Origin of the sequence: Comamonas sp. C11 (assembly GCF_024496285.1) — a bacterium.
GTDB classification, from domain to species: domain Bacteria; phylum Pseudomonadota; class Gammaproteobacteria; order Burkholderiales; family Burkholderiaceae_C; genus Comamonas; species Comamonas testosteroni_F.
The window spans coordinates 5025978-5140080 of record NZ_CP101743.1; the positions used below are offsets into that span (position 1 = coordinate 5025978).

The 114103-nt window shown below is 61.5% G+C and carries 106 protein-coding genes, 1 other RNA gene and 1 pseudogene (1 of these 108 running past the window's edge); 37 read left to right on the top strand and 71 right to left on the bottom strand.

All coding sequences use genetic code 11. The annotated features are described in order from the left end of the window. On the bottom strand, window positions 1–1394 hold the 5' portion of the coding sequence (locus tag NOX35_RS23180; protein WP_256494863.1) for a TonB-dependent receptor. It extends 799 nt beyond the left edge of the window; 1394 of the gene's 2193 nt are visible here — the first part of the coding sequence; its start codon is at window positions 1392–1394; its stop codon lies beyond the left edge, outside the window. 70 nt (window positions 1395–1464) lie between these two features. Here NOX35_RS23180 and NOX35_RS23185 point away from each other — a divergent pair, with 70 nt between their 5' ends. Beyond that, the gene (locus NOX35_RS23185) at window positions 1465–2193 is read left to right on the top strand and encodes a Crp/Fnr family transcriptional regulator (protein WP_182284596.1); all 729 of its coding nucleotides are present in this window, start codon (window positions 1465–1467) and stop codon (window positions 2191–2193) included. 4 nt (window positions 2194–2197) lie between these two features. After that, window positions 2198–2326 carry a hypothetical protein gene (locus NOX35_RS23190; RefSeq protein ID WP_371878505.1) on the top strand — a complete coding sequence of 43 codons (129 nt, stop codon included), beginning with the start codon at window positions 2198–2200 and terminating at the stop codon, window positions 2324–2326. Between the two features lie 42 nt (window positions 2327–2368). On the opposite strand, the gene rnpB is transcribed toward NOX35_RS23190, so the two are convergent. Both rnpB and NOX35_RS23200 read right to left on the bottom strand, forming a co-directional pair. Next, window positions 2369–2729: RNase P RNA component class A (gene rnpB / locus NOX35_RS23195), an RNA gene on the bottom strand. Window positions 2730–2750: 21 nt separating this feature from the next. Further along, on the bottom strand, window positions 2751–3575 hold the full coding sequence (locus NOX35_RS23200) for a helix-turn-helix domain-containing protein (RefSeq protein ID WP_256494864.1): 825 nt from the start codon (window positions 3573–3575) through the stop codon (window positions 2751–2753). A gap of 91 nt (window positions 3576–3666) precedes the next feature. On the opposite strand from NOX35_RS23200, the gene NOX35_RS23205 reads away from it, so the two are divergent. Then, window positions 3667–4581 carry a DMT family transporter gene (locus NOX35_RS23205; protein ID WP_256494865.1) on the top strand — a complete coding sequence of 305 codons (915 nt, stop codon included), beginning with the start codon at window positions 3667–3669 and terminating at the stop codon, window positions 4579–4581. Here the strand turns inward: NOX35_RS23205 and NOX35_RS23210 are convergent. Then, window positions 4565–4762 carry a hypothetical protein gene (locus NOX35_RS23210; RefSeq protein WP_003081175.1) on the bottom strand — a complete coding sequence of 66 codons (198 nt, stop codon included), beginning with the start codon at window positions 4760–4762 and terminating at the stop codon, window positions 4565–4567. The two genes, NOX35_RS23205 and NOX35_RS23210, sit on opposite strands and share 17 nt — an antisense overlap. A 381-nt stretch (window positions 4763–5143) precedes the next feature. Between NOX35_RS23210 and NOX35_RS23215 the strand changes: the two genes are divergently transcribed. The 3 genes from NOX35_RS23215 (at window position 5144) to NOX35_RS23225 (ending at window position 8594) form a co-directional block, all read left to right on the top strand. Further along, window positions 5144–6463 (top strand): MFS transporter, encoded by a 1320-nt coding sequence (locus NOX35_RS23215; protein WP_256494867.1) that lies wholly within the window; start codon window positions 5144–5146, stop codon window positions 6461–6463. A 74-nt stretch (window positions 6464–6537) separates the two neighbouring features. After that, complete coding sequence (locus NOX35_RS23220; protein ID WP_256494868.1) at window positions 6538–7215, top strand: DUF2848 domain-containing protein; 678 nt, start codon at window positions 6538–6540, stop codon at window positions 7213–7215. 14 nt (window positions 7216–7229) lie between these two features. Next, complete coding sequence (locus tag NOX35_RS23225) at window positions 7230–8594, top strand: amidase (protein WP_256494869.1); 1365 nt, start codon at window positions 7230–7232, stop codon at window positions 8592–8594. A gap of 175 nt (window positions 8595–8769) precedes the next feature. Here the strand turns inward: NOX35_RS23225 and NOX35_RS23230 are convergent, their stop codons facing one another. After that, window positions 8770–9711 (bottom strand): LysR family transcriptional regulator, encoded by a 942-nt coding sequence (locus NOX35_RS23230; RefSeq protein ID WP_034373201.1) that lies wholly within the window; start codon window positions 9709–9711, stop codon window positions 8770–8772. Between the two features lie 156 nt (window positions 9712–9867). Between NOX35_RS23230 and cysK the strand changes: the two genes are divergently transcribed. Beyond that, window positions 9868–10788, top strand: a complete 921-nt coding sequence (cysK, locus tag NOX35_RS23235; RefSeq protein WP_182284602.1) for a cysteine synthase A — start codon at window positions 9868–9870, stop codon at window positions 10786–10788. A 116-nt stretch (window positions 10789–10904) separates the two neighbouring features. Here the strand turns inward: cysK and NOX35_RS23240 are convergent, their stop codons facing one another. Continuing rightward, window positions 10905–11348, bottom strand: coding sequence for a DUF3617 family protein (locus NOX35_RS23240; protein ID WP_256494870.1), 444 nt, complete (start codon window positions 11346–11348; stop codon window positions 10905–10907). A gap of 144 nt (window positions 11349–11492) precedes the next feature. After that, window positions 11493–12611, bottom strand: a complete 1119-nt coding sequence (locus tag NOX35_RS23245) for a M28 family peptidase (RefSeq protein ID WP_256494872.1) — start codon at window positions 12609–12611, stop codon at window positions 11493–11495. Window positions 12612–12741: 130 nt separating this feature from the next. On the opposite strand from NOX35_RS23245, the gene NOX35_RS23250 reads away from it, so the two are divergent. From NOX35_RS23250 to NOX35_RS23270, 5 genes are all read left to right on the top strand, one after another. After that, on the top strand, window positions 12742–14586 hold the full coding sequence (locus tag NOX35_RS23250) for an ABC transporter ATP-binding protein (protein ID WP_256494874.1): 1845 nt from the start codon (window positions 12742–12744) through the stop codon (window positions 14584–14586). 824 nt (window positions 14587–15410) lie between these two features. Continuing rightward, window positions 15411–16478 (top strand): efflux RND transporter periplasmic adaptor subunit, encoded by a 1068-nt coding sequence (locus NOX35_RS23255; protein WP_182284606.1) that lies wholly within the window; start codon window positions 15411–15413, stop codon window positions 16476–16478. After that, window positions 16478–19576: an efflux RND transporter permease subunit gene (locus NOX35_RS23260; RefSeq protein WP_256494875.1), complete on the top strand. Its 3099-nt coding sequence runs from the start codon at window positions 16478–16480 to the stop codon at window positions 19574–19576. The genes NOX35_RS23255 and NOX35_RS23260 overlap by 1 nt, the downstream gene beginning before the upstream one ends. A 65-nt stretch (window positions 19577–19641) precedes the next feature. Further along, window positions 19642–20886 (top strand): TolC family protein, encoded by a 1245-nt coding sequence (locus NOX35_RS23265; RefSeq protein ID WP_256494877.1) that lies wholly within the window; start codon window positions 19642–19644, stop codon window positions 20884–20886. 215 nt (window positions 20887–21101) lie between these two features. Beyond that, a complete protein-coding gene (locus tag NOX35_RS23270; RefSeq protein ID WP_182284609.1) occupies window positions 21102–22343 on the top strand; it encodes a helix-turn-helix transcriptional regulator in 1242 nt (413 codons plus the stop codon). 78 nt (window positions 22344–22421) lie between these two features. Here NOX35_RS23270 and NOX35_RS23275 read toward each other — a convergent pair whose 3' ends face one another. Next, window positions 22422–23366, bottom strand: coding sequence for a LysR family transcriptional regulator (locus NOX35_RS23275; protein WP_256494879.1), 945 nt, complete (start codon window positions 23364–23366; stop codon window positions 22422–22424). A 15-nt stretch (window positions 23367–23381) separates the two neighbouring features. Continuing rightward, entirely contained in the window at window positions 23382–24356 is a 975-nt protein-coding gene (locus NOX35_RS23280; RefSeq protein ID WP_256494881.1) for a quinone oxidoreductase, read from the bottom strand. Between the two features lie 242 nt (window positions 24357–24598). Between NOX35_RS23280 and NOX35_RS23285 the strand changes: the two genes are divergently transcribed. From NOX35_RS23285 to NOX35_RS23300, 4 genes are read left to right on the top strand one after another with little or no spacing between them, the layout of a single operon-like run. Next, entirely contained in the window at window positions 24599–24865 is a 267-nt protein-coding gene (locus NOX35_RS23285) for a DUF2164 domain-containing protein (protein WP_003068137.1), read from the top strand. Between the two features lies 1 nt (window position 24866). Then, the gene (locus NOX35_RS23290) at window positions 24867–25145 is read left to right on the top strand and encodes a hypothetical protein (RefSeq protein WP_256494883.1); all 279 of its coding nucleotides are present in this window, start codon (window positions 24867–24869) and stop codon (window positions 25143–25145) included. Between the two features lie 48 nt (window positions 25146–25193). Next, window positions 25194–26438 carry an exonuclease subunit SbcD gene (gene sbcD, locus NOX35_RS23295; protein WP_256494884.1) on the top strand — a complete coding sequence of 415 codons (1245 nt, stop codon included), beginning with the start codon at window positions 25194–25196 and terminating at the stop codon, window positions 26436–26438. Further along, window positions 26435–29866 carry an AAA family ATPase gene (locus NOX35_RS23300; protein WP_256494885.1) on the top strand — a complete coding sequence of 1144 codons (3432 nt, stop codon included), beginning with the start codon at window positions 26435–26437 and terminating at the stop codon, window positions 29864–29866. The genes sbcD and NOX35_RS23300 overlap by 4 nt, the downstream gene beginning before the upstream one ends. 8 nt (window positions 29867–29874) lie before the next feature. Here NOX35_RS23300 and NOX35_RS23305 read toward each other — a convergent pair whose 3' ends face one another. Next, the gene (locus NOX35_RS23305; protein WP_256494886.1) at window positions 29875–30888 is read right to left on the bottom strand and encodes an intradiol ring-cleavage dioxygenase; all 1014 of its coding nucleotides are present in this window, start codon (window positions 30886–30888) and stop codon (window positions 29875–29877) included. A gap of 208 nt (window positions 30889–31096) precedes the next feature. Here NOX35_RS23305 and NOX35_RS23310 point away from each other — a divergent pair, with 208 nt between their 5' ends. After that, complete coding sequence (locus NOX35_RS23310) at window positions 31097–32881, top strand: NAD(P)/FAD-dependent oxidoreductase (RefSeq protein ID WP_256494887.1); 1785 nt, start codon at window positions 31097–31099, stop codon at window positions 32879–32881. Between the two features lie 172 nt (window positions 32882–33053). Next, window positions 33054–33623 carry a hypothetical protein gene (locus NOX35_RS23315; protein ID WP_182284617.1) on the top strand — a complete coding sequence of 190 codons (570 nt, stop codon included), beginning with the start codon at window positions 33054–33056 and terminating at the stop codon, window positions 33621–33623. An 18-nt stretch (window positions 33624–33641) separates the two neighbouring features. Here the strand turns inward: NOX35_RS23315 and NOX35_RS23320 are convergent, their stop codons facing one another. From NOX35_RS23320 to pyrC, 6 genes are all read right to left on the bottom strand, one after another. Next, window positions 33642–34436 (bottom strand): oxepin-CoA hydrolase, alternative type, encoded by a 795-nt coding sequence (locus NOX35_RS23320; RefSeq protein ID WP_256494888.1) that lies wholly within the window; start codon window positions 34434–34436, stop codon window positions 33642–33644. Between the two features lie 86 nt (window positions 34437–34522). Further along, entirely contained in the window at window positions 34523–34891 is a 369-nt protein-coding gene (locus NOX35_RS23325; protein ID WP_003068115.1) for a YXWGXW repeat-containing protein, read from the bottom strand. Between the two features lie 124 nt (window positions 34892–35015). Further along, window positions 35016–35888 carry a protease HtpX gene (gene htpX, locus NOX35_RS23330; protein WP_003068113.1) on the bottom strand — a complete coding sequence of 291 codons (873 nt, stop codon included), beginning with the start codon at window positions 35886–35888 and terminating at the stop codon, window positions 35016–35018. Between the two features lie 73 nt (window positions 35889–35961). After that, window positions 35962–36780: a DUF3025 domain-containing protein gene (locus NOX35_RS23335; protein ID WP_256496959.1), complete on the bottom strand. Its 819-nt coding sequence runs from the start codon at window positions 36778–36780 to the stop codon at window positions 35962–35964. Between the two features lie 14 nt (window positions 36781–36794). After that, on the bottom strand, window positions 36795–37676 hold the full coding sequence (locus NOX35_RS23340; protein ID WP_256494889.1) for an NYN domain-containing protein: 882 nt from the start codon (window positions 37674–37676) through the stop codon (window positions 36795–36797). 149 nt (window positions 37677–37825) lie between these two features. Then, window positions 37826–38872 carry a dihydroorotase gene (pyrC, locus tag NOX35_RS23345; RefSeq protein ID WP_182287307.1) on the bottom strand — a complete coding sequence of 349 codons (1047 nt, stop codon included), beginning with the start codon at window positions 38870–38872 and terminating at the stop codon, window positions 37826–37828. Between the two features lie 162 nt (window positions 38873–39034). Between pyrC and NOX35_RS23350 the strand changes: the two genes are divergently transcribed. Then, window positions 39035–40141, top strand: coding sequence for an ornithine cyclodeaminase (locus NOX35_RS23350; protein WP_256494890.1), 1107 nt, complete (start codon window positions 39035–39037; stop codon window positions 40139–40141). Window positions 40142–40154: 13 nt separating this feature from the next. Continuing rightward, window positions 40155–41108, top strand: coding sequence for an arginase (gene rocF, locus NOX35_RS23355; protein WP_256494891.1), 954 nt, complete (start codon window positions 40155–40157; stop codon window positions 41106–41108). Between the two features lie 62 nt (window positions 41109–41170). Here rocF and NOX35_RS23360 read toward each other — a convergent pair. The 3 genes and pseudogenes from NOX35_RS23360 to NOX35_RS23370 all read right to left on the bottom strand — a co-directional run. Beyond that, a pseudogene (locus NOX35_RS23360) lies at window positions 41171–41389 on the bottom strand (helix-turn-helix domain-containing protein); the annotation flags it as partial. Next, on the bottom strand, window positions 41346–41495 hold the full coding sequence (locus tag NOX35_RS23365; RefSeq protein ID WP_232538039.1) for a hypothetical protein: 150 nt from the start codon (window positions 41493–41495) through the stop codon (window positions 41346–41348). The pseudogene NOX35_RS23360 and the gene NOX35_RS23365, both read right to left, overlap by 44 nt. Beyond that, window positions 41492–41860 (bottom strand): cyclic nucleotide-binding domain-containing protein, encoded by a 369-nt coding sequence (locus NOX35_RS23370; RefSeq protein ID WP_256494892.1) that lies wholly within the window; start codon window positions 41858–41860, stop codon window positions 41492–41494. The genes NOX35_RS23365 and NOX35_RS23370 overlap by 4 nt, the downstream gene beginning before the upstream one ends. A gap of 166 nt (window positions 41861–42026) precedes the next feature. Here NOX35_RS23370 and NOX35_RS23375 point away from each other — a divergent pair, with 166 nt between their 5' ends. From NOX35_RS23375 to NOX35_RS23400, 6 genes are all read left to right on the top strand, one after another. Continuing rightward, entirely contained in the window at window positions 42027–43082 is a 1056-nt protein-coding gene (locus NOX35_RS23375; protein ID WP_256494893.1) for a porin, read from the top strand. 12 nt (window positions 43083–43094) lie between these two features. Continuing rightward, on the top strand, window positions 43095–45233 hold the full coding sequence (locus NOX35_RS23380) for an acetate--CoA ligase family protein (protein WP_371878506.1): 2139 nt from the start codon (window positions 43095–43097) through the stop codon (window positions 45231–45233). Window positions 45234–45327: 94 nt separating this feature from the next. After that, window positions 45328–46386, top strand: coding sequence for a Bug family tripartite tricarboxylate transporter substrate binding protein (locus NOX35_RS23385; RefSeq protein ID WP_371878558.1), 1059 nt, complete (start codon window positions 45328–45330; stop codon window positions 46384–46386). Window positions 46387–46440: 54 nt separating this feature from the next. Next, complete coding sequence (locus NOX35_RS23390) at window positions 46441–46593, top strand: hypothetical protein (protein WP_232538042.1); 153 nt, start codon at window positions 46441–46443, stop codon at window positions 46591–46593. Continuing rightward, window positions 46590–47003 carry a DUF1254 domain-containing protein gene (locus NOX35_RS23395; protein ID WP_232538043.1) on the top strand — a complete coding sequence of 138 codons (414 nt, stop codon included), beginning with the start codon at window positions 46590–46592 and terminating at the stop codon, window positions 47001–47003. Before NOX35_RS23390 ends, NOX35_RS23395 begins: the two co-directional genes overlap by 4 nt. Then, on the top strand, window positions 47000–47260 hold the full coding sequence (locus NOX35_RS23400; RefSeq protein ID WP_232538044.1) for a tripartite tricarboxylate transporter substrate-binding protein: 261 nt from the start codon (window positions 47000–47002) through the stop codon (window positions 47258–47260). The genes NOX35_RS23395 and NOX35_RS23400 overlap by 4 nt, the downstream gene beginning before the upstream one ends. Window positions 47261–47470: 210 nt before the next feature. On the opposite strand, the gene NOX35_RS23405 is transcribed toward NOX35_RS23400, so the two are convergent. From NOX35_RS23405 to NOX35_RS23425, 5 genes are all read right to left on the bottom strand, one after another. Next, window positions 47471–48208, bottom strand: a complete 738-nt coding sequence (locus tag NOX35_RS23405; protein WP_003068099.1) for an amino acid ABC transporter ATP-binding protein — start codon at window positions 48206–48208, stop codon at window positions 47471–47473. A 123-nt stretch (window positions 48209–48331) separates the two neighbouring features. Then, window positions 48332–49003 carry an amino acid ABC transporter permease gene (locus NOX35_RS23410; protein ID WP_182284624.1) on the bottom strand — a complete coding sequence of 224 codons (672 nt, stop codon included), beginning with the start codon at window positions 49001–49003 and terminating at the stop codon, window positions 48332–48334. 1 nt (window position 49004) lies between these two features. Then, window positions 49005–49757 (bottom strand): amino acid ABC transporter permease, encoded by a 753-nt coding sequence (locus NOX35_RS23415; protein WP_003068095.1) that lies wholly within the window; start codon window positions 49755–49757, stop codon window positions 49005–49007. Window positions 49758–49870: 113 nt separating this feature from the next. Then, window positions 49871–50770, bottom strand: a complete 900-nt coding sequence (locus NOX35_RS23420) for a transporter substrate-binding domain-containing protein (protein WP_182284625.1) — start codon at window positions 50768–50770, stop codon at window positions 49871–49873. Between the two features lie 430 nt (window positions 50771–51200). Further along, on the bottom strand, window positions 51201–52151 hold the full coding sequence (locus tag NOX35_RS23425; protein WP_003081255.1) for a LysR family transcriptional regulator: 951 nt from the start codon (window positions 52149–52151) through the stop codon (window positions 51201–51203). Window positions 52152–52576: 425 nt separating this feature from the next. On the opposite strand from NOX35_RS23425, the gene NOX35_RS23430 reads away from it, so the two are divergent. From NOX35_RS23430 to NOX35_RS23440, 3 genes are all read left to right on the top strand, one after another. Continuing rightward, complete coding sequence (locus NOX35_RS23430) at window positions 52577–53140, top strand: TRAP transporter small permease (RefSeq protein ID WP_182284626.1); 564 nt, start codon at window positions 52577–52579, stop codon at window positions 53138–53140. Then, window positions 53137–54435, top strand: coding sequence for a TRAP transporter large permease (locus tag NOX35_RS23435; protein ID WP_182284627.1), 1299 nt, complete (start codon window positions 53137–53139; stop codon window positions 54433–54435). Before NOX35_RS23430 ends, NOX35_RS23435 begins: the two co-directional genes overlap by 4 nt. Window positions 54436–54517: 82 nt before the next feature. Continuing rightward, a complete protein-coding gene (locus NOX35_RS23440; protein ID WP_043008642.1) occupies window positions 54518–55555 on the top strand; it encodes a DctP family TRAP transporter solute-binding subunit in 1038 nt (345 codons plus the stop codon). Window positions 55556–55857: 302 nt separating this feature from the next. On the opposite strand, the gene NOX35_RS23445 is transcribed toward NOX35_RS23440, so the two are convergent. The 9 genes from NOX35_RS23445 to NOX35_RS23485 all read right to left on the bottom strand — a co-directional run bounded on the left by NOX35_RS23445 (window position 55858) and on the right by NOX35_RS23485 (window position 65495). Continuing rightward, a complete protein-coding gene (locus NOX35_RS23445; protein WP_256494901.1) occupies window positions 55858–56799 on the bottom strand; it encodes a 2-hydroxyacid dehydrogenase in 942 nt (313 codons plus the stop codon). A 111-nt stretch (window positions 56800–56910) separates the two neighbouring features. Continuing rightward, complete coding sequence (locus NOX35_RS23450; protein ID WP_256494902.1) at window positions 56911–57879, bottom strand: PDR/VanB family oxidoreductase; 969 nt, start codon at window positions 57877–57879, stop codon at window positions 56911–56913. A gap of 30 nt (window positions 57880–57909) precedes the next feature. Continuing rightward, a complete protein-coding gene (locus NOX35_RS23455) occupies window positions 57910–58989 on the bottom strand; it encodes a Rieske 2Fe-2S domain-containing protein (RefSeq protein WP_256494903.1) in 1080 nt (359 codons plus the stop codon). Window positions 58990–59003: 14 nt separating this feature from the next. Beyond that, on the bottom strand, window positions 59004–60362 hold the full coding sequence (locus tag NOX35_RS23460) for an MFS transporter (protein WP_256494904.1): 1359 nt from the start codon (window positions 60360–60362) through the stop codon (window positions 59004–59006). A 161-nt stretch (window positions 60363–60523) separates the two neighbouring features. Next, window positions 60524–61003, bottom strand: coding sequence for a MarR family winged helix-turn-helix transcriptional regulator (locus NOX35_RS23465; protein WP_182284632.1), 480 nt, complete (start codon window positions 61001–61003; stop codon window positions 60524–60526). Between the two features lie 107 nt (window positions 61004–61110). Beyond that, complete coding sequence (locus tag NOX35_RS23470; RefSeq protein WP_256494905.1) at window positions 61111–62187, bottom strand: aromatic ring-hydroxylating dioxygenase subunit alpha; 1077 nt, start codon at window positions 62185–62187, stop codon at window positions 61111–61113. A gap of 81 nt (window positions 62188–62268) precedes the next feature. After that, window positions 62269–63033, bottom strand: coding sequence for a GntR family transcriptional regulator (locus NOX35_RS23475; RefSeq protein ID WP_182284634.1), 765 nt, complete (start codon window positions 63031–63033; stop codon window positions 62269–62271). A gap of 183 nt (window positions 63034–63216) precedes the next feature. Then, window positions 63217–65046 (bottom strand): ABC transporter ATP-binding protein/permease, encoded by a 1830-nt coding sequence (locus NOX35_RS23480; RefSeq protein WP_182284635.1) that lies wholly within the window; start codon window positions 65044–65046, stop codon window positions 63217–63219. After that, on the bottom strand, window positions 65004–65495 hold the full coding sequence (locus NOX35_RS23485) for a hypothetical protein (protein ID WP_256494906.1): 492 nt from the start codon (window positions 65493–65495) through the stop codon (window positions 65004–65006). Before NOX35_RS23485 ends, NOX35_RS23480 begins: the two co-directional genes overlap by 43 nt. A 212-nt stretch (window positions 65496–65707) precedes the next feature. On the opposite strand from NOX35_RS23485, the gene NOX35_RS23490 reads away from it, so the two are divergent. Continuing rightward, window positions 65708–66175 carry an acyl-CoA thioesterase gene (locus tag NOX35_RS23490; RefSeq protein WP_029158370.1) on the top strand — a complete coding sequence of 156 codons (468 nt, stop codon included), beginning with the start codon at window positions 65708–65710 and terminating at the stop codon, window positions 66173–66175. Between the two features lie 68 nt (window positions 66176–66243). On the opposite strand, the gene NOX35_RS23495 is transcribed toward NOX35_RS23490, so the two are convergent. The 15 genes from NOX35_RS23495 to argB all read right to left on the bottom strand — a co-directional run bounded on the left by NOX35_RS23495 (window position 66244) and on the right by argB (window position 82139). Further along, entirely contained in the window at window positions 66244–66894 is a 651-nt protein-coding gene (locus NOX35_RS23495; protein ID WP_256494908.1) for a polymer-forming cytoskeletal protein, read from the bottom strand. A gap of 240 nt (window positions 66895–67134) precedes the next feature. Next, window positions 67135–67647 carry a thioesterase family protein gene (locus NOX35_RS23500; protein WP_256494910.1) on the bottom strand — a complete coding sequence of 171 codons (513 nt, stop codon included), beginning with the start codon at window positions 67645–67647 and terminating at the stop codon, window positions 67135–67137. A 19-nt stretch (window positions 67648–67666) separates the two neighbouring features. Then, the gene (locus NOX35_RS23505; RefSeq protein ID WP_256494912.1) at window positions 67667–67873 is read right to left on the bottom strand and encodes a hypothetical protein; all 207 of its coding nucleotides are present in this window, start codon (window positions 67871–67873) and stop codon (window positions 67667–67669) included. Window positions 67874–67907: 34 nt separating this feature from the next. Then, window positions 67908–68702 carry an enoyl-CoA hydratase gene (locus NOX35_RS23510; protein ID WP_182284639.1) on the bottom strand — a complete coding sequence of 265 codons (795 nt, stop codon included), beginning with the start codon at window positions 68700–68702 and terminating at the stop codon, window positions 67908–67910. 46 nt (window positions 68703–68748) lie between these two features. Next, window positions 68749–69582 carry an acyl-CoA thioesterase II gene (locus NOX35_RS23515; RefSeq protein WP_182284640.1) on the bottom strand — a complete coding sequence of 278 codons (834 nt, stop codon included), beginning with the start codon at window positions 69580–69582 and terminating at the stop codon, window positions 68749–68751. Between the two features lie 37 nt (window positions 69583–69619). Further along, window positions 69620–70585, bottom strand: a complete 966-nt coding sequence (locus NOX35_RS23520; protein ID WP_182284641.1) for an alpha/beta fold hydrolase — start codon at window positions 70583–70585, stop codon at window positions 69620–69622. 14 nt (window positions 70586–70599) lie between these two features. Continuing rightward, window positions 70600–71796: an acetyl-CoA C-acyltransferase gene (locus tag NOX35_RS23525; RefSeq protein WP_182284642.1), complete on the bottom strand. Its 1197-nt coding sequence runs from the start codon at window positions 71794–71796 to the stop codon at window positions 70600–70602. Between the two features lie 173 nt (window positions 71797–71969). Next, the gene (locus NOX35_RS23530) at window positions 71970–74393 is read right to left on the bottom strand and encodes a 3-hydroxyacyl-CoA dehydrogenase/enoyl-CoA hydratase family protein (RefSeq protein WP_256494915.1); all 2424 of its coding nucleotides are present in this window, start codon (window positions 74391–74393) and stop codon (window positions 71970–71972) included. 82 nt (window positions 74394–74475) lie between these two features. After that, complete coding sequence (locus tag NOX35_RS23535; RefSeq protein ID WP_182284644.1) at window positions 74476–74919, bottom strand: DUF2147 domain-containing protein; 444 nt, start codon at window positions 74917–74919, stop codon at window positions 74476–74478. Window positions 74920–75006: 87 nt separating this feature from the next. Beyond that, window positions 75007–76803 (bottom strand): acyl-CoA dehydrogenase C-terminal domain-containing protein, encoded by a 1797-nt coding sequence (locus NOX35_RS23540; protein WP_256494917.1) that lies wholly within the window; start codon window positions 76801–76803, stop codon window positions 75007–75009. A gap of 75 nt (window positions 76804–76878) precedes the next feature. Next, a complete protein-coding gene (locus NOX35_RS23545; protein ID WP_256494918.1) occupies window positions 76879–77673 on the bottom strand; it encodes a TetR/AcrR family transcriptional regulator in 795 nt (264 codons plus the stop codon). Between the two features lie 187 nt (window positions 77674–77860). Continuing rightward, window positions 77861–78556: a nucleoid occlusion factor SlmA gene (slmA, locus tag NOX35_RS23550; protein WP_034362795.1), complete on the bottom strand. Its 696-nt coding sequence runs from the start codon at window positions 78554–78556 to the stop codon at window positions 77861–77863. A gap of 176 nt (window positions 78557–78732) precedes the next feature. Then, the gene (locus NOX35_RS23555) at window positions 78733–80232 is read right to left on the bottom strand and encodes a sensor histidine kinase (protein WP_256494919.1); all 1500 of its coding nucleotides are present in this window, start codon (window positions 80230–80232) and stop codon (window positions 78733–78735) included. Window positions 80233–80362: 130 nt separating this feature from the next. Then, window positions 80363–81082 carry a response regulator transcription factor gene (locus NOX35_RS23560; protein ID WP_003068054.1) on the bottom strand — a complete coding sequence of 240 codons (720 nt, stop codon included), beginning with the start codon at window positions 81080–81082 and terminating at the stop codon, window positions 80363–80365. 157 nt (window positions 81083–81239) lie between these two features. Further along, window positions 81240–82139, bottom strand: coding sequence for an acetylglutamate kinase (gene argB / locus NOX35_RS23565; protein ID WP_003068053.1), 900 nt, complete (start codon window positions 82137–82139; stop codon window positions 81240–81242). Between the two features lie 141 nt (window positions 82140–82280). On the opposite strand from argB, the gene NOX35_RS23570 reads away from it, so the two are divergent. Continuing rightward, window positions 82281–83390, top strand: a complete 1110-nt coding sequence (locus tag NOX35_RS23570; protein WP_256494922.1) for a glycosyltransferase — start codon at window positions 82281–82283, stop codon at window positions 83388–83390. A gap of 6 nt (window positions 83391–83396) precedes the next feature. Here the strand turns inward: NOX35_RS23570 and NOX35_RS23575 are convergent, their stop codons facing one another. The 8 genes from NOX35_RS23575 to glyQ all read right to left on the bottom strand — a co-directional run bounded on the left by NOX35_RS23575 (window position 83397) and on the right by glyQ (window position 93437). After that, entirely contained in the window at window positions 83397–84479 is a 1083-nt protein-coding gene (locus NOX35_RS23575) for a DUF1972 domain-containing protein (RefSeq protein WP_256494923.1), read from the bottom strand. Beyond that, window positions 84479–85315, bottom strand: coding sequence for a glycosyltransferase family 2 protein (locus NOX35_RS23580; RefSeq protein ID WP_256494925.1), 837 nt, complete (start codon window positions 85313–85315; stop codon window positions 84479–84481). The genes NOX35_RS23575 and NOX35_RS23580 overlap by 1 nt, the downstream gene beginning before the upstream one ends. 41 nt (window positions 85316–85356) lie before the next feature. Further along, window positions 85357–86550, bottom strand: a complete 1194-nt coding sequence (locus NOX35_RS23585; RefSeq protein ID WP_256494926.1) for an EpsG family protein — start codon at window positions 86548–86550, stop codon at window positions 85357–85359. Between the two features lie 65 nt (window positions 86551–86615). Continuing rightward, a complete protein-coding gene (locus NOX35_RS23590) occupies window positions 86616–87647 on the bottom strand; it encodes a hypothetical protein (RefSeq protein WP_256494927.1) in 1032 nt (343 codons plus the stop codon). Window positions 87648–87681: 34 nt separating this feature from the next. Further along, on the bottom strand, window positions 87682–88806 hold the full coding sequence (gene wecB / locus NOX35_RS23595; RefSeq protein WP_256494928.1) for a non-hydrolyzing UDP-N-acetylglucosamine 2-epimerase: 1125 nt from the start codon (window positions 88804–88806) through the stop codon (window positions 87682–87684). A 63-nt stretch (window positions 88807–88869) separates the two neighbouring features. Further along, window positions 88870–90138, bottom strand: a complete 1269-nt coding sequence (locus NOX35_RS23600; protein WP_256494929.1) for an O-antigen translocase — start codon at window positions 90136–90138, stop codon at window positions 88870–88872. A 158-nt stretch (window positions 90139–90296) separates the two neighbouring features. Next, window positions 90297–92411, bottom strand: coding sequence for a glycine--tRNA ligase subunit beta (glyS, locus tag NOX35_RS23605; RefSeq protein WP_256494930.1), 2115 nt, complete (start codon window positions 92409–92411; stop codon window positions 90297–90299). 87 nt (window positions 92412–92498) lie between these two features. Next, window positions 92499–93437, bottom strand: coding sequence for a glycine--tRNA ligase subunit alpha (glyQ, locus tag NOX35_RS23610; RefSeq protein ID WP_087863825.1), 939 nt, complete (start codon window positions 93435–93437; stop codon window positions 92499–92501). A gap of 390 nt (window positions 93438–93827) precedes the next feature. Between glyQ and NOX35_RS23615 the strand changes: the two genes are divergently transcribed. The 3 genes from NOX35_RS23615 (at window position 93828) to NOX35_RS23625 (ending at window position 96533) form a co-directional block, all read left to right on the top strand. Continuing rightward, complete coding sequence (locus tag NOX35_RS23615; protein ID WP_003068040.1) at window positions 93828–94937, top strand: SPFH and helix-turn-helix domain-containing protein; 1110 nt, start codon at window positions 93828–93830, stop codon at window positions 94935–94937. Between the two features lie 29 nt (window positions 94938–94966). Continuing rightward, the gene (locus NOX35_RS23620) at window positions 94967–95350 is read left to right on the top strand and encodes a VOC family protein (protein WP_182284655.1); all 384 of its coding nucleotides are present in this window, start codon (window positions 94967–94969) and stop codon (window positions 95348–95350) included. An 88-nt stretch (window positions 95351–95438) separates the two neighbouring features. Continuing rightward, window positions 95439–96533 carry a zinc ribbon domain-containing protein gene (locus NOX35_RS23625; protein WP_371878559.1) on the top strand — a complete coding sequence of 365 codons (1095 nt, stop codon included), beginning with the start codon at window positions 95439–95441 and terminating at the stop codon, window positions 96531–96533. Between the two features lie 163 nt (window positions 96534–96696). On the opposite strand, the gene NOX35_RS23630 is transcribed toward NOX35_RS23625, so the two are convergent. From NOX35_RS23630 to NOX35_RS23645, 4 genes are all read right to left on the bottom strand, one after another. Next, window positions 96697–97812 carry a TIGR03364 family FAD-dependent oxidoreductase gene (locus NOX35_RS23630; protein WP_256494938.1) on the bottom strand — a complete coding sequence of 372 codons (1116 nt, stop codon included), beginning with the start codon at window positions 97810–97812 and terminating at the stop codon, window positions 96697–96699. A gap of 96 nt (window positions 97813–97908) precedes the next feature. Beyond that, window positions 97909–99669, bottom strand: a complete 1761-nt coding sequence (locus tag NOX35_RS23635; RefSeq protein WP_256494940.1) for a putative 2-aminoethylphosphonate ABC transporter permease subunit — start codon at window positions 99667–99669, stop codon at window positions 97909–97911. A 2-nt stretch (window positions 99670–99671) separates the two neighbouring features. Beyond that, the gene (locus NOX35_RS23640; RefSeq protein ID WP_256494941.1) at window positions 99672–100748 is read right to left on the bottom strand and encodes an ABC transporter ATP-binding protein; all 1077 of its coding nucleotides are present in this window, start codon (window positions 100746–100748) and stop codon (window positions 99672–99674) included. 180 nt (window positions 100749–100928) lie between these two features. After that, window positions 100929–101969, bottom strand: a complete 1041-nt coding sequence (locus tag NOX35_RS23645) for a putative 2-aminoethylphosphonate ABC transporter substrate-binding protein (protein WP_182284659.1) — start codon at window positions 101967–101969, stop codon at window positions 100929–100931. Window positions 101970–102315: 346 nt separating this feature from the next. On the opposite strand from NOX35_RS23645, the gene NOX35_RS23650 reads away from it, so the two are divergent. After that, window positions 102316–103182 carry a LysR substrate-binding domain-containing protein gene (locus tag NOX35_RS23650; RefSeq protein ID WP_182284660.1) on the top strand — a complete coding sequence of 289 codons (867 nt, stop codon included), beginning with the start codon at window positions 102316–102318 and terminating at the stop codon, window positions 103180–103182. Here the strand turns inward: NOX35_RS23650 and rfbC are convergent. The 5 genes from rfbC to NOX35_RS23675 form a co-directional block, all read right to left on the bottom strand. Continuing rightward, window positions 103179–103730 carry a dTDP-4-dehydrorhamnose 3,5-epimerase gene (gene rfbC, locus NOX35_RS23655; RefSeq protein ID WP_256494942.1) on the bottom strand — a complete coding sequence of 184 codons (552 nt, stop codon included), beginning with the start codon at window positions 103728–103730 and terminating at the stop codon, window positions 103179–103181. The genes NOX35_RS23650 and rfbC overlap by 4 nt on opposite strands. Continuing rightward, on the bottom strand, window positions 103727–104617 hold the full coding sequence (gene rfbA / locus NOX35_RS23660; RefSeq protein ID WP_182284662.1) for a glucose-1-phosphate thymidylyltransferase RfbA: 891 nt from the start codon (window positions 104615–104617) through the stop codon (window positions 103727–103729). Before rfbA ends, rfbC begins: the two co-directional genes overlap by 4 nt. Before the next feature lie 63 nt (window positions 104618–104680). Further along, a complete protein-coding gene (gene rfbD / locus NOX35_RS23665) occupies window positions 104681–105586 on the bottom strand; it encodes a dTDP-4-dehydrorhamnose reductase (protein WP_256494943.1) in 906 nt (301 codons plus the stop codon). Then, entirely contained in the window at window positions 105583–106653 is a 1071-nt protein-coding gene (gene rfbB, locus NOX35_RS23670; RefSeq protein ID WP_182284664.1) for a dTDP-glucose 4,6-dehydratase, read from the bottom strand. The genes rfbD and rfbB overlap by 4 nt, the downstream gene beginning before the upstream one ends. Window positions 106654–106701: 48 nt before the next feature. Beyond that, a complete protein-coding gene (locus NOX35_RS23675) occupies window positions 106702–107475 on the bottom strand; it encodes a type III pantothenate kinase (protein WP_182284665.1) in 774 nt (257 codons plus the stop codon). A 170-nt stretch (window positions 107476–107645) separates the two neighbouring features. On the opposite strand from NOX35_RS23675, the gene lysM reads away from it, so the two are divergent. Beyond that, window positions 107646–108116: a peptidoglycan-binding protein LysM gene (gene lysM / locus NOX35_RS23680; RefSeq protein WP_256494944.1), complete on the top strand. Its 471-nt coding sequence runs from the start codon at window positions 107646–107648 to the stop codon at window positions 108114–108116. Between the two features lie 83 nt (window positions 108117–108199). Further along, window positions 108200–109210, top strand: a complete 1011-nt coding sequence (galE, locus tag NOX35_RS23685) for a UDP-glucose 4-epimerase GalE (RefSeq protein WP_256494945.1) — start codon at window positions 108200–108202, stop codon at window positions 109208–109210. A gap of 24 nt (window positions 109211–109234) precedes the next feature. Here the strand turns inward: galE and NOX35_RS23690 are convergent, their stop codons facing one another. From NOX35_RS23690 to fabA, 6 genes are all read right to left on the bottom strand, one after another. Continuing rightward, window positions 109235–109651 (bottom strand): rhodanese-like domain-containing protein, encoded by a 417-nt coding sequence (locus NOX35_RS23690; RefSeq protein ID WP_182284668.1) that lies wholly within the window; start codon window positions 109649–109651, stop codon window positions 109235–109237. A 26-nt stretch (window positions 109652–109677) separates the two neighbouring features. After that, window positions 109678–110670, bottom strand: a complete 993-nt coding sequence (locus tag NOX35_RS23695) for a M48 family metallopeptidase (protein ID WP_256494946.1) — start codon at window positions 110668–110670, stop codon at window positions 109678–109680. 13 nt (window positions 110671–110683) lie between these two features. Continuing rightward, entirely contained in the window at window positions 110684–111424 is a 741-nt protein-coding gene (locus tag NOX35_RS23700; RefSeq protein WP_256494947.1) for a 1-acyl-sn-glycerol-3-phosphate acyltransferase, read from the bottom strand. A 131-nt stretch (window positions 111425–111555) separates the two neighbouring features. After that, window positions 111556–112143, bottom strand: coding sequence for an HAD-IIIA family hydrolase (locus NOX35_RS23705; protein ID WP_256494948.1), 588 nt, complete (start codon window positions 112141–112143; stop codon window positions 111556–111558). Window positions 112144–112222: 79 nt separating this feature from the next. Further along, window positions 112223–113446: a beta-ketoacyl-ACP synthase I gene (gene fabB / locus NOX35_RS23710; protein WP_182284672.1), complete on the bottom strand. Its 1224-nt coding sequence runs from the start codon at window positions 113444–113446 to the stop codon at window positions 112223–112225. After that, window positions 113443–113967 (bottom strand): bifunctional 3-hydroxydecanoyl-ACP dehydratase/trans-2-decenoyl-ACP isomerase, encoded by a 525-nt coding sequence (gene fabA, locus NOX35_RS23715; RefSeq protein WP_003068017.1) that lies wholly within the window; start codon window positions 113965–113967, stop codon window positions 113443–113445. The genes fabB and fabA overlap by 4 nt, the downstream gene beginning before the upstream one ends. Window positions 113968–114103: the final 136 nt, after the last annotated feature.

Consider the following 114103-nt stretch of genomic DNA (forward strand, 5'->3'; position numbering starts at 1 on the left):
TTCTTGCCGCCGCGGATGACATCGGCCGTCGTTCCACGGCCCAGCAGCAGGAAGAGCTGCTGGTTGAAGCCCACGAAGTCGCCCACCTCCAGGCCCATGTGCTGGTAGCGCAGCCCGCCGCTGAGGGTCAGCTCGGGCTTGAACTTCCATTCAGCCTGGGCAAACAGCGCCGTCGTATCGACTCGATAACCCGGATAGCGCCCCGTGCTGCCTATGGCGCGGTTCACCATGCCTCCCGAGGCCATGACTTGGCCTGTATCGAACACGGTCGCCGATCCGTCGAAGGTTTCGCGGTCCCAGTCCAGGCCGTAGCGCAGGCTGACATTCCCCCAGGATTTGGCCAGTGCGGACTTGAAGCCCCAGCTGTCCGTGTTCTGGTGCGAGGCGGTGACCACGGAGCTGGGAAACGGCGCAAAGTCCATCTTCTCCTTGCGCCAGAAGCTCTGGATATAGAGATTCTGGCCGCCGAATACCTGCTCTACGTGGTAGTCCGCGTTGAACATGGCACGCTCTGTCTGGGGCATCACGTCGCTGACAAAGCCACCGCGCTGCTCCAGCAGCCCGGGCCTGCCGCCGAAGATGCCCGCGAGATTCGGCCCCCCATAAAGATAGGAGCCACCGTCGAACCTGTTGCGGTAGTACTGAGCGCCGAGGCTCAGGCTTTGCCGCGCATCGATCTTGAGCTGCAGGTTACCCATCAGATCCACGATGCGCGTATTTTGCGCATCGGTCTGCGCGATGTCGGTACGCACCGGATCGCCCTTGCCGTCATAGAAACTGCCGTTTTGCTGCAGCGCGATGCCCAGCCGGGCCTGAACGCGGTCATTGCCGCCCGCGACGGACTGAGCGAGTCGGTACTGATGATCACGGCTGCCCTGAAACCCGGAGGTCACGCCCAGCTCGCTGCTGAAACGCGTGGGCGCATCCGAGGCCTTGCGCGTGATGATGTTGATGACGCCGCCGGTCGCTCCGCCGCCATAGAGGGCGCTGGCACCGGCAAGCACCTCGATGCGCTCGATGTTGAACGGATCCACGGCATCCAACTGCCGAGCCGTGCCGCGCGAACTGTTGAGTGACACACCGTCGATCATTACCAGCATGGTGCGTCCGCGCAGGTTCTGGCCAAAATTGCTGCGCGACTGCCCTCCCAGGTCTATACCCGGGACCAGCTGGCCCAGGGCCTCCTGCAGATTGCGGCCAGCGCCCAGTTGTGCCTGGAGCTCTGCATGCTCGATCACCTGCACGCTCGCGGCCAGTTCGCTGCGGATCTGGGGGGCAGCCGAAGCGCTGACCTGCTGCTCGGATAGCACGACCTCGGTCTGCGCCGCCGCCCCCCCTGCCACGACAGCCGTCACCACGACGGCCACTCCCTCCAACAACCCGATTTTTCTCATCTGGATACCCACATTGAATGCACGAATAGCCCCAGAAGAATAAACAAACGAGAATGAGAATTCTTTTCTTTTGAGAACAATCTCCGCCACCATGTCCATCAATCCCTCGTTCCTAGGCAAAGAGCAGGCACTTGCCGGCTGGCAGCAGTGCATCTGGTCGCATGCAGTCAGCGACCAGATGTTCGAGGAATGTGTGCGCCCGGCACTGACCGTGCGTCACGTCCCTGCGGGCCACTACCTGTGGTGCAACGACGACGCCCCACGCGGCTGGGTCGGGGTGCGGCGCGGTGCCGTGAAACTGTGCATGCCGGACGAGGACGGGCGATCCATCACGCTGTGCGGCTTTGCCGGCAGCTGGTTCGGCGAAGCCTGCCTGCTGCGCCAGGGCGCGCGCATGGATTGCGATGCCGTGGCCCTGCACGATCTGACCATGCTGACGCTGGCGGCTCCGGCCTTTCACCGTCTGCGCCTCGAATCCCCGGCCTTCAGCCAGTTCCTGCTGGAGCTCATGGCGGAACGCAACCACCAACTCATGCGCCTTATCTCGGCTCAGCAATGCAGCCACATCACCAGCCGCGTCGCCCAGTGCCTGGGGGCCTTGATCACGCCAATGAACTTTCCGTTCCCCGATGCAGGTCAGCTCAACATCACACAAAGCGAGCTGGCCGACTTCTGTCGTGTCTCGCGCTCGCGCTTCAACGAAGCGCTGCTGGAGCTGGAACGCCAGGACCTGCTGACCGTAGGTTACCGAAGCGTACAGCTCAAGGATGTAGAAGGGCTGCGAAGATACGCGACATAGCGGCATGACCCAGGACGGCATTGCGGCCGATCTCGGACTGAGCGCTGCCCCGGTCAAGACCTGTCGCAACCGCGCCTTTGCGCGGCTCGATATCCACCACCGCCATCAGCTGTTCGCGCTGATGGTGGAGTGAATGCAGGGGATTCGCCGGGGCTGTGCCCGGCCTAGGAAGAAAGTGTGAAGTGCGCCGATAAGCCGGATTCTGTGCACAACGGTTGCCCGCCATGTGACCGCCATTAATCTTGGCCATCAGTCGCCTGATGGCTCGGTGCTACCTACCCGCACACTCCGGGGGCCCCGTCAACGTGTGCCTACTTGGTATTGCTGCGCGTAGAGATTGCCCGTTTCACCCTGGTTGGTCTGCCTTGCGGCACTCCTGCCAGACTCGTCTCTGTTGCTCTGATCCTCACCTCACGGTGGACAGCTGTTAGCTGCTACGCCGCCCTATGCAGTCCGGACGTTCCTCCAGTACGGTCTTTCGACCCAACGCAAGCGTTGGCCTTTCGGCTAGTACCAGCGGCGGTCTGGCGCACTTCACGGCGCGCATTATCCCGCGTTCAGAAAGAACTTGCACAGAACTCGCGCCTGAACTGCTCTGGCGGCAGGCCTGATTCGCGCTGGAACATGGCAATAAAGGCCGATGGCGTGCTGTAACCCAGGTCGTAGGCAATCTGCTGCACGGTGTGACCGACCTCCAGCGCGTCGATCGCCTGCAGATAGCGCATGCGCTGGCGCCATTCACCCAGACTCATGCCCAACTCACGCTGGCAGTGACGGGCCAGGGTTCGTTCCGTCATGTGCACGGTTTCGGCCCATTCGGCCAGACTACGGTGGTCGTCGGGGCGCGACTGCATGGCATCCAGCACCTGCACCAGCGCGGGATGCCGGGCCACGGGCAGAAAGCTCAGCTCCAGCGGCGTGGCACGCAACTGGTCATGCACCACCCGGGCCAGCCGCAGATCGGAGTCCGTCACCGGGATCTGCACGCCCCTGGCTCCGAAGTCCGCCAGCACGGCTTTGACAATGGGTCCAAGGCGCATGCAGCCCGCCGTCTGCGGCAGGTCCGCACACAGATCAGGGGCAAGGTAGACGGAGCGGTACTGCACCGCATGCTGAAGATAGCAGCTGTGCACCACACCCGGCGGAATCCACACCCCGTGCTGCGGCGGGCACAGGATATGACCCGTGGGCACGTCCATGCTCAGACTGCCGTGGGCCGCATAGTTCAGATGTCCCCAGCGGTGGCTGTGCGGCGGAGCCTCGCTGTGTTCGCCGAACTCGTCATAGCGGAAGTAATAGCTGCCAGGCACTTTGTCGGTGTCCAGTATCTGTACGGCATGGCGCTTGGCGGCCGGGCCGGGAGTCGGGGCTGAGGCAGGCATGGGTTCGTCCGGCTTGAGTTATGAAATGTCCGAAATCAGCAATGCGCTTCAAATACGTCAAGCGCATCATAAGCACCTCAAGGAGTTTCATATGGGTGCATACCTATTACCACTGGGCGCGGTGCTGATCTGGTCGGTCAACACCGTGGTCAGCAAGCTGGCCGCAGACAGCATCAGCGCGGCCGAGATCGGGTTCTTCCGCTGGCTGGTGGCCGCCGTGCTGTTCACGCCCTTCGTTCTGCCCTCGATCTGGCGCCAGCGCGCCGACATCAAGCCCCTGCTGCCAAGAATCGTCGTACTGGGCGTGCTGGGCATGGTCATCTACCAAAGCCTGGCCTATTACGCCGCCCACTTCACCACGGCCACGCATATGGGCATCATCGGCTCGCTCACGCCCATGCTGGTGCTGGCCCTGGCCGTGTTCATGCTGGGCCAGCCGCTCACGCATGGCGGCATCTGGGGCTCATTGCTGGCGATCCTGGGAGTCGCGCTGGTGGTTTCATCGGGCCGGCTCAGCCATCTGGCTTCCGAGGGCCTGAACCTGGGCGACGCCATGATGTTCCTGGCCATGCTGGCCTATGCGGTCTACAACATCCTGCTCAAGCGCTGGCCCATGCCGCGCCTGGCCACGGTGCAGCTGCTGTATCTGCAGGTGCTGGTTGCCGTGATCGTCCAATTGCCGCTCTATCTCTTCTCGCCCAAGACCGGGCTTGACGCCAGCAACCTGCCGCTGGTGGGCTATGCCGGCATCATGGCCTCCATCGCCGCGCCGCTGCTGTGGATGAAGGCGGTGCAGACGCTGGGGCCCGGGCGATCGAGCATGTTCTTCAATCTGATCCCGGTCTTCACCGCCCTGATCGCTGCATTCGCCCTGGACGAACCCCTGGCAGCCTACCACGCCGTGGGCGGCATCATGACGATTGCCGGCCTGCTGCTGGCCGAGCTGTGGAAGGCTCCGCTACGCGCGCGGCCCGCCTTGGCCTGCAGTGCTAAAGCAGCAGATTGAGAATCGCGTAGCTCATCAGCGACAGCAGACTCACCACGAACACCAGCATGACCCAGGGGCCCCAGCGCTGCTCGCGCCAGGAAAAACCGACCAGCAGGCCCACGCAGCAGGCCCCCAGCAGCATCAGAATTGTGTTGAACGTGAGCAAGAACAGTCCTCCCTCAAACAGACTTCGTTCCATTGTTCCCGATTGCAGGCCCCAGGGGAAACACCATCGCCCCCAGGCTTGATGTGAATCAATCCCCAATCCCTGACAGCAGGCGCAGACCGGAGCTTTGAGCGGCCCGGCAGCGCGATAGGGTGCGCATAGAACCTAGGGTTTCCCCGCGTTTTATCGGTGCACGCCTGCCTCATGCCGGTGCACAGCCCGCACCACCTCTGCTCATAAGAATTTGCATTCAGGGCCGCTCAGAATTTCTTGTTGGACAGCCCCTCGCTGCCTTTCGATACTGCCGCCACAGGAACACCGGCCCGCGCCGCATCCCCATGTTCCAAGACACACAGGAGCGCCAGCAAAAGCGCTCCATGTGCCCGCTGCACTTTCGCATACAGGAGACTCCCCATGAGCAGCCCGGCTTCCGCCACCCACCCTCTTGCCGGCCATGCCGGTGCGCACGTGCACCCCGACATGGACGCCACCTACCGCAAGATCACCTGGCGCCTGATCCCCTTTCTGGTCTTTCTCTTTGTCCTGGCCTGGATAGACCGCGTCAACGTCGGCTTCGCCAAGCTGCAGATGCTGCAGGACCTGCAGTTCAGCGAGGCCGTCTACGGCCTGGGCGCCGGTATCTTCTTCATCGGCTACTTCCTGTTCGAAGTGCCCAGCAACCTGCTGCTGGAGAAGATCGGCGCACGCAAGACGCTGGCGCGCATCACCATCCTCTGGGGCGCGGCCTCCATGGCCATGGCCTATGTGACCACGCCCACCATGTTCTATGTGCTGCGCTTCATCCTGGGCGTGGTCGAGGCCGGCTTCTTCCCCGGCGTGGTGCTGTATCTGACCTACTGGTTCCCGGCCCGTCACCGGGCCCGCATCAATGGCTTGTTCATGACCTCGTTCGCCATCGCCGGCGCCGTGGGCGGCCCGATCGCGGGCGCCATCATGAACGGCATGCAGGACGTGGGCCATCTGGCCAACTGGCAATGGCTGTTCATCCTTGAAGGCATCCCCTCGGTGATCGCAGGCTTCTTCGTGCTGGCCTGGCTGCCCGAGAAGCCCGAGAACGCCAAGTGGCTGAGCACCGCCGAGCAGCGCGCCGTCACCGCCGCCGTGGCCCAGGAAAGCCAGCAGGGCCACAAGCAGCATTCCTTCGTCGACGCCTGCCGCAACTACCGTGTCTGGCTGTGCGCCGCCGTGTACTTCTGCATCGTCAGCGGCAATGCCACGATCGCCTTCTGGTCGCCGTCCATCATCAAGGAGATCGGCATCCAGAACAATCTGCAGATCGGTCTGATCTCGGCCATTCCCTTTCTCGCCGGCACGCTGGCCATGGTCTGGAACGGCATGCATTCGGACAAGACCGGCGAGCGCCGCATGCACAGCGCCATCCCCGCACTGATCGCCGCCGCAGGCCTGATCCTGACAGGCATGTTCCTGCACAACGCCCTGCTGGCCCTGTGCGCGCTGACGCTGGCCTCCGTCGGCATCCTCGCCGCCTTCCCCGTGTTCTGGTCCATTCCCTCGGCCTTTCTGGCCGGCACGGCGGCCGCAGGCGGCATCGCCCTCATCAACTCCATCGGCAACCTGGCCGGCTTTGTGGCGCCCTACATGATTGGCGCGCTCAAGACCAGCACCGGCTCACTGTCCTCGGGGCTGTACTTCGTGGCCGCGCTGGAGTTCCTCGCCGCCTTCCTGGTCGTGCTCTTCGTCAAGAAGCAGTGACCTCCTGACGCTGCCTGCGCAGCGCCGCCATGCGGGGCCCACGGCCCCGCCTTCCCCTTTTTGAGCTTTCCGCCATGCAACTGCAATTCACCACCCCAGAAGGCCAGACCCTGGCCCCCATCTTCGACACCCTCATCGTCGCCGGCTGGGCCGGCCGCGACCATGCGGCCATCGAGCACCATATCGAGGAGCTGGCCGCGCTCGGCATTCCGCGCCCCAGCGCCGTGCCTCTGTACTACCGCATCGCCAGCAACCAGCTGAGCCAGAGCAGCCTGCTACAGGTGCTGGGCCCGGACTCCTCGGGCGAGGCCGAGGTCTTCGTCTTCAGCCATAACGGCGAGATGTTCGTGAGCCTGGCCTCGGACCACACCGACCGCAAGCTCGAAGCCTATAGCGTGGCCTTTTCCAAGCAGGCCTGCATCAAGCCCGTGGCCACACAGGCCTGGCGCTTTGCCGATGTGGCCGGCCACTGGGATGAGCTGGTCCTGCGCTCGTGGATCGTGGAGGACGGCCGCGAAGTGCTGTACCAGGAAGGCACGCTGGCCAGCCTGCGCACGCCCCAGGACCTGATCGCAGGCTACACCGGCGGCCAGAGCCAGCTGCCCGAAGGCAGCGGCATGACCTGCGGCACCATGGCCGCCATCGGCGGCATACGCCCTGCCACGCAGTTCGCCATGGAGCTGTACGATCCGCGCAGCCAGCGCAGCATCCGCCACCGCTACCGCAGCGAGCTGTTGGACATCGTCGCCTGAACACGGAGCTACCCATGACTTCAGTCTCTCCCCGCCTGGACCAGATCTCCGAGCGCCTGGCCCAAGGCCAGACCAGCGCCGTGCAACTGACCGGGCAGGCCCTGGAGCGCGCCGCGCAAGGCGAAGGCCCGCGCGTGTTCACACGCGTGCTGCGCGAGCAGGCCCTGGCCGAAGCCCGCGCCAGCGATGTGCTGCGCGCAGCCGGCCTGACACGCTCGCCCCTGGAAGGCCTGCCGATCTCTGTCAAGGATCTGTTCGACATCGCGGGCCACCCCACGCTGGGGGGCTCCAGGCTGCTGGCCGATGCCGCACCCGCCACGCAGACGGCCGAAGTCGTGCAGCGTCTGCGCCGCGCGGGCGCGGTCATCGTGGGCACGACCAATATGACCGAGTTCGCCTACTCGGGCCTGGGGCTGAATCCGCACTACGGCACGCCGCGCAATCCCTGGCAGCGTGATATCGACGGCGGCCGCATTCCCGGCGGCTCGTCCTCGGGCGCGGCCATCTCGGTGACCGATGGCATGGCGCTGGCGGCCATCGGCTCGGACACCGGCGGCTCGGTGCGTATTCCCTCGGCGCTGTGCGGCATGACCGGCTTCAAGCCGACGGCGCGCCGCGTGCCCATGCAGGGCGTGCTGCCGCTGTCTGCCAACCTCGACTCCATCGGACCGCTGGCGCCCAGCGTGCGCTGCTGCGCCGCGCTGGACGCGGTGCTGTCGGGCCAATCGCATGGTGAGCTACGCGCGGCCTCGCTGCAGGGCCTGCGCCTGCTGGCGCCCACGAATGTGGTGCTGGACGGCATGGACAGCGCCGTGGCCGCGGCCTGGCAGCGTGCGCTGTCGCTGCTGTACGCGGCCGGCGCGCAGATCACCGAGGCCGTGGTGCAGCCCTTTTCCGAGCTTGCGCAGATCAATGCCAAGGGCGGCTTCACCGCCGCCGAGGCCTGGGCCTGGCACCGCAGCCACATCGACGATGCCGGCCGCCTGGCCGAATACGATCCGCGCGTGGGCACACGCATTCTGCGCGGCAAGGACATCAGCGCGGCCGACTACATCGAGCTGCTGACGCTCCGTCAGCAGTGGATTGCCCGGGTCCAGACGCAGATGGCCGATCACGACCTGATGCTCATGCCCACGGTGCCCGTGGTCGCGCCGAAGATTGCCGAGCTTGAGGCCAGCGACGAAGCCTATTTCGCGGCCAACGGACTGATGCTGCGCAATCCCACGCTGATCAACTTCCTCGACGGCTGCGCGATCTCCCTGCCCTGCCACCGCGCGGGCGAAGCGCCCGTGGGCCTGAGCCTGGCCGGCCTGGCCGGTCAGGACCAGCGCCTGCTGTCGGTGGCACTGGCCGTAGAGGACTTGCTGGCCCGGGCCTGATTGCGGAGCAAAAAACAGGAGCTGCAAGCGCTTGACTGCAATCGATTTCAGATAGAAAACACCCTGAAATCGATAGGTATCAGGCGCTAGCAGCTCCTTTTTTATTCAGTATTGAAGCCCACCCCAATGCACGGCAGGCATTGGCGCCCGCACCATCTGTGCCTGCTCCTGCGCTTTATGCATCCCCTGCCAGACGGGTACCCGGCAGCCGCGCCACGGCCTGGCCATGGTTCAGCGCAAACGCCGTGGCCACCTCTTCGGCGGCGCGCACCACGGTTTCGGCCAGCGGGTTCTGGTGATCGTTGCGCCAGCAGGCCACCAGCGGCAGCGAGGGGAACTCGCGATCCACGCGCAGCAGGCGCAGGCGCTGCTCGGCCAGCTCGCGCTGGATGATGGCCGGCGGCACGGCCGCCACGCCCAGGCCGTCGCAGACCACACGGATCATGGTCGCCACCGAGGCAATGCAGTTCATGTGCGGCGAGGCGTTGCCCTCGGCGCTGAACAGCTGCTCGATGACCGCATACGGCTCGGAGCCGCGCGCAAAGCTCATGATGGGAAAAGCCGCCAGCTCGGCCAGGCTCAGGGTCTCGTCGCCTATGCCCAGCTTGGGGCTGCCCACCCAGGCCATGGCGAACTCGCCCAGCGACAGATTGGCAATGGCAGCGCCGGACACGGGCTTGGCCTGCAGCGAGACATCGAGCTGGCCCTTGAGCAATTGCTCCGACATATGGATGGTGGTGTCGCAGGCAATCTCCACCTGCAGCCGCGGATAGCGCTGCTGCAGCAGCGCGAGAAAGTCGGGGAACCAGCTGTGCACGATGGATTCGATGGCGCCGATGCGGATCACGCCCGCATAGGCCTGCTTGTCCAGCATGTCCTCGCGCATCTCGCGCATCAGCCTGAGCATGCGCTCGGCATGCACCAGGGCCTTGGCGCCGTCGGCCGTGAGCGTGACCTCGCGCACGCCGCGGTCGAACAGGCGCACGCCGAACTCCTGCTCCAGCGTGGCGATGCGGCTGGAGACGGCGGCCTGTGTGGTGAACAGCCGCTCGGCCGTCATGCGGAAGTTGCGCAGCTCGGCCAGCAGCACAAAGGTTTCCAGAAACCGTAGATTCATGGGCCGATGTTAATCACCGCCTGCGGCCTTGCCCACTTTTCGGGTCATATCGATATAGCCCATTCGCAGAACGCTTGCGTGCACAATGCTCTGTGTCTGCGCAGACCGCCTGCGCTGCGATCCACTGTCCCACCATCCCTTATTCGCGGAGGTCCGATGAGAGCTGACAACATTCTGCAAACGATTGGCGATACGCCCGTCATTCACATCAACCGTCTGTTCGGCAGCAATACCAACGTCTGGATCAAGTCCGAGCGCAGCAACCCCGGCGGCTCCATCAAGGATCGTATTGCGCTGTCCATGGTGGAAGACGCCGAGAAATCCGGCGCGCTCAAGCCCGGTGGCGTCATCATCGAGCCCACCAGCGGCAACACCGGCGTGGGCCTGGCCCTGGTCGCGGCCGTCAAGGGCTACAAGCTGATCCTGGTCATGCCCGAGAGCATGAGCATCGAGCGCCGCCGCCTGATGCTGGCCTATGGCGCATCCTTTGACCTGACGCCCAAGGAAAAAGGCATGAAGGGCGCCATCGCCCGCGCCCAGGAACTGGCCGCCCAGACGCCCGGCTCCTGGATTCCCCAGCAGTTCGAAAACCCCGCCAACGTGGCCGTGCATGAGGCCACCACGGCCCAGGAAATCCTGCGCGACTTCCCCGACGGCATCGACGCCTTCATCACCGGCGTGGGCACAGGCGGTCACCTGTCCGGCGTGGCCAAGGTGCTCAAGGCCAGGTTTCCCAACCTCAAGGTCTATGCGGTGGAGCCCGCTGCCTCGCCCGTGATCTCGGGCGGTCAACCCGCGCCCCACCCCATCCAGGGTATTGGCGCCGGTTTCGTGCCCAAGAATCTGGACGTCAGCCTGCTCGACGGCGTGATCCAGGTGGAGGCCGAGCCCGCACGCGAATACGCGCGCCGTGCCGCTCGCGAGGAAGGCCTGCTGGTCGGCATCTCCTCGGGCGCCACGCTGGCCGCCATTGCCCAGAAGCTGCCCGAGCTGCCGGCCAGCGCCAGGGTGCTGGGCTTTGCCTACGACACGGGTGAGCGCTACCTGTCTGTGGAAGGCTTTCTGCCCAACGCCTGATCGCAACCCTCAGCCATGAAAAAACGCCGCTTGTTTGCGGCGTTTTTTCATTCAAATCGATCTCCAGCCCTTTAGGTACAAGCGCCAGAAGCTATCAATTTCAAGAGACTACCGCTTTACCAAGGGCAGTCATCCAGACGCTCGTAGTCCTGCACGGTGGTGAATTCCGAAGAAGCTTTCCTGCCCGCGCTCTTGTCGGCCGGACCTTTGCTGCTGACCTGGAAATGCGTGGCAGAAAAACGCCGCACCTCGATCACGGCGGGCGGCGCCTTGAACAAGGACTGCTTGGCCGCCGACTTGCGCAGTATCTCCTTGCTGGGCACGGGGCAGCTGAGCTGCAGCACCGCCAGCTCGTCGCTATTGGTCTGCAGCAAGCCCTTGCAGCTCATGCTGTCGTCCTGGGCCAGAAAGGCCTGCAAATCTTCCGCAATGTCCTGAGCCTTCAGGCAGCCCTGCTCAGGCGCGGATGACGCAGCGCCTTGCTTCGGCGCAGGCTCGGTACGGGTCCTGACCTGCCACAAACCCGGCTCTATGGACTGCAAGACCTTGAGCTGGGCCATGCCCCCCCTCGGCCGCAGCACCCGCGGATTGCGCCCACACCGCGCCGGCACAGCAAAGACTTGCCGTCAGCGCGGCGGCTGGAAGAAATCGGGTTGATGTGTTGTACATGGCCGAAGTCCGGGTCCATGCGGGCCTGATCTGCGTCATCCTTTATCCAGCGCCACAGCGGCCAGCATGCGCACGACCTGCGCCATGCGCGCATAGTCCAGGCGATCCCAGGTATCCGTGCTCTGGTGGTAGTGAGGGTTGCGCATGAAAGAGGTGTCCGTGACCATGATGGCCGGATAGCCGAGCCGCCAGTAATTGAGGTGATCCGAAAAATCCACACCCTGCACAAAGCGCGGCGAGTTCAGCGAATACACGCCCAGCGGCTGACCGGCATCGGCCGCCGCGCGCATCACGGACTTGGTGTGACGCATGGCACCAAAATTCTTCAGCTCGCCGATCAGCGCGATGAAATTGGCCTGATCGGGATAGAACCAGCCCAGCGCCGTCAGAGGATAGCTCTGGCTGCCGGGCGCATCGCTGTAGTAGCCAATCATCTCCACCGACAGCATCAGACGCACGGCGCGACCGCTGTCCTGCAGCGACCTGGCATGGCGGTAGCTGCCCATATCGTCAGTGCGAAAGTTGGGCGGCTCCTCCAGCGTGTAGAACACCAGCTCCACCGGCTGCGTCGGCGGGTTCGCTGCCAGCACCCGGGCCAGCTCCAGCAGTCCGGCCACACCGCTGGCGTTGTCGTCGGCGCCTGGGGTGTGCGTGTCCGGCGTGGGCCCGGCAGCAGATGCCGTGCTCACACCATGGCTGTGCTCATGCTCGGTCAAGGCGCTGTCGTAATGCGCCCCCATGACCAGCAAGGGCGCAGCATTGTCCTGCGGGCCAAAGCGGGCGATCAGGTTTTCGTACTCCCGGCCATCCACCTCGAAGCGCTGCCGCTGCGCCGTCACACCCGACTGCGCCAGCTGGGCCGCAATATAGTCCGCGGACTTTTGCAGAATTTGCGGCTGGTCAAAGCTGCGGCCCAGAAAATCCTCGCTCAACACCCGCACATGCGTCTGCAGGCGTTCAGGCGAAATCTGCAGCCCCGCAGGCAGGGAGACGGGTGCAGTCTGCGCCACGGGCTGGGCCAGCATGCAGCCGCCGATACCGCTGACGGCCACCAGCGCGGCAAGCAGGGCCGCCGTGCCTCTCACCCATTTGCGGGATGTGCGGGGCGTGTGGGGCGATGAAGATGCGGGGCGGGATGGGATGGATTGCGGCATGACAGAGGTGGCTGCGGATTCAAGGGCACATTGCATAAGCGGTCATCCACGCCACTTTGCACCAACTGAGCCGGCTCCCCTACCATCGGCGCCAGAAGTGCCACACGCATGTACCGGGAGTATTGCCATCTTGTTCCGATTTTTTGAAAAGCAGGTTCCACCTTATCCAGCACAGGAGCCCAAGGTCCCGCCCAAAGGTTTTTTTGCCTTTGTCTGGGCCTGTACCCAGGGCATGCGCGGCTGGATTGGTCTGATGACCCTTACCTCGGCACTGCTGGCAGCCTACGAAGCAGTGCTGTTCGCCATCATGGGCCGCGTGGTGGATTGGCTCGGCACGGTCTCGCCCGCCAACTTCTGGGCCGAACAGCAGTCCACGGTGCTTGGCATCGCCGCCATCCTGCTGGGCAGCGTGGTGCTGCTGGCCCTGCACACCACCGTCATGCACCAGGTGCTGGCCATCAACTTTCCCATGCGGCTGCGCTGGGTGTTCCACAAGCTGATGCTGGGCCAGAGCATGTCCTTTTATGCGGACGAATTTGCCGGCCGCATCACCACCAAGATCATGCAGACCGCGCTGTCGGTGCGGGAAGTGGTGTTCATGGTGGTGGACGTGTTTGTGGGCGTGGGCGTCTACATGATCGGCATTCTGATCCTGGCCGCCAGCTTCGAGTGGCGGCTGATGATTCCGTTTGCACTGTGGTTCATCGCCTATGCCGCCGCCTGCTTCTATTTCGTGCCGCGCCTGGGCCATATCGGCAAGGAGCAGGCCGATGCGCGCTCCATGATGACGGGCCGCGTCACCGATGCCTATACCAATATCGCCACCGTCAAGCTGTTTGCCCACACGCGCCGCGAAGCCGAATATGCGCGCAATGCCATGGAAGCCTTCAAGGCCACGGGCTATGCGCAGATGCGTCTGGTCAGCCTGTTCGAGATCACCAACCACCTGATGATTGCCCTGCTGCTGCTGGCCAGCGGCGGAACGGCTCTGTATCTATGGACGCAGGCTCAGGCCTCCGCCGGCGTGGTGGCGGCCGTGATTGCCATGGCGCTGCGGCTGATGGGTTACTCGCACTGGGTGATGTGGCAGATGACGGGCCTGTTCGAGAACGTAGGCACCATCCAGGACGGCATCACCACGCTGACCAAGCCTCGTGCCATCGTCGATGCTCCCGACGCCAAGCCGCTGCAGGTCACGCGAGGAGCGATTGCCTTCGAGGATGTGAGCTTTGGCTACAAGGTGGGCGGCAAAAAGGTGCTGGACCATCTGAACCTGCACATCCGTCCCGGCGAGCGCATCGGCCTGATCGGTCGCTCGGGCGCGGGCAAGTCCACGCTGGTCAATCTGCTGCTGCGCTTTCACGAGCCGCAAGGCGGGCGCATCACCATCGACGGCCAGGACATCCGCAGCGTGACGCAGGACAGCCTGCGCAGTGCCATCGGCATGGTGACGCAGGACACCTCGCTGCTGCACCGTTCCATGCGCGACAACATCCTCTATGGCCGCCCCGACGCCAGCGAAGCCGAGATGCAGGCCGCCGCCGACAAGGCCGAGGCGTCGGACTTCATTGCCACGCTGACCGACCTCAAGGGTCGCAGCGGCTATGACGCCCAGGTGGGCGAGCGCGGCGTCAAGCTCTCGGGCGGCCAGCGCCAGCGCGTGGCAATTGCGCGCGTAATGCTCAAGGACGCTCCGATTTTGCTGCTCGACGAAGCCACCAGCGCGCTGGACAGCGAGGTGGAAGCTGCCATCCAGGAAAGCCTGGACTCGCTGATGGACGGCAAGACCGTGATCGCCATTGCCCACCGCCTGTCCACCATCGCCGCCATGGATCGCCTGATCGTCATGAACGAAGGCCATATCGTGGAGGAAGGCACACACCAGCAACTGCTGCAGCGCGGCGGCATCTACGCAAAGCTCTGGGCGCACCAAAGCGGCGGCTTCCTGGCCGACCAGGACGAAGCCGTGCAATAAGCCGGCCCAGCTGGCATGACTTGTGGCGCTTGATATGCGGCTCATCAGGCTCTTTCTTGAGGGCACCAGCAATTCGAAGGGGAGCCTGGCTCCCCTTTTTTGGCTGCGCTGCAGCAGCCATGCAATGCCCGGCACGGCGCCATGCCTTCGAGCCCTATCCATCGCTGTAGACGCTGCTGCGGATAGCCGACCAGCAGCGGCCAGCCGAACGGCCGGGCGGCTTGTCGGCGGAATGTCTAGTCCTGATCAATGGATTGTGTTGTTGGGCCGAAAGTCTCAGCGCTACAATCGACCGCATGTTGCGTGCAATCCAGAGACTTTCTCTGCGGAGCGCATTGCTGCTGCTGATCATGGCGGCGCAACTGCTGATACCGCTGCTGCACGGCCACTTCGGGACTCCGAATCAATCTGGCCTGCATGTGCACACGACACCTTCCAGAATTGCTGATTCTCATTTCCATCTGTTCACTGGACACGACTCTCTCAGTGACCACGATGTCCATCAAGCTCAATCCGAGCCTTTTGAAGTTGACGTGCAAAATGCACTGCAACCGCTAGATCTGGTCCCTGTCCCACTGTTGGCCGTTATTGGCCTCACTCTGCTGACTTGGGGTCTGCGTGCCTCGCTCATGCGTTGCACTGCCGCAAGGCCCACATCCCCTCCCGAGCCGGCGCACAGGCTTTCACGCTGGCAAGGTCGCGTCATACGACCATCCCCGGCCCAAGCTCCGCCTCAGTTTTCCTGACCTCCCAAGCCTTTCACAGGCTTGCCAGCATCCATGCATACGCACGGATGCATGTCTTTTCTTTTTCCGGAGTCAGGAATGCTCTTCCACCAATGGCTGTTGGCCGGCGCACTTGCGCTGCCAGTCGCAGGCATGGCCGCCGAGGCCGTGTCTCTATCCCCTGAGCAGGCGCGTACCTTGGGCGTGCGCTTCCAATCCATCCAGAGTTCTGGCGAGCTCAATATCTCGGCTCATGCGCGTGTGGTTCTGAAACCCGATGCCCAGGTCGTTGTGGCTGCGCCTTATGCGGGGGCGCTGCCACGTGTGCTGGTAGCTGTAGGCCAGTCCGTGCGAGCGGGTCAGCCCGTGGTGACTTTCACCAGCCCTCAGCTTTATGAAGCGCGTCGCGCAGTGGCGGAAGCCGAGTCACAGTCGCGGCTGGCACAGCAATCCCTGACGCGAGACCGATTGCTCCATGAAGACGGAATCATCGCTGCCAGTCGATGGCAGTCAACACAGGCACGAGCCACAGAGGCTGCGGCCATGGCCCAAGCCCGACGCGCCGAGCTGGCTGCCAGTGGTGTGAAACTGGCTGGGAATGAGGCGCAGTTGCTGGCAACGCGTGCCGGCATTGTGACTGAAGTAATGGTCCAACCAGGCGCGCGTGTCGATGCATCGGCACCCTTGGTGAGAGTGGCTGATCCCAAGGCGTTGGAACTCGATTTGCTACTGGGTCGAGAGGTCCCACTGCCCGCCGTAGGTGACAGTGTGCAGGTCATCACTCGCGGCGCCGCAGGCCGTGTCGAGGGTATTGCGCCAGTTGGCGACGGTAGCGCAGGGATGCGTGTGCGTGTTGCGCTAACCAAGAGCGGGGATCTGCGCTTGGGAGAAAGTGTTACAGCCCTATTGACGCTGAAGGATTCAGACACGGACAAGGCGCAGTCGAAAGCAGGCAACCGTCTGCGCATCCCCGCCTCGGCACTGGTGTACTGGCAAGGCCAGACCGGTGTGTTCATCCGCACGGACAAGAGCGTGCGCTTCGCCCCCTTGTCGGTGGAAACCAGAGACGAAGCTACAGCCGTGGTGCGCGGAGTGCTTCCAGCAAATGCGGGGATTGCGATTGCAGGTATCGCTGCGCTCAAGAACCTGCTGTCCGGAGGTCAGTGATGCTGGCCAGGCTGATCGATTTTTCGCTGCGTCAGCGAGCTCTAGTGCTACTCGCAGCACTGGCACTGGCACTGGCCGGCGCCTGGGCCTATGTGCATCTACCCATAGATGCGTTCCCCGACATCTCACCAACCCAGGTCAAAGTGATCCTGAAGGTGCCGGGCATGACGCCTGAAGAGGTGGAGCAGCGCGTCTCCACCCCCGTGGAACAGGAGCTGCTTGGTCTGCCGCACAAGACCATCGTGCGCTCGGTTTCCAAGTACGGCATCAGCGACGTGACTGTGGACTTTGCCGAGGGCACGGACGTTTACTGGGCTCGCCAGCAGGTCTCCGAAAGGCTGGCCGGCATACAGCGCGACCTGCCTGCTAGCGCAGAAGGAGGGCTGGCCCCCATCACCACGCCGTTGGGCGAGATGTTCATGTTTACGGTTGATGGCGAGAGCTACTCTCTGGCCGAGCGCCGACGTGTGCTGGACTGGGTGATAAGGCCGGCCTTGCGCACTGTCGCCGGCGTTGCCGACGTGAATGCCTTGGGTGGCGTGGTACGGAGCTACGAGGTGATTCCCGACCCCGCGAGGCTGCGCGCGCGTGGCGTGGCCTTGGAGCAGTTGCGTCAGGCACTCGACACCAACAATCGCAACGATGGAGCAGGCCGACTGGACCGAGGTGAGGAGCATTGGGTGGTACGCGTGGAAGGTGGCGTGCGCGGGCTCGACGATTTGCGGGCCGTCGTGATCGTTCCGGCCAGAAACGGACAGGCCGCAGCCACGGTAGGTGATGTGGCCACGGTACGCCTGGGCGAGGCCACTCGCAACGGCGCCGTGAGTCGTGATGGCCAGGGCGAGGCCGTCCAGGGACTGGTTCTGGGACTGCGCGGCGTGGATGCTCGCAGTCTGGTCGATGCAGTGCAGGCCAGACTGGACGAGCTGGTACCGCGCCTGCCCAAAGGGATGAGCATCCAGGTGTTCTATAACCGGGGCGAACTGGTTTCGCGTGCCGCCGGCACCGTAGTGCGCGCATTGGTCGAAGCCAGCGTGCTCGTAGTCGTCATCCTTTATCTGTTCCTTGGCGGCGTGCGCGCTGCATTGGTAGTGGCCGCCACACTCCCTCTGTCCATGCTGGCCACATTCCTGCTCATGCGCTACGTGGGCCTGACGGCCAATCTGATGAGCCTGGGTGGTCTGGCCATCGCTTTGGGCATGTTGGTGGATGCCTCGGTGGTGGTGGTGGAGAACATCGAGACAGCACTGGCTCACAGTCAAGAAGATGCGTCTTCGGCAAAGTCCGTGGACCGTTTCGGCTTGATCCGGGATGCCGTATCGGCAGTGTCTGCCCCCATGCTGGCAGGCGTTTCCATCATCGCCATTGTGTTCCTGCCGCTGCTGACGCTGCAAGGCCTGGAAGGCAAGCTGTTCGCGCCAGTCGCCCTGACCATCGTTCTGGCCCTTGGCGCGTCTGTACTCATCGCATTTACTGTTGTTCCGGCGCTGGCTTCACTGCTGCTGCGCTCGCATTCCAGTGATGCCCCCTGGCTGATGCGAAAGCTGTCCGGCGGCTTTGCCTGGCTACAGGCCTGGAGCCTGGCGCACCGGCGCACGGTGTTTGGCATCGCACTGGCGACGCTGGCCGGCGCAGCGGCCCTGTATCTGTCAGTGGGAAAGACCTTTATGCCAACCATGGACGAAGGCGATCTCATCGTGCAGCTGCAAAAAGCCCCGTCAATTTCACTGACCGCATCGCTGGATATGGATCAGCGCGTGCAACAAGCCCTGCTCGAAGGCGTCCCGGAAATCCGCTCCATCGTGGCGCGCACGGGCTCGGACGATCTGGGGCTGGATCCCATGGGCCTCAACGAGACCGACACCTTTCTGGTGCTCAAGCCACGTGCTCAGTGGCGTGGCAGCAAGGAAGATATTGCAGATGCCATCCGCCGCGTGATGGAAGGCTTTCCGGGCCTGATCTACGGCTTTACGCAGCCCATCGAGATGCGCGTGTCCGAGATGCTGACCGGCTCGCGAGGCGACGTGGCCATCAAGATCTTCGGTACCGATCTGGCCAAGATCGATGCCGCGGCCCAGGCGATTGCTGCACGCATGCGCACCGTCTCCGGCGCCTCCGAAGTCATTGCCCCCAGCAACAGCGGCGTGCAATATCTGCAAGTCGTTCTCAATCGTGCTGCACTTGGCCAATCCGGCTTTTCTGGTGATGCCTTGCAGGCCCAGCTACGCGCATTGATTGAGGGCGATCGTATAGGCATCGTGCCCGAAGGCATGGTACGTACGCCGCTACTGCTTCGTGGCGGAACGACACTGCGGCAATCGCCCGAAGGCCTGGCAAGCCTTCTTGTGACCGCCCCCGATGGGACCACCTGGCCACTCACTTCGCTAGCGACACTTTCCCCTCAGGACGGACCAGTACGTATCGACCATGAGGACGGAGCGCGCTTCGCCGTGGTTCAGGTCAATGTCGAAGGACGCGATCTCGCAAGCTTCGTAAGCGAGGCCCAGGCATCTTTGACTGCCGACCCCGCACTCAAGGATCTGCGCATTGTCTGGGGCGGCCAGTTCGAAAACCAGCAGCGCGCGGCCGCCCGCCTTGCGTTGGTCGTTCCTGTGGCGCTCTCGGCGATCTTCGTGTTGCTGGTTCTCACCTTCCGCTCAATGCGACAGGCCTTGCTGGTCATTGCCAACATTCCGTTCGCACTAGTGGGAGGCATGGCCGCATTGCGCATAAGCGGCGAATACCTGTCGGTGCCCGCCTCTGTGGGCTTTATTGCATTGCTGGGCATTGCCGTGCTCAACGGCGTGGTGCTGGTTTCGCACTTCAACGCACTGCTGGCGTCGGGGATGGAGCTGACCCAGGCTGTACGCCAAGGCGTGCGCGACCGCCTCAGGCCTGTGCTGATGACGGCCTGCATCACGGCTCTGGGCATGGTGCCGCTGCTGCTGGCTACTGGCCCTGGCTCGGAAATTCAGCGTCCGTTGGCCGTCGTCGTGGCGGGGGGATTGATCAGTTCCACGGCTCTGACCCTGCTGTTGTTACCACTGCTGTTTGAGCGCTTTGGCGTAGCACGCAGTGCTAGGGAAGTTCAAAAATGAAAGCTGCAAACGCTTTCTGCAACAGAGCCCACGGTAGCTCCAAATCGTATTTTCTGAGTTTGCCTATGAAAAATCGTCTGCTTCATGCCTGTGCCACAGTTCTATTTTTTACGAGTGCAGCCCAGGCTCAGAGCTACCTGCCTTCGGAGGCGGCGGTGCGCATGGCGGTAGAACAGTCGCCTACCGTGCAAGCAGCCGACGCAGCACGAAGGGGTGCTCAGGCTCGAGCCGACGGTCTGCGCGTGGGCCCCCATGAAACAGTAGTCCGAGCTAGTGGTCAGCGCCGTTGGACCCATGATGGCTCCGGCCAGCGATTCACCGAAGGCCAGATTGCCATCGAGCGACCGCTACGACTCTGGGGCAAGGCAGCCGTCGACGCCGAGCTGGCCGAGGCAACGCGGACCACCGGCCTGCTGGCAGCGCAGGACGCCCGGCACGAGACTGCACGCCAATTGCTGGCCTTGTGGTTTTCGGCTCAGCGCTCTGCTCAGGCCCGCCAGGCGGCGCAGGACAATGCCGATGCCGCTGCAGAGCTTGCAAGCATCACCGAGCGCCGTCTGCGCGCGGGCGATGCGGCCCGGCTTGAAGCCGAGCTGGCAGCCGCCGAACAGGCCCGCATGCAGGCTGCGCTGGCCGCAGCAGAGGCCGCGCGGGCCTCGGCGCAGGCCGAGCTCTGCTCACGCTTTCCCGACCTCTGCCCTCTGGCCGGCATTTCAATCGACGCAAGCGCGCTGCCCGCACTCCCGAACGGATCGGAGGCTCAGCTGCGCTCACGCTACATAGAGCACAGCCATGAGTATTTGCTGGCCCTGTCCGAGGAAACTCTGGCGCAGCACCAGGCCCGCCGCACGGATCTCGAGCGCCGCCCAGACCTCACTATCGGTGTGTTTGCCAGCAGCGAGCGTGGTGGTGCCGAGCGCATTGCAGGCCTCAGCATCAGTCTGCCACTGGGCTCCGCCCACCGGGCTTCCCAGGCTGCGGCCGCGCTGGCCGATGCCGATGCAGCACTGTCGCGTCGCCTGGCGGTAGCCAGACGCCTGGGGGCGGACTTCGATGTGCTCTGGAGTCAGCTGAATGGCAGGCGAGCTGCAGCCGCGGCGCAGGTCCGAGCGGCGACGCTTCAGCGCAGTGCGACCGACCGCGCAATGCGCGCCTATCGTGCCGGCGAGTCCGGCTTGGCCGAGCTCCTGGCTGCGCGCCGTGTGCTTGCCGACGCAGCGCTGGCCGAGCGCATGGCACGCATGGACACGCTGGAGAGCGATAGCCGCCTGCGCCTGGACCTGCATGAGCTCTGGGACTTTGACGATTGATCCCTCGCCAGACAGTGCGATGCCTCCGTGTGCCGGCACCTGCGGCTGCCGGCGCTGATCGGGCCAGGACCGAGAATGTCGGCCCTGCCAATTCCTGCCGGCTCGTCCCGGCCAGCGCCGGAACCAGGGATACCAATGACGCCATGGGTGAAGTCTTGCAAATCGAAGCCGAACAATCAGGCGCTGATAATGCGAGACAGCAAGAGGTCAATGCAATGAGCCCCACCTACGGCAAACTGAAACCCATCGATTACGCACAAGCCTCAATGACTTTTGCTCTCAAAGATGGCTCGATCTCCGGAGTTCAGAACCCTGAGACAACAGAGCTGATCAGTGCGGAGCGCTTCAGCGAATTCATCAATCACCTCTACGATGCGGCTTCTTTGCCGCAGGCCTGGGTTCCCTGCCTGGAGGTGATTCGCACGCATATGCGCAGCAATTTTGCAGTGCTGATCATCCGCCAGACCGAGGGAGACAATATCGGTTTGGTGGTCACCGCATCCGGAGGGCTCGAGGGCTTGCTTACGCACGACGTCTACAGCGAGCACAGTCCTTTCCTTGGCATGCCCAAGGAGCAATTCACGACCATTCCGGACCTCATGTCTGAGCACGAGTGGCGCAGCTGCATCTATTACAAGGACTGGTGCCGTCTGCACAATATTTTCCATGTGATGGCTGCAGATATCGTGACCACGGATGGCAGTGTCTACGGCCTGCGGATCACACGCCCCGAGTCGGAGCCCGCCTTCAGTCAGCGGGATCTGGATCTGGGGCGCATGCTCATGCCGCACATCCGCCGTGCGCTGAACATGCATCTGGCACTGCACCATGATCGTCAGGTCATGTCGCTGTACAGCACCGTCACGGCTCGCTTGATGGTGGGTGTCGTCATCCTGGACCAGAATGGCCGATTGCTGGAAAGCAATCCTGCGGCCAAAGGCATTCTCGATGCTCAGGATGGACTCAGGATCTCCGGCGGCATGCTGGAGGCTGAATATGCCAGCGACAACCGAAAGCTCCAGCGCTTGGTCAAGGATGCCTTGCTGTCATCCCAGGCATCGACGTCCGTCATGACCGAAGGCATCTCGATTGCCCGCCCTTCGGGTCAGCTCAACTGGGGGCTTGTGGTCCAAAGCATTTCCTCGGGCGAAAGAGCGGAGGGAAAGAGCCGTCCCTGCGTCGCCGTGTTCATGCGCAACACGGATGGCAAAGCCGATCCTTCCACACATCTGGCGCAGCAGCTGTTTCAGCTCACCTCTGCAGAAACCTCGCTGGTGATACAGCTGACCCATGGTTTGACACTGGAGGAGGCTGCCAAAGAGCTGGGCATTCGCCTCAATACCGCAAGAGCTCACCTGCGCTCCATCTTCTCCAAGACCGGCGCACGCCGTCAGAGCGAGCTGGTACGGTTCTTTCTCAATAGCGCGGCCTGGCTGGGAAGCAAGAGCGACTCCTGATCCTCGCGCAGCAACCGCGCCCCAGGCCTTGTGCGGTCCGTCCTCATCGCCCTGAAGCAGCGGGACAGGCAAGGCTCCTCAGCGGTCTGCGGGCCGCCAGGGCGCTGCCGCAAAGGCCTCGGTCACCCATTGCCTGAATGCCTTCATGACGCCGGTGTTGTACCGCCCCGATGGGCGCACCAGGTAGATGCCTCCGGCTTCCCCCAATGTCCATTGCGGCAGTATGCGGACGAGTTCTCCAGCATGGATGGAGGGCATGAGGTGCCAGTCACTGCCGGCGATGATGCCCACACCTTTGAGAGCCGCATGAAGCAGCGCTTCATTGTCGTTACTGAGGATGGAGCCACTGACGCGCACCGATTCGGCAACACTGGCGACCTTCTTTCCTGCCGGCTGAACCAGCCGCCATTGCGGAAAGTCCAGCAGGCCGGTGTAGCCCAGGCAGTTGTGATGAGCGAGATCCGCAGGCCTGCTTGGCGCTTCATGGCGCTCAAGATAGCTGGATGATGCACACAGAAGGCGGTACTGATCACATAGCCGCGTGGCAACCAGCCGGCTGTCCGCCAGATTGCCGATACGTATGGCGGCGTCAAAACGCTCTCCCACAATGTCCACGATGCGCTCGCTGTACTCCACTTCAAGCGCAACCTCCGGGTAGGCCAGGGAAAAATCCGCCAGCATGGGGCTGATCCACCGCCGCCCCATCGTCGCAGGCATGGACAAGCGCAGGCGCCCCCGTATTTCCTGCGCTCCCTGCGCCGCTTCCTGCTCTGCATCCCGAATCAGATGGGCAGCCTGGCGCAGCTTTTCGACAAGTCGCCAGCCCTCGTTGGTGAAATGCAGTTGGCGCGTGGTGCGCTCCACCAGGCGCACGCCCAGTCTGCGCTCGAGAGCCTGCATGCGCTTGGAGAGCACCGAAGGGTGACGCGCCAGCAATCGTCCCGCAGCGGCAAACGAACCCTGGTCTGCCAGTGCGACCAGCGTGGAGAGCTCATCCGTGTGCTGGCTGTCGAATATCTCCATGGTGTCTGTAGCGATTCAGGGGGTGAGGATGATCGAGCCTTGCGAGCGTCCTTGCTCCAGGTCTGCGTGCGCCAGGGCTGCGTCCCTGAGCGCGTAGCTTTTCCATATGCGAGGCGTGAGTATGCCGCCTGCGATGGCATCCAGCACGTCCTGCGCACGGCTCTGATACTCCTCTGTCGTTGCCGTATGCGCGGCCAGAGACGGACGGGTCAGAAACAGCGAGCCCTTGGCATTGAGCACGGCCACCTCGACGGCAGGCGGCAGGCCCGATGTGGCACCAAACGACACCATCAGCCCTCTGGGTCGCAGGCAGTCCAGCGAAGCCAGGAAAGTGTCTTTTCCGATGGAGTCGTAGACCACATCCACCTTTTGGCCCTGCGTGGCCTGCATCACCTGGGATGCCAGTGTCTGCGCATCAAAGACAAACACCTGGTCGCAGCCTGCCGCCTTGGCGCGTTCCACGCTGGCGGGCTTGGAGACGACGCCCAGAACCTGGGCGCCCAGATGCTTGGCCCAAGCGCACATCAGTTGCCCCAGAGCCCCCGCTGCGCCATAGATCAGCACTCGGCTGCCCTGCTTCACCTGGCCGGTGGTCTTGAGCAGGTACTGGGCCGTGATGCCCTTGAACAGGACCGATGCGGCAGCTTCGTCCCCAAGTGCGTCCGGAAGCCTGATCAGACGGTCAGCGGGGAACAAGCGCGCGCTGGCATACGCGCCCAGCGGCCCGGTGGCGTAGCCGACCCGATCGCCTGACTTCAGGCCCGACACCCCCGAGCCCACGGCGGCCACAATACCCGCGCCCTCAAGGCCCAATCCCGAAGGCAATGCAATCGGGACCATGCCCTTGCGCTGATTGACATCCAGAGGATTGACACCGATGGCGGTCTGCTCGAGCAGAACCTCGCCCGGCCCCGGCAACGGCAGATCCAGCTCTTCGAGCTGCATCACTTCGGGTGCACCTGAGCTGTAGATTCGAATGGCGAGGGCCATGGCTTTTCCTTGCGAATGATGAAGCAGCCATCGTATTCGTGCCATCTACGTGCATCAACATGAGCGCATGCACATAATAAGTGCATGTGGTGCAGCAATATCCACCTCAAACCCTGAGCTTGCTCCGAAGTCTCGAAGCAGAGTGCCACTGTCACGCCGCCTGTTGCGAGACAGGATAGCCAGTCAGCTGAAACGAAATCAGACGCCTGAAGCGAAAGAAGTTTTACAAGAAAGCTTGATCGATGAGCATAGAACTCCCCAAACACGCACAGCAGCAGGCCATTGCCTCCATAGAACGCTATTTCCGCGAAAACATGGACGAACCCATAGGCAATATGCAATCCGGTGCCCTGCTGAATTTCTTTCTCGCGGAAATAGGCCCCAGCATCTACAACCGTGCCGTGGCCGATGTGCAGGAGAACCTGCAGGCCCGGCTGCAGGAGCTGGACTATGAAGTGGGCAAGGAAGAATTCAGCTACTGGACGGCCAAGCGCACAGGCAAACGCTGAAATGATTCCTGCCAGACGCCTGCAAGCAGCTTTGCTGCCAGGTCAGCCGGCTCCGACTGCGGCGGCGTTGGAGAAACTGGCTCATGCCCTCAGGGATGAAGGCATGAGCCAGGCCGCGCTCTACCGCCTGTTCCAGGCCGAGCATGCACGCTCGGACCTCGACGAACCGCGCCTGGAGGCGCTGGCCGAGACCATGGATTTGATCTGGGGTGGCGGCTGGGCCAAGGGCCATGCATTGTTCGAACAAGAGCTGTCGCAAGCACGGCTGGATAGCGAATAAGACGGCGCCTGCACCCGCCAGTCGGCCCGGCTGGCATACCATCGCCGCATGCGTCTTCTTCATACCTCCGACTGGCATCTGGGCCAGCACTTCATGGGCCGCAGCCGTCAGGCCGAGCATCAGGCCCTGATCGACTGGTTGCTCACCCAGGTCCAGACCCATGCCGTGGATGCCGTGCTGATCGCCGGCGACATCTTCGACACCGGAGCCCCACCCAGCTATGCACGCGAGCTGTACAACCAGCTCATCGTACGCCTGCACGACGCAGGCACGGCCTTGCTGATGCTGGCGGGCAATCATGACTCGGTCAGCGTACTCGATGAAAGCCGCGAGCTGCTGTCTTACCTGGGCGCCCAGGTGGTCAGTTCGACCGGTGATGAGGCCCGGCATGTGGTCACGCTGCCGCGGCGTGGCACAGCGCAGGAGCCTGGCTGTATCGTCTGCGCCCTGCCCTTCATCCGCCCGCGTGATGTGCAGCAAAGCCAGGCCGGTCAAAGCGCACAGGACAAGCAGCAGGCACTGCAAACCGCGATTGCGTCCACCTACCAGCGCGTGTATGCCGCCGCCCTGCAGCAGCAACAGGCGATGCAGGCCGCCCAAGGCAAACTGCTGCCCATCATTGCCACCGGCCATCTGACCACGGTGGGTACCAGCAGCAATGAATCGGTACGTGAAATCTATGTGGGCGCACTGGAGGCCTTTCCGACCAATGCCTTCCCGCCGGCCTGCTATATCGCCCTTGGCCATATCCACAAGCCGCAGCTCGTCGGCGGACTCGATCACATCCGCTACAGCGGCTCTCCGATCGCCCTGGGCTTTGACGAAGCCAGACAGGCCAAGCAGGTACTGCTGGTGGATCTGGATGCCGACGGGCTGCAGGCCGTCACCGCCCTGCCCGTGCCGGTGTTCCAGCCCATGGCCTCCATCGCCGGCACTCTGGCGCAGATGCCAGAGCTGCTGAAGTCTGCCGCCGCGCAAACCCGCAACAATCTGCCTGTCTGGCTTGAAGTCACGGTAGAGGAGGACGACTATCTCACCGACCTCACAGCGCGCGTGCAGGCCATGGCCGAGTCGCTGTCCGTGGAGATTCTGCGCATCAAGCGCCAGCGCAGCCAGGCTGCTGCACCGCTGTCCGGCGAGGCCCGCGAGTCGCTGGATGAACTCACCCCGCTCGATGTGTTTGCGCGCCGACTGGCCCAGGAGAGCCTGGAGCCGCCGCTGCAATCGGCGCTGACCGAGCGCTATCGACAGGTGCTGCACGGTCTCCATGACGAGCAAGGAGCAGCGGCATGAGAATTCTCAAACTGCGGCTGAAGAACCTGAACTCGCTCAAGGGCGAGTGGAACATCGACTTCACCGCAGCCCCTTTTGTCGACAACGGCCTGTTTGCCATCACCGGCTCCACGGGCGCTGGCAAGTCCACACTGCTCGATGCCATCTGCCTTGCGCTCTATCACCAGACGCCCCGGCTCGACAGCATCAGCGGCAGCAACGACATCATGACGCGCCACACCGGTGAGTGCGAAGCAGAGGTGGAGTTCGAAGTCAAGGGCGTGGCCTATCGCGCCTTCTGGAGCCAGCGCCGCGCGCGCGGCAAGCCGGACGCAGCCCTGCAAGCTCCCAGGGTGGAGCTGGCACTGGTAGCGGACGGCAGCATACTCACCACCCATGTCAAGGACAAAACCCGGCGCATCGCCGAGATCACCGGGCTGGACTTTGCGCGCTTTACCAAGTCCATGCTGCTGGCCCAGGGAGGCTTTGCCGCCTTCTTGCAGGCCACGGCCAATGAACGCGCCGAGCTGCTCGAAGAACTGACCGGCACCGATATCTACGGTCGCATCTCCCAGTCCGTTTTCGAAAGAGCGCGCGACGCCCGCCAGGCCCTGGAAAAGCAGCAGGCCCAGGCCCAGGGCATGCAGCTTCTGGATGCCGGCACGCGCGAGCAGCTGCTGTCCCAGGCCGCGCTGCTGCAGACCGGCTTGACGGATCTGCAGGCACGCCACCGGCAACTTCAAACCGTGCAACGCTGGCAGGCACAGACCATGCAGGCCATGGAGGACGTGGAACAGGCGCGCAATGCACAAGCGAACGCCCAGCAAGCGCTGAGTGATGCCGCGCACGATTTGCTGCGTCTGCAGGCCCACGGACCTGCGCAGGCAATCCAGCCCATGCACCATCGCTGGCAACTGGCACAAGACCAGCAAAGCGAACAGGCCGCGCAATTGCAGCAACTGCATACCCTGCGGCTGCAAGCCCAAAGCGTGCAATGGCATCAACACCAGCAGGCCCGGCAATTGGCTGGCGATCAGTTGCAGCAGTCAAGGCTGCAGCTGCAGTCTGCACAGGCCCAGCAGGCTAATTTGGCCGTATGGCTGCAGACCCATGCCAGCCACGCCCTGCTGGGTGAAAACCTCAGCGGCTGGCGCGAGCAGCTGCAGCAAGGCCAGCAACTGCAACGGCAAACCGTTCAGGCAGAAGGCCAGATGACGCAGTTGCAGAAGCTCGCCCGGCAACTACAGCAGCAAGCAGATGAACAGACGCAGCAATCCACGCAGTCGACACGGCAAGTCTCCCTGACGCGGCAACAGCAGCAGGCCGCAGAGCAGGCCCTGCAGCAGCAACTGGTCGCGCACGGCAGCTTGCCTCAGTTGCGCAGCCACTGGCAAAACGCAGAGCGCCAGCTGCATCACTGGCAGCAGTTGCAGGAGCATGCCGCGCTGCGCCAGCCCCTGGACGTGCAGCAGCAGCGCAATGCGCAAGCCTTGAACTCCGTTGGTTCCCGCATTCAGGAGCAACTGGCGCAACGCGATGACTTGCGTGCGCAGTACAAGGCGCTCAAGGAAAAGGTGGCCGACAAGCAAGCCCTGCTTGACCAGGAGCGCCTCATCCAAAGCCTGCAAGAGCACCGCGCCGCGCTGCAGCCCGGCGAAGCCTGCCCGCTGTGCGGGTCTCAGGATCACCCAGCCATCACCGAATACGCGGCGCTGGATGTATCAGCCACTGGCGCTGCGCTGCAGCAGGCACAGAGTGAACTCGAGTCCCTGCAGCGCCAGGGCGAGCAGCTGAACACCGCGCTGGCCACTGCCCAGGGTCAGCAGCAGCAACAGCAGGAGCAGCACCAGGCCATTGCCCAGCAGATTGAAAAATGGCTGGCACGCTGGGCTGACTTGCGCGCGCAGAGTGTGGTGCCGCCGGACGAGGCTGCATGGCAACAGCCCGATGCACTGCGCACCGCTTGCGCTGAAGCCGGGCAGCAGATTGCGCAGCTGCAGCAGAACCTGGCCGATGCCGAAACTGCCGAACGCCAGCTGCAACAGGCCAAAGAGGCCTTCCAGGCGGCCCTGCAACACCAGCAGCAGATCGAGCATGCACAGGCCAGCACCCAGCAGGCTCTGCAGAGCAATCTGACGCAGCAGGAGCAGACCGCTCAGGCACTGCAAGCCTTGATGCAGCAGGCCTGCGGCCTGCAGACCCGCTTGCAGCATGCCCTGCAGACGGCAGGCTATGCATTGCCCGAGAGCGCGGACACGACAGACTGGCTGGCTGCACGCCAGCAGGAATGGCAACAATGGCAGCGCCAGCAACAGGCAATGCAAGAGCTGAGCCAGCAGATCGACCTGCTGCAACGCCAGGTAGAGCAAGCCGCGCAAGATGCAGAGCACTGGCTGCAACGCGGCCAGGCCCTGCCAGACCTGTCCGCCGACGCCATCGCCTATACAGTGCCAGCCGCCGCCACGCTGCATGACTGCAAAACCATGCTCGAGCAGACAGCGCAGCAGCTGGCCACGCTGCAAGGTCAGACAAGCCAGGCACAAGCCACGCTCGAGCAGTTGCAGCAATCGACGCGGCAGGCCCAGGCCGAATGGCAGCAAGCGCTGCAGGCCAGCCCGTTTTCCGACGAGGCTCAATACACTGCAGCCCTGCTGTCCGATGCCGAACAGCAAGGTCTGCAGGCACTGAGCAACCAGCTTCAGGGCGCGGCACAACGCACGGCGACCTTGCAGGCAGACGCCAGCCAGCGCCTGACCGTACTGCAAGCACAGGCGCTAAGCGATGAAGCACCCGAAGCCATTACCGAGCAGATTACCCAGCTGGAGACCGAACGCGCCCAGCAGGCCGAGCAACTGGGCGCCCACCGCGCCCGCCTGGCGGACGACGACCAGCGCCGCGCGGGCCAGCAAGCCCTGCTGGCCCGGATTGCCGAGCAGGAACAGGACAGCGATCTCTGGCAACACCTGGACAGCCTGATCGGCTCCGCCAAGGGCGACAAGTTCCGAAAATTTGCCCAGGGGCTGACGCTGGACCATCTGCTGCATCTGGCCAACCGGCACCTGGAGCGCCTGCACGGCCGCTATCTGCTGCGGCGCAAGCCCACGGGCGAGCTGGAACTGGACATCGTGGACGGCTGGCAGGGCGATGTGGCGCGCGACACGCGCACGCTTTCGGGCGGCGAGGCCTTTCTCGTCAGCCTGGCACTGGCGCTGGCACTGTCGGATCTGGTCAGCAGCAAGACCTCGATTGACTCGCTATTCCTGGACGAAGGCTTCGGCACGCTGGACGGCGACACGCTGGAGATCGCCCTGGCCGCACTAGACGCACTCAACGCCAGCGGCAAGATGATTGGCGTCATCAGCCATGTGGAAGCGCTCAAGGAGCGTATTCCGGCGCAGATCCGCGTGGAAAAAGCAGCCGGAATCGGCTACTCCAGACTGGTGATCTGAAGCCTGGCTCAGGTGCCGGGCGGAGGTGGCGGCATCATGCCGCCGGGCCGCCCCGGACCTCCTGGCCCAACCGGGCCGCCTGGCGGCATGGAGCCCTTGACCTGGCAGGGCCTGTCGGCAGTCTCGCTGCGCACCACCACGGTCTTCGATGCCAGCATCACCCCGCCCAGGTTCTGCACATCGAAGACATAAGGCGTCTTGTCCGGCTCCTGCCCGACCACGTTGTCCACATCCAGGCGGGTATCGGGCTGGCCCTTGTCCTTGTAGAGCGGCGCCTGCGCAAAGATCTCGCTGTTGAGCGCATCGCTGAACAACAGCTGGCTGGTCAGCCACGATGCAGCGCTGTCCGCCGGATCGTAGCTGCCCTGCAGAATGCGAAAGTGCACATGCACGGCACGGCCGCGATACCAGCCGGGGTAACAGCTGTCGAAGCGCGCCACGCCATTGCCGTCGGTGCGCTGATAGCCGCGAAAGAACTGCTTGTTCACATCGGCGGCATCGTTGTTGCACATGCGGTGAATCTGGCCCGAGTAACCGCCCGTGTGATTGGTATGCCAGATCTCCACAATCGTACCCGCCACCGGCTCGCAGCGATCGTTGACCACACGGATCTGCATATGCAGCGGCAGGCCATCCCAGCCATCGCTGACATCCATGCGCTCGGGCGACAGCGTGTGGCAGGGGCCTATGGTGGCCTCGCAGGTAAGGCGGCAACCGCCCGCCAGCCCGGCGGCAGCAAACGGATTGATGCCGCGCACGGCAGCGGTGATGGCCTTGGTGCCGCCACTGAGCCATGGAACAGCGGCCTTCGTCGTGCCGGCCGTGGCCGGCGCTGCTGCCGAACCGATTGCGGCGGGCGCGGCACGACCGGGCAATGGCATGAAGGGCAGTGCCCCCAGCAGGGCTGCGGATTGCCGCAGCCAGCTTCTGCGCGAGGTTGCGCGCGTGGCCGGTACAAGCGTTTCGGATGAGGAGTGCGGCTGTGTCATGGGCGGCAAGGACTCGTCTGTGAATCGCACCATGCTAGCGCCGCAGCCACCAACGCAGTCAGCGACTGCCTCATCTTTACCGATGCTATACAAAAATACGATCCATGCCTTTACCGTAAAGCGCCACCCGCTACGTTTTTTGATGGTTTCACCGATCAGGCGCCAAGGTCACCCCTCCCATGCCGAGCCGGCCCAAGGGCTTTGGCTTACCATCCAGACCCTTGCTTGATAGGTACAAGCCATGATCCGGATCGCAGAACTCAAACTCCCTCTCTCGGCGGTTGAATACCACCCCGAGAACCACACCGAATACCAGCCCACGGACAAGCTCACGCAGCTTGCGGCCGAGCGCCTGGGAATTGCGGCCGCCGCCATTGCCGAGCTGCATGTGCACAAGCGCAGCTTCGATGCGCGCAAGGCAGAACTGCTGGCCGTCTACATCGTCGACATCACGCTGGCCGACGAGAGCCAGGAGGCCGCGCTGCTGACGCAGTTTGCCGACCATCCCCATGTCAATCCCACGCCCGACATGAGCTGGAAACCCGTGGGCCAGGCCCCGGCGGATCTGGACGAGCGCCCCGTGGTCGTGGGCTTTGGACCCTGCGGCATGTTTGCCGGGCTGGTGCTGGCCCAGATGGGCTTCAGGCCCATCGTGCTGGAGCGCGGCAAGACCGTACGCGAGCGCACCAAAGACACCTGGCGCCTGTGGCGCAAGCGCGAGCTGACACCTGAGTCCAATGTGCAGTATGGCGAAGGCGGCGCCGGCACCTTCTCCGACGGCAAGCTCTACAGCCAGATCAAGGACCCGCGCCATCTGGGCCGCAAGGTGCTGACCGAGTTCGTGACCTATGGCGCGCCGCCTGAGATTCTCTATGCGGCTCACCCCCATATCGGCACTTTCAAGCTGGTCAAGCTGGTCGAGGGCATTCGCGAGGAAATCGTGCGCCTGGGCGGCGAAATCCGCTTCGAGCAACGCGTGACCGATGTGCAGATCGAAGAGGTCGACGGCCAGCGCCAGCTGGTCGGCCTGCAGGTGCTCGACCAGGCCACCGGCCAAAGCTATGCGCTGCCCACCCATCATGCCGTGATGGCTCTGGGCCACAGCTCGCGCGATACTTTTGCCATGTTCTACGAGCGCGGCGTGGCCATGGAGGCCAAACCCTTCTCCGTGGGCTTTCGCATCGAACATCCGCAAAGCGTGATCGACCGCGCCCGCTGGGGCAAGGATGCCGGCCATCCGCTGCTGGGCGCTGCCGACTACAAGCTGGTACACCATGCCAAAAACGGCCGCGCCGTCTATAGCTTCTGCATGTGCCCCGGCGGCACCGTGGTGGCCGCGACCAGCGAACCCGGGCGCGTCGTCACCAACGGCATGAGCCAGTACTCTCGCGCCGAGCGCAATGCCAATGCCGGCATGGTCTGCGCCATCAGCCCAGAAGACTACCCGCAGGACGCCGAGAGCTTTGCCTGGGCCTTTGACGGCAAGACCTTTGGCGTCGAAAAGCTGCAAAAAGGCGAGCATCACCCGCTCTCCGGCATTGTGCTGCAGCGCCAGCTGGAGTCCAAAGCCTATGTGCTCGGCGGCCAGAACTACAGCGCGCCCGGCCAGCTTGTGGGCGACTTTGTGGCCGGCAAGCCATCCAAGGAGTTCGGCGAAGTTCAGCCCTCCTACAAGCCCGGCATCAGTCTCGGCGATCTGCACCAGGCCCTGCCCGCCTATGCCATCGAAGCCATGCGCGAGGCCCTGCCCGCCTTTGGCAAGAAGATTCGCGGCTACGACATGCAGGATGCCGTGCTGACCGGTGTGGAAACCCGCACCTCGTCCCCGGTCAAGATCGGCCGCGGCGCCGACTTCCAGAGCGACAACACGCGCGGTCTGTACCCTGCCGGCGAAGGCGCCAGCTACGCGGGTGGCATTCTGTCGGCCGGTGTGGACGGCATCAAGGTCGGCGAGGCCGTGGCGGCGGCGATCCTGGGCGTGGCCGTTCCCTCGTCGGGTGCGCGCGGCTCGGGCGGCGCTCTGTAAGCCACCCGGCCTGCCTCGTTGCTCCCCAGGCATGCCAGCCCCCGGCTGACTGCCTTTGAGGGGCGCGAGCACACCGGCGGTCATGGCTCTTACAAGTTTTTGGACGCTGACTGACATTGCCCGAGGTCTGGCATCGGTACGCTGAGGGCTTCATCGCACGTCAAGCGTCACCATGAAACCTCTGCGACTCGCCCCTGCCTCTGCAACCCTGGGACTGGCCTGCTGGCTGGCTGCCGCCAGTGCCGGCGCACAGACCAGTGATTCCACTGCTGCAGCAGACACTGCTGCCGGCAAGCCCTCTGCGCTGTCGGGCTGGATGTTTGGCTACGCCCCCCTGGACTGGCATTTTTCCGATGCCAAGAAGGAAAACGATTTCGAGCCCGACGAGCAAAAGCATGCCTATGTCTGGCTGATCCAGGCCGAGAAGGAGCTGGACGAACGCCATATCGCGGGCTTTGCCTATTTCAAGAATTCATTCGGCCAGCCCAGCCAGTACGCCTACTACGGCTGGCGCTTCAGGCCGTTTGACAGCGTGCCTGGCCTTTTCTTCAAGGTCACGGGCGGCATCATTCACGGCTACAAGTTTCCGTACAACAAGAAGATCCCGTTCAACAACCGGCATGGCTGGGGCATCACGGCCATTCCGGCCGTGGGCTATGACTTCAACCGCAACTGGGGAGCCCAGATCAATGTGCTGGGCAATGCCGGCGTGATGTTCCAGCTCAACTACACGGTTCGCTAGGTCACCAGGAGCGCCCTGTCAGGCTCCGCGCAGCCTGGCAAAGTCGGGCGCACGCTTTTCCAGAAAGGCCGCAATGCCTTCGCGGGACTCCTCGCCGCCCTGGGCCTCGACCATATGATCGGCCTCCAGCGCCAGTTGCTGCTCCAGGCTGTGGCGGTGGGCCACCCGGCACAGAGCCTTGATACGCGCGGTCGCCACCTCCGGCCCCTGGGCCAGTTGCCGCGCCAGTTCCAGCGCTTGGGCCAAGGCCTGGCCCGGCTCCGCCAAACGGTTGACGCAGCCATGCGCATGCATGCGCTCGCCGCTGATGCGCTCGCCCGTCAGGCAGAGCTCGGTCAGCAACTGACGGGACATGAACTCGGCCAGAAACGAGGTCGCACCACCGTCGGGGGTGAGGCCGACCTTCACATAGGCCACCGAGAAAACCGCCGACCTTGCCGCCACCAGCATGTCGCAAGCCATGGCCAGAGACAGGCCCGCACCCGCAGCAGCGCCCTCCACCGCCGCGATCACGGGCTTGGGGCAGTCGCGTATGGCACGAATCAGATGGTTGAGATCCTCGAGCCTGAGACGGCGTTCGGCCAGCGGCATCTCGCGCCGCGTCGCCAGCTGGTTCAGATCGCCGCCAGCGCAGAAATGACCGCCCTCGCCCGTGAGGATCACGGCGGCCACCGAGGCATCGGTGCCGGCCGCACGCAGCCCTTCCATGACCGCGTGGTAATACTCGGGCGACAGCGCATTGCGCGCGGCCTGGTTGTTGTTGGAGAGAACGAGAACAGCGCCTTCGCGGCGGGTGACAAGAGCAGGATTCACGGCAAGCCTCCTGCACCCGACTCTAGCGGCGCAGGCACGGACCGCCTAGCGGGCCAGTGCCATCTCTTGTCACCTAGCGGACGCCCTCAACGGCGCGGTCCCCAATGGCCGCCGCCATGATGCCAGCCACCAGGGCCATGGTTCCAGCCCCCTTCATGCCAGCCGTAGCCAGGACGTGGCGGCATGGCCCAGCGACCGGGACGCCAGTTGTAGCGTCCGCCGCCCCAGCCCCAGGAGCCGCCGATCCAGACATAGGCCGGCGAGGGAGCCACCGGAATCACCTCGTTGATCAGGGGAGGCGGGGCCATGGGTGCATAGACGTCGCCTGCGACCACCTCGGTTCCATAAGCCGGATAGGCCGGCGCCACCACACAGCCCGTAAGCAGGGCCGCCGAGCCGCCCAGCAGCAAGACCGGCAGCAGGCGGCGGGTCATGGTTTGAGAGATGAAGGACATCACAACTCCTGAAAGTCCGGGGACATGTATATGCTCTTACAACGCAAAAGCCCCTGTCGGTTGTTGACAGGGGCTTGTGAAGCAGCGGTAAAGACCGGCTACTGCCGTTTACACATGTGTACGCTTAGCGGGCGTTTTGCAGTGCAGCAATGCGCTGCTCGATGGGCGGGTGGGTAGAGAACAGCTGGCCAATGCCGCCGGCAATGCCCATGGCCGCCACGCTCTTGGGCAGCTCGCCCGGATGCATGCCGCCCAGACGGGCCAGCGCATTCATCATGGGCTGCTTGCGCCCCATGAGCTGTGCGGCACCCGCGTCGGCACGGAACTCGCGCTGGCGCGAGAACCAGGCCACGATCATGGCGGCGACAAAGCCCAGCAGGATATCCAGCACCACGGTGGTGATCATGTAGCCGATGCCGGGGCCCGAGCTTTGCTCGTCGTTGCGGCGCAGGAAGGAGTCGACCGCATAGCCGATCACGCGCGAGAGGAAGACCACAAAGGTGTTCATCACGCCCTGGATCAGCGTCATGGTCACCATGTCGCCATTGGCGATGTGGGCCACTTCGTGACCGATCACGGCCTCGACCTCTTCACGCGTCATGCCTTCCAGCAGCCCCGTGGACACGGCCACCAGGGCCGAGTTCTTGAAGGCACCAGTCGCAAAGGCGTTGGGCTCGCCCTCATAGATGCCGACCTCTGGCATGCCGATGCCGGCCTTTTCGGCAAAGCCGCGCACGGTGTTGACGATCCAGGCCTCATCGGCGTTGCGCGGCTCGTTGATGACCTGCACACCCGATGTCCACTTGGCCATGGGTTTGGAGATCAGCAGCGAGATGATGGCGCCGCCAAAACCCATGATGAAGGCAAAGCCCAGCAGGGCGCCCAGGTTGAGGCCGTTGGCAGTGAGGTAGCGGTTGACGCCCAGCAAGCTGGCGACGATGCCCAATACCGCCACCACGGCGATATTGGTCAATAGAAATAAGGCAATACGTTTCATCGAGGGTGTACTCCACACAGGGGACAAAATGGCCAGAACCCCTGAGGCACCGCCTGTGCAGGACGAATGCGCATCAAGCCAGCTCTCTTTCTGGCAGTACCCGTTGTTGTGTTGTTTGTGCGGTACGTGGGGCTCGGAAAACTAGAGAGTCATCATAGAAGGAAAAGTTCTGGTTCTGCAGGCACCAGTCCGGGATTCCCAATATGGGAATTGGTAGATAGGGCTTGCTGGCGAGATTGCAAGACTGGGTCCGCAACTGATCGTCCAGCCAGCCGTCGGCCTCGGCCGGCGACGCCAGGCCCGGAGCCTGCTCCTGCGGCACGCAGATCACATGTGCGGTGATGGCCTTGCGCGGCCGGACCAGCTTTTCCAGCAGGGCATGGCCTATGGGCAGAAAGCGCGCCTGCTGCCACAGCGCACGCCGGGCCACGAACAGCTCCTGCCAGCGCTTGTCGCGCAGCGCATCGCACAGTGCCTGAGGCGCGAGCAGCAAGCCGCCGTTTTCGTCCAGCACCGTGATCGAATCGCGCAGGCGCCCGCGCTGCGCTCCCACGCCCTGGCGCGCGATCTCGGCCGCCTGCAGCGCATTGAGCCGCTGCTTGAGCAGCGGCCAGTGCAGCCAGATCAGGCCGTTGAAGAAGTCATGCAGATTGTCGCGCGTGGGAATGCACTGCTCACGGTGGATGAAGGCCTCATAGGCCTGGCCGGGAGGCAGCTGCAGCTGATCGACGAACCGCCATCCCGGCAGCAGTCCGTGGGCTGCAGCCACCTCCTGCAAGGCCCTGGCCACGCCGGCACCATCCAGCACCTGGTCATGCACCTTGCGCCCCAGCTCTTGCAGCGGTGCCAGCCAGGGCGCCTGCCAGTCAACGGCCCAATCCACCGACTGCATTGCGGCTGGCTGCATCAAGGCAGCACCTCGTCCTGATGCCCACGCAGATCGCGCACCGCCACGCGGGCCGTGCCCTCGTCGCGCAGCTCGAACACCTGGGTCGCGGCCATGAGCTTGGTCAGCGAGGCATAGCCATAGTTGCGCGCATCAAACGACAGCTTGTTGCCTATATGCGTACCCACCGCCGCCACCCGTGCCCAGCCGGCCTCGTCCTGCGTCGCCTTGACGGCATCGCGCAGCATGGCGATGAGTTGCCGGTCTTCCTTGAGCATGTGCGAAGGCACGCGCAGCGTGGTGCAGGCGGGTGCGGCCACACCGGTGCCGCCAGCCACCCGGCCATTGCCGGCGTTGGGGCTCGATCCCTGCGGCTGGCTTGCCGCGGGCACCGCACGTGGCACGGCATCGGCCTCCAGAGCCTCGCGGCGCTCGCTGCGGCTGACAATGCCATCGCCCAGCTCCTTGAGCGCATCGAAATACAGAAAGCGCGAGCAGGCGTTGACGAAAGCCCTGGGCGTCTGCTCCGCACCGAATCCATAGACGGCAGCGCCCTTGGCGCGCAAATGCATGACCAGCGGGGTGAAGTCGGCGTCCGAGGAGACGATGCCGAAGGCATCGGGCTTTTCGGTATAGAGCAGCTCCATGGCATCCACCGTCATGGCCATATCGGTCGCGTTCTTGCCCTTGGAGTAGTCGAACTGCTGCATGGGCCGCACGGCGTACTCCAGCAGCTTGCTCTGCCAGCCATGCAGACCGACCTTGGTCCAGTTGCCATAGGCACGGCGGATATTGATCAGGCCGAAGGTGGACAGCTCGGTCAATATCTCGTCAATCATCTCCGCGGGCGCGTTGTCCGCATCGATCAGCAAGGCAATCCTGGGCTGGACATCGTTGGGCATGCAATCTCCTGAGCGCTGTTTGGCTAAGCCTAACCGAGGCCATGCTCAAAGCCAAATTAAAAAAGGAGCAGCTTGCGCAACTCCTTTATTGATTTCAGACCGAAAACACTTGTGATTCAAGTGAACACAGGCGCTTGCAGCTACTGTTTTTAATCCAGCATCTTCCAGGGCAGGGCTTCGCCGAAACGTAGCGGCTTGAGCTGCGCCCCTTCGCCGTATTCAAAGCTCACGGGCGGCGTCCAGCTTTCCTTGACCAGGGTGATGGTGTCGGTGTTGCGGGGCAGGCCGTAGAAGTCGGCGCCGTTGAAGGAAGCAAAGGCTTCGAGCTTGTCCAGGGCGCCGGCGCCGTCGAACACCTCGGCATACATCTCGATGGCGGCATGTGCGCTGTAGCAGCCGGCGCAGCCGGTGGCGGCTTCCTTCAGGTGCGCGGCGTGAGGAGCGCTGTCCGTGCCCAGGAAGAACTTGCGGCTGCCGCTGGTGGCGGCCTGCACCAGCGCCAGACGATGGGTTTCGCGCTTCAGGACCGGCAGGCAATAGAAGTGCGGGCGCACGCCGCCCAGGAAGATGGCGTTGCGGTTGAACAGCAGATGCTGGGGCGTGATGGTGGCCGCCAGGAAATCATCGGCTGCGGCCACGTATTCGGCGGCTTCCTTGGTCGTCACATGCTCCATGACGATCTTGAGCTCGGGGAAATCCTGGCGCAGAGGCTTGAGCTGCTGCTCGATGAACACGGCTTCGCGGTCGAACAGGTCGATGCTCTGATCGGTCACTTCACCGTGCACCAGCAGCACCAGGCCTTCGCGCTGCATGGCCTGCAGCGTCGGGTAGATCTTGCGCAGGTCGGTCACGCCATGGTCGGAGTTGGTCGTGGCACCTGCGGGATAGAGCTTGCAGGCCACCACGCCGGCCGCCTTGGCTCGCACGATTTCCTGAGGCCCCAGGTTGTCTGTCAGATACAGCGTCATCAGCGGCTGGAACTGGCTGCCTGCAGGCACGGCCGACAGAATGCGGGCGCGGTAGTCTGCAGCCATCTCCGCCGTGGTGACCGGGGGCTTGAGGTTGGGCATGATGATGGCACGGCCCATCTGGCGGGCAGTGTGCGGCACCACGCAGCGCATGGCATCGCCATCGCGCACATGCAAGTGCCAGTCATCGGGGCGGGTAATCGTGATGGTCTGAGTCATGGCCGACATTGTCCCATCTTCGCTGTCGACAGGCCCGCACTCAAACCCATTCGTGCCCTGCCCCGGACCTGCGCACAGCGCAGTCATGGGTCCACCTCTTGGGTATTTCCCAGGCATTTCTCTGGCATTTGGCGCTGAAATCCTCAAAAATGAGGTCAAGGAGGAAGTCTCATGTCTGTTCCTCAAGCTCTGGCCGGGACACCATTCCGGACCGACTTTCTCAGCGCCAGCGACGCAGCCCGGCTGGTCGCGCGCATCGGCATCACCCAGGTGCTGCGCCTGATCAGCCAAGCCCTGGAGGCCGACTTCGGCCGCTGGCAGGACTTCGACAAAAGCGCGCGCACAGCCGCCCATTCAGCCAGCGGCGTGATCGAGCTGATGCCGGTGGCCGATGCGCAGGACTACGCCTTCAAATACGTCAACGGCCACCCGCACAATCCGCGTCTGGGACTGCCCACGGTGATGGCCTTCGGCGCGCTGGCCGATGTCGCCACCGGCATGCCGCGCTTTGTCAGCGAGCTGACGCTGACCACGGCCTTGCGCACTGCCGCCACATCCGCCATGGCCGCGCTCCATCTGGCGCGCGCCGGCAACCGCAGCATGGCGCTGATCGGCAATGGCTCGCAAAGTGAATTTCAGGCTCTGGCCTTCATGGAGCTGCTGGGCGTGCGCGAGCTGCGCCTGTTCGACATCGACCCTGCAGCCTCGCAAAAGCTGCTGCGCAACCTGCAGCCGTTCCTGCCCGGCTTCTGCGCCACGGCCATCGTCTGCACCAGCGTGCGGGACGCAGTGGCCGGCACGGACATCGTGACCACCGTCACCGCCGACAAGACCCGCGCCACCATCATCCCCGGGCATTTGCTGGAGCCTGGCATGCATATCAATGCCGTAGGCGGAGATTGTCCCGGCAAGACGGAGTTCGATGCCAGCGCCCTGCAACGTGCACAGGTCTTCGTCGAGTACGAGCCGCAGACGCGCATCGAGGGCGAGCTGCAGCAAATGCCGGCCGACTTTGCCGTGACCGAGCTCTGGCGCGTGCTGCAGAAGCTGGCGCCGGGCCGGACATCGGATGCCCAGATCACCCTGTTCGACTCCGTGGGCTTCGCACTGGAGGACTACTCGGCGCTGCGCACCATGCACAGCCTGGCACGAGCCGCGGGCCTGCTGTCTCAGATCGAGCTGGTGCCGGAGCTTGCCGACCCCAAGGATCTGTTTGCCATGGTGAGGCAGGCATCGAATCCCCAGATCATCAATCTTGCGGCCCGTAAGACGGCCTGAAGCGGAGCGGCTCATGGCATACACATCGTCCACACTGATCGGTCTGCCCACCGATATCGGCGCCTCGCGCCTGGGCGCGGCCATGGGGCCCGATGCCCTGCGTGTGGCCCAGCTGGGCCCGGCTCTGGAACGGTTGGGCGTGCAGGTCAGCGATCTTGGCAATCTGAGCGGCCCCGCCAACCCGCGTGGCGCGCGCGATGCCCAGGGTCTGCGCAATCTGGCCGAATGCCTGAGCTGGAACCGGATCGCCCATGACACGGTGCTGCAGGTGCTGCAGCAAAACCGGCTGCCCATACTGCTGGGTGGCGACCATACGCTTGCCACAGGATCCATCAGCGCCGTGGCCCGCCATTGCCGCGCCACGGGCAAGCAGCTGCGCGTGCTCTGGCTCGATGCCCACTCGGATTGCAACACCCCCGAAAGTTCGCCCACGGGCAATCTGCACGGCATGCCGGTGTCAAGCCTCTGCGGACTGGGGCCGGCGGAACTGGCCTCGCTGTCCGGCGCGACTCCCGCCCTGCCCGCCTCATCGTTCTGCCAGATCGGGCTGCGCAGCGTGGACGAGAGCGAAAAGCACATGATCCGAGAGCTGGGGCTGGAGGTCTACGACATGCGGGCCATCGACGAGCTGGGCATGCGTGAAGTGATGCGCCGCGCACTGCTCACCTTGCTGGGACGCAACGACAGGGACATCCACCTGCATCTGAGCTTTGATGTGGACTTTCTCGATCCTGACATTGCTCCCGGCACCGGCACACCGGTACGCGGCGGCCCCACCTACCGCGAGGCCCAGCTGTGCATGGAAATGATTGCCGACACCGGCCGTCTTGCCTCGCTGGACATTGTGGAACTCAACCCGGCGCTGGACCTGCGCAACCAGACGGCGGAGCTCGTGGTGGACCTGGTGCAAAGCCTGTTCGGCCAGAGCACGCTGATGCGCCCCGCGCCGCAAGCGGCGCCGCGCTGAGGCAGGCACAGCACGAGCCACAGGGGGATCAGCCGCCGGCCGCCGGCCGCCTGGCGCAGGGCCTCGAGGTCGTGGATGGTCACGCACCCGTAGGCTGCATTGATCACGCCCATCTGCTCCAGCGTGCGCAACTCCTTGTTCACGGTCTGACGCGAGACCGCCACCATGGCTGCCAGATCGCCCTGCGAGATGCGCAGGTTCAGGGCCTGGCCGCCTTTTCGATGGCCTTGCCGTGGATCAGCGCCAGCCGCGCCAGCGCATCGGCCACATGTTGGCGGTATGGCCCAGAGCCCGGCGTTGCTGGGTGGCGATCTGCTCATGCAGGCGCTCCAGTACCAGCATGCAGACATCGCGCCACAGCGCCGGATGCGCATCCAGCACGGTCATGAACGCCCCGCCCGGGGCACGAGCACCGTGCCCTCCTGCACCACAAAGTGATAGACGAAGCAGGTGTTGCCCAGCATGCGCACCAGGCTCACGATCTCTCCGGGGCCGTGCAGGGACAGCACGAAGCGCACGCCCGCCGCATCCACGCCCTCCACCGCCAGACGCCCCGAAGCCACCACCAGCACCTCGCGGCGCGATCGCTCGCCGACCATGAGAGGCGTTCGCTTGTCATAGCGCCTCAGCCGCGCCACGGCCACCACTTCGTCCAGCACGTCATCCGGCCAGTGCCTCATCAGCGGGCACAGCCTCAGGGCACGCCGTATCAGCGCCACGGAGTCGTCTGCAGGGTGGTGTTTGCGAGGCATGGATCTGTGTGCGCGGGAGAACAGGCTCCGGGTTAGTCCCGGGCTCGAGTGCCGCCAATTGTCAAAGCGTTGACAGAGTGCCAACCGCACTGGTTCGGATAGTAGCAGTCACACCGCAGCGCAAGGCTATGCGCCCGTGCAAAAGCACAAACACAGGAGACATATCGTGAAGCACAAGCAATGGCTGGCCGCCGCAGCCTGGACCATATTCGGCAGTGCCGCCTGGGCGCAGAGCAGCGTGGAGATCTTCGGCGTCATGGACGTTCACCTCAACAGCGCCCGATCCGGGGCCACGCGGCTGACACGCCTGGAGGACGGCGGCAGCGCCGCCTCGCGCATAGGCTTTAGCGGCTCCGAGGAGCTGGGCGGTGGCTGGCGCGCCCGCTTCATGCTCGAGGCCGGGGTCACCGGCAGGGGCACCATTCCCGCCTCTTCCCTGGCCTTTACCCGCCAGTCCTTCATCGGCCTGAGCGCGCCCTGGGGCCACGTCGAGATGGGCCGCATGTACACGCCCATGTTCAGCGCCCTGTTCCGCGCCGATCCATTCAGCATGAATGCGCTGTTCTCTCCCACCAACCTCGGCTATAGCACCGACGGCCAGCCGCACCTGAAGGCCTTTACCGCGCGCGGCAGCAATCTCGTGCGCTACCGCCTTCCCGAAGGCCAGCCCTGGGTGCTGGACCTGGCCTACTCCTTCGGCGAGGTGCCCTCGCCCAACAGCAACAACGCCCGTCTCTACGGCGGCACCGTGGGCTGGAACCAGAAGCCCTTCTTCATGGCCTACAGCGTCCAGAACTCCACAGAAGGCAGCGCTGCAGCGCCCGTGGCCACTCCGCGCACCAGCCGCTACCAGACGCTGGTGGTCAGCTGGGAGGCCATGCCTAAGCTGCGCCTGAGCGGCAGCTACAGCCGAGCCAGCATCAACCAGGCCGGTACGGGCAACGCCCACCTCCTGCAACTGGGCACGGAGTGGCGCGCGACCTTCACGTCCAGGGTGCTGCTGTCGGTGGCACGCCGCAAAGTCGACGGCTCCGAACGCCGCCAGACCGCCTGGGCCCTGGGCTACGACCACTACCTGAGCAAGCGCACCATGCTGTACGCGCGCTGGCTGCAACTGAGCAACGAGGGCGGTTCCTCGGTATCCATCGCCAATGTGCCCGTGGTGGCCGACAGCGGCAACGGCGTGCGTTCGTTGGCACTGGGCGTTCGCCACAACTTCTGACAGAGGAACTTCATGCAGCCATCCATGGACTTCGATTTCGCCGGGCTGGATGCCCTGTTCTCGCCACGCTCCATTGCCGTCGTCGGCGCCACCGACTCGCCGCAGCGCATAGGCGGCATTCCGCTCGACTACCTGCTGCGCTTCGGCTACACGGGCCGCCTGCATGCCGTGAACCCGCGCGTAGCCACGGTGCAGGGCCTGCCCGCCCACGCGCGGCTGACCGACATCCCCGAGCCCGTGGATCTGGCCATCGTGGCCGTACCCCAGGCCCATGTGACTGCGGTGCTCGAGGACGCGGCTGCGGCCCGCGTGCGCTCCATGGTGCTGTTCTCGTCGGGCTTTGCCGAGACCGGCACCGAAGGCGCAGCGGCCCAGCAGGCCCTGCAGGAACGCGCCCGCGCAGCCGGCATACGCCTCATAGGCCCCAACTGCCTGGGCTTCATGCGCCCCGGCCACCAGACCTATGCCACCTTCTCGCCCGCCCCCAATGCAGGCTGCGTCAAACCCGGACGCATAGGCCTGGTCAGCCAGTCCGGGGCCTTTGGAGCCTATGCCTACAGCATGGCGCGCGAGCGCGGTCTGGGCCTGTCCCTGTGGGCGACCACGGGCAACGAAGCCGACGTGCAACTGGCCGACGGCCTGGCCTGGCTGGCCCGCGATCCGCAGACCGATGTCATCATGGCCTACATGGAGGGCTGCCGCGACGGCGAGCGCCTGCGCGCGGCCCTGGCGCTGGCGCGCGAGCGCGGCAAGCCCGTGATCATGTTCAAGGTGGGCACCAGCGAGCTGGGTGCGGCTGCGGCCGCCTCGCATACGGCATCGCTGGCCGGCAACGATGCCGTCTATGACGCCGTGTTCCGCCAGTACGGCGTGCTGCGCGCACACACCATCAGCGACTTCTTCGCGCTGGCGGCCAGCGCCTCCATCGCACCGATTCCGCGCAACCGCTCCCTGGGCCTGCTCACCGTCTCGGGCGGCGTGGGCGCCATGATGGCCGACGACGCCAGCGCCGCCGGTCTCGACGTGCAGCCCCTGTCAGAGGCCGCTCAGCGCCAGTTGCTCGAATGGGTGCCGTTTGCCGCGTCACGCAACCCCGTGGACATCACGGGCCAGGTCACCAACGACGTCACCCTGCTCGAGCGCAGCGCCGAGCTGATGATGCAGGACCGGAACTTCGCGAGCTGGCTGGGATTCTTCGCCGCGGGCGGCCTGTCCGACGCGTTCTGGGCCGTGCTGCGCTGCCTGGTGGAAAAGCTGCGCGCCGCCCACCCCGACACGTTGCTGGCCATCTGCACGCTGTGCTCCGACGCGCGCCGCACCGAGATGGAAGCCCTGGGCTGCCTGGTGTTCTCGGACCCCAGCGCGGCCATACGCTGCATAGGCGCCCTGGCCTCGCTGGCCGATGCGCCGCGCGCCGCGCCGCTGCCGTCGGCTTGCCCGGCCCAGCCCACACTGCAGCTGCCCGCGGGCAGCCTGTCCGAAGCCCGCAGCATGGAACTGCTGGCCAAGGCCGGCATGCCCGTGGTGCCCCACCAGCTGGTGCGCACCCAGCAGCAGGCGGCGCAGGCCGTGCAGGCCATGGGCGGCACCATTGCGCTGAAGGTGGCCAGCGCCGACATCGCGCACAAGTCCGAGGTCGGCGGCGTGGCGCTGAACCTGCGCACGGCCATGGATGCGGGCGCCGCCTTCGAGCGCATTCTCGCCAGTGCGCGCCAGGCACGACCCGAAGCGCAGCTGGACGGAGCGCTGGCCGCGCGCATGGTGCACGGCGGCGTCGAATGCATTGCTGGCGTGCACCGCGATCCGGTGTTCGGCCCGGTGCTGATGTTCGGCCTGGGCGGCATCCACGTCGAAATCCTGCGCGACGTGTCGCTGCGCGCACTGCCCATCACCAGGGACGATGCCCTGGCCATGGTGCAGGAGCTGCGCACCTTCCCCATCCTGGCCGGCGCGCGCGGCAAGCCGCCCGCGGACCTGCAGGCGCTGGCCGATGCGCTGGTGGCCCTGGCCGACTTTGCCCAGCGCTGCGGCGACACCCTGTCCAGCGCCGAGATCAACCCGCTGATCGCCCTGCCCCGGGAGCAGGGCGGCTGCGTGGCGGTCGATGCGCTGGTGATAGGCGCCGACCGCTGCACAGTCCCAGCCCGCTGAGCGCGGCCCGCATGTCCTCTGCCCCAACCCAAGGATTCGCATGAAGACCCATCACACCCAAGCCCCGGCCGCTGGCGGCCGCAACGACGGCGCCATGCAGGGCCTGCCTGCAGGCAGCTGCGCAGTCGGTTCCACCACCGGCAACACAGGCCTGTCCCGGCGCAGCTGCCTGCTGCATCTGGCGGGCCTGGCTCCCGCACTTGCTCCCGTATTCGCCCTGGCTCCGGTCGCCGCACGCGCCCAGGGCAGCTACCCCAGCCGCCCCGTGCGCATCATCGTGCAGTTCGCGGCCGGCGGCTCCTCCGACATCCTCGCGCGCGCCCTGGGCGACGGCCTGTCCAAGCGCCTGGGCCAGCCCGTCATCGTGGAAAACCGCAGCGGCGCGGGCGGCATCATTGGCACGGACCACGTGGTCAAGAGCGCTGCCGACGGCTACACCCTGCTGCTGACCGTGCCCGGCCCCATCGCCGCCAACCTGGTGCTGTACAAGAAGCTGCCCTACGACCCGCGCACCGACCTGCGCATGGTTTCGGACGTGGCCGGCCAGCGCACCGTCATGGCCGTGCACTCCTCCGTGCCTGCCAAGACCTTTGCCGAGCTGATCGAGCTGGTGCGCAAGGCGCCCGGCGACTACGCCATGGGCTCCTGGGGCGCGGGCACGCAGCCGCACCAGATACAGGCCTTCATGGAGCGCAAGTATGGCGTCAAGGTACTTCACGCCGCCTACAAGGGCGAAAGCCCCATGGTCTCCGACCTCATCAGCGGCATGATCCAGATGACCTCGGCCTCCATCTCCACGCTCAAGCCCTATATCGAGTCCGGCCGGCTGCGCGCCCTGGCCGTGCCCGGCACCAGCCGCGCCACCGCCCTGCCCGACGTCCCCACCTTTGCCGAACAGGGCTTCAGGGACGACGTCTACACCTTCATGGCGCCCACCTCGCTGATGGCTCCGGCCAAGACGCCCGACGCCATCGTCGAGCGCATAGGCCGCGAAGTGGCCGTGGTGGTCCGACAGCCCGAGATGCTGCGCCGCCTGCAGGAAATGGGGGCCGACCCCATAGGCAACACGCCCGCCCAAGCCGCCAGCGACTACCAGTCCTACCTGCCCGTCGCCATTGCGCTGACCCAGTCCACCGGCGTGCAGCCGAACTGAAGCCCCGCACTCTTTCCCGAACGCCTTCCTGTTCCTTTTGCAAAGGTAGATTCCATGACCCAGTCCATCACGACCCTGCAGCACGCGCGCCAGGCCCTGGCCCGCTCCATAGGCCAGGCCGCCTTCGTCTACGGCTACCCGCTCACCGAGACCTACCGCACCTGCGCCCCGGCAGCTCGGCCGGCTCGGATGTGCGCGCGCCCATGAACACGCTGCACCATGCGCCGCGCCCTTCCACCCACGAGGACCGCGACGTGGTCACTCCGGCCAACGACCTGCTGTATTCCATGGCCTGGCTGAACCTGGAAGGCGGCCCCATGCTGCTGACCATTCCGTCCTCGGCCCGCCATCCAGGGCGCTACTTCGTGCTGCCGCTGTACGACGCCTATACCGAGAACTTCGAGAACCTGGGTCCGCGCAACTGCAATCCCGAAGGCGAGACCGTGGTCCTGCTCGGCCCCGGCGGCCAGGTGCCGGCATCGATGTCCCATCTGCGCGCGGTGCACTGCCCCACCCACCTGGTCTGGCTGATAGGCCGCATCCTCGCGGGCGACGAGAGCGACTGGCCCGCAGCAGCTCGGGGCGGCTGCCGTCCCTGCCCGAGGTGCCCTCCATGACCGAGGCCGGCTACCCATTCAAGAACTACTCGTGGTACGGCATCTTCGCGCCGGCCAAGACCCCGCCGGCCATCGTCGCGCAGCTCAACGAACAGGTGCTGCGCGCGCTGCGCGACCCGGCCCTGATCCAGCGCATGCGCGAACTCAACTTCTCGGACCTGCCGCTGACCACGCCCGAGCAATTCACCCAGACCCTGCGCCAGGACCTGGACGACTGGAGCCAGCTGGTCAAGGAAACCGGCGTGCAGCTCGACTAGCGCGCCGGCCTGGCCCTGCCTGATGCAGGCAAGTTCACATTAAAAAATAGGAGCTGTCATCGCTCACCAACCAATAAATCTGAATACTTTTATATCCATATTTGTTGATTGACAAGCGATTCCAGCTCATCTTTTTTTCAAACCTTCTCATGACCGGACCATGAAAAAAGGCGCTCACGAGGAGCGCCTTGGGCCCAGAGGGCAGCAGCATCAATGCTGCAGGATCTTGTTGAGGAATTCCTTGGTTCGCGGCTGGCGATTTTCGGGATGGCCGAAGAACTCTTCCTTGCTGCAGTCTTCCAGAATCTTGCCGCCCACGTCCATGAAGATCACACGGCTGGCCACCTTGCGCGCAAATCCCATTTCGTGGGTCACGCACATCATGGTCATGCCTTCGTTGGCCAGGCCCATCATCACGTCCAGCACTTCGCCCACCATTTCGGGGTCCAGTGCCGAAGTGGGTTCGTCGAACAGCATGACGATGGGATCCATGGACAGAGCGCGCGCAATGGCCACGCGCTGCTGCTGACCGCCGGAGAGCTGGCCGGGGAACTTGTCCTTGTGAGCGGTCAGGCCCACGCGGTCCAGCATCTTGAGGCCACGGGTCTTGGCGTCGGCAGCACTGCGGCCCAGCACCTTCATCTGTGCGATGGTCAGGTTCTCCGTCACCGACAGGTGGGGAAACAGCTCAAAGTGCTGGAACACCATGCCCACGCGGCTGCGCAGCTTGGGCAGATTGGTCTTGGGATCGTGCACTGCCGTGCCGTCCACAAAGATCTCGCCCTTCTGGAAAGGCTCCAGCGCATTGATGGTCTTGATCAGCGTGGACTTGCCGGAGCCCGAAGGGCCGCACACCACCACCACCTCGCCCTTGTTGATATTGGTGGAGCAATCGGACAGCACCTGAAAGCTGCCGTACCACTTGGAAACGTTCTTGAGTTCAATCATTTTTCACTCCGACTTTTGTCAGTGATCCATCGCAGCGCCTGCAACGGGCTCGGTCAGGCCAGCCCGCAGCCGAGGCCGTCGTCCCCCTTGAGGGGGAGGGCGCGAAGCGACTCAGGGGGTGTTTCATCGAATAATGGCGATCTTCTTGTGCAGACGCTTGACGAACCAAGACAGTGCAAAGCAGATCACAAAATAGGTCACGGCAGCCGCCAGATAGGATTCGATGGGTCGGCCGAAGTTCTTGCCGGCGATTTCGAAGCCCTTGAGCATGTCGTAGGCACCGATCGCATAGACCAGCGAGGTATCCTGAAACAGGATGATGGTCTGGGTCAGCAGCACGGGCAGCATGTTGCGGAAGGCCTGAGGCAGCACCACCAGACGCATGTTCTGACCATAGGTCATGCCCAGCGCCTGGCCTGCAAACACCTGTCCACGTGGAATGGACTGGATGCCGGCACGCATGATTTCAGAGAAATATGCTGCTTCGAAAGCCACAAAGGTGATGATGGCCGAGGTTTCAGCGCCGATGGGCTTGCCGATGAGCATGGGCATCAGCAGGAAGAACCACAGAATCACCATCACCAGCGGGATGGAGCGCATGCCGTTGACATAGATGGTGGCAGGCAGGTCCAGCCACTTCTTGCCTGACAGGCGCATCAGCGCCAGCAAGGTGCCGAAGAAGATGCCGCCCAGCGTGGCGATCAAGGTCAAGGACACGCTGAAATACAGCCCCTTCAGCACAAAGTTGCTGAACAGGTCCCACGAGAAAAACGACCAGTCGAGGTTGAGATTCATATCAGTGGCCTCCACCGCTGGCTGCAATCAGGCCGGGAACGCGAGAACGCTTCTCGATGAAGGCCATGATGCGGTTGATGATGAAGGCTGAAATCACATACAGACCTGTCACAGCCATATAAATTTCGACGCCACGGGCCGTCTCTTCCTGGGCCTGCATGGCGAACATGGTCAGTTCGGCCACGGACACGGCAAACGCCACGGACGAGTTCTTGAACACGTTCATGGCCTCGCTGGTCAGCGGCGGAATGATGATGCGAAACGCCATCGGCAGCAGCACATAGCGGTAGGTCTGGAAGGTCGTGAACCCCACGGCCATGCCGGCATATCGCTGGCCCCGCGGCAAAGCCTGAATACCGGAGCGCACCTGCTCGGCGATACGGGCAGAGGTGAAGAAACCGATAGCGAACACCACCAGCACAAAGCCCGGCAGGGACTTCATTGCAGGGAAGATGGCCGGAACCACGTGGTACCAGATGAACACCTGGACCAGCAACGGAATATTGCGGAACAACTCCACCCAGGCATTGCCCAGGCGCACTATCCACGGACGATCGGGCAAGGTACGCAAGGTACCAATGACTGCGCCCAGCACCAGAGCGATGACCAGCGACAGCAATGCCACCGACACAGTCCAGCCCCAGGCCGACATCATCCAATCCAGATAGGTGATGTCACCGTTCTTGCCAAAACAACTCTGCCCGACCTCTTGGGTAATGGTGTCCTGACAGAACACCTGCCAATCCCAACTCATACGAGCACCTCTTTCATTCTTGGTTTATGAGGGCAAACGCTCACACCGGCCCTCGCAACAAAAAAGCCCCTTCTAACCGCTTGGCAGAAGGGGCGGTACACCTATAGGCGGGATTACTTGACTTCGTAAGCTTCCATGGGCTTGTCGTTGGGGTGAGCCCACGCATCCTTGGTCGCTGCCGACAGTGGCAGACCCACCTTCACGTTGTTGGGAGGAATGGGCTGCAGGAACCACTTGTCGTACAGCTTGGTCAGAGAACCATCCTTGATCTGACGCACGATGGATTCGTCCACAGCCTTCTTGAAGGCGGGATCGTCCTTGCGCATCATGCAGGCGATGGGTTCCACCGACAGCACTTCACCCACGATCTTGTAATCGTTGGGAGCCTTGGACTTGGAGATGTTGGCAGCCAGGATGGAGCCGTCCATGATGAAGGCATCGGCGCGGCCGGTTTCCAGCATCAGGAAGCTGTCGGCGTGGTCCTTGCCCATGACTTCCTTGAAGGTCAGGCCGTCAGCGCGCTTGTTCTTGCGCAGGGTCTGCACGGAGGTCGTACCCGTCGTGGTCACGATGGTCTTGCCGTTCAGATCCTTGATGCCGGTGATGCCGGAGTTGGCACGGGTGGCAATACGCACTTCTTCCACATAGGTGGTGAAGGCGAAGGCTGCATCCTTCTGGCGAGCCGTGTTGTTGGTTGTCGAGCCGCACTCGAGATCCACGGTGCCGTTCTGCACCAGGGGAATACGGTTTTGCGAGGTCACGGGCTGGTACTTCACTTCCAGCGCGGTCAGGCCCAGTTGCTTCTGGATGTCCTTGAGGATGCGCTCACCCATTTCGGTATGGAAGCCTACATATTTGCCATTGCCCAGCGTATAGCCCAGGCCGGACGATTCACGCACGCCCAGAGTGACGCTGCCGGTGGACTTGATCTTGGCCAAGGTGTCATTGGCCTGGGCAAACACGGTGCCAGTTGCCAGTGCGGTTACGGCGATGGCCAACAAATGCTTCTTCATACGGATCTCCTATTGGTAAGGACCAAAAACGCTTGCCACTCCTTAACGCATCGCCCTTTGTGAGGGTAGACAGGTTGCGTTAACAAATGTACTGCACACATTGTGCAGTCATGAAGATGGCTGAAATGCAATCATTTCTAAGACTTTTCCCGTAGGTAATTCAGGATGGCAACCACCTACTCACCGCCTCAATCTTGTATTGCAAAGCAGCACCTCTTTTTGTGCAAGCTGCGAACTCTAATGCTTTCGTGATTTCACAAGCCAATGCCGATGGCAAAAATCCTTATGCGCAACTTGCATATTCAGTATTAACCCGATGCATAACATTAGGGTTTTCACCAGGAAAATGCCTGAAATCACGACAAGCTGGTCACACAAGCAAAAAAAGGGCCAACTGGCCCTTTTGGAAGAAAAGCAACACTCGATCAGGTTACACAGCCTTGACCTCGCCACCCGCAATCTCGCCCTGCTCCTTGAGGAAGTTCCAGAGCGCGGCCGCTCCTCCCTGCGGGGCATCGCCCGTGGGTTTTTCCCGATAGGCCCGTACTTCCATGTCCATCTGAAAACCGGTCACGCCTTCCGGCACGGCACGCACCAGTCGACCGGACTCCAGATCGCCGCGTACTGCGCTGTAGGGCAGAAAAGCCACGCCATGACCTTCCAGCGCCATCGCCTTGAGGCCTTCGGCCATATCGGTTTCATAGACGCGCTCAAGGTGCACGGCCTCGGCCGCCTCCTTGAGGATCAGCTCCGTCACGCGACCCAGATAGGCACCAGCGGCATAGCCCAGGTAAGGCAGCGGCTGCCCCTGGCGGCCGGGCAGGACAAAGATGGGGTTGCCGTTCTCGTCCGGCTTCGAGTAGGGAGCCAGCACCTCATGCCCCAGGCTCACCATCTCATAGCGCGAAGGGTCCAGCTGGAAGGGCTGGGAAGAGTGGTAGTAGGCAATCAGCAGATCGCAGCCACCTTCCACGAGACGCATCACCGCATCATGCACATTGAGTGCAAACAGACGGCTGCGGAAAGGGCCGAACTTCTCGTGCACGGCCGAAACCCAGTTCGGGAAGAACGTGAACGCCAAGGTATGCGGCACGGCAAAGCCCACCATGCCCTTGCCCGCACTGACATGGGCACGCAACATGGTGCGGGTGCTCTGCAAGGACTGCAGTATCTCCAGCGCCTGCTCGTACATGGTCTTGCCTGCTGGCGTCAGGCGCGTCGGATACGAGCTTCTGTCGACCAGATCCGTGCCCGCCCAGGCCTCCAGCGCCTGGATACGGCGCGAGAACGCAGGCTGCGTAACGTGGCGCAGCTGGGCCGAGCGGCTGAAACTGCGGGTTTCAGCAAGGCTGACAAAATCTTCAAGCCATTTGGTTTCCATAGACTCTCATTATCCGCTGCCCTGCACCAAAGCTGTGCAACGGAGGTAATCCTTGTTGGCTAGTAAACGGGACAAAACACGGACTCGACGATGAGCCATGCCTTGGTCAACAGACCCTAGGGTAATGCCTGCCGCCGGACGTAAGTGCTGCGACATAGATACCTTGATAATATTTGTTCACATCTATCCGGTGTGTCTACTCGCTCCAAGCCATCCCGGCGCACAACGCCGTGAAGGTCAAGGAACAACATCAGGACTTACGCAAACAAGAATGCAACAACGGCCTGCCTCCTGAGGCAATCGTCTTGCCTGAACCCGTTTTGCGTAAGTCGTGAACATAAGGGCATTCTCATCGAGTGCGCGCGGATCACGCCATTCAGGCGAGCTGCCCTGACTCCTGTGTGTTTTTCTGACTTTCCGCGTTCATGTCCTCCACTCCTCCCGAGACCGATGGTGCAGCCGATGTCGGCACGCGCCCGGACGAGCCCCGTTCCCTGCGCATTGAAGACTGGCTGACCGTGATCATCATGGCCGCTCTGGCCCTGATCACGTTTGCCAATGTGCTGGTGCGCTACTTCACCAACTCCTCCTTCGCCTGGACCGAGGAAATTTCCGTCTTTCTGATGATTTTGCTGGCCCTGGTCGCAGGCTCTGCCGCCGTGGCCCGCAATCAGCATATCCGCATCGAGTTTTTCTCGGACAGCGGCTCCGTCCAGCGCCGCAAGGCACTGGCCCGCTTCGGCTCTCTGATGGTGGCGCTGCTGTTTGCCATCATTGCCGTGCTCAGCGTGCGCGTGGTCTGGGACGACTTCCGTTTCGAGGAGACCTCGCCCGGCATCGGCCTGCCCCAGTGGTGGTATTCGATCTGGCTGCCCGTGGTCTCGGCACTGATCACCGTGCGCGCCATCGGGCTGTTCATCCGCCAGGGCAAGCCCGGTGCCTTCCCTGACGAGCCCGTGGAAAAAGACCACAGCAAGGAGATCGCATGATCGCCACCTTGCTGTTTGTGGCCTTTCTGGGCCTGATGTTCATCGGCGTGCCCATAGGCGCGGCCCTCGGTCTGGCCGGTGCTGCCGCGATTGCCCTGGCCAATGCAGATACGCAGTGGTTCGGCCTGCTGGCCGTGCCGCAGAATTTCTATGCCGGGCTGGGCAAATATCCGCTGCTGGCCATTCCCATGTTCGTGCTGGTGGGCTCCATCTTTGATCGCTCGGGCGTTGCCTTGCGACTGGTGAACTTTGCCGTCGCCATCGTGGGCCGCGGCCCCGGCATGCTGCCGCTGGTGGCGATTGCCGTGGCCATGTTCCTGGGCGGCATCTCCGGCTCCGGGCCGGCCAATGCAGCGGCCGTGGGCGGCGTGATGATTGCCGCCATGAGCCGCGCCGGCTACCCCAAGAGCTTTTCTGCCAGCGTGGTCGGAGCGGCCGCAGCGACGGACATCCTGATTCCGCCTTCGGTGGCTTTCATCATCTACTCGGTGCTGGTGCCCGGTGCTTCGGTGCCGGCCCTGTTCGCGGCCGGCATGATTCCCGGCGTGCTGGCGGGTATTGCACTCATCATTCCCGCCGTGTGGATGTCGCGCAAGCACAAGATGGGCGCGCTCGAAGCCTCCATGCCGCGCCCGCCGTTCTGGAAGAGCCTGCGCGAGGCTTCCTGGGGTCTGGCAGCTCCGGTGCTGATCCTGGGCGGCATGCGCATGGGCTGGTTCACCCCCACAGAAGCCGCCGTGGTTGCCGTGTTCTACGGGCTGTTCGTCGGCATGGTGATTCACCGCACCATCGGTGTGCGCGATCTCTTTCCGATTCTGCGCGAAGCGGGCGAGCTGTCGGCCGTGATCCTGCTGGTGGTGTCGCTGGCCGGCATTTTTGCCTTCTCGCTGTCCACCCTGGGCGTGATCGATCCGGTGGCCAATGCCATCGTGAATTCCGGTCTCGGCGAATACGGCGTGCTGGGCCTGCTGATCCTGCTGCTGATCACGGTGGGCATGTTCCTGGACGGCATCTCGATCTTCCTGATCTTTGTGCCGCTGCTGCTGCCCATCATGAATCACTACCACTGGGACCCCGTCTGGTTTGGCGTGATCCTCACCCTCAAGGTGGCACTGGGCCAGTTCACGCCGCCGCTGGCCGTGAACCTGATGGTCAGCTGCCGCATTGCGGGCGTGCGCATGGAGTCCACCGTGCGCTGGGTAGGCTGGATGCTGCTGTCCATGTTCGCCGTGATGATTCTGGTGATTGCCTTCCCCCAGCTTGCACTGTGGCTGCCCGCAAAGATGGGCTATTGATTCCGGCAGTTGCGGCCCTGGAGGCCGTAACTGCTCATTCCTGCTTTCCGGTTTTTTCGTTTCTAAAAGGGAGACAAACCAAATGAAACTTCGTACCTTCCTCGCATCCGCCGTGGCGACCGCCGCCGCACTGGCCTTTGCATCGCCCATGGCCATGGCCCAGGCCAAGTACAAGAGCGAATACCGCATGTCCCTGGTGCTGGGCACGGCCTTTCCCTGGGGCAAGGGCGGCGAGCTGTGGGCCGACAAGGTGCGCGAGCGCACCCAGGGCCGTATCAACATCAAGCTCTATCCCGGCACCTCGCTGGTGCAAGGCGACCAGACGCGTGAGTTCTCCGCGCTGCGCCAGGGCGTGATCGACATGGCCGTGGGCTCGACCATCAACTGGTCGCCCCAGGTCAAGTCGCTGAACCTGTTCTCCATGCCCTTTCTCTTCCCCAACTTCAAGGCCGTGGATGCCGTGACCCAGGGCGAAGTGGGCCAGGAAATCTTCAAGACCCTGGAAAAAGGCGGCGTGGTGCCTCTGGCCTGGGGTGAGAACGGCTACCGCGAAATTTCCAACTCCAAGCACGCCATCAAGACGCCTGCCGACCTCAAGGGCATGAAGATCCGCGTCGTGGGCTCGCCCCTGTTCCTGGACACCTTCACGGCCCTGGGCGCCAACCCCACGCAGATGAGCTGGGCCGATGCCCAGCCAGCCATGGCCAGCGGCGCCGTGGACGGCCAGGAGAACCCGATCGGCGTGTACATGGCGGCCAAGCTGCAGTCCGTGGGCCAGAAGCATCTGACCATGTGGGGCTATATGAACGACCCGCTGATCTTCGTCGTCAACAAGGACGTGTGGGCCAGCTGGACACCGGCTGACCAGGCCATCGTCAAGCAGGCTGCGCTGGATGCCGCCAAGGAAGAAATCGCCATTGCACGCAAGGGCCTGGTCGAGGCCGACAAGCCCTTGCTCAAGGATCTGGCCGGCCTGGGCGTGACCGTGACCACACCGAACGCCGCCGAGCGCGAAGCCTTTGTGAAGGCCACGCGCCCCGTCTACGACAAGTGGAAGAGCCAGATCGGCGCACCGCTGGTCGACAAGGCCGAAAAAGCCATTGCCGCCAGCCAGAAATAAGCTCCCCCTGAGCCGCTACGCCTAGGCTGCCCCGCGGCTTCCCCCTTTCTCTTCGGGAGGGGGACGACACCCTCGCTGCGGGGCGGCCCTTGCTTGGTGTCACTGGTTTGGTCCGCGCCAGCTTCATGACGCCGCAGAAAGTCAAAATCCCCGCCAGAGCGATCTGCGCGGGGATTTCTTATTGCTATGCATATCAAAGCTGATAGCGCTTATTAACAAATGATTTCAACAAAAAATTTATCTGAAATCCTTGAAAATCAAGCGCAGAAAGCTTTCAATTTAATAGCACACATTGCTTGCCATCAGATTGGCGAAACCAGCGGTTTGCCGTCCAGGTGGTTCCGCATATTGGCGATGAAGCGATCCACCGAGTTCTGCACCGCCTCAGGCGACCAGCCACCCACATGGGGCGTCAGCACCACGGCGTCAAGGTCGATCAGCTCCTGCGGCGGCAGCGGCTCGCTTTCGTAGACATCCAGCCCGGCACCGGCCAGACGGCCTGCGCGCACGGCTTCGGCCAGCGCCCGGGTATCGACCACCGAGCCGCGTGCGATATTCACCAGCACGCCTTTTTCGCCCAGTGCCTCGAGCACCTCGGCATCGATCAGATGGCGGGTAGCTGCGCCTCCCGGCGTGGCCACCAGCAGCACATCGGCCCAGGTGGCCAGCGCCAGCAGATCATCAAAGTACTGGTGCTCGACGCCCTCGCGGGGCTTGCGGTTGTGATAGCCGACGGGCATGTCGAAGGCGGCCGCGCGCCTGGCGATCTTGGCGCCGATCTGGCCCAGACCCACGATGCCCAGGCGCTTGCCCGAGACATTGGCCGGCAGCGGCAGGGCCGAGCGCCAGATGCCGGCGCGCGTGGCCTTGTCCAGCTTGACGATGCCACGCACCGCGGCGATCAGCAGACCCATGGCGTGGTCGGCCACGCAGTCGTCGTTGGTGCCCACGCCATTGCCGACGGCAATCCCGTGCGCCTTGGCATAGGCCACGTCGATGTTCTCGTAGCCCGCGCCCATGGCGCAGACCAGCGACAGCCCGGGCATGCGCTGCATCTGCGCGGCCGACAGGCCCGTCGCGCCAATCGTGCACACGCATTGCACGCGATCACCGTGGGCGGAGATTGCGGCCTCGGCCTGATCGGCATCAGGCGCATAGATCACATCAAAGTCGGCAAAGGTCTGCTCCATCTGCTGCAGATGGGCGGGGACCTGGAGATTCAGAACTAGCAGGGCAGGCTTCATGGCGGGAACACAGCGCTCTGGCTTCACACAGCGCTTTCATGGAAAAAGCCTATTTTGAGCATGCTGCGCCAGCCCTGCCCGTGCATGGTCAAAGCCTGCCCGATCCGCCCTTCACAGATCCAGCACCAGGCGACCGGACTTGGCACGCGAGCAGCAAGGCAGGAACTGGTCGTTGGCCGCCTGCTCGTCTTCCGTCAGATACATATCGCGGTGATCGGGCTGGCCCGAGATGACGCGCGTCAGGCAGGTTCCGCAGACGCCCTGCTCGCATGAAGTCTGGACGCAGACGCCGATGGACTCCAGCGCCTGCACCACGGTCTGCGCCGGCGTGACACGCACCACCTGGCCGGTGCTGGCGACTTCCACCTCGAAGCTCTCGTCGTCGTCGCGGTGCTCCACTTCGGCAGCAAAGAACTCGTAGTGCAACTGCTCGGCAGGCCAGCCCGCCTGCCGTGCCGTGTCGAGCACGGCGTCCATGAAGCCCTTGGGCCCGCACACATACAGATGCTGACCCTGCTCTCTTTGCTGCAGCAATTCGCTCAAGCCCAGCGACGACTTTCCATTCACGTCATCCACATGGATCTGCGCCCTGGCGGCCCATTGCGCAGCCTCGATGGTCTGGGCAAACGCCATGCGTTCACGCGAGCGGCCGCAGTAGTGCAAGGCGAAATCCGCACCGTCACGCGCCAGCTTGCGCGCCATGGCCAGAATCGGCGTGATGCCTATGCCGCCTGCCAGCAGCAGGTGCTTGCGGGCCGGCGCATGCAGCTGGAAATGGTTGCGCGGCTGGCTGATGGTGATCTGCTGGCCGGCCTGCAGCTGCTCGTGCACGGCCGCCGAGCCACCGCGCGAGGCGGGCTCGCGCAGCACGGCAATCACATAGCGATCCAGCTCTGCGGGATCGTTGCTCAGCGAGTACTGGCGCACCAGCCCCCCGGGCAGGTGCACATCGATGTGCGCCCCCGCACTGAACGGCACCAGGCTGCTGCCTTCCAGAGCCCGCAATTCCAGGCTGCAGATACCGGCTGCCTGCTCCTGCTTGTGCGCAATGCGCACCTCGAACGTGGTTTCACTCTTCATCTCGGGTACTTCTCTTTTCCTTTTGCGTCGCTAGGCCACCGCCTGCGCTGCTTGCGCACCGGCCTGGCGCAGCCTCTCGATCACGCGCCGCGCACGATTGGGACCCACATCCACGTGGATATCCACCACGGCGCGTGAGCCAAAGCGTTGCTGGTTGCGGAACTGGGCTTCGATGACCACCTTGTCTTCTTCGAAAGTGGCCGCCGTCTGATCGATCACCAGCTGTGTCGTGTCCTGCATCTGCGGATGCGGATTGGTCGCAATCGTCCAGAAGTAATGCGCGCTGGTCTCCGTCTCCGGGGTCACGCCGTGAAAGCCGCGCATATGGAATCCTTCGCGCGCCGGATTGTCCAGCCTGTCCTGGCCGGCATCCATGGCACCGGTCCAGATACGCACATGCGAGGGGTGGAATTCCACTTCCTGCCAGCGGTCGATGCGGCCCTGAAAAGGCCAGGCCTGCGCATAGGTGGGCGGGGGATCGGAGTCCGGCATCCAGCGCACGACCTTCACGCTGTCCCCGTCCTGGCTGACCTTGAGATCCGCGTTCATATGGACCCTGGCGTTGCCGCCGATGGTCTTGAGATGCACATAGCCCAGATGGCTCAGATCCAGCAGGTTGTCGTGAATCAGCTGGTACGGTGCGTCGTAGTGGTACACGCCACCGCCAAAGCGGTATTGCGGGTCGCTGTGCACGGCGTAGGCCGGCGGCTCGGTGCCCGGCACGGAATCCGGCGTCGCGCCCATCCAGATCCAGAGAATCTGGTCGCGCTCGCGCAGCTCGAAGGACTTCACGCAGGCCTTGGCCGGAATCCGTTCCTGGCCCGGTATTTCGAGGCACTGCCCCTCATGGCTGAAGAGCAGGCCATGGTAGCCGCAGCGCAGACCCGCAGCCTCCACCGTACCGCAGGACAGCGGCAGCTCGCGGTGGCAGCAGCGATCCTCCAGCGCCGCGACCCGACCATCCGCCGTGCGGAACAAGACCACGGGCTGGCCCAGCAAGGTGCGCGCCACCGGCTGCTCCTTCAGCTCCCAGGCAAAGCCTGCCACATACCATTGATCCAGCGGAAAGGCCGGCACGGCCGCGTTCATGGGTTGAGAAGTCTGGTTCATCGAAGTCTCCCTGGTCAATGAGCGGCTGCAACTGTCTCGGACACAGCGCGCCTGTCTGCAGCCTGCGGGCCGGCAATGCGGTGCATGGACACGATGACGGCAGCCAGAACAAACGCCATGCCATAACCCAGGTACAGCTGATCGGGCGACCAGGCCGCATCCAGCAGGCCGCCGGCCACCAGCGGCGACACAATCGCACCGATGCGGCCGATGCCTATGCCCCAGCCCACACCGGTGGCGCGCACATCGCTGCCGTAGACCACCGGCGCAATCGCATAGAGGCCGGCCACGCAGGCATTCACGAACACGCCGATCAGGAAGGCCAGCGTGTACGACATCCACAGCGCACCGGAGCTTCCCACCAGAAAGCACAGCAGCACTGCCGTCACCAGCATGAAGACCGCCAGCGCACGGTGAATCGCAAAGCGCGCCGCCAGCAGGCCCAGCAAGGTCGCACCGAGAATGCCGCCCAGGCTCAGCAGCACGCCCGTGGTCACGCCCTGCTCGGGCGTCAGGCCCGAGGCCGCCAGCAGCTTGGGCGTCCAGCTCATCACGAAATAGAAGCCGAACATCACCGAGAAGAAGGACAGCCAGACCAGCACCGTAGGGCGCAGCAACTGGGGAGACAGCAGCTGCAAAGGGCCCATGCGCTTGCTTTCGCCACTGCCTGCAACCACGGCCTGAGGCAGGGAGCCCAGTGCGGGCAGGCCCATCTTGCGGATCAGTGCATTGAGACGCTGCAGCGCATTGGCGGGCCGCTTGACCAGCAGAAAGTCCAGTGACTCGGGCAAGGCAAACCAGGCCAGAACCAGCACCGCGAGCGTGGAAAAGCCGCCGAACATGAAGACGGAACGCCAGCCATGGTGCGCGAGCAGCCAGACCGCGATACTGCCGCCGATGGTCGCGCCCAGCGCATAGCCGGTCGATTGCAGCGTGACCGCCAGACTGCGCCAGCGCAGCGAGGCATATTCGCTGGCAATCACATTGCTGCACGCCAGAATGCCGCCCACGCCCAGGCCCGTGATCACGCGCAGCACCGCCAGCTGCGTGGGCGTCTGGCTCCAGGCCGACGCCAGCATGCCCAGCCCGGACACGGCCAGGCACAGCAGGATCAGGGGACGGCGCCCCAGCCTGTCGGCCATGGGCGCCAGCAGCAGCGAACCTGCGGCCATGCCGAAGAGGCCGGCACTGAGCAAAAAGCCCAGCTCCGAGCCGCTGAGCTTCCAGTGCCCGGACACCGCCGAAGCCGTGAAGGCCATCACCAGCACGTCAAAACCATCAATCATGTTCAGGGCCATGCATACCGCGATGACCGACCATTGGAAGGTCGTCATGGGCCGCTGGTCCAGATGCGCGCGCAAATCCTGTTCCATCGTTGTCTCCTTGTTTCTTATCATTCATTCAGCATACTGAATCACATTCAGTTTACTGAATGAAACCTTGATCCAGCACAAGTGGATTCCCTAGTCGTGCCGGTTCACAGCCGGCGCTGGCCGGCGTGATCGTGGTGAAGCCGCCGCGCCAGAACGGGCTGCTAGCCGTTGATCGCCGCTTGCTCGCCGGTTTCAGTGCTGTCGTGCAACTGCACGAACTTGCGCAGCAGGCGCTTGAACTCCGCCTGCTCCTCGGGCTCCAGCGCGGAAAGCATGCGCTGCTGCAGCTCGTAGACATTGGGCACAAATGCGGCCAGCATGGCTTCGCCCTCGGTGGTCAGACTCAAACGGCGCTGACGCCTTGGCAGCAGCTCGCGATGAATCCAGCCCTTGCTTTCCAGACGCGCAGCGATATCGGCCGTGGTCGAGTTGTCGAGTGCGACAAGACGCGCCAGCGTCACCTGGTCGATGCCCGGAGACTCTTGCAGCATGCGCAGGATGGCGTACTGAACCGGCGTCACATCGGGGCCCAGCACTTCTCGAAACAGCAGCGCAGCAATCTGCTGGGCTCGTCGAATCAGATGACCTGGCTGGTCGTAGAGATCCAGGGAAAGCGGGTTGGGTGTGGTGGGCGATTCCATGCAGCAGCGTAGCAAGGGCAGCGCTGACTATGGACAACGCTGACTCCGATTCGGGGAGCTGCAAGATTACTCCATCTACAGACATGATCTGCCCCGCCTGCCGCCGCTCAAGCCAGCGCCGCAACGCCCGACTCGTTTTTTTCCTCGTCAATCAGGCGCTCGATGATCTTGCGCGACTGCACGCCGCCGGCATCGATATTGAGCTTGAGCAGCTGACGCTGCGGATAGTCCTCGAGATTGCGCTGCTGCAGCTCCAGCATCTCCAGGTCTTCGCTGAAGATCTTGTGCTGGCCCTGCTTGATGGCCGCCGTCACCGATGCATCGCCGGGATTGAACTTGCGCGCCATGCCCCAGAAGTACCACATGCTGCCATCGGTCTCGGGCGTGATGAAGTCCACCACCATGCTGTAGACCTTGTGCTCGTCCGCGGCGTCATAGCCGCCCTTGCCGGCATGTGCCACACCCACTTCGATCAGCACATGGCTGGGAGGGGTGAAGCGGCAGACCTGCCAGCGGTCCACAGGCACTTCATCGGCCAGGCCATTGCTGCGCAGAGCCATCTTCCAGAACGGAGGCGCCTCGATGTTCTCCATGAAGCGGCTGGTGACCACCTCGCTGTCGCCTATGACCTCGGTCTTGCAGGGCGTCTCGTCGATCTCGGCCTGACCGATGCTGCTGGCATGCACATAGGTCTCATGGGTCAGGTCCATGAGGTTGTCGATCATCAGGCGATAGTCGGCCTTGATGTGGAACAGGCCTCCGTCATAGGCCCACTCGGGGTTGTCATGCCATTGCAGATCCGGGATCAGCGCCGCATCGGCCGCCTCCTTGTCGCCTGGCCAGACCCAGACAAAGCCGTAACGCTCTTCCACCGGATAGCTCTTGATCGCAGGAAAGCCGCGCACGCGCTGACCGGGCATGGCAACCGTCTTGCCGTCGCAGCCCATCTCCAGCCCATGGTAGCCACAGACCAGCTTGCCTTCGCAGACGCGGCCCAGCGACAGCGGCGCGCCGCGGTGCGGGCAGAAATCCTCGACGGCGGCCATCTTGCCTTCCTGGGCGCGGTAGAAAACCATGCGCTCACCACAGATCTGGCGCCCCAGCGGCTTGTCCGTGACTTCGGCAGCCGTGGCAGCGACATACCAGGTGTTGCGAGGATAGGTGGGCTGTGCTTGCTTGCTCATCTTGGGTGTCTCCTTGTATTTATCGTCAGTGTCTGGTGCGGGGGCAGTCTGCTGCGCCGAGCGACGGCCTCGGACCGGCCGTCAGCGGCTGGCGCGAATCAGTTGCGCACCGGGTACGCGCGTGGTCTCGGGCGAGCGCATGGCTTCGCGCAGATTGCGCCGCGCAATGCGCGAGTGCTCTTTCATCAGCGCCTCGGCACGCGCGCCTTCGCGGTGCTCGATCGCGTCTATCACTTCGCGGTGCTGCTCCTGCGCAAGCATCAGGCTGCGCAGGGCGCGCGGCGACTCGGAGTCGGCCACCACAAAGCCCGAGGGGGAGGCAAAGGGCAGGCGCTTGACCCGCTCCAGCTCGCGCTGCATGAAGCTGCTGCCCGACATCTCCAGCAGGATGTCGTGAAATTCGGAGTTCAGGGCCACATAGGCGGAAAACGCTTCGTCGCCCCAGTTCTGGGCATCCAGCACACGGTCGATGGCATCCAGACAGCGCGTGGCTCGCGCCAGCAGGGCCTCATCCACCCCGCGCTCGGCCGCCATGCGCGCCGCCAGGCCTTCCAGCGTTCCGCGCAGCTCGATGGCGTCCGACACATCGGCCTCGGACAGCACGCGCACCTTGTAGCCGCGCCCGCCAGCCGTGGCTTCCAGCATGCCCTCCTGCTCAAGCCGCATCAGCGCTGCGCGTATGGGAGTACGGGAGATGCCCAGACGCTCCGCCAGCACCAGCTCGGAGATGCGCTCGCCGGCCGCCATCTCGCCGGCAAGAATCATTTCGCGCAGCTGCAACTGCGCCTTCACGACCTGGGAATGGTTTTCTTCCGCTGCAGCAGCGGGGGCAATGGAGGGTGGCATGTCTCGCGGGGTATTTAGTTTTTGGCAGACGGAAGAAATGTATACATAAAAATCAAAAAACAGCGATTTAATTGCAATTCCAAGGGTAAACACCTAACAACATGTATACATACAAGCAAAGCCGTCAAAAAAGAAAGCCACCCGAAGGTGGCTTATCAAACGTCTGGCAAAAGGTGACCGCACTCAGGCAGGAATCTCCGATGACTCCGCCTGGTTGAGCTGCATATTCCACATGCTGGAGTAGCGCCCTCCGGCGGCAAGCAGCTCTTCGTGCGTGCCGCGCTCGATGATGCGGCCGCTGTCCATGACCAGGATTTCATGCGCCTCGACCACGGTGGACAGGCGGTGGGCAATGACTAGCGAGGTCTTGCCTTGCGCCGCGCTGCGCAGCTCGTTTTGGATGGCGCGCTCGTTGGCGCTGTCCAATGCCGAAGTCGCTTCGTCGAAGATCAGGATCGGCGGGTTCTTGAGCAGGGTGCGCGCAATCGCCACGCGCTGCTTTTCACCGCCCGAGAGCTTGAGACCGCGCTCGCCCACACGCGTGGCATAGCCCTGGGGCGTGCGCTCGATGAAGTCATGAATGCGCGCAGCCTTGGCCGCTGCAACCACCTGCTCCTGCGTGGCGCCCGGCTGGCCATAGGCGATGTTGTAGGCCACCGTGTCGTTGAACAGCACCGTGTCTTGCGGAACAATGCCCACGCAATGGCGCACGCTGCTCTGGGTCACCGTGCGTATGTCCTGTCCGGCAATGCGCACATGGCCGCCCTGCACGTCATAGAAGCGAAACAGCAGACGCGCCAGCGTGCTCTTGCCCGAACCCGAGGGGCCGACCACGGCCACGGTCTTGCCTGCAGGAATGGTGAAGCTCACATCATGCAGTATGGGCCGCGCGCTATCGTAGGCGAACTGCACGTTTTCAAAGCGCACCTCGGGCGGAGGATTGGTGATCTGCAAGGGCTGTGCGCCAGGCGCATCGGCCACTTCGCGCTCTTTGTCCATGAGCGTGAACATGCGGTTCAGGTCGGTCAGGCTCTGCTTGATCTCGCGATAGATCACGCCCAGAAAATTCAGCGGGATATAGAGCTGGATCATGAAGGCATTGATCATGACCAGATCGCCCAGCGTCAGCCTGCCGTCGACCACGCCCTGCGTGGCCCGCCACAGGATGGCCACCAGCGCTGCTCCGATGATGAGCTGCTGGCCGCAGTTGAGCATGGACAGCGTGGTCTGGCTCTTGAGCCGCACGCGGCGCAGGTTTTCAAGGTTCTCGTCATAGCGCGCGGACTCGAACTGCTCGTTGTTGAAGTACTTGACGGTCTCGTAGTTCAGCAACGAATCAATGGCCTTGGTATGGGCCGCCGACTCCTGGGCATTGGCCTCTTTTCTGAAGCGGGTGCGCCACTCTGTCACGGTAACCGTGAAGCCGATATAGAACACCAGCGCTGCCAGCGTGATGACGGCAAACCAGATGTCGAAACGCACGGCCAGAATGCCCAGCACCAGCGCCATCTCAATCAGCGTGGGCAGGATGGAGTAGAGCGAATACGAGATCAGCGACTCGGTGCTGCGCACGCCGCGCTCGATGTCCCGCGTCATGCCACCGGTCTGGCGCTCCAGGTGAAAGCGCAGGCTCAGGGCATGCAGATGCTCGAAGGTCGACAGCGCGATCGAGCGCGATGCGCCCTGCGTGGCCTTGGAAAAGACCAGATCCCGCAGTTCGGTGAACATGGTCGAGGAAAAGCGCAGCAATCCATAGGCCGCCAGCAGACCCACGGGGACCACCAGCACGGCCTGCGCCTGCCCGGGCTTGATATCCAGCGCATCGACCAGATGCTTGAGCAGGATGGGCACGCCCACATTGGCCAGCTTGGCGCAGATCATGAACACCAGCGCTGCCAGCGCATGCCATTTGTAGCGCCAGATATAGGGAAAGAGGCGACGCAGCGTGGCGCCGTCTGACTGGTTTGCCGCTACCGCGGCTTCTTCTGGGGTTGCAGGTAACTGTGAACGCATTGTGGGGCTGTGTCGCCCTGCAGGCAGTCGGAGCCGCGGTAGAGGGCGTCTATTTCTATGACGGGAATCTGGGTACCCGCGAATTCTGCCTGTCCCGTCACTTTTGCGCTCACCCAGACCAGGGTGAAGGGCTGCAGCAACTGTCTGTCATAGGAGCCAGCACCGCAGGCCTTGAAGAAGCTTGCCTCGCGCGGCCAGGTCAGAAAGCCCTGCTCGCTGAACTCGGCATGCAGCAGAACCATGCAATCGCGCTGCTCGCTGGCCGACTCTATGGTGCGCAGCCCGCCAGCCCAGCAGACACGCGCATTCAGCGCACCGGCCTGCAGGGCCTGCCTGGGAGTCATTGCAGTGAAAGGACCGGCCAGCGCTGCCGCGCCGGTCAAGGGTTCCGGATGGCAAGAGGGCTGCACGGCCTGCACAAGCGGCTTGAGCGGCGTTGCAGATGTCACAGCGTCTCTGTCCAATATTGGGGCTTTTACCGGATGGCTGCTGCAGGCCGCAAGCACGACACTCAGGCATCCGAAGATCCACCACAAACACCGCTGCATAGTTACCCCCTACTTACTTGCCCGAACCGTCGTTAGTGGCTTTTTCTCGCCAACCTGGTAGAAACCCGATGTTGAGGGACAATTCAATCTTTCCATTCGTGTCACAGATTTCCATGCCCCCCCGTTCGCCCGACCTTCCCAGCGTTGCCCTGCCCGCCGACAAGGAACTGGTTCTCAAAGTCGTGCCCATGCCTGCCGATGTCAATGCCAATGGCGACATCTTCGGTGGCTGGGTCATGGCGCAGGTGGACCTGGCCGGCTCGGTGCTGCCGCAGCGCATCAGCCACACCCGCATGGTGACCGTGGCCGTCAACGAATTCATCTTCAAGCAACCCGTGCGCGTGGGCGACATTCTGTCCTTTTATGCCGGCGTGCAGCATGTGGGTCGCACCTCGGTCGCCGTGGATGTGGAAGTCTTTGCCGAGCGCTTTTCCGACCAAGGCAAATATGTGAAGGTGACCGAGGCTCGCCTGACCTATGTGGCCATTGATGCTACCGGCAAGCCCCAGTCTCTGCCGGATACCGAGCAAACACGTGCCTGGCGTGAAAAAATCCAGGCTCAGGCAGCCGCCAAGAGCTGATACACGTCATCGAGCATGAAAAAAGCGACCCCTGAAGGTCGCTTTTTTCATAGGCTGTGCGCAGAGATTCAGACGACTGCAGCGCTACCCGTCGTTTCGGTGCTGCTGGCCACAGTCCCCACCTGACTGCTGGTGCTGCCGGCACTGCTCTTGCTCCAGGCCGAAGCGGAGGCATTGCTGGCACTGCTGGTGCCGGAACGGGTTCCCGCTTCGATCTGTCCCGTCAGCTCGCCACCCTCTTCGATCACCACCTTGCCATAGCGGATCGTTCCGCTGACCTTGCCGGAGCCATAGATCACCAGCTTTTCACGCACCGTGAGGGTGCCGTCGAACTTGCCGTGGATTTCTGCAATATCGATCTCGGCCGTGCCGTGAAACGCCCCCTGCTCGGCAATCTTGATGACGCGGGAGTTCATGGTCGCCTCGACCGTTCCTTCCACGACCAAGGTGTCGCAGTCCGTGATTTCCACACCCTTGAGCTTGATGTTCGGACCGACGGTCAGCTTGCTGCCTCCGTTTTCCTCAGCAACAGGCGCGGTGGGAGCTGCAGTCGCAGCCGCACGCATGGGGCTGGATGGTGCCGTGCCGAGGCCCGCATTACTCAGGGAGCTGGTGCCCGATGTCGCAGCGCTATTCGCTGTCGAAAGCCCGGTGACGGAACTGCGTGAAGGAAAGTTATCGTTATCGCGTTTGCCGAAGAACGGGTTTTGCACAGCCATGGCAGGAATCTCCTAGTCAGAAAGTGCCATCCTATGCAGCATAAGTAGCAACATTTACCGTCATCTCGCAATAACGGTAAGCAAAGCTTTCACAAGTTTCAGTTACTTGCATGCATTGCCTGATCTCACACAATGAAAGATTTGGCTGCATCCGGGCAAGCGTTCACTTGCCTGTCTTTGAACACTTTTTGCTGCCAGTCCATATTTCGCTGGCGCTTTATGCTCTCGTTTCAGAGATCGTCAAGAGACGATATAGGCCGCTGTGCCGGTAGACAGCAGCTCGCCATCCATCGACAGAAACTCCATCTGGGTGTTCGCCACCCGCGAGCCCAGGCGCAGCACTCTGGCAGTGAGCAGAAATTCCCTGCCGATGCCGGGACGCATATAGTCCACACGCAGATCGATCGTGCCCAGCCGGGAAAAACGATGCAGTCTTTGCGCGGGCGTATCGTCCATATGCTTGGCCGCAATGGCCGCCATCACTGCCAGCCCGCCCATGGAATCCAGGCCGGCGCTGATCACGCCGCCATGAATGCGCTGATAGGCCGAATGTCCGATCAGATCAGGTCGCATGGCGATACGCCCCTGCACCAGCGTGGGCGTGATCTCGCCGATCTTGAGCCCTATGGTCTGATTGAAGGCCACGCGCGTTTCAAAGATCTCGCGCAAGCCGGAGATGAACTCCGGCTCGAACTGCACGGCCTCGGCAGCCTCCTGCGCTGAATTGAGGGACGGTACGGGCCTGGATGTCATAGGCAATCCTGAAAAACGGTCAAAGAAAAATCGCCCTGCAACGGGCGATTCTCAGATCGGCACTGGTACAAGCTGGCGAAACTGAGCTGGATTCGGCGCATGCCGAAATCAGGATGACGCTTTGGGTAAAACCGCCACCCATCGCTGCGCTCGCCTTGCTGCCGCAATGTCTGACTTCAGCACTGGCTGAAGTCAGGGTGGCGTTTTTGGCGAAATCGCCACCCATCGCTGCGCTCACCTTGCTGCCGCAATGCCTGACTTCAGCACTGGCTGAAGTCAGGGTGGCGTTTTTCCATGAAAGCCGTCAGTGCTTCCTTGGCCGCAGGCTCGCGCAGCATGCGGGCGAAGACTGCGCCTTCTTCCACGATACGCTCGCCCACTGCCTTGGCCTGGCCGCCCTTCATCAGGCGCTTGGTCTCGATCAGCGAGGACAGGGGCTTGCGCGCCAGCTTCCTGGCCTGGGCCTGTGCCACGGCATTGCATTCGCTGGGCGGCACCACGCGGTTGATCAGGCCTACCTCCAGAGCGGCTTCTGCCATGAAGGGCTCGCCCAGCAGCAAGGCTTCGGCGGCGCGGTGATAACCCAGCATCTGGGGCAAAAGCAGGCTGGATGCAGCTTCGGGGCATACGCCCAGGTTGATGAAGGGCAGCGAGAATGCGGCGTTATCGCCGGCATAGACCAGATCGCAGTGCAGCAGCAGTGTGGTGCCAATGCCCACGGCCGGACCACAGACGGCAGCAATCAGAGGCTTGGGGAAGGACGAGACTTCCTGCAGGAAACGCCACACGGGCGCATCGGCCCCCATTGCACCGGGGGTTGAGGCCTGCTTCAGGAAGTCCGCAATATCGTTGCCTGCGCTGAAGATGGCGATGTCGCCCTGAAACACCACCACGCGCACGCCTGCGTCAACCTTGGCGGCGGCCAATGCATCCGCCATCTGGGTATACATGGCCTCGGTGAAGGAGTTCTTCTTCGCCGCACGGTTGAAGGTGATGGTGCACACGCCCTCTTCGGTGTGCACCAGGATGTCCTGGCTATCCTGGGTATTGCTCATGATCTTGCCTTGTGAATGATGTGAACAGCTTGCCGGTCTCGGCGCGCTATTCCTTGTAGTAAACAATCTGGTGGCTGGTCGCCAGCATCTGGCCGGACTGGCTCCACAGCTGGGCCGTCTGGTCAAAAAAGCCGTTGCGGAACTCCTGCCCGCGCGCCTGCGCCAGCAGCAGTCCGTCGCCCGCCTCGGCCAGTTCCTCGCGTCCGGCATGGAAGTAGACCGTGATGGACACCGTACCCGCTGGCACGCGCTTGGAGCGACGCAGCCACGCCCGCGGAAAGAACACGTCGGAGACCGCAGCCAGCGACGCGAAATCCAGCGGACGCGGCGGATTGTCTCTCACCCAGAGCCGCGTCAGGCTGTCGCGCTCGGCCCCGTCCTCCTCACGCGGCAGGATTCCGTCCACAAATCGCATCTCATAGCGGGTCAGCCACTCTGAGGCCTTGAACAGCGGCGGCACGCGCTCCACCTCGGCGGCAGCCCGGACCTCGGGCATGGGCATATCGCTGACGCTCCAGGTCTGACGGCGTACCGCAGTCACGGCCGTGGCCGTGGTCACGATCTGCGGCTGGCCCTGGGCATCGGACTGGGTAATCGTCAGCAGCCAGTGCTGGGTGGAGCGGTTGGTTCGCACCGGGTTGGCGTCGATCTCGAAAGCACCCGGCCCCACGGCTGCCGCATAGTTGACGGTGATGGACAGCGGATCGCCCAGGCACTGCGGATGTTGCTGAATGGCCTGCACCAGGCTGGCCGCCGTGATGCCGCCGTAAGGGCCGACCATATTCCAGTAATCGGGCGAGGCCGTTCCCTGGTACTGATTGGGCACTCCCGTAGCGCTCAGCGCCACGGCACGATCAAAGGGGTGGAGGTCTGTGCTCATGATTGGCAGTGTTGCCCAAGGGCGGGAATGAAAGCCGTCAAACAGGTGACTCAAGCGGCCCGAACAAGGGTTTGCCTGGGCCACGGTCACCGTCGCGCCAGCTCTGCAGCAATGGCAACAGGGGCTGCCACAGTAGCTCACGCATCTCTTCCTTGAAATACCCCAGATGGCCTATGCGTCCGGCAGGAGCCAGCCTCGGGTCCACTCGCTCCAGCGTGCTGGGCGCACTTTTGTACCAGTCCACCAGCGATTGCACGCTGGCCAGCGACATCATTTCGTCATCCTCGAAATACAGCGCATGCAAGGGGTAGTGGGCTGCCGCATAGGCCTCGGCCGCCCAACGCCCCTCCACCCCCATGGCGTACAAAGGATTCAGGCACCAGCGACGCCATTGCCAGATCACGCCTGCCGGCAGATCGCCCACGATGCCCAGCTTGCGCCCGGGAAACGCGCCGTACAAGGCAGTGACCAGCGGAGCGACGCCCCACCAGAACAGCCGGACCATGCGCTTGGTTGGCGCAGCGTTGTCGCGCCAGTAGCCGCTGCCGCTGCCAACGGACAGCAAGCCGTTGATGGGCAGGGGAATGGAGGCCAGGCCCGGCAATTGCGAGCCCACGCTATGACCGATCCAGATCAGCGGCTGCAGGGGAAACTGCTGCTTGAGATGCGCTGCCACCAGTTCGCAGTCCTTGGCCCAATCCAGCAGGTCGGCCCTGGCGTCGCGCAACGGCACTTGCAGCGACAGGCCATGGCCACGGTAGTCGAAGGTCGTGACGCCATAGCCGTGCTCCGCCAGCCAGCGGGCAAAGGCCTGGTAATAGCTTTGCTGCACGCCCATGGCGCCAGCCACCACCACCTGCGCCAGCGGCGCTGTCGCCCTGGGCTGACACTGGCGCAGCACCAGATGGGCCGAACCCACGGAGATGGGCAAGGCCATCTCCGTCCATTGCACGGCGGCTTGTACCGGAACCTGCACGGAGGCTTGCGACTGGGCGGTCTGCATGGCAGCTGCGGCGTTCAGACGCGCTCGAAAATGCCGGCCGCGCCCTGACCCATGCCCACGCACATGGTCACCATGCCGTACTTGAGCTGCTTGCGTTGCAGCGCATGGACCACGGTTGCGGCGCGGATGGCGCCGGTCGCCCCCAGGGGATGGCCCAAGGCAATCGCGCCGCCCATGGGGTTGACCTTGCTCTGGTCCAGGCCCAGGGTGTTGATGACGGCCAGGGACTGTGCTGCAAAGGCCTCGTTGAGTTCGTACCAGTCGATATCGTCCTGCTTGAGACCCGCATAGCGCAACGCGGCGGGAATGGCCTCGATAGGGCCAATGCCCATGATGGCGGGCGGCACGCCCTTGCTGGCATAGCTGACGAAGCGCGCCAGCGGCGTCAGGCCAAAGCGCTTGACGGCATCGCCGCTGGCAATGATCAGCGCGCCCGCACCGTCGCTGGTCTGCGAGCTATTGCCCGCCGTGACCGTGCCGCGCGCTGCAAACACGGTGCGCAGCTTGGCCAGACCTTCGAGGCTGGTATCGGGGCGCGGGCCTTCGTCCAGACTCACGGTGCGCGTGCTGGCCACGGTCTCGCCCGTGGCGATGTTCAGCGTGCGGTCGGTGACTTCGATCGGCGTGATCTCGGCCGCGAAATCGCCGGCCTGCTGCGCCGCAATCGCGCGGCGGTGCGATTCGAGTGCAAACGCATCCTGCGCCTCGCGCGAGACCTTCCACTGCTGGGCCACCTTCTCCGCCGTCAGGCCCATGCCGTAGGCAATGCCCACATCGCCATCGCGCTCGAAGATGCTGGGCGAGAGGCTGGGCGCATTGCCCATCATGGGCACCATGCTCATGCTCTCCACGCCGGCGGCAACCATCACATCGGCTTCACCGACGCGGATGCGGTCCGCCGCCATGGCTACGGCCGACAGGCCGGAGGCACAGAAACGGTTGACGGTGATGCCGCCGATGCTGGTGGGCAGTCCCGCCAGCACGGCACCGATACGCGCCACGTTCAGGCCCTGCTGGGCTTCGGGAATCGCGCAGCCGCAGACGATATCCTCGATCGCCTTGGGGTCCAGGCCAGGCACCTGGGCCAGCGCCGCCTTGAGCGTGGTGGCCAGCAGATCGTCGGGACGGTAGTTGCGGAAAAAACCCTTGTGCGAGCGACCGATGGGCGTGCGCGTGGCAGCAACGATATAGGCGTCTTGTACTTGTTTCATGACCAAATTCCTTGGTTGTCTCTTAGCTCTTTAACCTGTGTGCAAGGCTTCAATTGCTTCGCGGCGCATATCAGCAGCCAGCGAGCAAGGGCCGCCCCGCGGCGTTGCTGGCGCCCCTTCCCGCAAAGCGAGAGAAGGGGGAAGGCGCGCAGCGACTCAGGGGGATGCTCATATCAATTGCGTACCGGTTTGCCAGTGTTGAGCATTCCGAGAATGCGTTCATGGGTCTTGGGGTGGGCAATCAGATGGCAGAAAGCCTTGCGCTCCAGGCTCATCAGATAGGCCTCATCCACCAGCGTGCCGGCATCGACATCGCCGCCGCAGACCACATTGGCGATCAGGCCCGCAATATGCTGGTCGAACTCGCTGATGAAGCCGCCATCGCGCATATTGACCAGCGAGCCCTTGATCGTGGCCTGGCCGCTGCGGCCCGCCACGGGGAAGCTGCGCTTGTGCGGCGCACGCCAGCCGCCAGCCGCCATGGACTTGGCTTCGTTGATGGCGACAAACAGCACCTCGTCCTTGTGGGCCACGATGATGTCGCTGTCCAGCAGATAGCCGAGCTTGCGCGACTCCAGCGCGCTGGTGCCCACCTTGGCCATGGCCGCAGCCGTGAAGCCTTCGGTCAGGAAGGGCAGCAAATCCTTGCCGGTGCTGGTGGCGGCATTTTCGGCAGCGCGGCGGGCGATATAGGTCAGGCCGCCGGCGCCGGGAACCAGACCCACGCCGACTTCCACCAGGCCGATATAGCTTTCCATATGGGCCACGCGGCGCGCCGAGTACACCGCCATCTCGCAGCCGCCGCCCAGCGCCAGCCCGTGAATGGCCGACACCACGGGCACCTGTGCATAACGCAGGCGCAGCATCAGGTTCTGCAGCTCCTGCTCGATGCTCTCGATGGCGTCCGCTCCACCGATCACAAAGGCAGGCATGGTGGCCTCCAGGTCGGCGCCCACGCTGAAAGGCGCATCGCCGGACCAGATGACCATGGCGTCGAAGTCGCTCTCGGCCGTATCCACCGCCTCCATCAGGCCTTCCATGACTTCGGGGCTGATGGCGTGCATCTTGTTCTTGATGCTGGCAATCAAGACCCGCTTACCGGAGGGGCTCCCATCCTCGTCCAGCGTCCAGGTGCGCAGCGCCCTGGTTTCGGCAATCGTCGTGCCAGCCGTCTGCCAGTCGGGCAGATCGGTTTCACCCAGCAGTTTCTCGGGGAACAGCTGGCGCTCGTACACCGGCAGCACACGGCGCGGCACGAACCTGTTCTGCGCAGGACTCCACGAGCCATTGCCCGTATGCACGCCGCCGGCCTCGGCCACCGGACCTTCGAAGACCCACTGGGGCAGCGGCGCCTTGCACAGCGCCTTGCCGGCGTCGATGTCCTCTTGCACCATCCTGGCCACCTCCAGCCAGCCGGCTTCCTGCCACAGCTCGAACGGGCCCTGCTTCATGCCGAAACCCCAGCGCATGGCCTGGTCCACATCGCGTGCGCAATCGGCAATGGATTGCAGGTGCACGGCGGCATAGTGGAAGCTGTTGCGCAGAATGGCCCAGAGGAACTGCCCCTCCTTGCCCTCGGCATTGCGCAGCAGCTTGAGTCGCTCTGCAGCGGGCTTCTTGAGCATGCGGCCGTAGACCTCGTCGGCCTTGCCGCCTGCGGGAATGTAGTCCTCGCTGTCGAGCTCGAACTGGAAGATGTCGCGGCCGACCTTCTTGTAGAAGCCCTTCTTGGTCTTCTGGCCCAGGTTGCCCAGCTCGATCAGCTTGGCCAGCACGGGCGGCGTGCCGAAGCTGCCGTAGAAGGGGTCGGTCTCCAGGCTCAGATTGTCCTGCAGGGTCTTGACGACATGGGCCATGGTGTCCAGACCCACCACGTCGGCAGTGCGGAAAGTGCCCGAGGAAGCACGGCCCAGCTTCTTGCCCGTGAGATCGTCCACCACGTCGAAGGACAGGCCGAAGTTCTCGACTTCCTTCATGGTGGACAGCATGCCGGCAATGCCGATGCGGTTGGCGATGAAGTTGGGCGTGTCATGCGCACGCACCACGCCCTTGCCCAGCGTGCTGGTGACAAAGGCTTCAAGCTGATCCAGCACCTCGGCCTGCGTGGTGGGCGTGTTGATCAGCTCCACCAGCTGCATATAGCGCGGCGGGTTGAAGAAGTGGATGCCGCAAAAGCGCGGCTTGATGGCGTCGGGCAAGGCCTCGGACAGCTTGGTGATCGACAGGCCCGAGGTATTGGACGCCAGCAGCGCATGCTTGGCGACGAAGGGCGCGATCTTGTGATACAGGTCCAGCTTCCAGTCCATGCGCTCGGCAATGGCCTCGATCACCAGATCGCAGCCCTTGAGCAGCTTCATATGCTCTTCGTAGTTGGCCGCCTGGATCAGCTCCACATCATCGGCCACACCGATAGGCGAAGGCTTGAGCTTCTTGAGATTGGCAATGGCACGCTCTGCAATGCCGCTCTTGGAGCCTTCCTTGGCGGGCAGGTCAAACAAAATGACCGGCACCTTGACGTTGACCAGATGGGCGGCGATCTGCGCGCCCATCACGCCCGCGCCCAGCACGGCGACTTTTTTCACATTGAATCGGGACATGAGCTATGTTCCATTAAGGGCCAGCGGCCTTGCCACGGACAAAACACGGGACTGGGGCGCTGGCTGTTTTTTGTCTTGAGATTTACTGAACGCGAATCCAGGTCTGGGTACGCCAGAAAGGACCGATGGAGCCACGCACCTCCAGCTTCTGGCCTTCATTGACGGGCGTCAGGCGCACGGTATAGGTCTTGCCGTTTTCGGGATCGAGAATCCTGCCACCTTCCCAGACCTCCTTGCCCTCGACCTTTTTGACGCCGCTGATCAGCGTCATGCCCACCACGGGCTTGTCCTTGAGCTCGTCCTTGCACTCGGTGCACAGCGCATTCGGGTCTGCGCCCTTGCGCAGCAGGGCCTCGACCTTGCCTGTGACCACGCCGCCGGCCTCGGTGATCTTCACCTGCGCCTTGGGCGTGTTTTCCTTTTCATCCATGCTGCGCCAGGTGCCTACGGGCGACATCTGCGCCCAGGCGGCCGACATGCTGCCCGCTACCAGTACAAGAGCTGCTACCGCTTTGATCTTCTTCATTTCCGAGTCCTTTATATTCAAAACAAGGTATGAATAGGCGCATGAAGCTACTCTTTCAATAGCGAAGCAGCATGCGCCTGCGCAGCATCAGGCCAGGGCCGCGTCGCTGTCCATTAGCGACTGGCTGCCGGCGCGCGCGGTGCGCATCAGCGTCGCCGTCTCGGGGAACAGCTTGGCGAAGTAAAAGCGCGCGGTCTGCAGCTTGCCCTGGTAGAAGGGATCTGCATTGCCGGCCGCGATCTCGCGCAGCGCCACCTGGGCCATGCGGGCAAACAGGTAGCCAAAGACCAGATGGCCGGCCACACGCAGATAGTCCACGGCGGCTGCGCCGACTTCGTCGGGGTTCTGCATGCCCTTGAAACCGATCTCGGTGGTGAACTTGGTCATCTGCTCGCCCAGCACGGCAATGGGCGTGATGAACTCGCTCATCTTCTCGTTGACGCCTTCTTCTTCCACCAACTGGGCGATCAGCTTGCCGAACTTCTTGAGCGTCGCGCCCTGGTTGCCCAGGATCTTGCGACCCAGCAGATCCAGCGCCTGGATGCCGTTCGTGCCTTCGTAGATCATGTTGATGCGCGCATCGCGCACAAACTGCTCCATGCCCCATTCCTTGATGAAGCCGTGGCCGCCGAAGACCTGCTGGCTCAGGGTCGTCGCCGCCCAGCCGTTGTCGGTGATGAAGGCCTTGACGATGGGCGTCAGCAGGGCCACCAGCTCGCCGCTGTCCTTGCGCACCTTCTCGTCGGGGTGGTGCAGCTCCTTGTCCAGCAGCAGGCCGCAGAAGGTGGACAGCGCGCGGCCGCCTTCTGCATAGGCCTTGGCCGTGAGCAGCATGCGGCGCACATCGGGGTGGACGATGATGGGGTCGGCCGGCTTGTCCTTGGCCTTCACGCCCGACAGGCTGCGCATCTGCAGGCGATCCTTGGCATAGGCCAGCGCATTCTGGTAGGCCACCTCGGTCAGTCCCAGCGACTGGTTGCCCACGCCCAGACGGGCCGCGTTCATCATCACGAACATGGCCTGCAGACCCTTGTTGGGCTCGCCCACCAGGGTGCCGATGGCGCCGTCGATATTGATCTGGGCCGTGGCATTGCCGTGAATGCCCATCTTGTGCTCCAGAGCACCGCAGAAAATCGGGTTGCGCTCGCCCAGCGAACCATCGGCCTGCACCTTGAACTTGGGCACGACGAACAGGCTGATGCCCTTGGAGCCGACGGGCGCATCGGGCAGACGCGCCAGCACCAGGTGCACGATGTTGCTGGTGAAGTCATGCTCGCCGGCCGAGATGAAGATCTTGTTGCCGGTGATCTTGTAGCTGCCGTCCGCCAGCGGCTCGGCCTTGGTGCGCAGCAGGCCCAGGTCGGTGCCGCAATGGGGCTCGGTCAGGCACATGGTGCCGGTCCACTCGCCGCTGGTCAGCTTGCCCAGATAGGTCTTCTTCTGCTCCGGCGTGCCATAGGCATGCAGAGCCTCATAGGCGCCATGCGACAGACCGGGATACATGGTCCAGGCCTGATTGGCGCTGTTGAGCATTTCATAAAGCGCCGAATTGAGCACGAAGGGCAGGCCCTGGCCGCCATACTCCGGATCGCAGGACAGTGCCGGCCAGCCACCCTCGATGAACTGCGCATACGCCTGCCTGAAGCCCTTGGGCGTGGTGACCTCGTGGGTCTCCTTGTTCAGCGTGCAGCCCTCTTCGTCGCCGGAGATATTCAAGGGAAACGTGACATTGGCCGCAAACTTTCCCGCCTCCTCGACCACCGCGTTGATGGTGTCGGCATCGACCTCCGCGTACTTGGGAATCTGCTGATAGGTTTCGGTGACCTTGAAGACCTCGTGCATAAGGAATTGCATGTCACGCAGTGGCGGGGTGTAGCTGGGCATTTGTCGTCTCCTGTGATGGTTGCGCGTTGAACGGTTTGCTTTTGGGGTTGGAACTGACGCGGGTTGTGAATGGCGTCAGGCGGCTGGCGGCTCGCTGGCATAGCGCGCCAGAATGTTGTTGAAGCCTGCATGAGCCCGCTCTATCGAGCCCTCGCTGTGCAGAAAGCGCGCCTCGTAATGCAGGGCAAGAATCAGGCCGTGAATTTCAAACAGCAACTGGCTGGCATCGGCATCGGCACGCAGATCGCCGCATTCCTGGCTTTGCACAATGGTGCGGCGCATGGCGGCCAGCCAGGTGCTGACGGACTCGGCCAGCGCATCGCGCACCGGCCCCGTGCGATCGTCAAACTCCACCGCTCCGCTGATATAGATGCAGCCGGAGTCGATCTCTATGGAGGTGCGCTTCATCCAGTTGCCAAACAGCGCGCGCAGACGCGGAATGCCGCGCGGCGCCTCGATGGCAGGATAGAAGACTTCCTGCTCGAAACGGTCGTGGTACTCGTGCACCACGGAAATCTGCAATTCCTCACGCGAGCCGAAATGGGCAAACACACCTGATTTGCTCATGCCCGTGAGTTCGGCAATCGCGCCAATGGACAGGCCTTCAAGGCCGATATGGGTGGCCAGATTGAGCGCAGCCTCGACAATCGTGGCCTTGGTTTGCTGACCTTTTGCGAGTGATCGGCCCGCAGACTTGGTGGCAACCCCCTCCACGGCCTTACTGGGGCTAACCACAGCTTGCGCCTCGGCGTGCAGCTTGCGAGACTTTGCGCTGGTCTTACTGCTCGCAGCCCCCCCGCGACCAGCCGGGTGCGCCACATCCCGACCTGCGGGCGAAGTTGAAGAACGGGAAGCAGAGGACGAGGCCATGAAACTCTCAATAAAACGAACGTTCGTTCTATTTTGCACAATTTCCGGCCGGTTTTGAATCCATCAAGGGTAAATACTTAGCCCCTCCTGCCCTGGTTTCTCGCGGACTTTCTCCCGGCAGCCGACCACAAAAAACGCCGCCAGTCCAAGGACTGCGGCGTTCCTGAAGGATTGTCCGGGAAGAGACTCAGACCACGACCATCATGGCCAGGCTGGCATCCAGGTGTTCGGTGGGCAGGCGGCGGAAGCCCGAGCGGGCATAGCGCTGCAGACGTCCCAGCGCAAACGAAGTCAGCACACTGGCCGCCACCGATGCTTCGGCCGTCGGTGCAGCAGAGCCCATGGCGCCTGCGGCAGGGCGCAGGCATTGACGCAAGGTGGACTCGATACGGTCAAAGAACTGGTTCATGCGGGTCTGCAGACGCTCGTGCTCGAAAACAATGGCGTCGCCGACCATCACGCGCACCATGCCGGGATTCTTTTCGCCGAACTGCAGCAGCAATGCCACCACGCGGTTGGCATTGCGCACGCCCGTGACCGGATCATGCGCAGCGTCGGGCACATCACGGCCCACGATCTGCTGCACCAGCGTGAAGACGGACTGCTCGATGAACTCGATCAGGCCTTCGAACATCTGGGCCTTGCTGGCGAAGTGACGGTACAGAGCCGCCTCGCTCACGCTCAAATGGGCAGCCAGGGCCGCCGTGGTAATGCGGTCCGCGCCCGGCTTTTCCAGCATGGAGGCCAATGCCTGCAGGATTTGCTCGCGGCGTTCACCGGGCTTGGGACGCTTGCGCGCAGGAGCCATGGCGGGAGCGGCAGGACTGTCCTCCGCGGGATTTTCAATATTGGAAACAGGCGACAGGACTTCAGACTCAGACATAGGCGACTCAGTATTTATTAGCAATTTTCTCACAGCCAGTTGCACTGTTAAGCACACGACTATCCTTACCGGCAGGCGTCAGGTGCGTCAAACCAACCTTAATACACAGCAGGCTTGCGGTCTCCACCCCAACTTTCACCCCCCGCTCTCACCAACACGCAAGCGTAACCGAGAAATTAACCTTTGAGAGCTTCAGATACCTCATGACTGCCTTCTGAAACTGATTGAACCGGAATTTCAAGTCTTACTAATAAGCCTTTACCGAAACTTCCATCTGCAAAACTCAGTACACCTTGATGCAATTGCGTTATTTCATCGGCAATTGCCAGGCCCAGACCGGTGCCTTCTTCAATCACCCCCTGGGCGCGATAGAAACGCTGGGTAATCTGGCTGCGCTCTTCCTCGGGCACGCCGGGCCCGTCATCGTCAACCTCGACAAAAGCCCATTGCTGCACACCTTCCATCTGCAGCAAGCTGGCGTCGTCCGTGCCCACGGGCCGGGGGCGCAGACCGCAGCGCAAGGTGACGCTGCCGCCTCTGGGCGTGTACTTGATGGCGTTTTCCACCAGGTTGGAAACCAGTTCGCGCAGCAACCAGCTATGGCCCCAGACCGATGCTGGCTCGACCTCGAGGCCAAAGTCCAGATGCTTGATCGAGGCACGATCGATAAAGGTCTCGAGCATGCTCTCGCAGAGTTCCTTGAGGTCCACCTCCTGCAGTGGCTGCACCTCGGCATTGCGCGCATCGGCACGCGACAGGGCCAGCAGCTGACGCGCCAGCTGGGAGGTGCGCCGGGTTGCATCGCGCAGTTGCTCGATCTGCTCCACCGTGAGCACGACCTGCGCCTGCTCACCCGTACGCTTGGCCAGGCGCCTGGCCTCCTGCCCGCTCAGGGCCCAGGCCTCCACCTGGGTCTGCAGGGCCGCCAGCGGCGTGCGCAGTTGATGGGCCGCATCGGCGACGAAACGGCGCTGGCCTTCGGCCTGGGCATTGACCAGGGAGAACAGGCGATTGAGCGAGCGCACCAGCGGGCGGACCTCGGCTGGCGAGGTCTGCTCGTCGATCGGGCTCAGATCGCGCGGCGAGCGGCGCTCCACCGCCTGAGTCAGCTTGTGCAGCGGCTTGAAGGCCCGGCTCACCGACCAGTAAATGGCCACGGCCGCGCCCGCAATCAGCAGCAGATTGGGCAGCAGCACATGCATCAGCAACTGGCGCACCCATTGCTGGCGCACATCGCTGCTGTCGGCCAGCATGACGACCATCTCGCCGGCGCCATAGGTTTCGGCCTTGAGCACGGCAACGCGATAGGTCACACCGTCGTGCTCCTGGCTATGGAATTCCGCCGTGCCGGTCGCCGGCACATCGAAGTTGATCCAGGTATCGCCTGCCACCACATTGCCTTGCAGATCGCCCACGGCATAGCCTGCTTCATCGCCCTGATTGCGCAGAAAGTCTTCGACGCTTGGCGTCAGCGACACCAGCGGCGGCGTACCGTCCGCAATCGAGGGCGCAAGCACCGAATCGGCCAGGGCCGGCAGCAAGCGCAACAAGCGCTGGTCATGCTGGGTGGAGGCCTCATCCGCAGCGCTGTAGCTGAACCAGCCACCCATGGCCGCCAACAGCATCAGCGGCACCAAAAGCAGAACCAGCAGCCGAAAACGCAGATTGGCAGTCATTAATGTTTATTGAATGAGAACTCGGAGTATTCAATTTTTATAGCTTCAAGCGCTCTATTAATAACCAATTCAGATATATAAATAACCAAACTCCATATCAATCAAGCGCTGACAGCTATCAAATAGAGAATCAAACGGATTCAGGCATCAACTCCAGCCGATAACCGAAACCGCGAATGGAGCGCAGGGCCACGCCATGCGGCTCCAGTTTGCTGCGCAGGCGGGACACATAAACTTCCACGGCATTTGGCGTAATTTCACGGTCCCAACCGGTCAGGGCCTGAAGCAGCTTTTCCTTGCTGGCGGGCTTGGGGGCATTGAGCAGCAGATACTCCAGCACCGTCCATTCACGTGGCCCCAGATCGATGGGCAGCAGTTTGCCTTCGGTTTCGCCTTCCTGCGGCAGCTGGCGTGCGCCGGCGCGGCGGCCCGCCGTATCCAGTTCGATACAGCCAAAGTTCAGGACAGCCGAAGTCGCCGCCTGGGAACGGCGCATCAGCGCACGCAGGCGCGCCAGCAACTCGGGCAGCTCAAAAGGCTTGACCATATAGTCGTCAGCGCCCCAGTCCAGGCCTTGCACCCGGTCCTGCAGCGCATCGCGCGCCGTGAGGATCAACACCGGCATGGCCTTGCTTTCCACATCGCTGCTGCGCAGACGACGCGTCAGCTCCAGGCCGTTGATGCCCGGCAGGCCGATATCGATCACCGCCACATCGAACGCTTCCTGGGCCAGCACTTCCAGCGCACGCTCGGCACTGCCCACCCAGTCCACCGCATAACCGGCATCGGAAAGACCCAGCTTGATACCGCTGGCCACCATCACATCATCTTCCACCAGAAGCAAACGCATAAAGTCCTACCTCGCTCAAAAACAAAAGCCGCCCAAAGGCGGCTTGCGGCGGAGTCTTGAGCGCGACTCCACCCGGGAAAGCCCTGCGGCGATGTTAACGCCATATGTGAAAAGTCACTCGAGAAGAGCAACCACATGTCAGGGCCAGACAGGCTCATCAATGGCTGCGAATCATCGTGCCATACGCTTGGTCCGTCAAAATTTCCAGCAGCATGGAATGCGGCACGCGTCCATCGATGATGTGCACCGCATTCACCCCCGCCTTGGCAGCATCCAGAGCACCCGAAATCTTGGGCAGCATGCCGCCGGAAATCGTACCGTCGGCAAACAGCGCATCAATCTCGCGCGCCGTCAGATCCGTCAGCAGATTGCCGGCCTTGTCCAGAACGCCCGGAGTGTTGGTTAAAAGCACCAGCTTTTCAGCTTGCAACACTGTTGCGAGTTTGCTTGCAACCACGTCGGCGTTGATGTTGTAACTTTCGTTCTCCTCACCAAAACCGATAGGGCTGATCACCGGAATGAAAGCATCGTCCTGCAGTGCCTTCACCACACTGGGGTCGATGGCAACGATGTCGCCCACCTGACCCACATCGTGCTCGATGCTCGGATCCTTGTTGTCCAGCATCTTGAGCTTCTTGGCACGAATCAAGCCACCATCTCGCCCCGTCAGGCCCACGGCCTTGCCGCCGGCCTGATGGATCAGACCCACGATGTCCTGCTGCACCTCGCCGGCCAGCACCCACTCCACCACTTCCATGGTCTCTTCATCCGTGACACGCATGCCCTGAATGAATTCACCCTTCTTGCCAAGACGACCCAGCGCCGCTTCAATCTGAGGCCCACCACCATGAACCACCACAGGGTTAATACCCACCAGCTTGAGCAACACCACATCTTCCGCAAAGTCGGCCTGCAAGGCAGGATCGGTCATGGCGTTACCGCCATACTTGATGACCATGGTCTTGCCATGGAACTTGCGGATGTAGGGCAGTGCTTGCGCGAGGATTTCGGCTTTGTCGCGGGGGGCGATCTGGGTGGTGGGGTCAATGGTGGTCATAGATCAAGGCTCTGTCCCATGGGACAATGTTCAAGTCAGATGGGCTGCATTGTGCCGCAAATGCTCTTGGAGACGAGCAAGATGCCAACTTCCCCGAGTCAGCCTCCCACGATATAAAACAATTCCACGTCCACTCACTCCATGAATTCGATTATTTTCTCTGTTCAAGAGTTATTCAGGTACGACGCGTTCCTTGCAGGTCTGGCCTCGTTTATTACCTGCGTGTTGCTGGTTACCACCAAGAAATGGCATGGCAGCTTTTCCATGGACTCCAGTAATGGAGTACAAAAAGTTCATACCACCCCAACGCCAAGAATTGGCGGTATCGGGATTGCGATAGGCGTCTTTGCCGGCTTTGCTGCCTCGAGCCATGGCTCAGCTGCAGCGGAAAAGAGGATGATTCTTAGCGCCATTCTCATGGCCGGACTCCCCGCCTTTATTTTTGGTCTTCTTGAAGATTTGACCAAAAAGGTATCGGTAAAAATCCGTCTGCTTGCCACCATGGCCTCTGGCGTCCTGGGCTGGGGTATTACTGGCACATCACTCACCCACATCGATATCCCCGGTCTTGACTTCTTACTGGGATTTACCATCATCTCCGTCATCTTCACAGCCGTGGCTGTTGGCGGAGTTGCCAACTCCATCAACATCATCGATGGACTGAACGGCCTGACCGCAGGCACTGCAATGATTATTCTTGCTGCCTTCGGTATCATCGCAAGGCTGGTAGGAGACATCCCTCTTGCATTTACCTGCTTGATCATTGCAGGTGCCGTCGCAGGCTTCTTCTTTGTCAACTGGCCCAAGGGCAAGATATTTCTGGGCGACGGAGGGGCCTACTTTCTGGGATTTACGCTAGCATGGATTGCCGTGCTGCTCCCCGAGCGCAATCACTCCGTTTCTCCATGGACCAGTCTGCTGATTTGCTCCTACCCCATCATCGAAGTAGGCTTTAGCATCTTGCGGAGATCTCTCCGAGAAGGATACAGCCCGACCGAACCGGACTTCTTCCACTTGCATTCGCTTGCCAACAAACGCTGGGCGCGAAAAATATTCGCCAATTTCTCGAAGCCTATGCAAAACGGACTGACGTCACCTTTTCTCTGGATTTACGCAGCAATACCTTGCTTGCTAGCTATTTTCACCTACCACAGCAAGACACTAACTGCAGCCTCCTTCATCTTCAGCTTTGTTTGCTACCTTATGTTTTACAGCAAGCTCGCATTTTTCCGCTGGATGCCAAGGCGTTAAACACGATCAAACCAGCGCCAAATATTTCCTTACGATCTCACTCCTAGAATATCTTTTACGCAAATTATCCCTGGAAGACATATTACCTTTCTGCATAGAGATTATCTGTACCAAATCTTCAGAACTCTTAAAATATTCAAGTTCGTTATCCGTTGTAAACCGATTGAAGTCCACATCAAAACATAAAATTCGGCAATCGTAAAAAAGCATCTCCACCAGTGATGGATTGGTGCCTCCTACACTGTGGCCATGCAAATAAATTTCACAAGACTGACGCAATTCCGCCAACTTCGTAGCGTCATAGATAGGGTCCAAAAGCCTGATTTTAGGTTGCCCTCTATATTTTTCACGAAGATTCCTCGCATAGGGACTGTGATTCCAGTTCCCAACCACGGTATATAAATCAAGCCTTGAATTCAAGGCCCCCTCGATGAGTATATCGAGATTATTCTCGGGTTCGATTCGGCAAATTGTCAATGCATGGCCTTTTTGCATCTGAACACCGGATATCCTCTTTACATAATCCCCTGGATAGGCGATCAGTGAAGATTTAGAGACATACGGCCTCAAGATATAGGCACGCAGACCCTCATTATCGTAAATAATCTTATGAGCAAATATCTGCGACATTCCATCCAGCAAGCGGAGTATTAATCTTTTAAACTTTCCGAACTTACTGCGACGCCATTCAACACCATCAATATTGACAATGATTTTCTTACCAGAAAGATCACACATCAAACGAAAAATCGGAAACCATAATCCACCAGAAACGCCCAGAAAAAAAATATGAGAAGACTGCTTAAAAACCTTTAGAAACGCAAATGCATCATGAAAAATTGACGAGCCACCATTGGCTTTGATAGGGACAAATATCCTTTTCATCCCCTGGAAATCTCGAGACTGATCTTCCTGGTATGCCGAGGCATCGCAGGTAACAAGCACCTCAGAGACCTCCTTCGCTATCTCTGGCCCGCAATGCTCGAGGAAGGCCTCAAACCCCCCATATCTGTTAGGAACGCCAACACTACCTACAAATGCAATACGCAGCTTTTCAGTTTTCATTTTCTGTTGTTCAAAAGTTTCCACTACCACGTCACATTCTGAAATCTTCTGATGTTAATCATGAGCTTGAGATAGAACAACTCCCAGGCACTTACATCCTTATCAAAATATTCTGAAGCTTGTATGAAAAATCTGATGTTGTTCTTCAACCCCAAGATCTTTCTCATCAAATACGAGCCATTGACACCCAGCGCACCTAGAACATTCGAATGATGCTGACGATAAAGCATTGTGGGGGAACTCACCCATGACACTGCTCCATGCTTCGAAGCCAATACTGCAATCAACTGATCATGGTGTATCTTGAAATTTACTTCCTGCTTTATATATTTTTTTATACACTTATTCAGCATCATTGTGCAACCAGTCACAACATTTTGCGCCAGTAGTTTCTTCCAATCCAGGGCAATATTTGGATCGAGTTTTTGAGTTCTCCATAGTGATTCACTCAAAACATTCAAATGAGCATCGACGACTTTCAGATCTGTAAATACCAGAACAGGCCCCCCCTTCTCACAAGAACTCTCTATCTCCTTCATTTTCATCAGACATTTTTCCACTTTATCGGAGCACCAAACGTCATCTTGGTCACAGAACATAAAGTAGTCCGCACTGGAAAAATTCAATAATCTCAAGAAACTCTTGGAACTTCCCAAATTGACATTCTCATTGAAATACTCAATTTTCCCGGGAAATCTATCCATATAATCAAATATTATTTCCCGAGTGGAATCGACCGATCCATCGTCTCTTATGATTATCTTTATATTCTTATGACTTTGATGCAGCAGCGAAAGCAATTGTTCTTCAATAAATTTTTCACCATTATAGGTAGACATCAATATATCAACAGAATCCATTACCACCTCCAAATAATATTTAATACCTGAAATTAATCAATCTATTTTTCCAAGTAATAGTCAGTGATAATAGATTTTTTCTCATCGATTTTCAAAAATCGATCCTTTTGATCTTCAAAAAGGTAATTAGTATATGGTGCATAGGTAGCACTGGTTGCAGGAGTTTCCATCATCAAGAAAAGCTTCGCAACAGCAAAGACCACGGGGATAACAGAAAGAAGCAGCCTGGAGAATCTTCCAAAAAATATGGGAATAAAAGAAAATGCCAGAGCTATACCTACAAAGAAATAGTACCCGAATCGGGTCACAAATTCATTTATTTCAGAACCCAATATACTAATCAGCAAGTAACAAAAAAACAGATTTATCAGCACAGCATCACGACGGCAAAGATTTTTGTAAACTTGGTATTTAAAAATAATCATAAATAATAACAAGATGCATGGTATGGATATCGTCAATCCGAACTCACGCGGATAATTCAAATACTCATGCATCGCCACCACCTTCACCAACAGCCATGAAGGTAAAGACACCATTTCGGCAAATGCAAGTGACACAGATATCAGTGGCAATGGGAAAACCATCGTGAGTATATAAAGAAACAAGACGATCAACATCTGGTTCCTCGAAAATCTCATTCTCAATATCGGCACTATAAACAAGAGCATCAAAGCACCAATATGAAAGAATGCACCAACCATATTAATGGCAACGTACTTCCACAGTTTACCGTCAATATATTTAATAGAATATAGAAATATATAAAAAGACAACGACTGCCTCAATATATCAAACTCTCTAAACATCGCCAGCGAAATAAAAACCAGCAAAAAAGAGAATTTATATTTCAGCCTGTTTGATATAATAAAATTATACAGGGATAATATATTGAATAATGAAATAGAAAAGATGAGCCCCTGAAAACCCACCCCCAAAGACTTGAAAACAGAATTTAGGAATCTGTAACCAAAATCCAAAGGAGCGAATTCAAGAGAAAAGAATACTGGGGCGCTAGCTTCGCCTTGCAAGACACGAGCAATAGGCTCTACTTGATCATAAAAGGAGTAATATACACTCCAATCAATACCAACATCAAATCTAAAGCCATAGAAGAACAGCAGAACTATAAATGAAAGGATAAGAAAAATCGCATCCAACCTTTTGTTGGATCGGAAATACTCAAGAAAAGCCAGAACACCAAAAAAACAAAAGAGCAAGTAGTATGGAATCATGAATTCTATGGCTTACTTAATTGAAAAATCATTATCCACTCATCCAATTTTAAGCACGCGATTCTTTATTTATTGGATGATCTTAGTCTCTCCCTCAGGGCAGAAAGCTCATTGTTACAAGACAAATTCAATCTATCAATAATCTCTCTATTCCTCAATCGCATCATATTGAGATCATCTGCATCGGGAATTCTTCCCGATATAAAATCATCCAGCAATATGTACCTGAATCCCATCTCACTAAAATCCCCAATATCAGGGGATAAAACTATTGGAATCACGCCCCAATGGAAATATTCAACCAGCTTTGTGGGGCATGCAACTTTATTTACTGAGATAGAATCACGGAGTATGAAGCCAAATTCACTTTGCAGGTAATATGTTGCAACATCCTTTGGAGCCACGGCAAAACTGGAAAATTGACTGACTTTTGCATCTGCAGCAAGCTGAATCAGTTTTTTATAATCACTTGATAAAAAAGTGAACTTGTAATTGCTGGCTCTGGCTGCAGCACTCAGCATTAATGGAATATTTTGCCAGGGCTGTACGCCACCCGCATAAATCACAGCGCCCAACTCTCTCCTCGATGAAAGAACGCTCTCAAGAGAACCTCTCTCGTCATCTATTTTCGGCAAGATCGCAATGATTTTATCTTCAGAATTATCTCTTTTATACTTATCTCGAAAATGCGCTTTCATTGCATTTGTCACAAAGACAGCTATCGAGCTTTTTTTTATGGCGATTCTCTCGACATAACCAAAAATCCTTGCACGCCATTTCTTATCTGCAACATGCATTTCCTCAGGAACAATACCATGCATGTCTGTAATCGTATTCGACAACCAGTAGGCTGGTATGGCTCTCAGCGCATTATAAACAGAGTGAATATATACGACTGAAGCATTCTTAAAATATCTCAATATTGTGAAGAAATGCAGAAAAATATTCAACTGAATAACGGTCGCACAACCTATTTCAGTCTTTCTCTTCCGAATATTTCCAGCCAAAGAAATGTCCAAATATATGCGAGGAACATCATGAACCAGCGCATCGATCCAGGCAATTCTTTGTGTAAACCCATCCTTTTCATTCATCATGGATGGAAATCTCGCGACAAAGACAATCATATATTTACTTCAGAAAATTCAGAACTGAGGTCAAGATATGCTGACTCGATGTTCCGTCGCCATACGGGTTCTTGCTCTCGGCCATCTTTGCATACTCTGAATCACTCTCCAAAAGCTTCGTAACTTCTGCAACGATGCGCTGTTCATCAGTGCCAACCAACTTGGCAGTGCCGGCAGTCACGGCTTCTGGACGCTCCGTCGTATCACGCATCACAAGGACAGGTTTTCCCAATGCAGGTGCTTCTTCTTGAATTCCTCCACTATCGGTTAGTATGATATTTGATCTCTTCATCAAATATACAAACGATAAATAGTCCTGAGGAGCAAGAAGATGAATATTTGGTTGATTCGTCAAAAATGTCTCGACCGGACCCTTGACATTGGGATTCATATGAACTGGATAGACGATCTCTATGTCTTCTCGCTGAGAGAGTTTAAGCAGACTGAGGCAGATCGACTTCATGCCATCACCAAAATTCTCACGACGATGCCCTGTTACCAGTAGCATTTTCTTTCGGGAATCCAGAAAATCAAATTTCTTAGATAAATCACTTTTGATATTGGCCTCATTATCAATATAATCACTGATAAACAACAAGGCATCAATCACTGTATTCCCTGTAATATCCACCCATTCCTCCGGAACGCTTTCAGCCAGTAAATTAGCCTTGGCTTCTGCTGTTGGTGCGAAATTAAGCCTGGAAACGAGACCTGTTACACGACGATTAAACTCTTCAGGCCAGGGAGACCATATATTATTTGTCCGCAAACCTGCTTCTACATGACCGACTGGCACCCTCTGAAAAAAACATGCCATTGCAGCCGCCGCCGTCGTTGTCGTATCTCCATGGACAAGAACAAGATCTGGCTTCCATTCACGCAAGATCTCAGAGGTTCCATTCAGCGCTTTGGTTGATATTTCCGCCAAAGTCTGGCCGCTGGTCATGAGATTCAAGTCATAGTCCGGCTCTATTTTGAAAAGTTCCAGCACCTGGTCCAGCATTTCACGGTGCTGTGCTGTTACACAGACTTTGGCTTCAAGGCCATCATTCGCCTGAAATGCTTTGACGACAGGGGCCATTTTAATGGCTTCAGGCCGAGTTCCAAATACGAACAGAACTTTTTTCATTTATTTCACTTAATGTTATGCCAAGAAGAATAGCTCACGGAAATATGATATTTTCAATCATAATCATGATGACTTCATACTTTCCATGGAGGAAATTTTCTTGAACACAAAAACATACATGCCAATCCAGTAGAGCAGATAACTTATTGCATACGCAATACATGCACCATTAGCGCCATACTTGTTTACAAAGAAGAAGCTCAAGGAGCTTATACACAAAGCAAACAATATCTCCGAGATGATGCACTCCTTGATAAAGGATCTTCCGAGCATAATGAAGGAAATTAACCAGCTTGCAATTTTTAGATTATCTCCGATCATTTGCCACGCAAATAGATCACGCATCGGGTAGAATTCTTCCGTAAATACGATCTTGACCGCCAGATCTCTGAAAACATAGATCAGGAGACTACCAAGCATTGTCACCGGAATTATTATCTTGTACCCCTGGTAGATCTCCGCCTTGATCTCCTTCGCCCATTTCAGCTCTGAGAGCCTCGGAAGATAATAGACACTGAGCGTTGTCGTAACCATCATCAAATAGGCCGTACTCAACCGCCACATGGCCTCCCAGTGTCCAGCACTGATCCAACCGTGTGTTTCCCCAATATGATTGCGTATATAAATCTGGCTGGACTGTGAGCACACGGCCGTCACCAAGGCAATCGCAGTATATTTTGCAAGATTGATTGCAATTTCTTTATCGATGGATCCCACAAGGAATTTGAATCTGAACCAATCTGCCTTGACGCATATCCACAACGTGACAAAAAAAGCTAGCGATTGATAAACAGCCAGTGCAATCAACGCGCCATACAGTCCAAAGCGAATGGACATCAGGCTCGTTGCACCAAATGCAAACAAGCTACCAAATATGTTTGCAACCACATAGCGTCGAATGTCTTTTTTTCCGTTCAATATTGCCAACAGCAAGCTATTGAATACAAAGAAAACTAGAGTCGCTCCAAACCACCCAAAAACACCGCCGTAATCATCACTTTTCAAGAACCATTGAGAAAGATATTGACGAAATATAATAATCAAAATACCGGTAGCAATAGATCCAATTAACGCAATAGACCCGGCGGCCCGCCATACGGCTCGCTGCCTTGCTTCATCGGCATAATATTCAGCGGTATATTTTGTAACACCAGTGTTGATAGCGCCACTGGCAAATGTGGTGATCACCTGTACCGCATTCTGGAATTGTCCAATCGCGGCATAACCTGCTGGCCCTACATAAATAGCAAGGACTTTGTTGACGCCCAGCAATGTCAGCATCTTTATGATCACTGCAATACCATTGAGTATGCTGGTTTTTATTAATGTCATCGAGGGCTACTCAACATAAAGGAACACCCCAGGTATCGGGCCTACACAGGCCGATCTGGGGCGAGCGCTTAATTTCAAAGAGAAGCAGATATCTTTCAAATCGAAAAATATCGTTTTACTCTTTATCACGAAAGTCGATCTTCAATCCATTTGATTGATCATGTCGCCAGATTTGCGATAGCCGCCACCCGGTTCATGGCCTCATGCAGCACCGCCAGCAAGCCCAGTCGATTGGCCCTGAGCGCAGGATCTTCGGCATTGACCATGACCTGCTCGAAGAACGCATCAACCGAGACACGCAATGCTGCCAGGGTTTGCAGACTGGCGGTGTAATCACCTGCTGCAAACTGTTGCTGGGCTTTGGGCGCCACCTGCTGCAGCACGGCATACAGATCTTTTTCAGCTTGCTCCGCCAGCAGCGCCTGGTTCACCTGGGGCTGAACGTCGGTTTCCGCCTTCTTCAGGATATTGCCCACACGCTTGTTGGCTGCGGCCAGGGCCGGAGCTTCGGGCAGCGCCGCAAAGGCACGCACGGCCTCCAGGCGTTTTTGCACGTCGGACAGGCGCTGGGGCTGCAGGGCCAGCACGGCCTCCACTTCCTGGGCGCTGTAACCTTGTTCGCGGAACATATTGGCCAGGCGGTCGTAGATGAATTCGACCAGTTGGGGCGTGGCGTCCTGGATCTTGTCACCAAAGGCAGGCAAGGTGCTGACCAGCAGGGTTTCCAGATCCAGCTCCAGATCCTTTTCGACCAGCATGCGGATCACGCCCAGTGCATGACGACGCAGGGCGAAGGGGTCGCGGTCGCCGGTGGGAAGGTTGCCGATACCGAACATGCCGACCAGGGTTTCGAGCTTGTCGGCCAGGGCCACGATGACGCCGACATCGCCGCGCGGCAGTTCGTCGCCGGCGAAGCGGGGCTTGTAGTGGTCTTCGATGGCATCGGCCACGGCCAGATCCAGGCCGTCGTTCTGGGCGTAGTAGCGGCCCATGATGCCTTGCAGTTCGGGGAACTCGCCCACCATGTCGGTGACCAGATCGGTCTTGGCCAGCATGGCAGCCTGGTCGGCCAGACGGCCCAGCTCGGAGTTGCCCAGTTGCTGGGCAATGCTCTTGGCGATGGCGCGTACGCGGGCGATGCGCTCACCCTGCGTGCCCAGCTTGTTGTGATAGACGACCTTGTCCAGCTGCTCGACGCGGCTGGCCAGGGTCTTTTTGCGGTCCTGGTCGAAGAAGAACTTGGCGTCCGCCAGACGGGGACGCACCACACGCTCGTTGCCGCCGACCACGGCCGAAGCGTCCTGGGGCTGGATGTTGCTGACGATCAGGAACTGATGGGTCAGCTTGCCATTGGCATCCAACAGCGGGAAGTACTTCTGATTGGCCTTCATGGTCAGAATCAGGCATTCCTGGGGCACGGCCAGGAATTCCTTTTCGAATTCGCAGACCAGCACATTGGGACGCTCGACCAGGGCTGTCACCTCGTCCAGCAGGGCTGGGTCGTCGATGGGGCGCACGTCGCCGCCAATGCGTTCGGCAGCCGCCTGCAGCTGGCGGGCGATATCGGCCCGGCGCTCGGTGAAGCTGGCGATCACGGCGCCCTCTTCGCGCAGTTGCTCGGCATAGCTGTCGGCGTTCTGGATGACCACGGGGTCCACAGCAGCTTCAAAGCGGTGACCATGCGTGGCAGCGCCGGCGGTCAGGCCCAGGGCCTTCACGCCGATCAGCACCTGGGTGCCATGCATCACGACCAGGCCATGGGCCGGGCGCACAAAGTGCACGCTGGTCCAGCCGTCCTGCAACTGGTAGCGCATGACCTTGGGGATGGGCAGCTTGGCCAGCGCTTCATCCAGCGCCTTTTGCACGCCATCGGTCAGCAGCACGCCCTTGGCCGTGGATTCGTAGAACAGGGCTTCGGCCTTGCCCTCGCCCAGGCGCTTCAGGGAGGCCACTGCGGATTCGTCGGCCCCCAGGGCCGCCAGCTTTTTCAGCAGTGCAGCCGTGGGCTTGCCCTCGGCATCCAGCGCCACGGAGACAGGCATCAGCTTTTGCGAGACAGCCTTGTCTTCGGCCTGGGGCAGCACTTCGGTGATGTGCGCGGCCAGACGGCGGGGAGAGGCGTATGCGGTCAGGCGCGACTCGGTCGATGCCAGCAGTCCCTGGGCCTTGAGCTGCTCGAAGATGACAGCGGCAAAAGCGTCGCCGAGCTTTTGCAGCGCCTTGGGCGGCAGCTCTTCGACAAACAGTTCAACCAGTAGATTCGATGCGTTCATGATGATTTTGATAGCAACCAGCACTTTCTAGATCAAGGCTGGCCGCTGAAATTTTGGGATATGGGTCGAAATGAAGCCTGAAGCCGCTTAAGCAGCCTTCTTCGCTGCCTGCTCTGCGGCCTTGGCCAGTTCGGCCAGCACCTCGTCGGCGTGGGCCTTGGGGGCCATGGGGAAGCCCAGGCGCGCGCGGCTGTCCAGATAGCTCTTGCCCACGGCGCGCGCCAGGTTGCGGATGCGGCCGATATAGGCTGCGCGCTCGGTCACCGAGATGGCGCCACGGGCGTCCAGCAGGTTGAAGGTATGGGCGGCCTTGAGCACCTGCTCGTAGGCGGGCAGCGCCAGCTGGGCGTCGATCAGCTGATTGGCCGAGCCTTCATGGGCCGCAAAGGCACTGAACAGGAACTCGGCATTCGAATGCTCGAAGTTGTAGGTGGACTGCTCAACCTCGTTCTGGTGGAACACGTCGCCATAGGACAGGCCGTCGGTATAGACCAGGTCGTACACCGATTCCTTGCCCTGCAGATACATGGCCAGGCGTTCCAGGCCGTAGGTGATCTCGCCCGTGGCGGGCTTGCAGTCGATGCCGGCGACCTGCTGGAAATAGGTGAACTGGGTCACTTCCATGCCGTTGAGCCAGACTTCCCAGCCCAGGCCCCAGGCGCCCAGCGTGGGGTTTTCCCAGTCGTCCTCGACAAAGCGGATGTCGTTCTTCTTCAGATCGAAGCCCAGGGCTTCGAGCGAGCCCAGGTAGAGCTCGAGAATATTGTCGGGTGCGGGCTTGAGCACCACCTGGAACTGGTAGTAGTGCTGCAGGCGGTTGGGGTTCTCGCCATAGCGGCCGTCCTTGGGGCGGCGGCTGGGCTGCACATAGGCAGCCTTCCATGGCTCCGGGCCGATGGCGCGCAGAAAGGTCGCGGTGTGCGAGGTACCGGCGCCGACTTCCATGTCATAGGGCTGGAGCAATGCGCAGCCCTGTTCGGCCCAGTAGGACTGCAGTTTCAGAATGATTTGTTGGAAGGTCAGCATGACTTGTATACGTTCGCGCGTCAGCAATCACTGGCGATTGCGGGCGGCATCTTCATTAAGAGGTGTTCTGGGCGGTATCGACCGCATAAGCGGTAGATTCTAAGTCTGTGCCACTGTTCACGGGCGTAGTCTGTCTGCGCGGCCCCACAGCGGGCATTTTCACGAAGCGGCCCGGGCCGGTGATTTCAAAATGTGAAAGGCAAAACGCTAGCGCTTACCGCCGATGAATAGACAGATGCAGCATCAATTGCCCCTGAAACTATTGGATAGCGAGCGTAGTACGCTCACTTTTTAACAATTTCCGCGCAACTGCCATGCATCCCGGAACCGGCTGCCGCGGTTTGCCTCCTAGAATGATTCCTTTCCCGTCATCCTCTTTCGGAGCTCGTCATGGATTTCATGAAAATCATCACCAAGCAACTGATCGAAATCATCGAATGGACCGATGATTCGCGCGACACGCTGTCGTATCGCTGGCCCGATGAAGACAAGGAAATCAAGAACGGCGCCCAGCTCATCGTGCGTGAGTCGCAGCAGGTGCAGTTCGTCTCCGAAGGCCAGTTCGCAGACCTGTTCAACCCGGGTCGCCATCTGCTGACCACGCAGAACATCCCGGTCCTGTCCACGCTGCGCGGCTGGAAGTACGGCTTCAACTCGCCCTTCAAGTGCGATGTCTACTACATCAACACGCGCTTGTTCACTGGCAACAAATGGGGTACTTCCAACCCCATCATGATGCGCGACAAGGACTTTGGCGTGATCCGTCTGCGCGCCTTCGGTACCTATGACTTCCGCATCACCAACGCCGCCCTGTTCCTCAAGGAAGTGGCGGGCACGGACCAGAACTTCCGCATCGACGAGTTTGCCGACACCATGCGCTCGCGCATCGTCAGCATCTTCTCCGAAGCCCTGGCCAAGGCCCAGGTGCCGGCACTCGATGTGGCCCAGCGCTACAGCGAGCTGGGCGACGCGCTGCTTCAGCTCATCAACCCGGCCGTCAGCGAGAAATACGGCCTGGAAATCACCAGCTTCCTGCTGGAGAACGTTTCCGTGCCGCCCGAGGTGGAGCAGGCCATCGACAAGCGCTCCAGCATGGGCGCCATCGGCAACCTCAACGACTATGTGAAGTACCAGATGGGCCAGGCCATGGCCAATGGCGGCGAAGGCGCTGCGGCAGCCACCATTCCGGCCACCATGGCCATGGGCTTCGGCATGGCCCAGGAAATGATGAAGGGCATGCAGGGCGGTGGGGCTGCAGGCGCCCCGGCCGCCGCTGTGGCAGACCCCTTCTCGCCGGCCGCGGCGCAAGCCGCACAGACACCTGCCGCCCCGGCTGCCGCTGGTCTGCAGGTGCTGACTCCCGCCCAGGCGGCCCAGGTGCTGGGCGTGGCCGAGGCCGACGTACTGGCCGAAATCCAGGCCGGCAACCTCAAGGCCCGCCAGATCGGCAGCCAGTGGCGCATCGCCCAGGCTGCGCTGGACGAGTTCCTGCGCGGCTGATTCGCAATCCATGGCATCGGGTGCACGTCATGAATGAACACAAACCGGTTTTCATCAGCACCACTCCGGTACTGGCATCGCTGGACATGGCGCGCACCGTGGCTTTCTATGCCCGCGTGCTGGGCGCCAGAACCGTTCACGCCCAGCCCGGCGAGTACGCCATCGTCTCTCTGGGTGGACTGGAGCTGCATTTCTGGGCCTGCCAGGACCCGGAGATTCCCAGGCAGACCAGCTGCCGCATCCAGGTGGCTGGCATTGCCGCCCTGCATGCGCAGTGCCTGGCCGAGAATGCGGTTCATCCCAATGGCGGTCTACGCCAGCAGCCCTGGGGCACCCTGGAATTCAGTCTTCTCGACGAGGATGGCAACTGCGTGACCTTCTACGAAACCCATCCCGCCGCTGCTGCCGCCTGAACCCTTTTTTGCCGTGGCCACACCCGCTTCCTCCTCTCGCTCTTCCGGATCTGCATTCACCCCTGTCTCCGAGACGGCGCCCCCCTCCATGGTGGGCCGGCATGTCTGCCCCGAATGCGGCGGCAATCTGGAGTGGAATGCCAAGGCACAGTCGCTCAAATGCCCATACTGCGGCACCGTCGTTCCCTGGAGCGAGCAGACACAGCCCGAGCTGGGACGTGCCGTGGTGGAGCAGGATCTGGCCGAGGCCTTGCGCAACCCGGCCAGCGGTCGCGGCTGGGGCTCGGACGAGCGCTACGAGGTGCAATGCCAGAACTGCCGCGCCATCTCCGTGTTTCTCGGCAAGAACGTGGCCCAGCGCTGCGACTTCTGCGGCTCGCCGGCCATCGTCGCCCATGAGGAGCGCAGCGACGCCATCACGCCGCAGAGCATCCTGCCGTTCAAGATCAGCGACGGCCAGATTCGCGACAAGATCCGCCAGTGGTATGGCAGCCGCTGGTTTGCGCCCAGCAAGCTCAAGAGTGCCGCGCTGACAGACACGCTGCACGGCGTCTATCTGCCTTACTGGACCTTTGACGCCCATGCCAGCGCCCAGTGGTGGGCAGAGGCCGGTTATTACTACTACACCACCGAGTCCTATCGCGACGGCAACGGCAATCTGCAGACCCGCCAGGTCCAGCATGTGCGCTGGGAGCCGGCCTCGGGCAGCCTGCAGCATTTCTTCGACGATGAGCTGGTACCCGGCACCGTGGGCGTGCACGCCCATCTGCTGCGCCAGGTGGAGCCCTTCCCGACCACCACCGATCTCAAGCCCTACAGCCCGGAGTTCGTACGCGGCTGGACGGTGGAGCGCTACCAGGTGGACCTCTCCAAGGCCGCCAGGATCAACGAGGAAGATATGGACAGCCAGCTGCGCAGCATGTGCTCGCGCGAGGTGCCGGGCGACACGCAGCGCAATCTGCAGGTCCAGCGTCAATACTCGGGCCGCAGCTTCAAGCACACGCTGGTTCCGGTCTGGCTGGTCGGCTACACCTATGGCAGCAAGACCTACCAGATCGTGGCCAATGGCTATACCGGCCAGATTGCGGGCGAGCGGCCTTACAGCTGGGTCAAAATCCTATTTGCCGTACTGGCCGCCATCCTGCTCGTCATGCTGATTGCACCGCTGTTCGTGCAACAGTGATCGCCTTCCATACCTGCCAGAGACGCTGAGCAAGGGCCTGAGCCGGCCACGCCGCCCCCTCCCGCGTAGCGAGAGAGGGAGAAGCGGTGGGGCCGCCTAGGTGGGGCCGCCTAGGTGGGGCCGCCTAGGTGGGGCCGCCCAGGTGGGGCCGCTCAGGGAGTGACTACCAATTTCCCCAGACTTCCTCGGCCAGGCCAAACGCCGTGCTTGCGCCCGAGCCACTGGTCACCGCCACCACGCGTGTCGCTGCATCGGGCGCTTTGACAAAACAAGGGGCTTCGGCACTGGAGGGATAGATGCCCGTCCAGCGCTCCACGACCTGGGCCTTGTCGATATGCAGTGCCTCGTTCATATGGCGCAGCATGAGCTGGTCGACGGCTTCGCTGGCAAAGGGCTGGGGCGCGCTGCCGTAGTGGTGCGAATCGCCGACCACCAGCGAACCATCGGCGCTTTGCACGGCAATCAGGTGGATGCCGTGCCTAAGGCTTTGCGCCTCCTCGCGCTCCAGCTGAGCGCGCAATGCAGCGGCTTCGGGCAGCGCGCTATAGCCCTCGTAGCGCACCAGGCTCAGATCCCCCATGACCGATCCTTCGAGCTTGAAGCCCGCTTGCGGCTTGACGCGCAGCATCTGCAACTGGCACAGCTGCACTTTGTTGTCAGCCCATTCGCTGGCGAACAGCCCGCCTGGATCAGCGTTGTTGCAGACCACCACGCGTTCGGCGTGATAGCGGCCACGCGAGGTGGTGACGCGCGGCGTTGCCACTTCCGTCACGCTTTCGCTATAGGCGAAATCCACTCCCAGCGCCTGCTGCAACCACAGTGCCAGTTGCGGGATGGCCGTGCGCGACTCCACGCGCAGCTCATGCGGACTGTAGAGCACGGACTGCAGCCCGTCGGTGCGCAGCGCCGGATGACGCGCCGCGGCCTGGGCGGGTGTCAGCAGCTCGCAGCCTTCGCCCATTGCGGTTTGCATAAAGGCCTCAAGCACCGCTGATGCTGCAGGGCGGCGTGCCGTCAGCCACAGGCCGGAATGAAGGACATCGATACCGGCCTTGGGTGCAATCTCGGCCCAGACATCGCGTGAGCGCATGGCGCGCTGCCAATGAGCACCGGCGCGCTGGCCGGTAATGGTGACAAAGCCGAAGTTGCGAATCGACGCGCCAAGGCTGGCCCCGTCGCGCTCTATCACCAGCACGGAGCGGCCGCGCGTGGCAGCGGTATAGGCATGCGCCAGGCCGACAATGCCGGCGCCGACAACGATCAGGTCGTAATTTTTCATAACGTTACAGAAAAAGCAGACAAGCCAAGCCCCTGCCGCAGCGCCCAGGCGATGCAGCAAGAGACGTTCAGGGAATCAAGTGATGTGGAGAGCGCCTCAGCGGTGGCGCCAGTGCTGGGTACGCCGCTGCAGCCAGGCATCCAGCAGCGCAATCAGCAGGCGGCCGGCGGCTGCGGTCGCGAAGATCAGCGTGGCCATGGCCGCGGCGGGAGCGATATCGCCCGCGTCATCCATGGCCAGCACGGCCACCGAGGCCAGTGTGGTTTCGGGCGAGTACAAAAAGACCACTGCCGACACCGTGGTCATGGCATTCACGAAGAAGTAGCCCGCCACCTGCATCACTGCAGGCAGGCACACGGGCAGGTGCACGCGCCACAGCAGCGTCCAGAACGGCACGCCCATGGAATCGGCCACGCGCTCGTATTCGGCGTCCAGTTGCTGCAAGGCTGTGAGCTGGGTGATGTGCGCCACCGAGAAAAAATGCGCCACCGAGCACAGCACCAGAATGCCCATGGACCCATACAGAAAGTGCAAGGGATTGCTGCCCGCATTGAAGAACAGGATATAGCCCAGACCCAGCGCCAGCCCAGGCACGGCCATGGGCAGCGTGGCTACCGCGTGCAACCACTGGCGCGCGCGGCCCCAGCCCGTGGGCCTGGCCACCAGATAGGCGCTCAGAAAGCTCAGCACCGCGCCCACCGCCGCCGTGGCCACGGCCATGGTCAGCGAGTTGGCATAACTGGCCCAGCCACCACCATCCATCAGGTCGAACTGATAGTGCTTGAAGCTCAGGCTCAAGTTGTAGGGCCAGAAGCTGACCAGGGATGCCAGCACGGCCACGCCCATCACCACCAGCAGCGCCAAAGCCAACAGGCTGCAATACACCAGCAGCGCGCCGTCGAGCGCTGCGCAGGGCTGCGGCACCAGGGGCACGGCCCTCACGCTCATGGCAGCGGCCTGCCGGGCCCGCAAATGACGCTCGGCCGCAAAGGCCAGGCCCGCGGGCACCAGCAGCAGCATGGCCACCACGGCACCCATGGACAGGTTTTGCTGGCCAATCACCTGCTTGTAGATATCGGTGGCCAGCATCTGCGTGTTGCCGCCAATCACCTTGGGCACGCCAAAGTCGGTGACCACCAGGACGAACACCACTATCCAGGCAATCATCAGCCCATAGCGGCTGGCTGGCAGCGTGACCTGACAGAAGCTGCGCCAGCGCCCCGCGCCCAGGGTGGCGGCGGCCTCATACAGGCGCGCATCGCCCGAGGCCAGCGTGGTGCACAGAATCATCAGCGCATGCGGAAACGTCCACAGCACCGAGCCAAGAATGATGCCAAACGGCCCGTAGGCCGAGTCGCCCGGCAGCCAGCTCTTGAGCAGTCCCTGGGCGCCAAAAAGATAGATCAGGCTGATGGCCATGAGCAGCGACGGCGCCAGCAGCGGCACCAGGGCAATGGCGCGAAAGAACCTGGCCAGCGGCATGCAGCTGCGCATCACGCCATAGGCATAGCCATAGGCCAGGGCCACACACAAGGTGCTGCTGACGGCGGACAGCCACAGGCTGTTGAACAGCGACTGGCCTACGCCCGGTGTTTGCGCATAGGCAAGGTATTGGGCCAGGCCCGAGAACTTGCCATCGGCCGACACAAAGCTGCGGCCCAGCAGCGCCCCCACGGGCAGTGCGATGGCCACCAGCAGCGCCCCCAGCAGGCCCAGCACCGACAGGCCCAGCCACAGCTTCTCCCAATGGAAAAAACGTGTTTGCCGTAGCGCCGCAGGGCCGCTGCCTTGCTGCCGGCGTGCTGCCGCTGCGGGCGCATAGCCCCCCACGGGCATCGCAGAAGAAGAGGCATCCATGCTTATGCCGCCTTTCGCAAGATCTCTGGCGCTGCCAGCGACTGCAGCGCAGCAGCTGGCAACTCAACCAGCACCTCGCCCTGCAGCCAGTCGGGCAAGCGCGCGTCGTGGCGCAGCGGCCATTGCACATCGATCTGGCATTGCAGCGTGGGGCTGAACACGCGCACCAGCACCAGCGAGCCCAGGAATGAGGTCTCAACCACCCGTGTGCGAAACAGATTGGGCAGTGCTGCAGGCTGAGCCGGGTGCAGCACCACGCTTTCAGGTCTCACACCTACCAGCAAGGGATCACCGGCCTCAAAGCCGGCAGTACAGCATTCAAGCCGCCCCTCGCCCACGCGCACCGCATTGCCCGACTCGGCCACGGCGGGCAGCAAGTTCATGCGCCCCACAAAACCGGCCGCAAAGTGACTGACGGGTCGGGCATAGAGCTGCTCGGGCGAGCCCTGCTGCTCGATACGACCCTGGTGCATCAGCACCACCCGGTCGGCCATGGAGAGCGCTTCTTCCTGGTCGTGCGTGACCATCACGCAGGCAATGCCCAGCTGACGCTGCAACTGGCGGATTTCGCTGCGCAGCTCGGTGCGTACCTGGGCGTCGAGCGCGGACAGCGGCTCGTCCAGCAACAGCAGACGCGGGCGCGGCGCCAGTGCGCGGGCCAGCGCAATGCGCTGCTGCTGGCCGCCCGACAATTGCGCCGGGTAGCGCTGCGCCTGCGCGTCCAGGCCTACCAGAGCCAGCATCTCCTGCACCCGGGCCTGCACTTGCGCCGCAGGCTGGCCCATGAGACCAAACGCCACATTCTGGGCCGCCGTGAGGTTTGGAAACAGCGCGTAGCTTTGGAACACCACGCCAAAGCCCCGGCGCGCGGCGGGCCAGCGCGTGATGTCCTCGCCCTGAAACAGGATGCGGCCCGCGTCGGCCTGCTCGATGCCGCACAGAATGCGCAGCAGGGTGGTCTTGCCGCAGCCCGAAGGGCCCAGCAGGCTGACGAACTCGCCGCCCTCCACCAACAGGTCAATGTCGCGCAGCACCGGGGTGTCTTTGTACTGCTTGGCGATATGTTCTATGCGCAGCATCTGCAATCACTTTCAACGTGCAAAAAATTCCAGAGACCTGCTGCGTAGAACTGGCGCTGACCCAGCTCAGAACTGCCGAACCAGGGCCGCCCCGCAGCGAGGGCAGTGTCCCCCTCCGGCGCGCAGCGCCAGAGAGGGGGAAGCGGCGGCGCCGCCCAGGCAAAGCCGCTCAGGGGGTGATTACTTTCTTTCCGCCTTGGCTTCGTACCGACGCGACCATTCGGCCAAGATACGATCGCGGTTAGCCGCTGCCCAGTTGAAGTCGTTCCTGGCCAGGCGCTTTTCCAGATCGGCCGGAATGAACTCGTGCTTTTCCTGGGCCTCGGGCAAGGCCAGCACGGCAAAGTTGGCGGCGTAGAGCTTGTTGGCATCGGGCGTCACCGCCCAGTCGGCCAGGGCCTTGGCCGCGTCCTGCTTTTTGCTGGTCTTCAGAATGGCCGTGGCTTCCACATCCCAGCCCAGACCTTCCCTGGGGAAGACGATGTCTATGGGCGCGCCATCCTTCTTGGTCTTGTTGGCCCGGTATTCAAAGCTCAGGCCCACGGGGAACTCGCCAGCGCCGGCCTGGCGGCAGGGCTTGGAGCCGCTGTGCGTGTAGACGCCGATGTTCTGGTGCAGCGCATCCATATAGGCCCAGCCCCTGTCCTCGCCCATCATCTGCAGCCAGGCTGCCACCATCAGATAGCCCGTGCCGCTGGACGCCGGGTGGGGCATGGTGATCGCGCCCTTGAATTCGGGCCTGGTCAGGTCGGCCCAGCTGGCAGGCGTGGGCAGCTTGCGCTTTTCGCCTTCCACGGTGTTGAAGCAGACGGCGGACGACCACAGGTCCATGCCCACCCAGGTCGGCGTGGCTGCCGCATCGCGCATGGTGGAGCGCACCTTGGTCAGGTTCCTGGGCGCATACGGCTGCAGCATGCCTTGCTTGTCCAGCAGCATCAGCGAAGTGGCGGCCACGCCCCAGATCACATCCGCCTGAGGGTTGGCTTTCTCGGCCAGCAGGCGCGCAGTGATGATGCCCGTGCTGTCGCGCACAAACTTCAGCTCGATCTCGGGATGGGCTTTTTCAAAACCCGCCTTGTAGGCCTTGATCTGGTCGGCCTCCAGGGCCGAATACACCAGCAGATCGGTCCTGGCCTGGGCAGCGGAGGCCAGGCCCAGCAAGGCCGTGGCAAAGGCAATCAGGGTGAAACGGCGAGTGGCGGGTACAAAAGCGTGGCGCATGGATAACAGTCCCTTGGATTGATCGTTGCCGCCCGACCAACGCGGCCGTTTGCGACATGAGGGAACTGTAGAAACTCACTGTGAAACGCTGGTGTCACAGAACTGAAATCTGCCAAGGATGTCATCAGCAAACTTTGTAGTCATCGCGCCGCGCCAGCGTCCGACATCGATATGCTATTGATTCGAAAGCATATTGCGCTTTATCTGCGTCATATTCATAGAGAAAACCATCTAGATACAACCGCATATAAGCGCAAGACGCTATTGAAATTAAAGCAACTCATCCGCATTGCCGGCTGCAGCGTTCATGTTGAAATCCGGGTACAGCTTTCTTGAAGACTTGCTCATGTTTGCCACACAGCTCAAATCCTTTTTCTGGGTCGCCCGCCTCGGCAGCATCACCCAGGCAGCACGCCAGCTGGGGCTGAGCCAGCCCACGGTGACGGCGCAGATCAAGGCCTTGGAGGAGCAATATGAGGTCGAGCTGTTCACGCGCCAGAGCGGCAGGCTGGCCATCACCGATGCGGGCCTGAAGCTGCTGCCGGGGATAGAGAAGCTGCTGCTGCAATCGGCCCAGATCGAATCGGCGCTGCGCCAGTCGGGCCATGTCAACCAGGGCCAGCTGCGCATAGGCGCCACCGCCCCCTACTATGTTCTGGACATCGTCAAGCGCTATCAGCAGCAATATGCGCAGGTGGAGGTGAGCATCGTCAATGGCAATTCGCGCCAGATGATTCAGGCACTGGCCGAGTACCAGGTGGATCTGGCAACGTCTTCGCACCTGGACACCGATCCGCGCCTGCTGCGCCTGGAACTGGGGCGCGACCCGCTGGCCCTGGTCGTGCACCGGCAGCATGCGCTGGCCGCGCAGAAGGCCGTCGACATCAGGGATCTGGCAAAGAACACGCTGATCCTGCGCGAGCGCGGCTCCATGACCCGGCAGATGACCGAGCAGATGCTGGAAGCCGCCCAGGTCAGCCCGCAGCGGATTCTGGAAATTGCCAGCCGCGAGTCCATACGCGAAGCCGTGATTCGTCAGATGGGCATCAGTGTTTTTGCGCGGCACGAAGCATCGGCCCACCCTGAACTCGTCGTTCTCGATCTGGAAGGCGAGGTGCCTTGCCTGCCCGAATACCTGTACTGCCTGCGAGAGCGGCGCGATGCGCAGCTGATTCAGCCATTTCTGCAGCTGGCCGCATCAGACCAGACTTAATCGAAAAGTTCGGCCTGCTTGAATGCGGGCTGATTCCGGTCCTTTTCGGACAAGGAAAAATCGATATCGAGCTGGGGCCACGCAATGGCTATATCCGGGTCACTCCAGAGCAGACCCCGATCCGACTCCGGCGCGTAGTAGGCCGTGGTCTTGTAGACAAAGTCCGCCGTGTCGCTGAGCACCACAAAGCCGTGGGCAAAGCCCGGCGGAATCCAGAGCTGGCGGTGATTCTCGGCACTCAGCTCCGCTCCCACCCATTGCCCAAACGTGGGCGAGCTGCGGCGGATATCCACGGCCACATCAAACACCGCGCCAGAGATCACACGTACCAGCTTGCCCTGGGCATGAGGCGGCAGCTGGTAGTGCAACCCACGCAGCACGCCCTTGCTGCTGCGGCTGTGGTTGTCCTGAATGAACTCGTAGTTCGTGCCCGTGGCCTGGTTGAAGAGATCCTGGCGAAAGCTTTCCAGAAAAAAGCCGCGCGCATCCCCAAACACCTTGGGCTCGATCAGAAAGACATCGGGAATGGCCAAAGGCGTGAACTTCATATGCGCACCTTTTCCTTGAGCACCTGCAGCAGATATTGTCCGTAGCCATTCTTGACCAGAGCCTGGCCCAGCTTTTCCAGCTGAGCGGCATCAATCCATTTCTGGCGATAGGCGATTTCTTCCGGGCAGGCCACTTTCAGGCCCTGGCGCTGCTGCAAGGTGGCAATGAATTGCCCCGCTTCGAGCAGACTGTCATGGGTGCCGGTGTCCAGCCAGGCATAGCCTCGGCCCATCAGCTCGACATTGAGCTTTCCTTGCTGCAGATACATGCCGTTGAGATCCGTGATCTCCAGCTCGCCCCGCGCCGAAGGCTTGACCTGCTTGGCCAGCTCCACCACCTGCTCGTCGTAGAAGTACAGGCCGGTGACCGCATAGTTGCTCTTGGGCTGCTTGGGCTTTTCTTCGAGCGACAGCACCTTGCCGTCGACATCGAACTCGGCCACGCCATAGCGCTCGGGGTCTTGCACATGGTAGGCAAACACCGTGGCGCCGTTCTGCCGCGCATCGGCTTTTTTGAGCAGCGGCTGGAAGTCGTGGCCGTAGTAGATGTTGTCCCCCAGTACCAGGGCGCTGGGAGCGCCGTTGAGGAATTTTTCGCCAATCAGGAAGGCCTGCGCCAGGCCATCCGGGCTGGGCTGCACCTCATACTGAAGATTCAGGCCCCACTGGCTGCCGTCGCCCAGCAACTGCTCGAAGCGCGGCGTGTCCTGCGGGGTGCTGATGATCAGAATGTCCCGGATGCCCGCCAGCATCAGCGTGCTCAGCGGGTAGTAGATCATGGGCTTGTCGTAGATCGGCAGCAGCTGTTTGCTGATGGCCAGGGTGGCGGGGTGCAGACGGGTGCCGGAGCCGCCAGCCAGAATGATGCCTTTGCGCTGTGTCGTCATGATGAATCAATGGATGGCTTCAAACGCCTTGCAGATAGGCACCTGAAGCGAGTTATTGGAAAATTACAGAATTTCGCGCAGCATGCGCTCCACGCCTTGCTGCCATGCGGGCAGATGCAGTTGCATGGCCGCTTGCAGCTTTTGCGTATCCAGACGCGAGTTCAAGGGCCGCGCGGCCGGTGTCGGGAAGGCCGTGGTCGGCACGGCAGCAATGCTTTGCACCTTCCAGTCCAGATCCGGTCGCAGGCTTTGGGCGCGCTCGATCACATGGCTGGCATAGGCATGCCAGTTGGTCTCTCCTGCCGCAACCAGATGGTAGAGACCGCCATCGCCTTCATGAGCGCTCACATGGCGCACGGCATGGGCCGTGACATCGGCGATCAGATCGGCGCCGGTGGGGGCACCCCATTGATCGTTGATCACGCTGAGCGCTTCACGCTCCTGCGCCAGGCGCAGCATGGTCTTGGCAAAGTTGCCACCACGCGCTGCATAGACCCAGCTGGTGCGAAAAATCAGATGGCGGCAATGCGTGGCCGCAATCCGCTGCTCGCCCTCCAGCTTGGTGCGGCCGTAGACCGATAGCGGCCCGGTCGCATCACTCTCCTTGCGTGCCGCACTGCCGGAGCCGTCGAAGACATAGTCGGTGCTGTAGTGCACCAGCAGGGCGCCCAGGCTTTTGGCCTCCAGCGCCATGACCTCAGGGGCTTCGGCATTCAGGCGCAAGGCCAGATCCGGCTCGCTCTCGGCCTTGTCCACTGCCGTATGCGCTGCGGCATTGACGATCACATCCGGGCGCACGCTGCGAATGGTCTGCGCCAGTGTCTGCAGATTGCCGATATCACCGCACAGGCCATTTCCATCCACATTCACGCTCTGGCGATCCAGCGCAATCACCTCGCCCAAAGGCGCCAGACTGCGCTGCAGCTCCCAGCCGACCTGGCCGTTCTTGCCCAGCAGCAGCAGCTTCATGCCAAAGCCTCGCCGGTGTACTGCTTTTGCACCCAGTCACGGTAGGCACCCGACTGCACATTGGCCACCCACTCGGGGTTGGCCAGATACCACTGCACGGTCTTGCGAATACCGGTCTCGAAGGTCTCGGCCGGCTTCCAGCCCAGCTCGCGTTCGAGCTTGCGCGCATCGATCGCATAGCGGCGATCATGGCCGGGGCGGTCGGTCACATAGGTGATCTGCTCGGCATAGGCCTTGCCATCGGCGCGCGGACGCAGCTCGTCGAGCAAGCTGCACACGGTCTTGACGATATCGATATTGGCCTTCTCGTTCCAGCCGCCCACGTTATAGGTCTCGCCCAGTTGGCCGGCCTCGAGCACACGGCGGATGGCGCTGCAATGGTCGCGCACATACAGCCAGTCACGCACCTGCATGCCGTCACCGTAGATAGGCAGCGGCTTGCCGGCCAGCGCATTGACAATGACCAGCGGGATGAGCTTTTCGGGGAAATGCAGCGGGCCATAGTTGTTGCTGCAGTTCGTCGTCAGCACCGGCAGGCCGTAGGTGTGATGCCAGGCTCGCACCAGATGGTCAGAAGCCGCCTTGCTGGCCGAGTACGGGCTGTTGGGCTCGTAATTGTGCTCTTCGGTAAACGCGGGGTCCGTGGGTGCCAGCGTGCCATAGACCTCGTCGGTGGAGACATGCAAAAAGCGAAAGCCGGACTTGGCCTCGCCCTCCAGGCCATTCCAATAAGCGCGCACCGCCTCCAGCAGGCGGAAAGTGCCCACCACATTGGTCTGGATGAAATCCTCGGGGCCATGAATGGAGCGGTCCACATGCGACTCGGCCGCAAAGTTCACCACGGCGCGAGGCTGGTGCTGTGCCAGCAGTTGCGCCAGCTGTGCACTGTCGCCGATATCGGCCTGCACAAACACATGGCGGGCATCGCCCTTCAGGCTGGCCAGATTCTCCAGATTGCCCGCATAGGTCAGCTTGTCGATATTGACCACGGGCTCATCCACATGTGCCAGCCAATCGAGAACAAAGTTGGCGCCGATAAAGCCTGCACCGCCAGTTACAAAAATCATGGAAACAGCCTCAAATCAAAATTCGAATCATCGCGAGGAGCAATGCACTCAAGCCCAGCGCTTTTCAGCCATCACCAGCAAGCCATCAAATATCAGGTTGTTGATCAGCTCGAAAGGCCTGGTCATGCTGGGAGACATTTTCCAGCCGGCACCGCCAGCCATGATGCACATGGGTTCTGCGCCGCAGTGTTCTGCCAGATGCTGGTACATGCGCTCCACCGCACCTGCAATGGCATAGGTACCGCCGCTGGTCAGTGCATCGCTGGTGTTCTTGGGAAAGCATCGGACTTCACCGGTCGGCACATGCAGGCCCGCAGTTCCGCCTTCCAGGGCCCTGAGCATGATGCCATGCCCAGGAATGATCAGGCCGCCCAGAAAATGACCTTGCGCGTCCATTGCATCGACCGTCACTGCGGTGCCCACCATAACCGTGATCAAAGGCCTGGCCTCGCCCAATTGCAACATGTGGTGACGCGCACCAATCATTGCCACCCAACGGTCCGCACCTAGCCTAGAGGGGTGGTCATAGCCATTGGTCACCCCTGCTTCTGCGATGGAGGGGACTACCCATTGAGGCTCGAGATTCCAGCCCAGCATGAGTTCGATCTGCTCGTGCACACGGCGTCTTGCCGTCTCACCGGCAACCACGCAGCCCAGCATGCGCTCTGGGGCCGGCAGTCCGGCCCAGGCACCTTCTGCCAGGCGCTCGATATGCTCCAGGAACTCCGCTCCATGGGCCAGCAATGCAGCACCTGGGCGATGATCTTCATACATGGCCCACTTCAAACGGGTGTTGCCAATGTCTATGGCCAAAAATGTCATGCGGCGGATTATCAGCACTTTTCCCCTTGCCAGACAGCCTCTTGTCACATTCATTACAGGCGGGCAGGAAATTGTCAAAGAAAGCGCAGAGTCCATATCCTGCAAGGATTCATTTCGATTTCCCGTTAAAGTGAACCGCTTTCTTCCACTACTTTTGAGGAGTCGAAACCATGGGTCTGTTCAGTTTCATCAAGGAAGCCGGAGAAAAACTGTTTGGCGGCAGCGACGCACATGCAGCGGCACCGACCGAAGACTTGAATGTCAAGGCAGCTCAGGCGATCGCCAGCTATATCAATACCCAGAATCTGGGCGTCTCCGATCTGCAGATTCAATTCGATGCTTCTCAAGGCAAGGTCACAGTCAACGGCACAGCTCCCACTCAGGCTGTCAAGGAAAAAGTGACACTGTGCTGCGGCAATGTGGCCAATGTCCAGTCCGTGGACAACCTGATGGCGGTCACCAACCCCGAGCCCGAAGCCCAGTACCACGATGTGGTGCGCGGCGACACCCTGTCGGCCATCTCCAAGAAGTACTATGGCGATGCCAACAAGTACAACGTGATTTTCGAAGCCAACAAGCCCATGCTCAGCAACCCGGACAGGATCTATCCCGGCCAGAAGCTGCGTATTCCGGCGCTGTAAATACGGCCCTGTAAATACAGTTACACATAAAAGCGCTCCGAGGAGCGCTTTTTTTCATTCGTGACAAAGCTAGACTGCAGCTTATGAAAACTCTGCTCACAGGCGGTGCCGGCTATATCGGCAGCCATACAGCCATCGAACTGATCAGTCACGGTCATGAAGTCGTGATTTTTGACAACTTCAGCAATAGCCACCCTGAAGCTGTTCGTCGTGTGGAGAAGATCACAGGACGCACCATCCCCGTGATTGACGGCGATGTACGCGATCAAGCTGCACTTGAGAAAGCCTTGCAGGAGCACGGCATTGACAGCGTTGTGCACTTTGCCGGTAAAAAAGCGGTGGGCGAGTCTTCTGCACAGCCAGTTGACTACTACGACAACAATGTCAACGGAACCCTGGTTTTGCTACGTGCGATGCAAAGCCTGGCGATACACAAGCTTGTTTTCAGCTCGTCGGCCACCGTCTACGGGACCCCCCAATACCTGCCCTATGACGAAAAGCACCCCACGGCGGCCATGAATCCCTATGGGCGGACCAAGCTCATGGCCGAAGAAATCCTCACCGACCTGGCGCACTCGGACTCCCATTGGAGCATTGCCGTTCTGCGTTACTTCAATCCCATCGGAGCACATCCCAGCGGGCTGATTGGCGAAGATCCGGCAGATATTCCCAACAACCTTCTACCCTACATCGCGCAGGTTGCAGTAGGAAGACGCGACAAGCTGCAGATTTTTGGCGGCGACTACGACACACCGGACGGCACCGGCGTGCGAGACTATCTTCATGTCGTGGATCTTGCCCGCGGACATGTCATGGCCCTGGAAAAGCTTCAACCCGGGGTCATAGCCTTCAATCTAGGCACAGGCAAGGGCTTGAGCGTGCTGGATGTTCTGCACGCCTTCGAGAAGGCCTGCGGCAAGGCGATTCCGTACAGCATCACCGAACGACGCCCTGGAGACCTGCCAAGCTACTACGCCAACCCCGACCTCGCCCTGAAAACCCTTGGCTGGCAAGCCGAGCATGATCTGGACACCATGTGTGCCGACACCTGGCGCTGGCAAAGCCAGAACCCCAACGGCTATCGCTCGGCCTAGAAGCTACCGACCAAGCCCTGCGCATTACTGATGCCAGGGCAGGCCGCGCTTGCGCCAGCCACCCAACAGGCCTCGTTGGCCGTTGGCATCAACGTCGCCCTCAAAACCTTCAAGAATGTTGTAGGCCTCGATTCCCAGGCCCGCAGCACGCTGGGCTGCAGCAACAGAACGCACACCGCTGCGGCATAGCAGCACCACTTTCTTGCCCTCGGGTACCGCTGCTCGCAACTCGGCGTCAAAGTTCTGGTTGGCAGCCATGCCGGGCCACTGCTTCCAGGCCACGGCAACAGCGCCTGGCACCTTGCCCACCCACTCGCGCTCGGCATCGGTGCGCACATCGACCAGAACCGCTTCACCAGCCTGCAGCCATTGCCAGGCCAGCTCCGCCGGCACATCGCCAGCATAGCCGGCAGCGGGTTGGATTTGGGTTGTATTGCTCATTTCATTCCTAGTCTCGATCATTGCCGCTATTCCCAAACCGGCAAAGGCCTGTCTCTCAATGCTCTGCGCAAGTGCTTCCAGTCGGGCAGCACCTGAGCCACCACAGCCCAGAACTGCGGGCTGTGATCCATATGATGCAGATGGGCAAGCTCATGCACCACCACATAGTCGATGATTTGCGGGCTGTGCTGCATCAACCGCCAGTTCAGACGAATGATCCCGCTGCTGTTGGCACTGCCCCAGCGCGTGCTGGCACTTGTCAGGCGCAGCGCATTCCAGCGCACGCCCATGAGTGCGGCAAAGTGCAGCATGCGGGCCGTGAAATAGCTGCGTGCCTCGCGCAGTATCCAGTCCTGAACGGCAGCGCGCACCTGGGCTGCCGGTGCCTGCGGCGGCAGGGGAAGATGCAGACTTTGCGACCCATCGATCCCCTGCTCTCGATGCGTCTGGCGAGTAGCCAACGGAGGTGATGCCCCTCCTGTCAGCCGCAAGGTCATGGGCTGCCCCAGATAGTCCAGCACGCCTCCATCCTGCCAGAGAATGCGCGCTTCCTGCTTGATCTGCTGTCGCTGTCCGGCTTCCTGCAGCTTGCGCACAATCCAGCCGGCCTTGGTCTGCAGCGCTGATTCGATCTCGCACATGGCCACCCATTGCGGAGCGGTGACTTCAAGCCCTTGCTGCCCTACGCTGAAGCCGATGCTGCGGCGCGCCGAACGGCGCAGCAGATAAGCCACCTCATACCCTTGCAAGCGGGCGCTGTGGCTGGCTTCTGGATGTACCAGAAGTGCGGGCTCTGCAGGCAGCTCGTCCTCTTCAGAATCAATAGCGCCCACCGAAATACTGACGGGCGCTACAGGCCGACTATTCTCAAATTCCAGCTCGGATTGATCCAAACGCCGTTCAATGGCTTCAGGGCCGCTGGGCCGGCGCTTGCGCGGCACCAACCCGCCCTGCCTATCCCCCACCACAGGCGGCACCAGCCATTGCCAAGCTTGCTGCAAGCTATCGCCTGTGGACATGGGCAGTTTTGCCTTATTTGCGGTAGGCCTCGGGGTCCAGGCGCTGCATTTCGGACTCGATCCAGGCCTCGACCTCGACCATCAGCTCGTCATGCTTGCGGCCCACCGAAGAAATGGGCTTGCCTATGGAAACATCCACCACGCCGGGCCTTTTGATGAAGGCCTTGCGCGGCCAGCACTTGGCCGAGGTAACAGCAATCGGCACCACGGGCGCCCCCGTAATGATGGCCAGACGGGTGGCGCCGGTCTTGTACTCGCCCACCTCTCCGCGATTCACACGTGTCCCCTCGGGAAACATGATGACCCAGATGCCTTGATCGAGCAGGCGCTTGCCTTGCTCCACCACCTTGTGAAAGGCGCGCGAGCGCTGGGCTCGGTCGATGTGGATCATGTCCAGTGCACCGATGGACCAGCCGAAGAATGGCACCTTCAGCAGCTCCTTCTTGAACACATAGGCCAGCGGGCGCGGCATGATGGCAGGCATGAGAAAGGTCTCGTACGTGGACTGGTGCTTGACCAGCAGCACCACCCCCTGACTCGGGTCCGCAGGCAGGTTCTCCATGCCGTGCACCTGATACCGGACCCCCATGATCACGCGGGCGCTGTCCACCGAGAGCTTGAGCCAGGCGCGGGCAGCGCTGTATGCCTTGGCCGATGAGCCGCTGGTCCACTTGGCCAGCAGCACCGCGATAGTGTAGGGAATGACGGTAATAGCCATCCACAACATGTGGAGGACGGAGCGAATCAGGGACATGACAGCAATCGAATGACGTGAGCACAGACCTGAAGCCTGGCCCATTGATTTGGCACGGTTATCAACAAGAAACATAGCAGCTTGCGCCGCTCTTTCCTGCAGTTGAGTCTATTTTGACCTGAAACCCGGGCTCAATGCGGGGCAGGCGCCGAATCCAGGGGTTGAGCATCCTCACCGCCTCCCAGCGGCAGCAGCATATTCACCACGGCCTCCAGATCTGGATAGCGCTCGCTGCCTTCAGGCAGGTCGGCGTCGCTGCTGCACTCGGGCCTGGCGGTGGACTCCACAAACACCAGGTGGGCGCCCAGAGCCTTGCCCGCCTGCAAATGCTCGACGCCGCTGCCAATGGCCCAGATTTCATGGCCTTCCGCACCGTAGCGATCGGCAATCTGCTCGAACAACGCTACGCCTGGTTTACGGCACTGGCAGTCTTCATCGGGAGCGTGCGGGCAAAAAAACACTGCCTCCACCCGCGCGCCGACTGCAGCCATCTCCCTATGCATCTTGGCGTGCACGGCGTTGAGCTCGATCACATCGAACAGCCCGCGACCCAGCCCAGGTTGATTGGTGGCGACCACCACATGCCAGCCGGCACGGTTCAGGCGCGAAACGGCCTCCAGCGCACTGGGGACAGCAACCCATTCATTGGGCCGGCCAATGAAGCCTTGAGCGCCCCACTGGTTCAGGGTGCCATCACGGTCAAGAATTGCGATCTTCATGGGGGAGACAGTAGTCGACGACAGAAAAAAGCCCGCTTACCTCAAGGCCAAGCGGGCTCGCGATCCAAGACTCCGGCGCTTACTGCCCTTCCCAGCGCTTGAGCACCAGGGAGGCATTGGTGCCGCCAAAGCCAAAGCTGTTGGACAGCACGGTCTTGAGCTCGGCATCGCGGGTCTGGGTGACCAGAGGCATATTGCCCAGCAGCGGGTCAGGCGTGTCCACGTTCACCGAGCCGGCGATAAAGCCCTTGTTCAGCATGATCAGGCAGTAAATTGCTTCCTGCACACCGGTCGCGCCCAACGAATGGCCGGTCAGCGACTTGGTGGACGAAAACGGAGGTACCTGGTCACCGAACAGCTCGCGCATGGCACGCACTTCCTGCATATCGCCCACAGGGGTCGATGTGCCGTGGGTGTTGATGTAGTCGATGGGCGCATCCACGGTTTCCATGGCCTGCTTCATGCATGCGATTGCGCCGTCGCCCGAGGGAGCGACCATGTCTTCGCCGTCGCTGGTGGCACCGAAGCCCACCACTTCGGCCAGGATGTTGGCACCACGCGCCAGCGCGTGCTCCAGGCTTTCCAGCACCACCGCACCGCCGCCGCCGGCGATCACGAAGCCGTCACGGTTGGCATCGTAGGCACGCGATGCCTTTTCGGGCGTCTCGTTGTACTTGCTGGACATGGCACCCATGCCGTCGAACAGCAGCGACATGCCCCAGGACAGCTCTTCGCCACCGCCGGCAAACATCACATCCTGCATGCCCCAGGCAATCTGCTGGGCTGCTGCACCGATGCAGTGGGCCGAGGTGGAGCAGGCCGAGGTGATGGAGTAGTTGATGCCCTTGACCTTGAAGTTTGTTGCCAGGCAAGCCGACACCGTGGAACTCATGCAGCGTGTGACCTGGTAAGGGCCCACGCGGCGAATACCTTTTTCACGCAGCGTATCGGCTGCCTCGATCTGATTGGCCGGCGAGCCTCCGCCCGAGCCCATGATCAGACCGGTGCGCGGGTTGCTCACCTGTTCGGGCGTGAGACCGGCTTGCCTGATCGCGTCTTCGAGAGCGATCTGCGAATAAGCCGCAGCATCGCCCATGAAGCGCAACTGCTTGCGGTCGATGCGCGCCTCGATATCGATCTCGGGAATGCCTGCCACCTGCGAGCGCATGCCCAGCTCCGTGAACTGGGGCATGGCCTTGATGCCGCTCTTGCCCTCGCGCAGCGAGGCCTCCACCGTTGCCAGGTCATTGCCGATGCACGAGACAATGCCCGCGCCGGTGATCACTACCCGCTTCTTGCTCATGCTGCCGTTCCCTTGGCATCACCTTCACGCAGGAACAGACCCACGCGCAGGTCATTGGCCACGTAAATTTCCTTGCCGTCGGCCAGCAGGCGTGCGTCGCCGATGGCCATGTTCAGCTTGCGCTTGATCACTCGCTTGATATCAATTTCATATGTCACGAGTTTGACATCGGGACCCACTTCACCGGTGAACTTGACTTCACCCGCACCCAGGGCTCGACCGCGACCTGGCAGACGCAGCCAGGTCAGGTAAAAGCCGATCAACTGCCACATGGCGTCCAGGCCCAGGCAACCGGGCATGACGGGGTCGCCCTGAAAGTGGCAATCAAAGAACCACAGATCGGGCTTGACGTCCAGTTCCGCAACAATCTTGCCCAGACCGTGGGCACCGCCGTCCTCGGAGATATGTGTGATGCGATCGAACATCAACATGGGAGGCAGGGGCAGACGTCCGCTATCGGCACCAAACAGCTTGCCTTCGCCGGACGCGATCAGTTGTTCGTAGGAAAAAGATTCAGCCATTCTCTCAATTGCTCCGCGGCAGCCTGTGCAAGCTACCTGTTACTCTGTATTTTGGGTGACGGGACCCGCGCCCGCTGCGCGCGCCCACTGCGGGCGGTACAACCTGGGATTATCAAGGCTCGCGCCCCTACCCGGG

Bases quoted from the DNA above. Each gene is read 5' to 3' on its own strand.
- NOX35_RS23525 (WP_182284642.1), bottom strand. From the start codon at position 71,796: ATGAAACAAGTACAAGACGCCTATATCGTTGCTGCCACGCGCACGCCC.
- NOX35_RS23530 (WP_256494915.1), bottom strand. From the start codon at position 74,393: ATGTCCCGATTCAATGTGAAAAAAGTCGCCGTGCTGGGCGCGGGCGTG.
- glyS (WP_256494930.1), bottom strand. From the start codon at position 92,411: ATGAACGCATCGAATCTACTGGTTGAACTGTTTGTCGAAGAGCTGCCG.
- NOX35_RS23570 (WP_256494922.1), top strand. From the start codon at position 82,281: ATGAATTCGATTATTTTCTCTGTTCAAGAGTTATTCAGGTACGACGCG.
- NOX35_RS23470 (WP_256494905.1), bottom strand. From the start codon at position 62,187: ATGAGCAAGCAAGCACAGCCCACCTATCCTCGCAACACCTGGTATGTC.
- NOX35_RS23270 (WP_182284609.1), top strand. From the start codon at position 21,102: ATGAGCCCCACCTACGGCAAACTGAAACCCATCGATTACGCACAAGCC.
- NOX35_RS23510 (WP_182284639.1), bottom strand. From the start codon at position 68,702: ATGAGCAATACCCAGGATAGCCAGGACATCCTGGTGCACACCGAAGAG.
- sbcD (WP_256494884.1), top strand. From the start codon at position 25,194: ATGCGTCTTCTTCATACCTCCGACTGGCATCTGGGCCAGCACTTCATG.
- NOX35_RS23255 (WP_182284606.1), top strand. From the start codon at position 15,411: ATGCTCTTCCACCAATGGCTGTTGGCCGGCGCACTTGCGCTGCCAGTC.
- NOX35_RS23465 (WP_182284632.1), bottom strand. From the start codon at position 61,003: ATGGAATCGCCCACCACACCCAACCCGCTTTCCCTGGATCTCTACGAC.
- NOX35_RS23325 (WP_003068115.1), bottom strand. From the start codon at position 34,891: ATGTCCTTCATCTCTCAAACCATGACCCGCCGCCTGCTGCCGGTCTTG.
- NOX35_RS23690 (WP_182284668.1), bottom strand. From the start codon at position 109,651: ATGAGCAATACAACCCAAATCCAACCCGCTGCCGGCTATGCTGGCGAT.
- NOX35_RS23450 (WP_256494902.1), bottom strand. From the start codon at position 57,879: ATGAAGAGTGAAACCACGTTCGAGGTGCGCATTGCGCACAAGCAGGAG.
- NOX35_RS23430 (WP_182284626.1), top strand. From the start codon at position 52,577: ATGTCCTCCACTCCTCCCGAGACCGATGGTGCAGCCGATGTCGGCACG.
- NOX35_RS23505 (WP_256494912.1), bottom strand. From the start codon at position 67,873: ATGGGTGGCGATTTCGCCAAAAACGCCACCCTGACTTCAGCCAGTGCT.
- NOX35_RS23350 (WP_256494890.1), top strand. From the start codon at position 39,035: ATGTCTGTTCCTCAAGCTCTGGCCGGGACACCATTCCGGACCGACTTT.
- NOX35_RS23395 (WP_232538043.1), top strand. From the start codon at position 46,590: ATGAACACGCTGCACCATGCGCCGCGCCCTTCCACCCACGAGGACCGC.
- fabB (WP_182284672.1), bottom strand. From the start codon at position 113,446: ATGAGCAAGAAGCGGGTAGTGATCACCGGCGCGGGCATTGTCTCGTGC.
- NOX35_RS23215 (WP_256494867.1), top strand. From the start codon at position 5,144: ATGAGCAGCCCGGCTTCCGCCACCCACCCTCTTGCCGGCCATGCCGGT.
- NOX35_RS23285 (WP_003068137.1), top strand. From the start codon at position 24,599: ATGAGCATAGAACTCCCCAAACACGCACAGCAGCAGGCCATTGCCTCC.
- NOX35_RS23580 (WP_256494925.1), bottom strand. From the start codon at position 85,315: ATGGATTCTGTTGATATATTGATGTCTACCTATAATGGTGAAAAATTT.
- NOX35_RS23400 (WP_232538044.1), top strand. From the start codon at position 47,000: ATGACCGAGGCCGGCTACCCATTCAAGAACTACTCGTGGTACGGCATC.
- NOX35_RS23245 (WP_256494872.1), bottom strand. From the start codon at position 12,611: ATGCCGCAATCCATCCCATCCCGCCCCGCATCTTCATCGCCCCACACG.
- NOX35_RS23200 (WP_256494864.1), bottom strand. From the start codon at position 3,575: ATGCCTGCCTCAGCCCCGACTCCCGGCCCGGCCGCCAAGCGCCATGCC.
- NOX35_RS23500 (WP_256494910.1), bottom strand. From the start codon at position 67,647: ATGACATCCAGGCCCGTACCGTCCCTCAATTCAGCGCAGGAGGCTGCC.
- NOX35_RS23620 (WP_182284655.1), top strand. From the start codon at position 94,967: ATGAATGAACACAAACCGGTTTTCATCAGCACCACTCCGGTACTGGCA.
- NOX35_RS23435 (WP_182284627.1), top strand. From the start codon at position 53,137: ATGATCGCCACCTTGCTGTTTGTGGCCTTTCTGGGCCTGATGTTCATC.
- NOX35_RS23545 (WP_256494918.1), bottom strand. From the start codon at position 77,673: ATGGCCTCGTCCTCTGCTTCCCGTTCTTCAACTTCGCCCGCAGGTCGG.
- NOX35_RS23515 (WP_182284640.1), bottom strand. From the start codon at position 69,582: ATGAGCACAGACCTCCACCCCTTTGATCGTGCCGTGGCGCTGAGCGCT.
- NOX35_RS23315 (WP_182284617.1), top strand. From the start codon at position 33,054: ATGAAACCTCTGCGACTCGCCCCTGCCTCTGCAACCCTGGGACTGGCC.
- rfbD (WP_256494943.1), bottom strand. From the start codon at position 105,586: ATGAAGCTGCTGCTGCTGGGCAAGAACGGCCAGGTCGGCTGGGAGCTG.
- NOX35_RS23335 (WP_256496959.1), bottom strand. From the start codon at position 36,780: ATGCAGTCGGTGGATTGGGCCGTTGACTGGCAGGCGCCCTGGCTGGCA.
- wecB (WP_256494928.1), bottom strand. From the start codon at position 88,806: ATGAAAAAAGTTCTGTTCGTATTTGGAACTCGGCCTGAAGCCATTAAA.
- galE (WP_256494945.1), top strand. From the start codon at position 108,200: ATGAAAACTCTGCTCACAGGCGGTGCCGGCTATATCGGCAGCCATACA.
- NOX35_RS23635 (WP_256494940.1), bottom strand. From the start codon at position 99,669: ATGGATGCCTCTTCTTCTGCGATGCCCGTGGGGGGCTATGCGCCCGCA.
- NOX35_RS23305 (WP_256494886.1), bottom strand. From the start codon at position 30,888: ATGGTGCGATTCACAGACGAGTCCTTGCCGCCCATGACACAGCCGCAC.
- htpX (WP_003068113.1), bottom strand. From the start codon at position 35,888: ATGAAACGTATTGCCTTATTTCTATTGACCAATATCGCCGTGGTGGCG.
- NOX35_RS23585 (WP_256494926.1), bottom strand. From the start codon at position 86,550: ATGATTCCATACTACTTGCTCTTTTGTTTTTTTGGTGTTCTGGCTTTT.
- slmA (WP_034362795.1), bottom strand. From the start codon at position 78,556: ATGTCTGAGTCTGAAGTCCTGTCGCCTGTTTCCAATATTGAAAATCCC.
- NOX35_RS23310 (WP_256494887.1), top strand. From the start codon at position 31,097: ATGATCCGGATCGCAGAACTCAAACTCCCTCTCTCGGCGGTTGAATAC.
- lysM (WP_256494944.1), top strand. From the start codon at position 107,646: ATGGGTCTGTTCAGTTTCATCAAGGAAGCCGGAGAAAAACTGTTTGGC.
- rfbA (WP_182284662.1), bottom strand. From the start codon at position 104,617: ATGACGACACAGCGCAAAGGCATCATTCTGGCTGGCGGCTCCGGCACC.
- NOX35_RS23415 (WP_003068095.1), bottom strand. From the start codon at position 49,757: ATGAGTTGGGATTGGCAGGTGTTCTGTCAGGACACCATTACCCAAGAG.
- NOX35_RS23675 (WP_182284665.1), bottom strand. From the start codon at position 107,475: ATGACATTTTTGGCCATAGACATTGGCAACACCCGTTTGAAGTGGGCC.
- NOX35_RS23240 (WP_256494870.1), bottom strand. From the start codon at position 11,348: ATGGCCCAGCTCAAGGTCTTGCAGTCCATAGAGCCGGGTTTGTGGCAG.
- NOX35_RS23705 (WP_256494948.1), bottom strand. From the start codon at position 112,143: ATGAAGATCGCAATTCTTGACCGTGATGGCACCCTGAACCAGTGGGGC.
- NOX35_RS23370 (WP_256494892.1), bottom strand. From the start codon at position 41,860: ATGCCTCGCAAACACCACCCTGCAGACGACTCCGTGGCGCTGATACGG.
- NOX35_RS23205 (WP_256494865.1), top strand. From the start codon at position 3,667: ATGGGTGCATACCTATTACCACTGGGCGCGGTGCTGATCTGGTCGGTC.
- NOX35_RS23190 (WP_371878505.1), top strand. From the start codon at position 2,198: ATGACCCAGGACGGCATTGCGGCCGATCTCGGACTGAGCGCTGCCCCG.
- NOX35_RS23555 (WP_256494919.1), bottom strand. From the start codon at position 80,232: ATGACTGCCAATCTGCGTTTTCGGCTGCTGGTTCTGCTTTTGGTGCCG.
- NOX35_RS23625 (WP_371878559.1), top strand. From the start codon at position 95,439: ATGGTGGGCCGGCATGTCTGCCCCGAATGCGGCGGCAATCTGGAGTGG.
- glyQ (WP_087863825.1), bottom strand. From the start codon at position 93,437: ATGCTGACCTTCCAACAAATCATTCTGAAACTGCAGTCCTACTGGGCC.
- NOX35_RS23405 (WP_003068099.1), bottom strand. From the start codon at position 48,208: ATGATTGAACTCAAGAACGTTTCCAAGTGGTACGGCAGCTTTCAGGTG.
- NOX35_RS23495 (WP_256494908.1), bottom strand. From the start codon at position 66,894: ATGGCTGTGCAAAACCCGTTCTTCGGCAAACGCGATAACGATAACTTT.
- argB (WP_003068053.1), bottom strand. From the start codon at position 82,139: ATGACCACCATTGACCCCACCACCCAGATCGCCCCCCGCGACAAAGCC.
- NOX35_RS23265 (WP_256494877.1), top strand. From the start codon at position 19,642: ATGAAAAATCGTCTGCTTCATGCCTGTGCCACAGTTCTATTTTTTACG.
- NOX35_RS23460 (WP_256494904.1), bottom strand. From the start codon at position 60,362: ATGGAACAGGATTTGCGCGCGCATCTGGACCAGCGGCCCATGACGACC.
- rfbC (WP_256494942.1), bottom strand. From the start codon at position 103,730: ATGAAGTTCACGCCTTTGGCCATTCCCGATGTCTTTCTGATCGAGCCC.
- NOX35_RS23440 (WP_043008642.1), top strand. From the start codon at position 54,518: ATGAAACTTCGTACCTTCCTCGCATCCGCCGTGGCGACCGCCGCCGCA.
- NOX35_RS23220 (WP_256494868.1), top strand. From the start codon at position 6,538: ATGCAACTGCAATTCACCACCCCAGAAGGCCAGACCCTGGCCCCCATC.
- NOX35_RS23275 (WP_256494879.1), bottom strand. From the start codon at position 23,366: ATGGAGATATTCGACAGCCAGCACACGGATGAGCTCTCCACGCTGGTC.
- NOX35_RS23230 (WP_034373201.1), bottom strand. From the start codon at position 9,711: ATGAATCTACGGTTTCTGGAAACCTTTGTGCTGCTGGCCGAGCTGCGC.
- NOX35_RS23640 (WP_256494941.1), bottom strand. From the start codon at position 100,748: ATGCTGCGCATAGAACATATCGCCAAGCAGTACAAAGACACCCCGGTG.
- NOX35_RS23260 (WP_256494875.1), top strand. From the start codon at position 16,478: ATGCTGGCCAGGCTGATCGATTTTTCGCTGCGTCAGCGAGCTCTAGTG.
- NOX35_RS23535 (WP_182284644.1), bottom strand. From the start codon at position 74,919: ATGAAGAAGATCAAAGCGGTAGCAGCTCTTGTACTGGTAGCGGGCAGC.
- NOX35_RS23340 (WP_256494889.1), bottom strand. From the start codon at position 37,676: ATGCCCAACGATGTCCAGCCCAGGATTGCCTTGCTGATCGATGCGGAC.
- rocF (WP_256494891.1), top strand. From the start codon at position 40,155: ATGGCATACACATCGTCCACACTGATCGGTCTGCCCACCGATATCGGC.
- NOX35_RS23300 (WP_256494885.1), top strand. From the start codon at position 26,435: ATGAGAATTCTCAAACTGCGGCTGAAGAACCTGAACTCGCTCAAGGGC.
- NOX35_RS23385 (WP_371878558.1), top strand. From the start codon at position 45,328: ATGCAGGGCCTGCCTGCAGGCAGCTGCGCAGTCGGTTCCACCACCGGC.
- NOX35_RS23560 (WP_003068054.1), bottom strand. From the start codon at position 81,082: ATGCGTTTGCTTCTGGTGGAAGATGATGTGATGGTGGCCAGCGGTATC.
- NOX35_RS23455 (WP_256494903.1), bottom strand. From the start codon at position 58,989: ATGAACCAGACTTCTCAACCCATGAACGCGGCCGTGCCGGCCTTTCCG.
- NOX35_RS23490 (WP_029158370.1), top strand. From the start codon at position 65,708: ATGCCCCCCCGTTCGCCCGACCTTCCCAGCGTTGCCCTGCCCGCCGAC.
- fabA (WP_003068017.1), bottom strand. From the start codon at position 113,967: ATGGCTGAATCTTTTTCCTACGAACAACTGATCGCGTCCGGCGAAGGC.
- NOX35_RS23390 (WP_232538042.1), top strand. From the start codon at position 46,441: ATGACCCAGTCCATCACGACCCTGCAGCACGCGCGCCAGGCCCTGGCC.
- cysK (WP_182284602.1), top strand. From the start codon at position 9,868: ATGAGAGCTGACAACATTCTGCAAACGATTGGCGATACGCCCGTCATT.
- NOX35_RS23630 (WP_256494938.1), bottom strand. From the start codon at position 97,812: ATGAAAAATTACGACCTGATCGTTGTCGGCGCCGGCATTGTCGGCCTG.
- NOX35_RS23475 (WP_182284634.1), bottom strand. From the start codon at position 63,033: ATGCCACCCTCCATTGCCCCCGCTGCTGCAGCGGAAGAAAACCATTCC.
- NOX35_RS23420 (WP_182284625.1), bottom strand. From the start codon at position 50,770: ATGAAGAAGCATTTGTTGGCCATCGCCGTAACCGCACTGGCAACTGGC.
- NOX35_RS23380 (WP_371878506.1), top strand. From the start codon at position 43,095: ATGCAGCCATCCATGGACTTCGATTTCGCCGGGCTGGATGCCCTGTTC.
- NOX35_RS23365 (WP_232538039.1), bottom strand. From the start codon at position 41,495: ATGACCGTGCTGGATGCGCATCCGGCGCTGTGGCGCGATGTCTGCATG.
- NOX35_RS23600 (WP_256494929.1), bottom strand. From the start codon at position 90,138: ATGACATTAATAAAAACCAGCATACTCAATGGTATTGCAGTGATCATA.
- NOX35_RS23695 (WP_256494946.1), bottom strand. From the start codon at position 110,670: ATGTCCACAGGCGATAGCTTGCAGCAAGCTTGGCAATGGCTGGTGCCG.
- NOX35_RS23520 (WP_182284641.1), bottom strand. From the start codon at position 70,585: ATGCAGACCGCCCAGTCGCAAGCCTCCGTGCAGGTTCCGGTACAAGCC.
- NOX35_RS23650 (WP_182284660.1), top strand. From the start codon at position 102,316: ATGTTTGCCACACAGCTCAAATCCTTTTTCTGGGTCGCCCGCCTCGGC.
- NOX35_RS23280 (WP_256494881.1), bottom strand. From the start codon at position 24,356: ATGGCCCTCGCCATTCGAATCTACAGCTCAGGTGCACCCGAAGTGATG.
- NOX35_RS23290 (WP_256494883.1), top strand. From the start codon at position 24,867: ATGATTCCTGCCAGACGCCTGCAAGCAGCTTTGCTGCCAGGTCAGCCG.
- NOX35_RS23445 (WP_256494901.1), bottom strand. From the start codon at position 56,799: ATGAAGCCTGCCCTGCTAGTTCTGAATCTCCAGGTCCCCGCCCATCTG.
- NOX35_RS23540 (WP_256494917.1), bottom strand. From the start codon at position 76,803: ATGCCCAGCTACACCCCGCCACTGCGTGACATGCAATTCCTTATGCAC.
- NOX35_RS23410 (WP_182284624.1), bottom strand. From the start codon at position 49,003: ATGAATCTCAACCTCGACTGGTCGTTTTTCTCGTGGGACCTGTTCAGC.
- NOX35_RS23590 (WP_256494927.1), bottom strand. From the start codon at position 87,647: ATGATGAATGAAAAGGATGGGTTTACACAAAGAATTGCCTGGATCGAT.
- NOX35_RS23645 (WP_182284659.1), bottom strand. From the start codon at position 101,969: ATGCGCCACGCTTTTGTACCCGCCACTCGCCGTTTCACCCTGATTGCC.
- NOX35_RS23700 (WP_256494947.1), bottom strand. From the start codon at position 111,424: ATGTCCCTGATTCGCTCCGTCCTCCACATGTTGTGGATGGCTATTACC.
- rfbB (WP_182284664.1), bottom strand. From the start codon at position 106,653: ATGATTTTTGTAACTGGCGGTGCAGGCTTTATCGGCGCCAACTTTGTT.
- NOX35_RS23210 (WP_003081175.1), bottom strand. From the start codon at position 4,762: ATGGAACGAAGTCTGTTTGAGGGAGGACTGTTCTTGCTCACGTTCAAC.
- pyrC (WP_182287307.1), bottom strand. From the start codon at position 38,872: ATGTCGGCCATGACTCAGACCATCACGATTACCCGCCCCGATGACTGG.
- NOX35_RS23425 (WP_003081255.1), bottom strand. From the start codon at position 52,151: ATGGAAACCAAATGGCTTGAAGATTTTGTCAGCCTTGCTGAAACCCGC.
- NOX35_RS23615 (WP_003068040.1), top strand. From the start codon at position 93,828: ATGGATTTCATGAAAATCATCACCAAGCAACTGATCGAAATCATCGAA.
- NOX35_RS23480 (WP_182284635.1), bottom strand. From the start codon at position 65,046: ATGCGTTCACAGTTACCTGCAACCCCAGAAGAAGCCGCGGTAGCGGCA.
- NOX35_RS23225 (WP_256494869.1), top strand. From the start codon at position 7,230: ATGACTTCAGTCTCTCCCCGCCTGGACCAGATCTCCGAGCGCCTGGCC.